Origin of the sequence: Gimesia sp., from assembly GCF_040219335.1 — a bacterium.
Lineage (GTDB): Bacteria > Planctomycetota > Planctomycetia > Planctomycetales > Planctomycetaceae > Gimesia.
Genome location: NZ_JAVJSQ010000006.1, coordinates 1 through 115,343, shown reverse-complemented (window position 1 = coordinate 115,343; position 115,343 = coordinate 1). Strand labels below are relative to the sequence as shown.

Genomic DNA, 115,343 nt, shown 5'->3' with positions numbered 1-115,343 from the left:
ATGCTGATGATGGCGTGGGTATGGTCGGGAGTAGAAACCGAGACGGCATCGATTTTATCACCCAGCTCATCCAGCATTGCTTTGTAATCCTGGTAGATGGGAGCCTCAGGTGCCAACGGTTTGACTTTTTCTGTTCGCGCCAAATCGACATCGCAGAAGGCGACGCATTTCACTTTATCGTGGCTGGCAATGAGCTTGATATCAGAATACCCTTTGCCGTCGGTGCCGATGCCCGCAAACTGCAATTGCGAGTTCAAATTCTGTCCGCGAACAAATGCCGGAGCGGCGAAAGTGGATGCGGCTGCAGCAGCAACGGTTGTTTTCAAAAAATCGCGACGGGTCGTCTCTTTGGAGGAGGTCATGATTGCGGGCTTCCTGTTGATTCGTGTCGTGGGATGTATTGGGGGCCAGAATCAGATTCTGATTAGTGTAGAATAATGATTATAGCATAAACTGCTTGTGATACGTCAATTGAGTCTGCATCATGAAGTGTGAGCAAATTTGGATTTCATTCTGGATCATTTTAGACCAGAAAGGTGCGTCCACCATGCGATTGATTCACTTTGATGATGAGAGTGAAATCAATGGACTGTCAGAACCATTTTGAATCGCAGTTGAGTTGAGCCGATTCTTGAGGAGTCTCAAGCCCGGGTGCGCGGTTAGCAGTACTCGATTAGAGCATTGAATCAATTGATTTCATCGACACTGGTGACTGCTTGCCGATTGAGAGATTCTTCCCGGCCGGTGAGTGCCTGGATGCGGGACAGCTCTTCACTCCAATCTGATTTCGAATCATCGGTCAGCAGAGGAAGTAATTCTTTGATGGTTCTCTCAGCCGCTGGATAATTTCTGACACCGATCAAAGCGGTCGCCAGAACGGAAAGCGATTCTTCCTGCATGACGGGAGAAGCGTTGGCAATTCGTGCGTGCTGCAGTGCCTGCTTGGCCAGAGCGGGTTCTGAATCATCGGCTGTATCGAGCAGTAAACGCGCCAGTTCGCGGTGGGCATCCGGAAAAGATGCGTTTTTAGCGATGGATTGTTCGAGATCTGTTCTGGCGGAGTCCCGCTCATTCAATTTGAGAGAGGCCATGGCCCGATCAAAGAAGGCGTCGGGAGAATCGGGAAACAGTTCGAGAGCCTGCGTGAAATCCTGAATCGCTTCCGCGTATTGAGTTAACTCTGCCCGCACACGACCGCGCGTCATCCAGGCACAAAACACGGTTTCGTCCTGCTTGATCGCCTTTGTAAATGCCTGTTCCGCTTCTGCATATTCTTCCGCGTTTTGATAACACTCGCCTAATAAGAAGTACGTTCCAAAACTGACCGAGTCGGGGAATTGTTCCATCGCGACTTTCAAGACCTGCGCTGCCTTGTGATAGTCTTTCATCGCTTTATAGACGACTGCTTTGCCGTAAAAGGCGGACTCTTTTTCGGGAGCACATTCGATTGCGGTTTTGTAATCATTCAGTGCCGCCTGGTGGGCACCACAAATCAGATGCAGATGAGCGCGTTCTTCATACAGTTCAGCCGCTTTGGAATTCCTCACACACTGGCCGTTCAGATAGGCGATGTTCATTTTATTCAGCCCATCAGAATAAGAGGCTTCCTCATTCAACAACGTAAGCAGCCCCGTTGACAATTCATCGTAGATTTTGCTTTTGTTTTTAAAGAGCTGCCAGACCATGCCCTGCCTGGAATCAGCATTTCCCTGTTCCATTTTTCTGGTATAAGTAAACCGGTCAATATCGCTGGGATGGGTGTCTGATTCGTCAGTAGGTCGGTTGATGATTTGAACCAGCATATACTCGATCTGATCGAGGGCCTTTAAAGATGGACGTGCATTCACGGGCCCGAAACATTTCGATGCCTGTTGTGCCTGAAGTACTTCGGAGACACCGCGATTCATCCAGTAGTCATATTCGACTGAGCGACGGACGACATGGCGTAAACCTTTTTCAAATGAGGCGGCTCCATAGGCTTTGACGGCCACCCGATCGGCAAGTATCTCCTGCAGTCTGCTGGCACCGAAGGTAATTCGGGAAAAGACGCGGTAGTAAAATCTCAAAAATTGAAAGGCAACGTGCCACCAGCGAATCTGGCGTCGACTGGCCACGGATTGTGCAAAGCGTTGCATCGCAATATCAACGCGCATCGCTGTCGCGCCGCCTGCAGTATCCCGGTTGAGGAAGTGTCCATATTCGTGAGCCAGAATGCAGGAAAAGGCATCGACTGAGAGACCGTCGAGTACTCCCACTCCTAAATAGAGAATCCGGGTGCCCTTGTCTCTGAATCGTTTCAGGATATTCCCCTGCTCTGAAACTGCGATGGTCGTTGACTGCAGGAGACGAATCTGATCGACGGGCCGGGTGCCGACTTTCTCGGCGACTTCTTCGACCAGCGCCCACAAACCGGGCTGCTCTTCTTTCGAAATGATTTTGCCCGGGATTTCCCGATTAATGCCGACAAAACAGGTCCAGATCCCGCTGCAGGCAGTCCAGATCGACCCCAGACTCAGGATAAAGACAAGAGCCACCAGCCACAGGTTCAAGTAAGGGACATTGAGCAGGGCATAACCCAGGGTGAGAGGGACGGCGAGGGAAACGACGACCAGCAGCGGTAAGGAAATATAGTAATAGACGCTGGCGATTTGCACTAACAGCCGATAGGCGGAACGTAAACTTTGATGCCCTTCCAGTGCCTGGACTATGTTTTCCTTTTGCAGAATGCGGACGATTCTGGACGACATGAATTTGCCTGCTACGTACAAGAAGGCTAAACCAACGAGCCAGGCGAGGACCACGTATAATGTGAACCAGACGTATTCCCAGATCCAGCGTTGCTGATCGATTGCCATTTTCAGCCACTTCGCAATGCTCGCTTCAGGAACTCCCATTTCTTTGGCTTTCAGGAACTGCTGCTCAGCGGCTTTCCAGTTCTCATCCTTGAGGTCAGCGATTCCCTGAAAATAGTAAGTGTGTTTATCGTTGGGAAACTTCTGTCCCATCGAGGAGACCACACTGCGAAATTCGGTATTGTTCTTGTCTTCTAACGAAAATTTGGCAAGCGCGATCCAGGGAGTCGGATTATTCACGTTTTTCAACGTTTCAGCGCGTGCCAGATTCTGGGCACGTCTCCGGTAGGGTTGCAGCACACTGAAGGGCGCATTCCCCTGCTCCAGCGTGGAAACGGCAGACATCAATTTTGACAGCGAGGGGTTCTGCTGCAATTGGGAATCTATAATGGCCTGCGCCTGACTGGTATTTCCTTTCTGGAGCAGTTGTTTTGCATTCTGCCATTGGCCTGTCGGGGCGGGAGAGATCCCCGCATAGACGCGCGTGGTGGGAGTCTTGCCAAATTCGACTCTGGGAGGAGCAGGATTCGTATTTCGAAAGAGCGGGTTTTTATAATGCGAAATTTGATTTGCAGAGCGATTCGTTGAAACGGCGGGGTTTTGTCCAGAGTAGTTGGTCCGCCCCATGTTCGGATTTGCTGGATTTCCCGGGCGCGTCACGGTCCTGGAATTATAGCCCGGGCGATTGCCTCCCGGAGTGGGAGTGCCGGGTCGATTGACCCGCGGACTGGGAGTGCCGGGACGATTGCCGTAACTCGGTCTGGGAGAAGAGGGGCGATAACTTCTGCCTCCCGGACTCGGTGCAGAAGGTCGCGAGAACCCGCCCCCGGAAGGGCCTGACGGAGCAGATGGAGCAGACGGGCCAAACTGAGCATGGCCCACATTATTGAGTCCCAGCAAGAGAGCTGTTGCTAGCGGGATGATGATCTTGAACGAATGAACCACGCTGTTTCTCCCAACCAGTAAGATAGCAGTAATGAATCAATGTCCCCTTATACTACTGGCGAAATATATACACGTCTACACGATGTCGTGTATTTGATTCGATTTTTTGAAACTGGAAAAATGGCCTGCTCTGTTAATCTGATAATGTGAATCAGGGTCGGGCACTGATATGATCGAAGCAGGCGATCCTGATTTCCAAGGGACGTCTCTTCACCACACAGCCACCAGACAGAAAGAGTCAATGATGGGGAATCGACGTGTTTTTTCAGCAGTCATCGGAGCCGTTTTTTGTCTGTTCGTGACAGGAGTCTCCCTGGCAGCGAAGGCGGATAGTTCCGAAAAACCGAACATCATTCTGGTGATGGCTGATGACCAGGGCTGGGGCGATACCGGCTATAATGGCCACCCGTTTGTCAAGACGCCTGAACTCGATGCCATGGCGAAAGAGGGATTCGTCTTTGACCGCTTCTATGCCGGTGCACCGGTCTGTTCGCCGACCCGGGCCAGCGTGATGACCGGGCGGAATCCGAATCGGGCCAAAGTCACCAACCATGGTCGCTACATGCGTCCGCACGAGCAGACCATCGCTGAAACGTTGAAAGCCGCGGGATACGTCACCGGGATCTTCGGCAAAGTGCACCTGGGTTCGGGACAACCCGACTCGCCCTGCAATCCGAGTGGCATGGGATTCGATGAATGGGTGATCGGTCTTAACTTTTTCGACAACGATCCCTACCTGAGCCGGATGGGAAAGATTGAACATCGCCAGGGTAAGGGGTCGGTGATCCTGATGGATGACACGCTCGCGTTCCTCAAGAAACACAAGGATGGCGACCAGCCGATCTTCACGGTTGTCTGGTTCCCTTCTCCGCACTCCCCGCATGCGGAAGTACCGGATGGCCCCAGCCTTTACAAAGGCAAACCGCAGGCGGGGTACTACCGCGAAATTACGCTGCTGGATCAGCAGGTCGGTCGTCTGCGACGCGCGCTGCGGGAGATGGACATGGCGGAGAATACCATCGTCTGGTACTGCAGCGACAACGGCGGGCTGAACAAGGAGACGTCCGGCGGCCGTGAGAAAAAGGGGAGCATCTACGAAGGGGGCCTGCGGGTGCCGGGGATCATCGAATGGCCAGCTAAGAAACTTAAAGGTCGCACTGCGGTCCCTGTAGCGACCTTTGATATCTATCCGACGCTGCTGGCGATGGCCGGCGTAGAGTTGTATGCCCCGCATCCGCTGGATGGTATGGATGTGAGCGATATCATTTCGGGGGCAGTAACCGAACGGAAGAAGCCGATGGGCTTCTGGCATCAGTTACAGGGCGGGCAAGGTACCCGCAGCGACCAGATCCAGAAAGCCATCATGGAGAAGCAGCAGGCTGGGGCTCCCTTACCCCATGATCCGGTCCGCATGCGGAAAGACGTGGACGAATTCCCGCAGTTTCCAGAAGAGACCACGACCGGGCACGCTGCGTGGACGGACTGGCCCTGGAAACTGCATCGCATCAAAGGGACGAGATTTGAGCTCTACAACCTGAGCGATGACCCGATGGAGCAGACCGATCTTTCCAAAGATCCAGAACAGGCCGAACGGGTGAAGCAGATGAAACAGGAGCTGAATGCCTGGATGCGGTCTGTGATTCGCAGCATTAATGGGAAAGATTATCAGGCAACGAAGTAAGTGGGGTGCCCTTAATGATGGGCACTGTCGGGCAAGCCGACAGATGGCCCATTACCCAACTGATCTGTTAATTGGGTGAATGGGGTTATGGAGTTGCGATGCAGCATTTATTGTTGGGGGGGGAAATGAACTTTATTCGAGCTGCTACAATTCAGACGGTGTCTCACTCCTTTGAATCGTTCGGACTTTAAAAAGAGTTAAGCCGTAGCATCGAAAGATAATGTGGACCACCTGTTTCATCCGCCTGAAAGACTGCAAAAATCTCTAAGCCATCATCCTTGAAACTCAAATGGGTCAAATCAGACATCCGTTTCAGTCTTGACCTGTCGTCATCCAGTACCTGCTCAAAGGTCTCAACATCACAGTCTTTTAGTTTGTCACGCATGTCTGCCAGATCACCGACAAAGTTGTGATTCGTACATTGTGGATGCTTGAACTTTGTTTTGAAGAAAATACGGTCGATCGTATCACTCGCATCGGACCAGACCTGTACTTCATCGTAGTCCCATATTTTGCACCGTTCATCAAGTCCAAATCCCTTCACATCGATCATTTCAGTTGGGTCTCCATATCGTTGAGCTATACTGGAAAATGATCCACCGATCTTTGCTGCACCAATTGCCCGTTGTTCCAGGATCTCTCGAAGAACCGTTTCCGTTGTGCTCATTCAACTACTCCCATCTTGATATAAGTAGTTTCGTGCCGCCCCATTTTCATTTGTGGAGAAATCAAAGGTCTGAGAACTCAATTCATTTTCATTCCTATCCCATAGATCATCCACACATTTCTAAACGGTCTGTTTTATATTCAGAGCGGCTTGTAGATCATGCGTGCGCCGTAGAGGTACCAGCGTCTGGTGTCTGTCTGCCAGCCGCGGAGGGTGAATAAACCGCAGCGCCAGTAGTGATCGAATCCGCCGCCGTGTACGTAGCAGGTGGCGCTTTTGCTGAGATAGTAGTAGTCGCCGAAGTTATTCTGTCGCAGCGTGTCACTGCCGAGACGCATAGATTTCTGTGCGTGAGGCACCGAGTCCACTCCCTGATTGACATAATCCTGGGGGAGTGCCAGCAGTGGATGCGCCGGATCGAAGGTCAGATTCTTCATATAATTCCGCTCGCGATCGCCGCCGACGGTGCCGTTGTCGGTCTGGATCTCCTGCGTGATGCGGGTCGGTCGATACGTGCCGCTGGTGACCTCGCTGGCGTAATCACACATGTTGTCGCAGACGTATGCCTGGCCGTTTTTGAAGTTCAGCCCGTCGATGTAATGCCAGACGTTGCCCCACAGATTCTCCATGTAGCGGTACCTCACGGCACAGCGGTAACTGGCGTCCGCTCCGCCGCCGTTAGGTGCCGTGTGCCCCGACGGGGTCTGCAGGCTGTCGGCCCAACCGGTTTTCTGGGCGGCGCCGCCGAGCATCATGTCCGTGGTCGTGTCGAGCGGCGGTCCATCGAAGTAGATCGACGTCATCCCCTCGCGGGGCGTATCCGACTCCACTCGCACAATCGTCCGTTCCTTCACCAGTACAGAATGCTGATCATTCCAGTCCACCATTTGGATCGCCGACCCAACGAACAGTTTCTGAGACAAATACGAACTCCAGTCGCGGACGACAAAGCGGTTGGTATTTTGCTCTGACAGCGCACATCGCAGCCGGGCACCGCGTGACGGTTGCAGGATTTTTCCCCAGCCGCCGCCCACCGCAGACTGGCTGTCGCGGGTGGCATACTCCACCAGAAACAGGTTCTGCAACAGATTCAACGTGCGGAGGTCGAGAATGCCATACCCCGGCCCGTTGGCCCGCGCAAAGCTGCGATATTCGGGCCGTGTGCCATCCGCGGTAGGATAGACGCCTGAGATACTCAGCATTTTCCCATCGCGGACGTGGGCTTCATAGGCACTGACATAGATCGCCGGCAGCTCTCGCCCCTCTTCTACGAAGGCTGGATCAACGACAAAGCCGGGAAGTGGCTTATCACTGACAAAACGGTATTCATACCCGTCCTTCACATACCGCAGGGCATAGTGCCGGGGGATTTCCACGAAGACATTCCCATTGCTGCCCGTCAGGGAGAAGCCGGGCTCGCCGGCATAGGTCACCGTGGTGCCCCCCTGTTCCCGTTGCAGGACATTACAGAGCCGCATCTGGCTGAAGGGCGGAATCTGATCGAAGTCGGTCGGCTGGAGGCCCCTGGCTAATCCGATCCGTTCGCAGGGTGCGAGATAGTCTTTGACTTCGTCGTCGATGAGTTTCCACCGGACGCCGTATGCGGCGGGGCCGGCAGTGTCATCGGCCTGGGACTTTAATTGCGAGGCAGACATTAGTAGTACGGTGAGGGGCACGAGTACGTGCAGGTAGTTTTGTTTGAGCATAAAGATATATTTCAGCAGATCCACAGATCGAATACCAATCCGATACTTCTCCGGTAACTTCCATCCGGTAACAAGCCGCCGGATGTGTTCGTGAACAATTCTACCGGCCGCATCAATGTCGATCCAGTGAGCCGGTATCACTCAGGACTGAAGCGTCCTGCTTTGGAGCTTTTAATACTTGGAGTCGAGGAGCATGTAGTATTTGATGTCGAAGTAGCCGGCGTCGGGCTGGCGGTTCTTGAAATTCCAGTCGGTCAACCAGTCGAGCAGGGGCCAGAAAGCGGCCGAGTTGCGGAGTGTGCCAAATTTGTTTTTCCAGGCGGTCCATTGCTCGGTTGTGGAGATGGCGTTGAGTTCCGTGAGACACGCGGAGGCGTCTTCGATTTTCAGATCGATGATCAGATTGGGGAAGTCTCCCACGAGACCGTGGTAGGCGCTCATGGTATCCAGTTCGGGTTGCCGGGCGCCGTTTTCGTCAAAGACGACGTTATTAAACGCGTATGAACGGTTCGCGACCAGCGAGTAGACGCGGTGCTCTTCCCCTTTAGTCAGGCGGATGAACGTGTTGCTGGGTAGAAACGGAGTGAACTTGAGTTGCGTGCGCATGGTGAGCGTGGAGAGCGCGGCCTCCCAGCCGGCGAAATCCTTTACGGGGTCGGTCAGTTTGACGTCCGGTTTGTTTCCGGTGTTGAGCAGATCGCGTGGACCGCTGACTGCTTCTGTAAACTGGCGTTGAATCTGGCTGAGCACACCGGAAATGGGGTCGGTGCCTTCTACTTCGAGTCCCTCGCCCACATTTTCGCCTGGGAATGGCATGCGGAAGAGAAGTTCCTGTCCGATGCCGCGGGTCCAGAGGTCGCGGTATTTCTTCCGCGCGTCGACCGGCAGCAGACGGAGAAAGTTGTCTTCGAATTCCTGCCGGAGTCGGCTCATGAATTCCCAGGTATCGAGCTTCTGTGCGACGCTGCCGTAGTATTCGTAGTTAACGACCAGGGAGTAGTACAGACGTTCGAAGCCGCTGTAGTCGATCAGCCAGAAGGTGGGCGGAATGCCCCCCTGTCGTCCGCGGAGTACAGTCGCATTGGTTTCATTGCGAAGGATGGTGAGCCAGGCATTCGAGTTCTGCTGATTCCCGTCCCAGACATCGTTGATCTCATAACCGGTCGGTTTATATTTATCGAGGACCTTGAAATAAGCGTCGTTGTAGACGGCGTTCCCTTCGAGGCCGTAGTCCATGAAGTCTTCCCAGGACTGCAGACCGAGTTCCGGCTTGAGTACGGAGGGATCGTGTTCGGGATCGACAAAGAAGACCCAGAAATTGTCTTTGATGGCGTAGGTTGCCAGGTTTCCCACACAGACCGGGCCGCGAATCATGCCGCTGACGATCAGGTGTGAATTCTCCACGAGGAACTGCGCCCGTGATCGGGCAGGAATCGCCTGAAAGACTTCAAACGGGTTGTGGCTGCTGTAGCCGGGCTCCAGGCTTTTACCGGCGACCGGTTCGACCTGAAAGAAGAGCTCATCGAGGTGTTTCAGTTTGGCGTCGCTGAGCTGCCAGACGAAGAGTGACTTTTGCACCCGCGATTCAGTGACCTTTTTCAGCCGGTAATAGAGTTTGTCGACGCCCGGGAGGTACGGATTATGATAAGGTCGGGCCGTCTTGATTTCGTGAACCGGACTGGCGGTGACCACCTGCTTGCCGGCTGCATCGGTTTTGACCTGGATCGGCGGTGTCGTGGAGCGGACGAGGCGAAAGTATTCGCCCGGCGATTCCTCGAAGTGTAACGTCGCGAGGAAAGCATGCTCGAAGATAAAGCGGCTGACCAGGGGAGAGATTGGTGCTTGTTGATTGAGAAAGGCTTCCCAGCGGGCGATGACTTCCGGCTGTTTCAGTTGCTGGACCTGGGCCATGACCTCGGCTGTGGGGCCGGGGGAACCGGCGGAGATCCATTCAGAAAAGCGCTGATTCTCATCCGCAGTCAGGGCGGGCATTCCGAAGGGCATCCCTGCGGTGGGTCGTTGTTTCAGATAGGCGTCGATGCCCTGCTCACAGGGACAAAGGTGTTTGTTGACGGAATGGTAGATCGGTTCGAGGGACTGCAGTTCGAAGGGGGGCTGATTATGTTCTGTGCCAGCGACCAGCATGCGGAACAGGATGCTCTTCGCGGGGCGTTCTTCGGGAGGCCCCTGCTGTTCGACGACATTGCAGAAGCCCTGCTCCCGCCAGGCAGCCACGGAAGGCTGGTCGAAGAGTCGGACCGGTTTTTCCGCGAACAGGTGCGTGGCGTCGGGATTGACTTTGTGGGCACCGCGGAGCAGTCCTTCGTAACAGGTGAGTTTGAGCAGGCAGGGTGAGTCGAGACAACCATGACAGACGATGCAGCGACGGTTGAAGACCGGTTGTATTTTGTCGAGATAGAAACTGCCGGCGAGCTCGGAGCCGGTGGTCTCCGGATACGAGGTCGGCTTGAGAACGAAAGGTTGCCAGTCCGCCTGTTCGCTTGCCTGCTGCCAGACAATGCCCCCGACAATCGCTCCAGCGGCCAGAAGAAAGAGCAGTACCCCAGCCGAATATCGAACCCTGTTCTTCAATGCGCTATCCTCGCTTCATCTTGAATTAGCTTTCCGGTTCATGAATTCTTTTCATTCGGCCCAAAATTGAAGATAGGCGTGGGGAAATAAGGTGTCAAGGCACGGGTGTGGGTGGATCTGTTTTCTAATATCCGTATTGAGTGGGGGCAGCAGAGTTTCTTCCTTGTTTCGAGCTGGAGACGTTCATTCTTAAAGGATCGTTTCCTCTGTCCGTTTCCTGCTCGCTCCGCTCGGCCCGAATTTTATTCGGGCTCACCCTTGGTTTTTTCTGAACCATTGCCTTCCCTGTATGAACTGTGTCTGTACTTCGCCAGTCGGGCGGGCACACAGGCACCGCCGCTACTTTAATCTCAATTGGGTGCCGTCTATTGTTCTGTCAGGTTTCGGCTTGTTATGATGGTGAAGTCCCCGTGGGATGGCATCGTCGCTGGTTGTGAAAGCGCAGCGTCGATTCGCCAAGCGCCTCGTTTGTTGATTGTTGCCTTCTGTTTGAAATTGATCTGGTCATACCGCACAGCGGGAATTCCGGGTTGCTCGCCCTGCCCCGCCTGTCAGTCCTTACCAGCCAGGAAGCTCGTTTCCTGGCTGGTGTCGATGCAGCTTGCGGTTCCTTCATTGAACCAGCCACTGCAGATTGTCACTCTCGACAAACGAATTAAAGAATTGATTACTAAAGTTAAGGAACAGAGAGTATGCCAGCCTGGCCAGAAAAAATGTTTATTGATGGAAAATGGGTCGACGGTCATTCCAGCACGAGTTGGACAATTACCAACCCGGCGACACGGGAACCGCTGGCGGAGATTGCCATGGCGGATGTGAGTGACGTCGATCTGGCTGTGACTGCAGCCCGCCGTGCGTTTGACGAAGGTGAATGGCGGCGGATGGATGGCCTGGAGCGTGGGCGACTGCTGTTCAAGCTGGCCGAGCGGGTGCGGGAATCGGCGGAAGACCTGGCAATGACCGATACGCTCAACATCGGCAAACCGATTCGCGATACACTCGGGTTCGATATTCCCTGTGGTGCGGACATGCTGGAAAGCTACGCCGGTCTGCCAGACAAAATTGCCGGCCACTCTTATGGCGGTCTGGCCGACAACGTGACCATGCAGTTTCGTGAACCGATGGGTGTGATCGCGGCGATTGTCCCCTGGAATTATCCGTTGACCAACGCGGCAATCAAACTGGCACCGATTCTCGCTTGTGGCAACACGGTTGTGCTGAAGCCCTCTGAAGTCTCTCCCCTGTCGGCATTGATGCTGGCGAAGCTGGCGGAAGAAGTCGGCTTTCCTCCCGGCGTAATCAATGTGATTCACGGAACGGGTGCGGAAGCGGGTGCTGCTCTCGTAAAACATCCCGGGATCAACAAAATCGCATTCACTGGTCGTCACGAAACTGGTGCCCAGTTGATGGAAGCTGCCAAAGAGGGCATGAAAGGGGTGCTGCTGGAACTGGGTGGTAAGACGCCGAGCGTGGTCTTCCCCGATGCTCCGCTGGATCATGTTGTGAACGGCGTCATCACCGGTATTTTCTGTCACCTGGGACAGATCTGCGTGGCCGGTTCCCGTTTGCTGGTGCATGAAAGCCAGCACGATGAACTGCTGGAACGGATCATCGCCAAAGCCCAGAGTCTGCGGCAGGGAGATCCGACCGATCCGGAAATGCACCTCGGTTGTCTGGCGACTCCGACGCACTGTGACTTCGTACGCAGCCGCGTCGAACAGGCGAAACAGGAAGGGGCCCGCATGGTCCTGTCGGGTGAGATTTCAGATGATCCGCTGGACTGCTTCTTCCCGCCCACCATTTTCGACCAGGTCTCTCCAGACATGGCGGTGGCGAAGGAAGAAGTCTTCGGTCCGGTCTTAAGCGTGATGACCTTCAAGACCGAAGAGGAGGCAATTCGGATTGCCAACGATTCCGACTTTGGTCTGATGGCCAATATCTGGTCGACCGACGGCACCCGGGCACTGCGGGTCGCACGCGAACTGCAGGCCGGCCGGATTTCCATCAATGGCGGCGGCTACCTGCGACCAAACGTGCCGATCTACGGTTATAAGAAGAGTGGGTTTGGCGCGGAACTGGGCTTCATCGAAGCGGCGCATGAACTCTGCAATTCCAAATCAGTGATTTACTCCCTGGCGACTGAGAAATCTCCGTGGCCTGAGTAAACGAACGATTCACTGAGAATGTAGCAGGGGCAGGATGCACAGTGATTGTGTCCTGCCCTTTTTCGTCTGTTTCCCCGGAAAAGGCCCCCGTTCTCAGGATGATCGTTTTCTCTGTCAGTTTCCTGCTCGCTGCGCTCGGCCCGAATTTTATTCGGGCCCACCCGCTGAATCGAGTTCTAGAGCTGATGGGCACTGTCGGGCAAGCCGACAGATGGCACCCGATAACCGTTTATTTAATCGTAGACAGACTTGTGACAGTAGGCGCTCCCAATTCTGCATTAGTTGTTTGTGCCCTGGTGTGCGTGTAGGATGGGGCTGAACCCGTTTCAAGTCCAGCTATATTGAGAATCCCTATGCGCTTCATCTTCCGCTCTCTCTTATTCCTGATTGCCTGCACGAGCTACGCAGCCGCCCAGGAGAAAACAGGTTCTCCGATCAAACTGACGATGGGGGAACCGCATGTGATTGTGCGGGGGATTCGGCCGGAGGAAAAGCTCTGGGGGCCGTACCAGTTTCCGCGGCCCTATCGATTGAAAGATCGGTATGTGGTTTCTGTGCATGTAAAAAATGACGACATCAGTAACTACGGCTCAACGGCACTCTGGTTTGAAAGCCGCGATAAGGGCAAAACCTGGCAAGAGGTCGATGCATCGGTGGCGCAGGAGTGTGGTCTGCTTCTGCCGAACGGCGACCGGGTTTACCTGCCGCCGGAATCGGGTGTGGATGTAAGCGAGTTCAAGCAGGTCCCCTGGAACAAATACACGCCCGCCTATGATTTTTCAAAGCAGGCAGAAGAAGGAACGCTGCCGATCCCGGACGGGATGACCTTCTGGATGGGGGGCACGACGATCAATGCCTATAACGCTGATCGCCTGCCGCCCAGCCTGTCTAAAAAGGAATGGACGCTGTATCGCATCCCGGCGGGTCAGACACAACCGGTGCTGGAACAGGCCGGGGTGGACTGGCCTTACCTGACCCGGGTAGTTCACGTCAGCCGTAGCGGGAAGAAGGTGCTGAAGTCGATCTTTCCGCGGGGGAATCCGAAGCTAGGTCCCGACGGAGCGATCTGGGTGAGCGTGTTTTCGGGAGAGGGGCATCTGAATCCGGAAAATGGTCAATACAGTCCGTACTACTCGGCGGAGCTCTTTCGTTCCGAGGACAATGGAAAGACGTTCCAGCGGCGGTCGCATCTGGAATATGAAGCCAATGGTCACGAGTTTCCCTATAAGAGTGGCGGTTTCAGCGACAGCGACTTTGAATTCATGCCGGACGGCTCGATTGTCTGGTTCCTGCGATCGACCTGGTATTCTTCGACCGGCAAGGAATGGGACCCGATGTATATGACGCGTTCGACCGATATGGGGCGGACCTGGTCGAAGCCGGTGCAGTTTGACAACGTCGGTATTCTGCCGCGTTTGTGTCGACTGGAGAACGGTGTGACGCTGCTGTGCTATGCGCGTCCGGGGACATTCGTGCGAGCCGCGCTCAATTATAGTGGCACCCAGTGGACCGAACCGCTGGTGGTAATGACGCCCGGTGATCGAAGCGGGCTGGCTAACAAGCCGGTGGCAGAGCCCACCTTTCATGACTGGGACGGTTCCTGTAATAATCCGGAGATTGTCCCCCTGGATAAGAACAGTGCCCTGCTCTTTTACAGCGATTTTTATTATCCGGATGAGAACGGCGTGAAACGCAAGACGATTTTGTGTCGGAAGATTACGGTGGAGTGAGCGGTTAGCTGAATCGTATAGTTAATACCATCATCGAAAGACAAACCAGTAGAGCTCGCTGATGCAACATTTTCTCTGGGATGATTGTTTACACTGTCAGTTTCCTGCTCGCTGCGCTCGGCCCGAATTACATTCGGGCCTACCCTGAGACGTGCTTTCATTTCCCATTGGTGTGTTTCATTGCTGATGCTCCTCGCCAGGCGGGCGGACACGCAGGTACCGCCCCTACTATTCTATTAACACAGTTTTTTCACAGGTTATGTCCTGCTTCTTGTGTCCCTGTTTTTCCTGTTTCGAAATGAAATAGGATAGCACTACGGATGTGGCAATCATGCCCAGCACTGACAGCACCAACTTCAGATACATGGGCCAGGGATAGATGGGGACGGTAAAAGCTTTTTCACTTGCGTCATAATATTTCAGATCAAACGCCAGCAGTACTGCGAGCATGCCTTGTGGAATCGCCAGCAATAACATCATCAGCATATTTTGTTTTTTCATTTGTTTATTCCAGACAGTAGACAGAATTCAGAATCCGGCTTCTGTGTGGTTGATGTATTTAGCGCTGTTGTTCTTGATTCCAGTTTACCTGCCCACATGAAATGAAAAAAGCACTTTTCCATTATTCCGCATTTTTTCAGGTTCGTGTTCGCTGTCGGCCCCTGTCATCAGACACGGATATCTTATTTCGCTTTGTATTCACGGTCGATCTGGTAGAAAATATTGAAATCATTGAATTCCGTTGTCACAGTCATTCGTAGAATGTGTCTAATAGACGGGGACCTCTACGTAGAGGCCGAATCAATAGACCAGATCATGTGGATGAGACAATGTATAATCCCTTTTTAGAAGCGGATGAGGATGCCCGGCAGGATATCGAACTGGTTGAGCGGGCCAGAAATGGAGATCGTGCTGCGCTGGAAGCCCTGATTCTCAAACATCAGGCCTGGATTTACAATATCGCGGTGCGGATGGTTTTCCAGCCTCATGATGCCGAAGAAGTCACGCAGGAAGTTCTGCTCAAAGCCATCACGCGGTTGAGCACCTTTGAGGGTAAGAGTCAGTTCCGCACCTGGCTCTATCGAATCACGGTGAATCATGTTCTGAATATGAAACGTCGTGGTGGTGAAACAGAGCCGCATACTTTTTCCAGTTATGCCGCCGCGATCAACAATATTCCCGATCTGGATCTGCCTGATCCCAAGACGGTGCCTGTGGAGATTCCCCTGCTGGTAGAAGAGGCGAAAATCGCTTGTATGACCGGCATGCTGCTCTGTCTGGATCGTCGACAACGATTGATTTTTACGCTGGGTGAAATCTTCGGCGTCAGCGACAGAGTGGGCAGCGAAATCATGGAGATTTCAGCTGCCAGTTTTCGGCAGAATCTCTCCCGCGCCCGTCGGGACCTTTACCAGTTCATGCAGAACCAGTGTGGCCTGGTGAATGAAAAGAACCCCTGCCGTTGCCCGAAAAAAACGAAAGGGTTCATTAACGAGGGGCACGTCGATCCCGAACACCTGTTGTTCGTGCCTGAGCATTTCGAACGGATCAATGAAGTCGCCTCCGGCACGGTACGCGAAATCGAAGATGCCGTCGACCGGCAATATGCGGCTCTGCAGCGCAGTTATCCGTTTCTGCAGCCAGACAATCCGCCGGCACGGTGGCTGCAAGAGATTCTGGAACAACCGGGCATCCGCACGGCGCTGCATCTGAACTGATTTTTTGACGATAACTGTCACAGTCGGCTCCCACATGTGTCTCAGTGATAGAACAGACTCTGTCACTTCCAGATACATAAGGAGCAAACATGTTGAAACTACAGGATCAGGTCGCCCTGGTGACCGGGGCTTCCAAAGGCATCGGGGCAGGGATCGCCCGGGAACTGGCGTCGGCAGGAGCGGTGGTCGTCGTCAATTATGCGACCGACCAGGCTGGTGCGGAAGCCGTGGTAGAGGAGATCCGAAAATCTAAAGGGCGCGCCGTCGCGGTTCAGGGAGATGTGTCAAACGCGGCCGATGCAGCACGCTTATGCAAAGCGGCACATGCGATCTCGGGGCGGCTTGATATTCTGGTGAATAACGCCGGCGTCTATCAGCCGATGCCGCTAGAGGAGCTGACTGAAGCCGAGTTCCAGCGCGAGTTTACCATTAACGTTCTCGGACCCCTGCTGATGATTCGCGAATCGCTGCCGTACTTCAGTTCGGAAGGGGGCAATATCATCAACATCGGCTCCGGTGCGTCCCGGATGTGTCCTCCCGGATTTGCGCTCTATTCCGCCAGTAAAAGTGCCGTCGATGCGATTACCGGCGTGCTGTCGAAAGAGCTTGCCGATCGGAAGATTCGGGTCAACTCCGTCAATCCCGGAGCCACACTCAGCGAGGGAACGCAGGCAGCCGGGCTGTACGGCACAGGAGCCGATTTCGAAAAGCAACTGGTGTCCATGACTCCCTTAAACCGAATTGGTATGCCAGAAGACATTGCCAGGGTGGTGGCGTTTCTCGCGTCGGATGATGCCCGCTGGTTGACCGGCGAGGTGATACTGGCATCGGGTGGATTGCGTTAAGCAGGAATTGCAGGAGACATCTCCTGGAGAGAACTCTTTAAATCAAATTAACAAGGATCAGACAGATGAAAACACTTATGGGAATGGCCGTGTAGTCAGGTTTGCTGTCAGTAGTAAACGTAAATAATCTGCAGGCAGAAGAAAAATTGAAACCAGAAGTCAGACAGGCTCTGCAGACGTTTGCCGGTACGTGGCAGATCAAGTCCGCAGAACCCAAAGGGGCCACGCAAGCTGCCAGGCGACTGGTCTTCCGCAAGGATCTGACATACGCAGCTCTGGACAAAAACGGAAAGGAACTCTGGTCGGGAACCTTCGATCTGGACCCGACCGTCCGCCCGAGAATCTGGGATCATCGTTCCCATGAGGCCCGTAAGAAAGGGGGCGATGCGCTGGGGATCTATGAACTTGACGGTAACCAATTGAAGGTCTGTTGTGTTGTGGGAACGTGGAACAACAAACAATGGATGGGCAAACCGCGTCCTACGAAATTTCAAATACCGACGGCTGATGTCGTGCTGCTGCTGGAACGCGTCACGACGGCTCCTTAGTTTCAGGCTGGTTTCACTCTACAAAATGATATCTCTTATTCGGTTGCTGCTGTCCGCCTGACAGCCTGCAACCGAATTCCCATTTCCCGATTTCCTGACCAGGCGAGCGTTTTGCCATCGGGACTGAGGGCGCAACTCAGAACCAGATCGCTCTGATCAAACTGACGATGAAATATCACCTTCTGCACGGTCAGGTCGATGACCTGGACTGAGTCTTCAAAACAGACAGCAAGCAGGTGTCCGTCCTGACTGAAACTGAGCCGACTCTGAAACGCTGCCAACGAATGGAAGCCTGTCGGTGAGATTCGTTTCTCAGCAAAATGGATAAGCCGTTTCGGTTCCTCAGCGGTTAGATTCCAGATTGACAGACCGGCGACGCCGAGCGTGGCCAGCTGCTGACCATCGTCACTGACTTTAATCCAACACTGCTCCAGATCGGGAAGTTCATAACGCAGACTGATATCGCCGTCCCGGTAGTCCCAGACTTCAATGGGACAGCCACCTGCATATGAAACGGCCACCGGTCCTTCCACCCGATGAGAAGTACTTACCCTGAAGACCGTACCAGCATCACATCCGCCAAACTCCCGGGTAGAAGGCAGGCCCTCGGGACAGAAGGCCTGCGTAATGACCGGGGGTTCTTTTGTTGGTTGAAAATCGGCAATCAGACAGGGAGCGACAATCAGTTCATTTTTGTTGAGCAGGCTGAGGGTCCCCTGGGGGAAGAAGTCACAGGGACAGCCGGAGGATACTTTCTGCTGCTGCAGGTCGAAGAGATCGATCCGCGACTCATCCAGATTCAGATACACGATTTTAGTTCCGGCAGGACTCCAGGTGGCTCCGCTTGCGCCTGCCGGGAGAGAGGTAATCTGATTCAAGGTTCGCTCAGGAGTCTTTTCATAAACGCGGGTAGCGGTGACATTGTCGAACCTTCCCCCTGCCAGCAGCTTGTCTCCCTGGGAAGAGAACGCGAGACTCCAGGCAGCCCCTGGGGATTGTGGGGCTTCACCACAGGCCGAGAACAAGAGGAAGATCAGGAGTAACAAACTTCGGGTGGACATCACTTTTCCTTTTGACTGACACTGTCTATCAGTATATGCTATCTTGGAGTTTTCTGATACTTCACTGATGGAAGGTTATTGCGAAAGGACTTTGCAGGGATGTCGAAACGCCGGAAATCCAGGGTTTCCCAATGCATGGCAGGTACCGTTCTGTTTCTGCTGCTGGCTTATCTGTTAAGCGTCGGTCCTGTGCTTGCCTTAACGGTCAGGTTGCAGGAATCGGGATACACGCCCCGGTCGATTTGTGAGATTCGCCCCTGGTGGTCTCATTTTGAATTATGCGCAGGTCGGAAATACGAATACGCAGACCGCCTGGAGCAATTTTACGCTCCTTTAATCTGGTGTGCCGAGAATAATGACTTGTTTAAAAGTGGAGCTGATCGCTACATCAGCCTATTCAATCGCGGAGGTTGAATACTGAATATGTAAGGAGCCAGAGATGGGTGTGACCAGCGGATTTCGACGACTTTCAACAGAGGATCTTTCCCGGCTGACTGAGGATGCTGCCGCGTTTGAATCGGAGTGTCGCAACTATGATACCCCGGATTACCTGGATATGGACAAGGCGGGTATCGAGTTGATCTTCATTCTCGATCCGGTGAGTATGGAATTCGATACGACCGAGATTGAGGACACTTTTCCTGGACTGATGGATGTGCTGGCAGGTGGCGCGCCGCTACACGAGCAGATTGATCTGGGGTATGGCCCAGCCAGGGTGATCCCGGCGGAATCGATACGAGAATCGCTTGAGGAAATGGCATCCCTGACACAGGAGCAGTTTACCGAACTGGCCCTGAGCAATGAGATCCTTTCCGAGATGCTGATGTGCGAACTCGAGGAATCGATGATCCAGGAGTATCACTGGCCTTATCTGCAATCGCTGTCTCAGTTCCTGCGTGAGTCGCTTGACCAGGGGATGACTGTGATCCGCTATTGATGTATTCAGTGTGAAGTATTACAGGCGGTGATCGGACTGTTTTTTGAGAAAAGATTGACAAGCTGTTTCAATGGATTATGATCCGCTTGCGATAAAGCACTAGCATGGCCTCCAGAAACAGCCCGGGCGGCAGGAAACGCCGGGGCTGTTTCCATTTGTGACGCCGGATTTCTGCTGATCGTAATTGGTGCCTGGCTGATGTTCTTTCCCTCACGCCAGATTGAGGAACCTCCCGAGGAGAGTGTGCCGTGCCTGAAAATCCGAGGACCCGCAAGCGACGTTACCTGATTTATGCGCTGCCCTTTCTGCAACTGGGCTACCTGCTGAGCATTGAGCCGGTCGAGGCTCTGATGAAAACGCCGGCGGGGGACTTCAAGAGCGGAATGCTGCCGCTGTTTCAACTGATTTATGCCCCGGTGATCGTCGCCTCTATGGAATACCGCTGGGTGAATACGCTGCTGCAGGAGTATGACGCGTTCTGGGAACAGTTGCTTTGAGCAGATTCAGAGAGCGGAGCGTGTTTTTATCTGGCGGGCAGTGGCTCGGGTTTCGTCTCAGGTAAGTTACTGGCTTCAGTAGGGAAATGTTCTAGAGGGATCACCTTGATGACCTCTAACTTCTCAAGATCGTAATTGACCTCATAATATTTCCCATGGCATTCGACTTCGTATTTCATAATTTTCCAACGAGCTCCTACTCTTTTGATTCTGAATTGCTCGCTACCCAGATATTTTATCACGGGGTCGTATACTGGAATTTCTTCGAATACATTGCGATTGATAAACTCTTCTGCCTCCCACCACTTCTGGTTCGGTTTCGTGAATTCGATCCAGAATGCATTATTGTCCTCCATGCTCCTCTGTAGCAGCGCTGGCAGTGCGGGAAATGAGATCCTCCCCGGATAATAGTCTCCTGGGGTTAGGAGTCCATAAACTGAGGACGCAGAATCCTCGATCATCTCCAAGGAGGGGATGTCCGCAAAAGTCAGACCAGGCTCCTCTTCGGGAACGGTAGTCGGTATGCCTGAGACAGGCTGTTCATGAGACGAGAGCATATGAGAGACCACTTTAGAACGATAGTCCGGTGACGCTTCCAGTATCTTTATTGCCAAGTCGATATCAATCGGCTGCCAACCGCCTTCCCAGGGATTAGTTGACTCTACCTGCTGTTGGAATGTGTTTTCAGAAGGCTCCTGTGTCCGCAACGGTACAGGGTGATAAACCACTTTGGGTTCGGGACAGGCTGTGAGCAGGATCAGATTGAGCAGAATGAAATGTTTCATACCTGTTTGAGTTCCGGGAGAGGGAAATAGTTTCCTGAATCGGCAGTTTTTCTGATTTTTTTCTACCACGAAAGGCACGAAACATACGAGAAGTAGTGCGCGCTGAGTACTGCGTTATATTCATCTCTTGTGGTGCGTGGCAGTCTGGTAGAATTCGGGGTTGCTGCAAGTACCCTGGTTTGTGCTGTTGCTCTGACGGTTTCCTGCTCGCTGCGCTCGGCCCGAATTACATTCGGACTTCTCCTGTGGTCTTTGTTTCTGATGCCATCGGAAAGTAATCGTGGGTAGACTATCGAGAGGCGGGCGGGCACACAGGCTCCGTCCCTACGACGATTGTGATCGTTGACTGGTATGGTAGGAACCGGGGCTTGCGTCCTGCGGCTAATCTGGCTTTTCTGTTGTCATGGTGCTGGATACCAGGGTCTAATAAATGGCGTTGCGGTTTTCATGTGGTTCGCTGATTTTGTGAAAGGGCTTGGGGAGGTCAAGAGGATGTTGCGAAATTCTGCTGCTGAATCTGCTCTGATGTTCCCTGAGTTATTGTCGAGATGTACTTCAAATGCTCTGAGTGTGCTGCGAAATGCTTTGAAAATGTACGAGACATGTGGCACTGGTTCTGAGTGTTCTGGTGAAAACATTCGAAAATCGACGCCGATTCAGGTGCAGTTGACTCACTGGTGGAACAGGTTCCGGTGCACGCATCGTCCGCCTCGCGCGCGAAGCAGAATTTCACAAAATACAGATCGGGAACTGCGATTCAAGTTCAATTTATTCAGTGAGGTTCACCAGAGTGCACCGGTGTAAAATACGAAGTAGTTAACACGCTGCTGTTTTCGAGGGAGGCTCCGATCAGAAATGGTGATTCTCAAATATGAATTTTGTATAAACGTGGGAGTCGCTTCCTTGTCTCGACAGAACCGATCCCGACAATTGAGGTCTGAATTTGACCCTTCGACTGAACCTGAAAAACGAGACCTGACTGTGAAACGATTTGCGCTACTGACTGTGTTTGTGCTGTTCCTGTTCGTAACAGTTCGACCTGCCCGGGCCTGGAATTATGCAGGGCATCGGATCATCGCTGCGATCGCCTGGAATCAACTGACGCCGGAACGACGGACGGAACTGGTGCAGTTGCTCAAACAGCATCCTCGCTTTGAGCAGGATTTCCAGTCGCGGATGCCTCAGATCATCAAAGATGCATCGCCGGAAATTCAGGCTCGCTGGCTGTTCATGCGGGCGGCGACCTGGCCGGATATTGCCCGGAGTTTCAAGGATGCGGACCGCGAGAAATATCATCATGGCACCTGGCATTACATCAACCAGCCGATCTACCTGGATGAAGCTTCAAAAAACGCGTTGAGTACGCAGCTCTCGGCGAACGTGGCGACATCGATCAAAGCGGGAGACGATGTGCTGGGGTTTAATATTATTCAGGCCCTGGAATATTGTGTAGCGCAACTGAAAGATCCGCGTGTGAGCCAGGCGGATAAAGCCGTCTACTACTGCTGGGTGATGCACCTGGTGGGCGACAGTCATCAGCCGCTGCATTCTTCGGCCCTGTTCAGCCGACGGATGTTTCCGGAGGGAGACCGGGGAGGCAATGATATTCGGATTGCGAAATCGAATCTGCATTCCCAGTGGGATGGTCTGCTGGGGAACAGCTTCAAGGATTCGGAGATTGTCGGCCAGGCGGTGGGGATCGAACGGGACCCCGCGAATAAGCGACTCGGCGAGAGCGCTGCCGGGGATTTGAATTATGTGACCTGGATCAACGAAAGCCACGAACTGGCTCGGGAGAAAGGATACAGCGTGGAAATACTGGAAGCAGCCCGCGTGAGTGAAGCTGAGAGTGGGAAGTTTCAGAAACTGTCTTCGCTGCCTCAGAGTTATTATCGGCAGGCAGGTTCGATCGCGGTCAAGCGGGCGGCCCAGGCGGGCTGGCGACTGGCGGCGGTGCTGGAGAGTGTTAAGTGAGAGGATTTCTGATTGCGTTCAGATCGCTGAGTCGGGCTGGGGTGGTTTGATTTTCCACCAGACGAGTATCAGGGGCGGAAAATTGTCTGCCTGAACCAGTCCCTCGGCGACAAACAGCCGGTCTCCCTTGAGGCGGTAGATACAGGGTTGCTGTGTTTTTTGTTTGAACCCTTTACGCTGTCCGACAAGGACTTCGAGATCATAAAACACGAGTAACCTGACGTCTTCGAGCCGTTGCAGACGATATTTGACGTTGTGCTGATAGATGAGTTCTCCGTTCCGATCGGTAAGTTTAACGACGATGTGTTTGGGAAAGACTTCCTGTTCTATCGTTACCGGCCCGGCTTTGGCGTCCTGGGTTTGACGAATCCATTTTCCCTGAAGTGCGTTGTAATCTTCCTGGGGAGCGGGTTCAGAGGCACTGAGTGGTACAGATAGAATGAGGAAGACGAACAGGAGCAGTTGACGGTACATGTTCTCGATCCCGGAAGCAGTAAACGGAGCGAACTCAGTTCAGAATTACAACTGGTCAAAGGGGATCTTAGTTTGGATCAGCGGATTCGCCAATGCGAATTTTATCACTGGAGATGGTTCGAAGGGAGGCAGAAAACGGGATGTCCCCAACACAGCACTCAGCGACCAGAGAAGCACCGAACCGATCCAGGAAGCAGGTTCTTTATCTTGCATATGAATCAGTATTGTTTTCAGTTACGCATCAGGAGCATCATGAGTGGAATACAGGTCAGTAGCAGGGAGATCACGATACAGAATACAAACAGCCCCAACCCAAGCAGTAAGGTTCCCTGTTCGGGAAGTGTTCTGGCTGCAACCTGCCTGCCTTTGAGGTCTGTTTCGCAACCACAGTTCGGACAGCGATACCCGCCGACAAGCCACTGACGTCGGGTCTTATTGAAAGGAGCCTGAAGAACCGGCATCGGACTGTGACAGGAAGGACAGTTTATACCGCGAGCATGGAGAAACAGGAATGCAAAGAAGAACAGAAAGGGGATGAGGGGCATCAACGTTAACGTGAAATCCATGGTTCATCTCCTGTGATTGTTCCCGTTTCCGTGTCAAATAGTACAGACTCTCTAATAAAGTATAACGGACAGGCGTATGAATTAGATCAGGGATTGTTGCTTTAAATGTTCATATTTCTAATTTTGGCAGCAGAATGGAATGATAATTACTTATCGACTTGTTGATTTTGCATTATCCCAGATTCATCTGCTGCAGGATGCGGACGGTATCCCGGGCCGCTCTGGTTGGTTTGAGGGCGGTGGCGGCGATGCCCGAGACAACGCGGGTGATGTTATGATCGACCTGCCCCGGCTGTCCCCAGACCGAACCGGGGGGCGAGGTCATGTAGACCGAGAAGGTATGATGGCCGGTACCCGGACGTTCGCCGATGATATGCAGCAGGGCACGGTTTCCATCCAGTCCGCCGAACAGGGTTTCCCCGATGCGATAGCCCGCCCGGACGCGACCGGACTGCACGAGGATGTTCTGCTCCGCGGGATGAAAGCCGGCCGTTTTGAGCTGCGTACGGAGTTCCTGCAGGAACGGTTCAAGCTGGTCTTCGTCCATAATCGAAAGAGCGTTCAAGCCGTCGGAGATCACGATCTGCACGTTATACTGCGCGTCGTACTGCTGACGCAGCTGTTTGATGGCCGTCTGCGAAGCGGGCGCGAGCGCTTCGCCGGTGGCAGGGTGCAGAATAAATTCACTGCGGCTGGTCGACTGTGTTTTGATGGGTACCGAGGCGGGGAGCGTCGCTATAAAAGCGGGAGTCAGTTCGGCCCAGATGCTCTGTTTGGCATCATGGTAGATGCGGTCAATCTGTTGTTGAAGATCGGGAGACAGTGCAGATGGTTTCTCGCCATAACCTGTCGCGAGGAAAACGCCCCGCGAACGGACGTCAGCCAGCCGGCGTCGGCCTTCGTCGAGAATGCGTTCCTCAGGACGACTGTCCCCTTTCTTACGGCGGTACTGCAGATAGACCCAGGTCGGATCGCCGAAATGTTTTGTCGGTTTCCCCTGCGCGTCGATCACGCCGAGCTGCTGGAAGAAGGCCCACATGGCGTCGTTGACGCGGTAGCCGAACTTCTCGCGGATGCGAACATGGTCCTGAAAACCGGTCGTCAGATAGCCGAGCATCGGATCAATTTTTGTGGGGAGTGCCATCAGGTAGCCGGGGTTGGCGGGCATGATCTGCTCGAGACACCAGTCGAGGTCGTCGAGCGAGACATCCATGTGCAGGGTCGAGCAGACATCCAGGCCGATCATCAGACCGTGCAGTTTGCCCATGACGATGTCTTCCAGGCAGCAGCGTACGAGCTGTTCGCGGGTGCGGAAGACTTCAGGACCGATGAAACCGGCAACGTCGTTCAAATGCACCCAGGGGGCGGCGGCCTGGCCTGCCTGCATCTGAGCGAGGGCAACTTCGCGGGACAGTGCACGAGCGAAGCCGTACTTCCGCGATTCGTGCAGGACCATGTCGAAGCCATGACTGTGCCCGTTGGTGAAGTCGGCCCCCTGACCCGTTTCAAAATAGAGCGCATACTTGCCGGTACGGGAGCGGGCGTAGTCGCGCATCTTCTTGAGATCGATATCAAACGTCTGGTTGGCGGCGTCGCAACCGGCGATACTCTGAAACCAGAGGGCCGTACTTGCGGGCGAACGCCGTTCGACTTCGGCCTGGACGTCGATATGCGACAACACGCAGTGCGGGAGGACATCTGCGATGCCGAAGGTCTCGAGGATCTCGCGAAGCTGCAGTTCGACCGCCTGCACCGATTCGGGTTCGCTGGAAACCGGATTGGTACCGAGGACGACATCGCCGACCGCGTACGACCAGCCATCCAGAACCTGCCAGAAGATGTCGTCCAGATTGTCGGTCGGCGAGTTGGGTTGAATCCGGGCGCCGAGATAGCCTTTCGCACCGAGCTGGCTGCCGGGGAGCGGATTGAAGACTTTCGCGCCGACGGTAATCAACTCGTCGTTAGTCATGAGTTTGACGACGCATCCGATGACATCGCTGGAGAGTGTTCCGGCGATCTGCTTGATTTTCGTTTCGCTGGCTTCGAGCAGCAGTTGTTTCAATTCGCCGAGCGTCAGGTTGACGGGACGCGTGTCGGCATCCGCCATATTCTTGTTGATGTAGCGGTTCAGGTCATCTTCATAGATGGGATGGCCTTCCAGGTCGACAATCCGGGTGGCGGCGAGCAACTGGCGGGCATTGTGACGGGACTGTTCATCCACGGCGGCGACGCCGATGAACTGATCGCCTTCCTTGAATTCATTGGCGGCTCCGAGCAGCTGACGATAGAATTTGGAATCGTGTTTGCCTTTGATCCGCTGAATATAGTCAAACAGCGTTTCACCTGCATTGACGTCAGGGATGGAGACGCCTGCTGCCGAGCTTTCAGCTGCGGTGAGGCGTCTAGCCTGCGACAAAGAAACGGTGAGCGCGAAGGGGGCTCCCAGCATAGCCTGTACGAAATCACGACGGTTCCACTGCACGGTAGTGTCCTTTCAAGTGAAGCCTGGAAGGGGGCTGACGGAGACTGCGCACTCTCGCCTGTGTCGATGATACCACCGCTAAAAAACAATTATCAAGCGGGAATGGCGATCTCAAGCCAGAATGTCGTGTACAACATGACCATGCACGTCCGTCAGACGGCGATCGATGCCGGCAGTACGGAAGGTGAGGCGGGTGTGGTCGATGCCCAGCAGATGCAGAATGGTCGCGTGCAGGTCGTAGCAGTAGGTCTTGTTTTCGGCGGTCTGGTAAGCGAGATCGTCACTTTTCCCGTAACTGGTGCCCGCTTTGACGCCGGCACCGCCGAGCCAGGTGACGAAGGTCCCACGGTTATGATCGCGGCCCTCGCTCCCCTGGGCAAAGGGGGTGCGCCCGAATTCGGTGGTCCAGATGACGAGTGTATCTTCCAGCAAGCCGCGGGCTTTGAGATCGCGAAACAGCGCGGCAATCGGCTGGTCGGCGCTGCGGGCGATGGCGGGGAGTTCGGTTTTAATATTGCCATGATTGTCCCAGTTATTGACGGCGCCTTGAGGTCCGCTCCAGACTTGAACAAAGCGGGTACCGCGCTCCAGCAGACGGCGGGCGAGCAGTGCCCGTCGGCCGAAATCTTCCGTTTCTTTCTGGTCCAGACCGTAGGCGGCGTGGGTCTCTTTGGTTTCACGCGAGAGATCAAAGGCTTCCGGGGCACTGAGCTGCATCTTTGCCGCGAGTTCTCCGGCCGCGATGCGGGCTTCGAGTCGGGAGTCATCGGGACGCGTGGTCGCGTGTTGACGATTGAACTGCTGCAGCAACGCGAAGGTCGCTTTGTCAGCCTTCCCCTGTGCGAACTGGTATTGCGGATCGGCGAAGAGATCGGGAATGGGTGTTTTACTGGTCGCGTTAACCAGCGTGCCCTGATGTTTTGCGGGGAGGAACCCGCAGCTGAAGTTCCCCTTTTGATTGTAAGGCAGGCCGCGGGTATCGGGGAGGACAACGAACGTGGGCAGATTGTCGGCCAGATTTCCCAGGGCGTAGGAGATCCAGGCGCCCAGACAGGGAAAGCCCGGAAGCATGAAACCGGTATTCATCATGTAGCTGGCCGGGCCGTGCACGTTGGTTTTGGTTGTCATCGCCATCAGGAAGGCGAGGTCATCGACAATCTGTGCCTGATGGGGAAAGACCGAGCTGACCCACTGTCCGCATTCGCCATGCTGCTTGAATTCAAAGGGGCTCTGCATCACGGCACCGACGGCTCCGGTGAAGCCTTCCGGTTTCTCTTTAGGGCCCAGTTTCTGGCCATGTAGGCGTTTGAGTTCTGGCTTATAGTCGAACGTGTCCATCGGGCTGGCGCCGCCGTTCATGAAGAGTTGAACAACGCGTTTCGCCTTGGCACGGTGATGCAGGCCGCCATTCAAGTCTGGCGCGGAGGCTGCGTGCAGATCCTGTCCCAGCCACCAGGTGAGCGCAGCGGCTCCGAAGCTCCCGCCCGAGCGGGTCAGCAGTTCGCGTCTGGAGAGAGGTAGTTCCAACATGGTTCAGTCCACAAAGAGAAATTCGTTACTGTTCAACATCAGTCGGGCGACGGACTCCAGTCCGTGCGATTCCGCAAGCGAGGTTAACTGGCGTTGTTCGTCAGACGTGGGTTCACGCAACCAGGTCCAGCGTGCGATCTGCCTGACCTGGTCTGATATCACAGGTTTTGTTTGACGGGCACGCTCGGCCAATTTCAGAGAATGATGGAGGACGAAGCGATTATTCCATAAGACGAGCGACTGTAGCGGCGAAGCAGAAAAGCCACGCACGGGTGAGAGCAGTCCCAGATCCGGGAAGTCGAGGGCATCCATCAACGGATCGGGTATGCCCCGCCAGACGACGCGGTAGATGCTCCGCCGGTACGCACCAGGGCTGTCGAGATCGAACTGATCGTAGTGCAGCACGGGTGTGGCCTGCGGACCGGGAGTCTGTGTGAAGTTCTGAATCCCCGGGCCGCCCATGGTGAGGTCGAGAGTGCCATTGACGCGGAGGACGGCATCGCGATAACTGTCCGCATCGAGACGCTGCCGTGTCCAGCGGGCGAGGAGGCGATTCTCGGGATCGATCTTTGACAATTCGGAACGAAATGCAGAGGACTGCTGATAGGTCTGACTGTTGCAGATCAATCGATGCAGATGCTTCAGAGAGCCGTTATGATCGCGAAGTTCGCAGGCGAGCCAGTCGAGCAGTTCGGGATGAGAGGGAGTCCCCCCCATGCGACCGAAATCGTTGGGGGTGTCGCAGAGACCTTTTCCGAAATGATAGTGCCAGATGCGGTTGGCGATACTCCGCCAGGTTAAGGGATTCTGTGGATCGGTGAGCCAGTCCGCAAGGGATGCACGCCGGGCGGATTCGGCATGCGGGTCGGGCAGATCGAAACGGGCCGGCAGAGAGGGGAGAACAGAGATCGCGCCCGGCGCGACAACGCCGCGGGGCTTTTCCAGATTGCCCCGGGCCAGCAGTCGGATTTCGCGGGGTTGAGTGAATTTCACCATACCTCGTTCGTTGGCCGCTTCGGCGGCAGCGGCGTAGACTTTCGCCTGCTGTGGTAGTTGAGCCAGTTCCTGTTCGGCCCGGTATTTCAGGATGACGGCTGCTAACGCGGTCTGTTGCGCGGGTGTACGGTCTTTCGCGGGAATCTTGAGAGCGGCGGCTGCGGCTTCCGGAAGTGCGATCACATTCAACTGATCGGCAGCGGTAGCACTCAGTTTGAAACGGCCGATGAGATGCGCACCGCCATGCACCTGTTTCAGTGACACGACCAGTCGGGTGCCCGGTTTCAGAGTCAGAGGGGACTGCAACTCGAAGACAGCGTAATGTCCCACACCCACCTTGGGATAGATGCCCCAGGCGGTTTTGGGATTGCCATCCAGAGCGTGCTGAATCGTCCAGCCGGCCTGATCGAAGTCGGCGGTGGCCCGGCTGATGGCAAGCTTCTGTCCTGTTAGGGCATCCGGCGGGAATACGCGAATTTCCACTTCGTTGAGATGCAGATTCCCGTTATGAGCCCGACCTGGTCCCTGATGGGGAAGCGAGGGATCGGTCAGCAGATCCAGACGTACTGCGGTGATTGTTTTCAGTTCTGGCTGAACGGTCACCAGAATGGATTCCTGTTCGGGCGCCGGACCGCTGGCCAGAATCGACTGATCCGGCTGTCGCTTGAGGTCGGCTCCCCCATTGGAAACGAAGGTCTCAGGTGGAAGGACCTGCCACTTGGGTTCGGGGCCACGCTGTTGCTCCCACGCGGCGACCAGTTGCGTATATTCAGGTTGCAACAGGATCGAAGCATTGCTCTGGAGGGCTGCCTGCTGGAGTGTTTCCCATTTTTTTCGTTGGGCCGCGACTGCGGAGTCTGCATCAAAGCTGACGTCCCCCTTTCCAATACCGGCGAAGACGGCCTGCAGGGCGAAGTAATCAGACTGGGTAATGGGATCGAACTTGTGCGTATGACAGCGGGCACAGTTGGCGGTCGTACTGACGAACGCTCCCATGGTCTGCGTAACCAGATCGTCACGGTCGAGATATTCGAATGATTTGGGCGCTGTGGCTGCGGCACTCTGATCGTAGGGGCCGGCTCCCAGAAAGCCGAGCGCGACGGTGAGCTCAGTCTCTTCAGGATAAAAGTAATCTGCGGCCAGTTGTTCCCGGATGAAGCGGGACCAGGAAATGTCCTGATTCAAGCGATCGATGACATAATCACGAAATCGCCAGGCATGCGGGCGAAAGACATCGTGTTCGAATCCGTGCGAATCGGCAAAGTGAATCGTGTCCAGCCAGTGGCGGGCCCAGCGTTCTCCGTAGCGGGGGGAGGCGAGCAGTTGATCGACGAGTCGAGCCCAGGCATCCGGACGCTGGTCCTTGATAAAGGCTTCCAGTTCTACGGGAGTGGGATGCAGGCCATGGAGATCGTACATCAACCTGCGAAGCAGTGTGCGTTGATCGGCCTGGGGAGCGGGTTTGAGCTGCTGCTCACTCAGTCGCTCCTGAATAAAGGCATCGATGGGATTTAAATGTCCTGCGCCGGGGACCGCGGGACGGATCAGCGGTTTGAGAGACCACCAGTCGAGTGCCTGGCTTGTGTCGGCCTGTGGCTGACTGATGCGCGGATCGGGGGCTCCCTGCCCGACCCATTTTGTGAGAATCGCGATCTGCTGGTCGGACAGTTTTTCATCAGGCATTTTCAGATCGGGGTCGGTGTGGCGAATCGCTTTGATCAGCAGACTCTGCTCCGGCTGACCTGGAACGATGGCGGCCCCGCGCGATCCGCCTGTCTTCCAGCCACTCTGCCAGTCGAGGGTTAGCTCCCCTTCCATCACACCCGCTGAGTGGGAATGACAATCGTAGCAGTGTGCTTTCAGAATGGGTTCGACAGACTCGCGGAAAAACTGATCGCCGTCAGCCGGGAGTGATTGATGAGAACAGAGCAGGATTAACAGCAGACTCGTGAGTCGAATTCCATTCATGGCTGCAAACCTCCGTTGATCTGCTCTGCACAGTCGATTACCTGAGCTCCCATGCTGGGAAACATGCTTTTGGGCAGGCGTTTCGCTGGAGCCGAGACCCAAAGTACAGCGATCAGCTTTCCTTCTGGACCGGTCACGGGAGCGGCGACACAGTGAATGCCCTCGTCTGCCTCTGCATGATCGGTGGCATAACCACGGTTCAAGACCTTCGTGCATTCGGTTTGCAGGGCTGCGGGTTTGGTCAGGGTGCGTGGGGTATCGGCGGTGAGCGGGATCCGGTTCAAAGTCGCTGCACGCTCGCGGGGCGACTGATTCGCCAGCAACACTTTGCCGGGGGCGTTATTATGCAGGGGAAAGCGGAGCCCGATATCGACGGCGATGCGGAGTGGATGCAGGCCGCTGACCTGTTCGATAATCACGCCTTCATCGCCGACCTGAATTCCCAGCTGTACGGTTTCCCGTGTCAGGTCGCGGAGCTCTCGCATTAGCGGGAGAGCGACTTCCACCAGGCTGACTTCTCCCGTCTGAGGCAAGCCCAGAGAAAGCAGACGGGGAGAGAGTCGGAATTTTTTGGTGAGCGGATCGCGTTCGAGATAGTTGCGATCCGTCAGCGTGTGGGTAATGCGAAACACCGCGTTTTTATTCAGCGACAAGCGTGTTGCCAGCTCGCTGATTCCCAGCCCATCGGGTTCCTGATTCAGCAGTTCCAGGATATCGAGTCCCCGTTCCAGGGCGGGAACACTCGTGGCAGCAGTACTCATTCTTGGCCCTCGGTTAACAGCAGCCCTTCGTCACATATACATAACGCGTTCTATCAGAGTAATTCAGATTGATTTGGAAATCAAATTAATTATCCCATCATCCCGCCTTTATGGTTCGAGTGACCGGGAGCATCTATTCTTAAAAGCCTTTTTAAAGCAGATAAATCGATCAATTTAGTGAATATCAACGAGGCAAAATGTGTTGAATTCTTTATCAGTGAAGTAATTTGTCACAGGATTGCACGAGGGCGCAATTCTGTTGCTTCGTTTTTCATTTCAATGAAATGACGTCTCTTTTCTGTGCAGTTTCGTTGCCTGAGTTTGCATTTGATTCACGATGAAGTTTTTCAAATGGGGTTTAAACTTTACCCAGAGTCAAATCAATAACACTTCTCACTTGAATTTGATTTCAGACAACGAACACTGTCCAAGGAGCACTTCATGCATCACTTTCTGATTGAAAAGCTGTCTGAAAAAATCCCAATTGTCCGCAACGAACTCTGGAGTGTGTATGTGGATCAGAAGCCACGCTTCACCGGCACACTTCAGGAATGTTGTCAATGGGTCGCAGCGACACAAAGCCAGCCGCGCGGTATTCTGAGCTCACTGTTCAGCAGCAGTTGAAGAACTGAAAACATTTATCCCATCAGTAACCCTGCACTTCATCAGACCGGGCCTGCAGTAAGACTGATTTTATCTCGGAAATAAAATCTGCACTTCAGCAACGACACTTCAAGAAAACTGGCCGGAAAGGGGTATTCTGACATGTATCAGAAAACACTTCGTTTTAATCAGCAGACACCAGAGCATTTACCCATTGAGCTTGTCGCCCTGGGAGACAAACTGCGGGCGATCAAGCATCCCGAACAGCAGAATCTGCTCGAGAGTTATCATAAAGTCGTGAACTACTCCCGACAACGGGTCAAGATTGTCAACCTGATGTCGGATACACTGGCCCAGTTGAGGCTGGATGTGAAATATCTGCTCTTCGATCTGGAGGTCACACAGTCGGAACGGGATTCGGCGATCGCCCAGTTGAAGGAGTTGCAGTAGCAGTTGGAAGGAACGAATCAGACTATCCTCTCGTCTAATTAATCCTGTTCAGGAACTTCAAGCTGATGTCAGGTCGCCCGTTAATCTGGATCACAGGCATTGCTATGCTTTTCTGTTCTGGGGAGGTTTATCACTGCCCTGTGCGATCAGTACCAAACCATAAGAATCTAAATACTTCTACTATTCTGGTTTGGACAACGCATCAACCCACTAACATGCGACTGGACACAAATATCGTACAGTCGTCAAAGGTGGACTGAATCGGTTGCAGAAAATGAAAGTCATTTTATTTCTCTGCCCGAAAAACCGGATTGTAGCGAGATACGTGGTAGAATTGTTTCGTGTGTGAATCATGATGCCTGGCGCAGGTGTAAATATGTATGCCAACGACGAATTGTTGAATTCAGACAATGACCGGCAACAACTTACCCCGACTGTAACTTTGGATCTGTGCGTGTTATCCCGGGGTTATAGTCAATTCACCTTTACCGGAGATCAGATTCAACTGAGCTCTCTGTCCCAGAACTCCATCCCGGTTGTCGATTGTCTGCAGAAACTGCAGGTGATGTTTCAACCGGCTCTCATTCTCAAGCTCAGTAACATGATTCTATCCAGATGCGGCGCCCTGGTTTCATTTTCAGAGACCAGCCGGAAACAGAAGGAACAGGGCCAGCAAAGATTGATCACGTTATGAACTATTTCACTGAGAAACCAGACCAGTCGTCTTTATCAGACCGGGATCGTTCCGATTTCAGCCTGGCAGAGCAAGTGGCCTGTCTCATTCATCTCGGAAATGAATGCGGTGAATGTTCGAGTATGAGAGCTAGAGAGTACACGAGACATGAAACACCAGTTAGATTTACCAACCGATTATGAGCCTCGCGTCTTCGTGGTCGATGACGACGAATCCGTGAGCGCCTCCATAGCCGAGCTCATCGGCAGCATGGGCTTCAGAGCGACTACCTACACGTCCGCTGAAGAATTTCTGGCAGACACCGATAATCGCATTTGTGGATGTGTCATCGCGGATCTGCGTCTGATGGGCTGTAACGCTATCGAGATGTTGCGGAAGATGAAAGCAGCCGGATATGAAATCCCCCTCATCATTCTTTCGGCCTTTGTGGATGTGACGACAACCGTTTCAGCCATGTCGGAGGGAGCCTTGACTGTACTGGAAAAACCGTACGCCGAACAGGAGTTGTGGGACCAGGTCATTGCTGCGATCCTGCTGGACTCAGAGCAACGGTTTGCCCGGCGCTGGCTGCTGGAATATCACGAGAAAGAGCATCGCCTGACCGAGGGGGAAACCGAAGTCATGCGAATGCTATTGAAGGGGCTTTCCAACAAAACCATCAGTCACCAGCTGGATTTGTCTGCTCGAACTGTGGTCATGCGGAGAAAGTCCATTCTCAACAAACTGGAAGTGGATAACGTAATCGATCTGGCCAAGCTGATTACCAAGGCACAGATCATCGAACAGCATCTGACTACGGATAATGTCGTCTCAGAGATCAAATGCCAGCTGCAGGAGTAGCGTCTGACGCGAGTACAGAGCACCACTCCTGCTGCTGACGGCCTGCTTCCTACTCGTCAGTTTCAGGTACTTCCCCTTCCTTGATTTTGGGAGCAAACCAGGGATAGATGGCCGGAACCACCATGGAGGTCAACAGGGTAGAGGTAATCAGACCTCCAATCACCACACTGGCCAGCGGACGCTGCATTTCGGCTCCGTCACTGGTCGAGAGCGCCATCGGCAGAAAGCCGAGGCTGGCTACCATCGCCGTCATCAGAACGGGACGCAATCGCGCCATGGCAGCCTGGAAAGTCGCATCCTGAATCGGGACCCGCTGTTTGAGACGCAGGTTTTCAGCCGCAGAGACCCATACCAGACCGTTCAATACCGCCACACCAAACAGCGCGATGAACCCGACCCCGGCTGAGATACTGAAGGGCATCTCTCGCAGTGCGAGCGCGTAAATTCCGCCGGAAGCTGCCATGGGAACCGCGAGAAAGATCAACAGCGCCAGTCGAACAGAACGAAATGTCGTATGCAGCAACAGGAAAATCAGCATCAGCACGATGGGCGTAATAATCACCAGCCGTTTACTGGCTGACTGCAGATTTTCAAAATCGCCTCCCCAGCGAATCTCGTAACCATCGGGAAGTTGAACCTGCGTTTCCACCGCGTGTTGGGCATTAGCGACGAAGCTGGCCACATCCACTCCTCTGACATTCGCCTGGATGAAGGTACGTCTGCGGTTAGATTCGTGTTCGACCGTAGGCGGAGTCTCTTCGAAAGTGATGTCTGCCAGCTCACGTAACGGAACCGGCTTTCCAGTGCCATCCGCGACGGGAATCTGCTCCAGTAAGCTCACCTGTTCCCGCCACTTTTGGGGAATACGAACGATAATCGGGAACCGGGCCCGACCTTCAAATATCAAACCGATTGGATGACCTCCCAGTGAGGAGACAACGTCCATCACATCCCGGGCATCCATCCCGTAACGTGCCAGCGCATCCCAGCGGGGCTGAATGCTGATCGTGGGCAGGCTGGACTGGATATCAGCTTTGACATCCACGGCACCAGGAACTTTTTTCAGAACCCGTTCGATCTCTTTTCCCTTGGTGCTGAGCACTTCCAGTTCATCTCCATAGAGCAGGACCGCTACGTCAGCCTTTACACCTGCCACGAGCTCATCCACGCGCATCTCGATCGGCTGGGTAAATCCAAAGGCTACGCCAGGCACCTGAGAATTCAGCGCATCCGACATCTCTTCAATCAGTTCATTCCGTGTTTTCGGATCGGGCCAGTCCAGCGGAGACTTAAGAATCACCCAGACGTCGGTCTGGTGAACCCCCATCACATCGTTGGCGATTTCAGGACGACCGGTTTTACAGAAGACTGTTTTGACTTCAGGGAATTTGACCAGCACCTTCTCGATCTGAGTCGACATCTCGACGGAGCCTTCAATGGTGGCACTGGGCAGGCGAACGGCTTCGACCAGCAAGTCCCCTTCTTCGAGGCGAGGCATGAACTCCGCTCCCAGATTCCAACCGACCGGCAGACTGACCAGAAAGACCAGCAGTGCGATCGCCACGGTGAGGATGGGGCGACGAATCGTCCAACTGACCATGGGACGATAGATCCATTTCACCCAGCGGATGAGCCAGATTTCTTTTTCGGACATTTTCTTCGGCAGTGCCAGTGAAGCGAGGGCTGGCATCAGAGTCAGCGAGAGTACCAGTGATCCCGCCAGGGCGAACAACACCGTCAGTGCCATGGGACGGAACAGCTTTCCTTCCGTTCCCTGCAGAGCGAGAATCGGCAGATATACGACGGCAATAATCAGCTCACCGAACATGGTTGGTTTTCGAACTTCAATGGCGGCATCCCGAATGACTTCCCGGAAGGGCTTGCCTGACTGATTCAACGAGAGACGACGAATACAGTTTTCGACCATGATCACAGAACTGTCGACGATCAAACCAAAGTCGATCGCCCCCAGACTCATCAGGCTGGCGGTAATGCCTGTCGCCGCCATCAGGTTGGTTGCGAACAGCATCGACAGAGGAATCGCCAGCGCCACAATCACGCCGGCCCGGAAGCTGCCCAGCATGAACAGCAGAACCACAATCACGAGAATGCCCCCCTCAATGAGGTTCGTGAGCACGGTTTTCAAAGTACGACTGATCAAGGCAGATCGGTCGTAAGTGATTTCCAGAGTCACGCCTTTAGGCAGACTTTTCTCAATATCTTCCAAACGTTCCTTGGAGGCAGTAACGACCTCGCGCGAGTTCTCACCAATCAACATCATCACCAGCCCGGTCACCGCTTCTCCACGTCCATCCCGGGTAACGGCCCCCTGGCGGGTCATCGGGGCAATTTTGACGTCAGCGATATCACGCACCAGAATCGGTGTGCTGTTGGGATCGTGTTTGACGACCAGGTTTTCAATGTCTTTCTCATTTTTCAGCAGAGCCTGCCCCCGGATGAATCGCTGTTCGTGATTGTGCACCACGTAACCGCCGCCGGCGATCATGTTGTTATTTTCCAGCCGCTGAAAAAGCTGGGCCATGGAAATTCCATAGCTGTTCAATCGATCGGGGTTGGGCTGGACCTCAAAGGTCTTGTAGTACCCGCCGTGGGTGTTGATTTCGGTAACGCCCTGCACTTCGCGCATGCGGGGTGCGATTTCCCATTCCAGCAGGGTGCGGAGTTGCATAGGCGTGTAATCTGCACCGCGAACTTCAAACTGCAGAATCTCGCCCAAAGCAGTGGTCAGCGGGCCCAGTAAGGGAGTGCCGTAACCTGGTGGAATATCGGCAGCCGCGATTGTGATGCGCTCAGTCACCAGTTGCCGGGCCCAGTAAATGTCAGTTCCTTCTTCGAAGACAATGGTGACGACCGAGATGCCGAATTTGGATACACTGCGTACCTCTTCCACAGCGGGTAAGCCCCCCATGGCAATTTCGACCGGGTAAGTCACATAGCGTTCGACTTCCACCGGCGACAGAAAACCGGCATCGGTGACGACCTGCACCTGCACGTTGGTCATGTCGGGAACAGCGTCGATAGGTAAGTGGATTGCGGAATAGATCCCCCCGGCTGCCATCAGCAAGGTCAGCACGAGAATAATAAACCGATTCTCCAGCGAAAATTCAATCAGGCGGGACAGCATTCAGAAACTCCCTCAACGAAAAAACAGAGATGGTAGATGAAAATGAAATGGTCGCGGGAGCGTTATTCTTCCCGTTCCAGCAGCAGTTCGGACTTAAGGGTAAACGCCCCCTCATCCACAACCTGCTCACCTTCCTTAAGACCATTCTGAACTTCCACCCAGTCTTCTGTTTTCAAACCGGACTGAATATCAACACGTCGAAATGAACGATCGGATGTTTTGACGAAAACAAATTCCTGTTGCGCGTCATCCAGTACTGCCCGGGCCGGGACCGTAATCACATCGGACTTCTGCTTGCCGGGAATCAGAACCTGGACGAACATGCCGGGACGCAGTTTGCCATCCGGATTTTTGATCTCTGCGATCAATGGAACCGAATTGGTCACCGGTGAAACCGAACGTCCCAGGTAGTACAGTCGAGCCGGGAATGTCTCATCGGGAAACGAATTGACTTTCACCTGCAGATCCTGGCTGCCCGTCAGTGAAATCGCTGCCCAGTCCGATTCACGGATATCGGCTGCCACCCAGAGCGTGTCGGTCTGCGCCAGTGTAAACAGTACATCGGACCGATTGACGCGTTCGGACCTGCTGAAAGTACGGTCCTCAATGGTTCCACTGAAAGGGGCGATGACTTCCAGCCGGGAGAGTTTCTCCGCAGCCTTGAGCTCTTTACTGCCGGGATCGACGGCCGATCCCAGCAGGGCTTCCAGGTTCTGACGACTGATGGTCATGCGATGTTCGGCATCATTGAGGCGTGCCTGTTCTCGATCGCGTTCCAGTTTGACATCGTAGATCGACTGTTCGCACAGAGATTTCAGATCGGCCCGTGCATCCTGCATTTCGGTTTCGCGCCGCTTCAATGACTGTAATGAAATTGCTCCCGATTTCGCCAGGGGAGCGGATTTCGAATTGATCATTTCAGCCAGCAGGTAGCGTGAATAAGCGGGGAGCAGCTGGGACCGGTAGTCTCCCAGTTTCTCGTTCGCGAACTCTTTTTCGATCTCCGGCATCGGTTGCTTACTGAGCAGAGCATCAACCAGTTTCTGTACGTTGCTCTGAATTTCATTTTTCCAGCCGAACTGTTTCTGGGCCAGTTCGTACTCAGCTCTCCGCTGCAACAGATCGGCACGCGCGGTTCCGATCTCGGGACTGTTCAAGACTGCCAGCACCTGACCTTCTTTGATCTTATCTCCCGTTTTCACGCGGACTTCCACCAGCACGCCGTCAGCGGGTGCTTTAACTGAAACATGTTTGCGGTCGTCATACTGCAACCGTCCGGGAACCATGCGTATCTGACTCAGTGGCTGTCGTTTCACAGGGGCCACAGTCAGTTGAATATTCTTCAGTTTCTCTTCAGAGAGGGCCACCTCCGAGGGCGTCTCCTCGTTTGCAGTTTCGACTGCAGAACCGATGTCAGGAGCACCTGTTTCTGCCTCTGTGTTTGTCTGATTCTGTTTCCAGTAAATCCCGATTCCGACGAACAGAATCAGAATGACCATGATGGTAATAACTCGCGATTTCATGAAAATTTCTCCCGAATCGTCGGAAATGAGAGAGGAGAATCATGCGCAGCGCAGTTTCAAACTGCATTCAACTGTGCATAACCCTGAGCGCAAAACGAAACTCGTTCACACAGGGAGCACAAACTCAGCAGCGTGAAACGCAGGTCAGGTCGCGAGGAGATCCCGTAAAGCAGGCCTGGGAGACAGGGGGACCATGCTGCTGGTCGCCAGTCCCGGCGGGGATCATCCGGAGGGAGCAGGAGTTAGCGGAAAAGGCAGCACAAATCAGGAATTGTTCGACAGAACTCAGTGTCCCTGTTTTTCCGGCAGAAGATGTGCTGGCGGTTTCGATGAGAATCAGTTGATTCTGCTGCGAGGGCAGGTTCTGTTTCAGCGGATCTTCGCTTTGTTCTCTGCCCAGGTAAACAAAGTGCAAATGCCAGCCTGCTTCGGGAGCTTCAATTCCATCGTGAAACCGATTCAGGTGAGCCGGCAGCTGTGCACTGCTGTTCTCCGCGACGGCATATGCTTCGTGATTGTGCAGCCAGGGGAAGGGCAAATTCCACAACGACAGCAGCAGGCAGGCACGTATCATAACACGTGCAGTCCAATGCAGTTGTGATTCATAGTCTATGAATGTGGAATGTAATCGCACAGGTCGGAGCCCACTCAGGTAATGAAATATGAACAGGAATTCAGGCGGGAAATTGTTCATAAACAATTCTATGGGTATTATCTACCGCTACGTGTGAAAGTGTCAAGGACTTATTTCTCGAGACTTCCCAAGTTCTTTAACTCGACATCCGGTCTCAGATGAAGCTGAGATTGTATCTCGCCGGTCTGTGGCTTCAATATGGTTTCAAGATGGTCTCTGACCTGACTGGCATTGTGGAAAATCGACGACTACCCACAATCGCTGGCTCCTTCGTTAAACTTGACGGTCCTATCCAGATGCGCATTCCTGTCCAACTTACCGGATCACACCTTGCCCAATTCCCCTCTCAGTTACTAAACTGTGCCGCAATAGCTCAATAACTGACCGGAATTGAAACCCCTCAGCTAATTCGAATTGATTCAATAAAGAAAATAGACGTCTTATGTTCTGTCGTTCTCGTTTGTGGATATCCTGCCTGCCTGTTTTCCTCGTGTTGCTAGCACTGACTGGTTTCCTTTCCAGTTCCTACTCCCAGGTCCCCAAGAAACCGTCTCCCGCTAATGGTAGCGATTCTACGTCCTCAACCGAGGAACCGCAGATCACCAGTGAGTCGATTCAGAAACGGATCGACCAGATCAAAAATATTAAAGATCTGACTGAGGACAACCAGAAAAAAGCCGGAGAGTTCTACAGCCAGGCACTGGCCAACCTTAAAAAGGCAGAAGACCTTAAGGTGGCTACCGGTCGTTATACCGAAGATGCCAAGAATGCGATGCAGCGGCTGAATCAGGTCAAGCAGGAAATTGAAAAGCTCAATAAACAACCTGCGCCCTCGTTCAACCATATACAGGATCTACCCAAGTTGCAACAAATGCTGGTTCAAGAGGAAGCCAATCTTGAGCAGTTCAAGCAGCAACAGTCCAACTGGGATGAACAGATCACGGGCCGGGTGAATCGGCAGAAAGAAATCCTGACCAGAATTTCTGAGATCGATAACAAGATCAGCGACCTTGATAAACAGCTGGCACTCCCCGCTCCGGCTGACGAACCTGCTATCGTCACCGACGCCCGTAAAACTGAGCTGAAAACCCGGATCAGCCTGCTGAAAACTGAAAAGCCGGCACTGAGAGCCGAACAGTCTTCTTACGAGGCTGAGGAGGCCGTCGGTTATCCCCGCGTGAGGCAGGACTTTCTGAAACTACAGACTCAGGAGCAATCTGAAGCGGTAGAGGTCCTCAAGAAACAGATTGCCAAACGCCGCAACATCGAATCGGAAATGCGGGTACAGGAAGCCCGGGATGAAGTCTTCGCGACCAATCCGCTGCTGCAGCCCCTGGCAGAAAAAAACCAGCAATACGCCGAAGACATTCAAGCCCTGAACCACAAAATTCAGTCGGTCGATCAGAAGTATTCCCAGACCAGTAAAATACTGGATGAGCTCAAAAAACAGTTTACCCAGACCAAAGAAAAAGAGACCTCCATCGGTCTGACCGGTCCGATCGGGTTACTCCTGCGGAATCAGCAGTCCTCCCTGCCTGACGTGGAAACGCGGAAACTGAGCATCGAGAAACGCGCCAAAGAAATCGACGAAGTTCACCTGCGGCTGTTTGAGCTGGATGATGAGTGGTCAGAATTTCCCTCAGCTGAAACCGTTACAGACAACATCATCAAGGACAGCAAGCGAAAGCTGTCTGATATCGAAAAAGCAAATCTCAAGAGCATTGTCGAAGAGACACTGGCCAAACAGAAAGAGTACCTGGATACGCTGATCCGCAGTAATAACGCGTATTTCAACAAGCTGATGGACCTCGACGTTGCAGAAACGCAACTGGTTAAGCAGACGGAAGGATATGCAGATTACATCCAGGAACGGGTCTTCTGGATCAAAAGTTCGCCTCCGATTTCGTTTGCCGAAGCGAAGCAGATTCCGAACTCCCTGAGCTGGTTACTTTCTCCTACACACTGGAAGCAGTTACTCGAAGCCATCCAGGAGGATATCATCACCAATCCCATCATCTATGTGACCGGGATTTTCTGTTTTATGAGCCTGCTTTATCTGGCGTACAATGTGCGCCAGCAACTGCGGATCATCAACAAAGAAATCATTCGCAGCAGTTTTCGCAAGTTTGGAATCACTGCGCGCGTCGCATTCCTGACCTTGTTCATCGCGATCGTCTGGCCGGGATTCATCTGGTTTTTCGCCTGGCGTCTGGGGAGTGGCCCCGAGACGGCCCCCTTCGTCAAAGCAGTGGATTCCAGTTTGCGGCAGATCGCCTGGCTGCTGTTTTTCTGGGAATTGATCCGCCAGATCTGTCGCCCTCTGGGCCTTGGGGAATCACACTTTGGCTGGTACAAGCAGACCGTGCTCTATGTCAGGAAAAATATTCGCTGGGTGATTCCCATCTCTGTTCCACTCCTGTTTGTGACGCTGGTCCTGCATGGCAAAGAAGTCGATCGCACTCAGGATCTGCTGGAGCGGCTGTTCTTCGTCGCATTACTGGTAACGTATACGATCTTTGCCCGCCGGGTATTCCATCCCCGCTCCGGTCTCTTCCAGTCGATTATGAACTACAATCAGGAAGTCTGGTATGACCGACTGAAATATCTGGTCTATTTCCTGGCGCTGGCCGTTCCCTGCGGCCTGATCGTTTTATCGCTAATCGGTTTCTATTTTACAGCGATGAGCCTGTTCCACCTGATCTTCCTGACGCTCTGGCTCTTCCTGGGCGTGATCCTGTTCCGTGCGATCCTGTTGCGCTGGATCCTGATCCATCATCGCCAGTTAAGCCACAAACTGAACCAGGAACGTCTGGAAGCACTGCGTAAGGAGAATCAGGAATCCTCGACGCCCGAGTCCAACATTGCCGGGATTACGACAGAAGAAGAAAACCCGGCCGACCTGACCAAGATCTCCGCCCAGATCAAGCGACTGGTCAATGCGTGTATGCTGGTGATCCTCCTGCTGGGCGCCTTCGGGATCTGGGGGGACGTAATGCCCGCCTTCAATCGACTCGACTCGTTCAAGCTCTGGTCCACACAGGTCCAGACCGAAGAGGAGATCAAAGATTCTGACGGCAACGTTACAACGAAAGTCACAGAACGACTGGAACCGGTCACTTATCTGGATGTCGCCCTGGCACTGATTTATGCTCTGTTTGCCGTGATCGCCACCCGGAACATTCCGGGACTGCTGGAGTTCCTGGTGCTGCAAAGACTCCCCCTGGACTCCTCTGTGAAATATGCGACGACCAGTCTGGCTCGTTACGTCGTGGCGTTGATCGGTATTTTTGTCGTCTTCAATGCACTCGGCCTGGGCTGGTCGAAACTGCAATGGCTGGCGACCGCCCTGACCTTCGGCCTCGGTTTCGGTCTGCAGGAAATCTTCGCCAACTTTGTTTCGGGTTTGATTCTGCTGATCGAGCGGCCGATTCGAGTGGGTGATATTATCACCGTGGATGAAATCACGGGCATCGTTTCTCGAATCCGCATGCGGGCGACCACGATTACCAACTGGGACCGCAAGGAATACATCGTCCCCAACCGGGACTTCATTACCGGCAAACTCCTGAACTGGACGCTGACCGATTCGGTCAACCGTGTGACCATTACCGTCGGGGTCGCCTATGGAACCGACACGAATCGGGCCACCGATCTGGCTATGAAGATTCTGATGGACCATCCACAGATCCTGGAGGATCCGGCTCCGAGTATCACCTTTGAATCATTCGGCGACAGTACGCTGAATCTGATCCTGAGAGCCTACCTGCCTGACCTTGATAACAGGCTGCTGGCGATTCACCAGATTCATACCGCCATCCACGAACAGTTCAATGCCGCCGACATTGAAATCGCCTTCCCACAACGGGACGTGCATCTGTTCTACGGTGATAAACCGGTGATGATTCCTCCGCCGGAACTACCGGGTCCTGAAACCACTGAGAACACGGAAACCAGCTGAGGGGTTTCAGACGCCTGACAATTCCCGAATAACGAAGTTCCCCTTAATGGTCGCGGCAACCTTGCCGTTGACCATTACCTGGGGGTTAAGTTCTATCCGGGCTCTGCCTTTCCGTTGCAGAGACGCCAGGAACGTTTCCCATACGGGCTCCTCCGGGAACAGGCATGCCCCTTCAAAGTCGGCCTCGATGGGGCGCTGGAACTCAATTTCACTTTTGTGAATCACGATTTTATATCTGCGTTCCTCGCAGTGCAGACGCAGATGGATCAGGGTCCAGCCGGCCAGGATTCCGAGACTGGCAATACTGCCTCCAAAGGCGGTCTCCTGGTGATTCAGGTTCGGCTTCAACCGGGCCAGCAGCCGCAGGCGATCCGGTTCAGGAGGCATGACTTCCAGCTGCATGGCGCGGGTGATTGGAATATGCTCATGCAAATAAGCGGTCACTTCCTCAGCATCATAGTCAAGCATACTTCCCGTTCCTGATTAAACGTCACGTCAGTCAGGAACATGTTGACGCATCCTCTCCGAAAAGACAAGTGGCTGAAAATTCATATCCACTCTGGCTGAAGTACAGATCCTTATTCCGGCATCGGCAGTGGTGGCAGAAATTCGGGTCCTTCCAGAGCCGGTGGTGTGGATTTCTGCTGCGGAGCAGGAAACACCGGTGCGGTCTTCCGAGACGGCTTCCAGTCGGAATCGCGCTCTGGCTGACGTGGCTGGAGCGGTTGGGACCGCTGCGGTGTCCGGTTGGCAGGAAACTCAGGTTGCAGATCTGAGTCGGTTCCTGGCACCGGCGCCGGAAACGTCCGTTTCCCCGGCACCGAAACAGGAGGTGCATAATGAGCCTGTAACTGTCGAATTGAAAACTGCATCCCCTGCAAGGTTCCGTAGACTTCCTTGAGGCTCTGTTCCGGAAGCATCTGGTAAGGAAATCCCTGACAGCGAAAACAGGGATCCGGATATCCGTTGCCGCCGTAGAAGACATATCCGTTCGGTCCGGTCGGTTTGATTACCGGACTGGTCAGGACCGGTAACCGGGCCGATTTCAGCGTCTGCTCCAGATCCGTAACCAGCAGTTCCAGATCGACCAGTGCCTGATCCATCCCCTGGACGGGTGCCTTCAGGATGATCATCCGCTGAATGTCATCCGCCAGCGCATGGATCTCACGTGCCTTCGAATAGTACATGCGCTGTCCACGAATCCCCCGAAACCGGCTGCGGATTTCCCGGCAAAGCTGAAACGAATCACGATTCAACTGGCTTCCCAACACTTCCGGCCCCGGCGACTGGGCATACAGGCCCCTCTCCTGCATGAACCACAGTCCCAGTAATAGAACTATCAGGCCGAATTGTCTGGTGCGCTGAAACATCGTGATTCTCCTTCGATCAGATGCCAGAGAGTCTGATCCCCCTGGCATACTCCTGCATCAATCAGTGTGCGTGCATCAGGAAGGTCGCAAACCATGTTCCAGAATGAGTAGATAAGCTTCAGATCTACAGTAACTCTTGAATTTGCAGGGTTTTAATCATACCCGTTTCTTTGAGAGCTCATCACAGCCGCTACCAGATGACGACAGAGTGGTGCGGTTTCGATGACAATCGTCACAAATTGATTCAGACGGCTGGCTGCGCGATTGATAAAATGGCTCTGCGCAGACACAATCAGTGCTGTAAATCAATAACTCATAACTCTTTTAGCGTTTTCATACTGAATCGACGGTAATCTCATGGCTCTCACAACGCGTACCTTCGGTCCTCTCAGCTGCCAGATCTATGATCAGCTTCCCGCTGAGACGAAACCTCAAATCATCGCGGTCGTCTCACACGGTTTTGGTGCCCCTGGCGACGACCTGGTTCCCCTGGGTCCGGAAATTCTTCGACAGAATGCGGAACTCGCGGACAAAGTTCAATTCGTCTTTCCCGCAGCCCCCCTCTCTCTGATTGAGATGGGAATCCCCGGTGGACGTGCCTGGTGGATGCTGGATGTCGCCGCTCTGAATGAAGCAATCGCAACCGGAAAAATCCGGGATCAGCGCGGTCAGACTCCGGATGGACTGCTGGAAGCGGGTCAACAGTATCGCGCGATGCTTGATGCACTGCTGCAGGAAACAGGCGTCCCACTGTCTCAGTGTGTGCTTGCCGGGTTTTCACAGGGTTCAATGGTATCCACTGAAGTGGCTCTGCAGTTACCCGAGCCCCCAGCCGCACTGGCGATCTGGTCAGGCACTCTGCTTTGTGAAGAACGCTGGGGTGCTCTGGCGGATCAATCAGCCCGGTTTCCCGTTCAGCAGAGCCATGGCACTCAGGACCCGATTCTGCCTTTCGATGGGGCGATCTGGCTGAAGGAGATGCTGGAACAGCGGGATTATGCAGTCGATTTCACGGAATTCGTGGGTCCACACACCATCCCACAGCCCGCACTGGACAAATTTGGCAGTCTGCTTGCTGATCTGACGAGCAGTCTTTGAGTGAAGAACAGGTTAATCCTCGGAAACCCTTTATTTGTCAAGGCCTTGTATTGAGACTGATCTCCACTCAGGACATAATAACAACAGCGAATTCACGTGATACATTCCAATTGACTTTTGAGTTCTTCAGACGACTCAAATCCATTACCAGAACTGTTTTCGGGCCTCTGTCCCGGCTTCCGGGGACAGAATTAAGATAGCATGAAATCACCTCTCGTATTCCGAACTCCACTCATTTCCATGCTGCTGATACTGCTGTTCTGGACGCAGCCTTCCCTGTCGCCTGCAGCGGAGCAGTCTGGTGCTGTTGAAGTCGAGCAGGTCCAGGTCGGTTTTGACGGCATCTACAAAGTGGGACGCTGGGTTCCTGTGACGCTCAAAGTCGCGACGAAAAAAGCCACCAGTCTGCAATTCACGGTTACCGCCCTCTCCCCGGACGGAAACCCGACGGAAGTCCCCTCGCAGGTTTTTGAATGTCCGCAACCAGGTGAGTACCAGTTACGCTCCCTGTTCAAAGCAGGTCTGCTGGACTGCCCCTTACGGATCCGATTGAAAGAAGCGAAATCCCAAACGGTCCTGCAGGAGTTCGCTTACACACCCCGGTCTGCCCAAAATCAATTCGCAGGCATGGGAATCAAACAGTCAGTAGAGCTCTGGGCAACCATCGGAGAGGTAGCTGGATACAACACGATTTCTGAAACAGAACTGGAGACACTCGACCCAAATCTGGATCAGTACAGCGTTCAGATTTCCGACCAGGCACTCTTGCCCGAAGACGCCTATGGCTACGACACCCTTGACACTCTGATTGTCGACAGCGACTACAGTGTGGGTGGTGTGAAAAACAGAGCGATTCGTGACTGGGTTGCTAGCGGCGGTCACCTGGTGATCTGCGTGGGTACTGATCAGGAGGCGTACCAGCAGAGTGATTTCGCCAAATGGATTCCGGTCAAGATTCTGGGAACCAGCCGCGTACGTGAGCTGAGCAGCATCGAACTGTACGCAACCGTCCGCTCGCGAATTCGCGGTGTCGCCACTGCTTCTCGCATTCAAATTGACGCCGGCGAAGTGCTGGCCACATCGCTGGATGGTCCGCTACTTGTCCGTGTTCCTTACGGACTGGGTGTGGTCACATTCCTGGCACTGGATCTGAATACCAGCCCGCTGTCTGGCTGGGACGGGTTGGAAAACCTCTGCCCCAAACTGGCACTCCGTGGCAATCAAGTCACCGCCACGCGCAGTAAAAATGCCGAGCTGGGCAAACGGATTTCACAGACTGGAATATCCGAGCTCGAAACACAGATGTTTCATTCACAGCAGAATTTTCTGGGTATCAACCGTGCTTCACACTGGTGGGTCATGGGATTGATTCTGGTCTACCTGCTGATTATCGGCCCCCTCGATTACCTGGTCGTGCATCGGATCCTGAAGAAACCGCATATCACCTGGTTCACTTTTCCAACAATGGTTCTGCTGGCTGCCGGCTGGGGTGTGTTGACCGCGCAACAGAACAACGGCTCCCAGTTGCATTCGACTCAATTGAATCTGACAGACTACGATGCCACCACCGGGCAACTCCGCGGGCGGTTTTACCTGAATCTCTACAGCCCGGAAACGCGGCGTTACCAGGTTCAGGTGATGTCTGATATTCCCACAACCACAGCCCAGTCTGACAAGTTTCCGACACACCTCTGCTGGAATGGACTGCCGGAAACCACGTTTGCCGGCATGTATCGCTCTGCCGAAGGAACGATTACCGGACCCACGTATGCGTTCACTCCGGATTCCACCGAAATTAAAAATCTGCCTCTGCTGAAATGGGGCACCAAGAGTCTGCTGGGAGACTGGTCACAGCAGCAGCCAGACCTGCTCACTTCGGATCTGACAGGGAACAGCCTGGGGCAGCTCTCCGGGAATCTGACGCATCATTTTTCCGGTCCTCTGAAGGACTGGGTGCTGGCGTATGGCAATCGGATTTATCTGCCTCTCGTGAATCCGGAACAGCTGGAAGACTCATATATACCTGCCGACCAGGCCTGGGACATCAACGGCCCATTGGTCGAATCGCGCAATATCAAAGGCTACCTCACCGGGTCGGTCTCGCGACGGATCGCCGCCCGCGGCGCTAACCCGGGTAATGTGGTTACCGAGCAGACAGAATACGATGCCTTCTCCAAAAACGCCTATCAGATCCTGAAGATTCTGACGTTCCACGAAAGCTCAGGGGGGTTCGGCTACACAGGGCTCTCCAATATCGCCGCCGAGCAACTGGATCTCACCGAACAGTTGCGGCTGGGACGAGCAGTGCTGTTCGCTCGACTGGATCAGCCCCTCAGCCAGGTAAAGCTGGACGACACTGAGCTGCCCCAGGATCAGCAGGACACCTATCTGCGTGTCGTAATCTCCGTGAAACGCTCGCGGGAAATTCAATACGAGTTACCTTCGCTGGACGAAAAAGAGAACAAAGAAAAAGAAGAACTGCCCCAGCAGCAGGACACACCTACCGGGAGTGATCAAGAGTGATTGAAACACGTAATTTAACCAAACGCTACGGCAACCTGGTTGCCGTGAATAATATCAATCTGAACCTGGGTGAAGGTGATGTCTTCGGTTTTATCGGCCCCAACGGTTCCGGCAAAACCACGACCATGCGGATGATCGCCACGTTGCTCAGTCCGGACTATGGCGAAGCCTACGTCTGCGGGAAATCAATCTATACGCATCCCGAAGAAATCCGTCGTCTGGTCGGCTTCATGCCCGACTTCTTCGGCGTCTATGACGACATGACCGTGATCGAATACCTCGAGTTTTTCGCTTCCGCGTATCGCATCAAAGGGCCGCAGCGCCGCAAGGTCTGCGAAGAGAAACTGGAACTGGTCGATATGACCTTCAAACGGGACGCCATGGTCAATCAGCTGTCCCGCGGTCAGACTCAGCGAATCGGGCTGGCACGCGTGCTGTTGCATGAACCGCAGGTACTGCTGCTTGATGAACCTGCCAGTGGTCTCGACCCCCGTGCCCGTATTGAGATCCGCAATCTGCTCAAACGACTGGGGGAGATGAAGAAAACCGTGATCGTTTCCAGTCACATTCTGCCCGAACTGGCAGACGTCTGTACGCGGGTCGGCATGATCGAAAAAGGAAACCTGATCGTCGACGACAATGTCGATGAGGTCATGAAGAAAGCACGTCAGCGGATCCTGCTGCATGTCGCGGTAACCGAGAACACCGACAAGGCAGCTGCCCTGCTGGAAAAACATTCTCAGGTTTCCGAACTGGAAATCAAGAAAGGTGAGATGCTGGTGACGCTGCAGAATGATGTGAAGGATTACACCTTCATTCCATCATTGCTGATCGGGGAAGGCTTCCAGCTCAAATTGTTCCGCGAAGAGGAAATCAACCTGGAAACCGCCTTCATGGAACTGACCAAAGGTCTCGTTCAATAAATCATCTGTTTCAGCGGTCAGGTTGACGCAGCAGTCTACGTCAACCCGATTCACTGATCGTGATTACTGCTTCTTCTTTTTCGCTGCTTCACGCTTTGCTTTGCGCTCCGCTTCTGCTTTGGCTTCCGCGGCTCTGACTTCCTTTTCGGGCTTGCGTTTCTGCTTCAGCAGCCATTCGTAAACCTCCGGGTTGTTGTAGGTTTCCGTCCAGGAATCGTGTCCGGCTTCCGGATAGATCGTAAACGAAACATCGGCCTTTTCTTTCTTGAGCACATCGACCAGGGTCTGCGAACGATCCAGCGGCACAGCGCCATCTTTGGCACCATGGAAAACCCAGATGGGAACGTGTTTGATTTTCTTGACCCAGAACTTTTCACCACCGCCGCAAATCGGCACCAGGGCGGCGAACCGGTAAGGGGTGTAGGCGGCCAGGGACCAGGTACCGAAACCTCCCATACTCAGGCCCGTTACATAAATCCGGTCTTTGTCGACCTTGTACTTCTTTTCAATGTCATTCAACAGAGCCGTCAGTTCCACCGGCTGCCAGAGTTGCTCGTCAGGACACTGGGGAGAAACCACGATGAAGGGGAACTGCTTTCCGTTCTTGATCAGCTTAGGAGGACCGTGGACCGTCACCAGATCCAGATTATCTCCCCGCTCACCGGCACCGTGCAGAAACAGCATTAAGGGCCACTTTTCTTTCTCATCATAATTCTCGGGCAGATAGATCAGGTAATCCATGTTGACCGGAATCGTGGTTTTGAGCTCTGCAGCACCCTGCTTGCCCGACTGTGCTTTTTCTTCCGCCTGGATGGAAGCCCCGCTCAGCAGCATGAGCAGTGCCAATGCTCCTGGTAACATTTTTCGCAACATAGGTCTTTTCTCTCCGTATCCTGATTTGTGGTTTTGAGAAGTTAAGCAAGATAGATCCTGAGCATGACATACCCGCAGTCTCTCCGCAAGCGAACCATGGACGCGAAACAGGGACTGCCCTGCCGTCAAATCAGGAAATATACACAGCCTCCACAAACAACAGCTCATCCCATTTTAACAATTTCAGTTCCTCGAACAGCGACCTTCGCAGCGACCAGACAATGGAGACTGCTCTTCACCTAAATTCAGTCATCTGTTATTGTTCGGTCCTCAACTCCCGCTTCTGTTCCAGAAGTGAATCGTACTCATATCCCAACCTACCGATCTGTTTCGCGCATGAAATCTGCTTCCCCCTGCGGAATCAATTTAGCCCGAGTGTCAGAGGTTCGTCGAAGTCATCAAAAATGGCTGTCGTGGACTCTCCCGCTTCTGGTCTGCGCGGCACTCTCTGGATGTCAGAAAAGTCTGTTACAGAACGTCAGCGAAACACCGGTCGTGACTGCCTTCAAAGAGGTAGAAACCTTCAAACCAGAGATCCCCGCCGAACTGGAAGGCTTAAACGTTTATCTCTCCCAGGATCTGTGGGTCAAAAACCATCACTGGTCTCCGTACGACGAATGGAAAACGCTTCACGATTTGAAAACAACGGAGCTCTCTACACCACACAACCATCGCTGGCTGTTTGGCGTCAAACAGGACAGCTCTCCTCTACAGCAGGTCGCGCAAGCTGTCGAAACGACTGATAAGTCAGCAAAAGCAGAACAGGTCGCAGACGATACCACACCAGAGAAATCAGCTGGGACAGAGAAACCGACTGCTTCCAAAAACAAGTCAGCTACAGAGAGCTGGTCGTTCAATGCCCTGCACGACTTCTTCCACCGGGAAGAAGACAGCGAACCGACGCATAATTCACAGAAAATTGCCGCCCTGCAACAACTGGCCGCACATGATACACTGGCAGGCTGGAACGCAACCATCCTCTGGGCCACACTGGCCCCCCGGACTGCGGCCGACACCATTCCGACGCTGGAGGAGCTGGTCTGTGAAGCGGATAAGCGTTCGGACTCCGAATCAAAATCTGACAAGAAACAGAAAGCCAGCGTTTCGCCAGGCATACGACTCGCTGCACTCAATGGTCTCTCACTTGTGCTGGCACATGCAGACGCGCTGCCTATTGGGACTAAGCAACGCCTGACCCAACTGCTTTCGCGTCCTGACATTTCTCTCAAACTGCGGGGGGAACTGTATCGCAGCCTGTCGCGTTTCATGCCGCCTGCACAAATCATATCCATGAATCAGTCGATGGACATTGCTGACAGCAGCGCGTTACCCCCTAAAGAACTCCGCCGGGCTGCCCTGGAAGGCTGTATCATGCACGGTCTCTGGTTCTATGCAGAACCGGATCAGTTTTCCCATCGCAGTGCAGCCTCACAACAACCGCGTCCTTACCAGTCTTCTGCCTGGCCTGAGAATATCATGCAGGTTCGCTGGGATCCGGATGCCATCATTCGCTGGAACTTCGGCTACTGGGCGGCCGTGGTTCGTCATCCCGACGCCGAAGCTATCCTGACCGCACAACTCAAAGACGCTGATCTGCTGGTGCAGAACAAAGCAATCAGAAACCTGGGACTGCTGGGCAGCGACTCTGCCCTCCGCATGTTGAAACAGCAATCCACCCGCCCCCAGGAAACAGTACGTGTCGCCGCTGCGACGGGCCTCAGTTCATGGGGTCCGGTTTACCTGGCAGGCCTGAGAGATGACAGCTCCTCTGCCGTACGCCTGGCGGTCGCCGAAGGTCTGGGACAGTCTCCCACGGCTGATGCCGCTTTGCAACTGAAGTCCCTGATCAACGACCGCAGCACCGAAGTGCAACTCACCGTGATTGAATCGATCCGACACTGGCCAGACGAACTGGCAATCCCACTCCTGCTGGAAGGGATTAAGGAAGGCGTCTTCAAAACACGCCGCGCCAGTGTGCTGCAGCTGACCGAACGGACGGGTGTCGGCGGGATCATCTCCATCGAAGCCTCACGTGAAGAACGGGCAGCCGCCATCCAGTCACTGGTACAGTCGGGACAACTTCCCGGCGGATTCTGGACGCAGTTGATGCAGCAGGGAATCCATCAGGAATCCCGCGTGAATCAGGGACGTGTCGCAGAACTGCAGGCTTACTTCCAACAGTTGATCAACCAGAGCCCTGATGCTCCCGGCTGGCAACACGCTTTCCAGGAGTTGACCCAGTTGACACCCGAGGAAGTCAATCAGCTGGAGAAGATGATTCTGGAGACATCGGTTGCCATCCCGGATGAGGTATACAGCGACCTGCTTCCCAAACTCGATACAAATTACGCCGCACTCCAGCAGTTGAACAGTTCGCATGTCACCGACCGTCGTCAGGCGGCCCAGCAACTGTTTATGAGCTCACAGAAATCTTCACTCAATCCTGTGATCGTTAAACGTCTGCGTACATTGATGGCCCGGGAACAGGACCGGCTCGTCTGGCGGATTGTGATGGAATCGATCTCCCGAGACAGCTATGAAGAGGCCGCTCAGCTCGCCCTGCTGGCAATCAATCACAACTGGCCTGACATTCGGGTGCTGGGCTGTGAGTATTTTGGTGCTCACGGAATTCCCCAGTATGCCCCCTGGGTCTTACCCCTGTTGAATGACAGCAACCACTCCGTGCAACTGGCGGCAATTCGTACCCTGGGACAATGCCATAATCCCATCGCCATTAACGGTGTCCAGACGGACGAACAAAACCCGTCGCGACCGGCATCGCTACGGAACCTGCTAACCCATTCGAATCAACGTGTCCGCTTTGAAACTGTGGTCGCTTTGAGTCACCTGGGCGACTTCCAGGGTATGCAGGAACTGGTGCGTCTCTCCAACGACACCCGCAGTGCGGTCAGGCGGGACGCAGTACGGGAAATGGGAGAATCGGGCCAGACGCGGTTCGTAGAACCACTGATCCAGATGGGATGGACCGAACGCAACTCGTCTACTCTGGAAGAGATTTTGAGCAGCCTGGGCAGACTGGTTCCCCCATCCGATCGACCAGCAGAATTGAAGACGGTTTCCAGCCCCAGCGAGCAGGCGAAAATCTGGATGAACTGGTGGCAAACTCAGCACACGGGGTCCAGTTCGCGGCTGTTTACAGGGAGTTAAGTGTGAAATCTCGTTTTTGGGCCTCTAGTAGCCTGTTCTCGCCTCGGTGTTCACAGTATTATGGGCTGTAATTGCACTCATTTTCAGTATCCAGAGAATCACATCTTCACCGCGGAACGACTTCATGACGAACTACCACGACGATTTTCAATTGGAATGGCATGGAAACACGGTTGTAATCATTCCGGCGAGCAACGTGGAATCTATGAGCTGGGACCTGATCGAACAGGCTGCTGATATCGTCATGGCTCCACTGCAGGAAGTCGAAATTCCCATGGTTGTTTTTGACCTGAGTGATGTGAGTTACTTTGGCTCGGTCTTTCTGGCCCTGCTGCTGCGATGCCACAAACATGTCCGCAGTCGTGGAGGCGAACTGGTTCTGTGCGGTGCCAGTAAAATGGCCAGCGAATTACTCCGCATTACGGCGTTAGACACTCTCTGGGCCATATACGAAACCAGGGACGAAGCCCTCGATGCCCTGATGGGTTAACAACTGTTACCAGCCTTCATCTCGACCAGCTACATTAAAGGATTAATTGATCATGTCGAGGAAATATCGAAAAACCCGCCCCCGCGTTTCTGAGTCTGACGTACTGCCAACGGAACACTGTACCGAGCTGTATCCGCACGAATCGATTATCGCCAGTATCAAAGACACTGCCGACAAACTCAAGCAGGATCAGGCGACGCGCGGCGACCTTAAGATTCTCGACCGGGCTCTCAAAGAACTGCGCTACGCCTTCAAGGTTTTCACACCTTACCGCAAGCAGCGAAAAGTGACCGTCTTCGGTTCAGCTCGAACCCTGCCCGACGACCCCGCCTATCAGCAGGCCCTGCACTTCGGACGCAGAATGGCGGAAGAAAAATGGATGACCGTTACCGGAGCCGGCCCGGGGATCATGGAAGCCGCCCATGTCGGTGCCGGGACCGATATGTCGATGGGCGTCAACATCATGCTCCCGTTCGAGCAGGAACCAAATTACGTCATCCATAAAGACGAAAAACTGGTTAACCTGAATTACTTCTTCACTCGCAAACTGCTGTTTGTGAAGGAGGTCCACGCGATTGTCTGTTGTGCTGGTGGGTTCGGAACCCAGGACGAAGCCTTCGAAACCCTGACGCTGGTTCAGACCGGCAAACGGGATCCAATGCCCATCGTCTTGCTGGAAGCGCCGGGAGGCACGTACTGGAGTGACTGGAAAGCCTACATTGAAAACAATCTGCTGAAGCATGAACTGATCTCTCCGGAAGACTTGTCACTGTTTCATATCACCGATGACATCGAAGATGCCGTCGACGAGATCATCGGATTTTACAGCGTCTATAACAGTATGCGGTACGTCAACGGACGCCTGGTTCTGCGTCTGCACGTCGAGCCCAGCAATGAATTCGTGGAACAGCTCAACATCGAATTCAAAGACATTCTGGAATCAGGCATCATTACCAAGGTCGATGCCCACGATCTGGAAATGGACGACGAACACCTCGTGGACCTGCCTCGCATCTCGCTGCTGTTCAACCGCAAAAACCTGGGACGTTTACGGCAGATGATTGATCGTATCAACTCGGAACTGGCTCCCGCTCCCGGTGAAGAGGAAGAAGAATAGTCAGCTGCCCAGCAGACTTTTAAATTCATCTTCCTGTCTAAGCTGCTCCTGCAGCTTCGCCATCGCACGGCTGACGAGCACCCGCACAGCGACATCTGATTTACCCAGCTGGTCAGCAATTTCACTGGAATTGAGCCCTTCGACATATTTGAGTCGAATGGCCTCGCGACTTTCCTCGGGAAGTGACTCCAGTGCGGTCAGAAGTTTCATTTCCCGGGCACCGCGGGAGAACGCCTGGCTGGGGCTGGTCATACTCGCTACCAGCAGATCCATAAAGCCCTGCCCTGCTCCATCACCGCCAGCCGGCTGACGAACCTCTCGGCCGGCGGCTCGTTTCTGCACCTGGAAGTATTTGCGGTGATTATCAATGATCCGGCGTTCTGCGAGATGACAGAGCCAGTTGAAGGGTGTTTTCTTTTCAAAATCAAATTCAGAAAATGTTGAGACAGCATTCAGCGAGACTTCCTGCAGAATGTCGTTCGCTTCCACTTTGGATTTCAGCGCATCGCTCATGTTCTTGTTAATGAACGCCAGCAAAGGGGCGCGATGGATTTCGAGAAATTCCAGCAGCGCCGGTTCGCTGCCCTGCTGAATCTGTTGGATCAATTCTTCAATATCTGCCGCCATGCCGCTTCTTACTTCCTGCCTGAGTTCAACCATTTACGCACAGCATTCTGCTTTCATAGCCGTGCAGGATTGATTACCATGTGGACTGTATCATCGATGACATAGACATTTTATAGCACGTCCAGCGCTTGTCAGCCACATAAACCTGCTCGTTTCCAGGTCTGAATCCGCCAAACCATTACCCGGGAGTTCACTGTTGTCCGAAGCTACGCCAGGTCTTGAATCAACAGAGAGCCAGCTTGCGCTTGATGCGTTGACTGAAGCCATGGAACAGTTTGTTTCCGACTGGGAATCTGCAGAAGAACCGCCCGAGTTACGTGCTTATCTTTCACAAACGCAGCCGGTCCCGGTCTTTCTGTTGAGCGAGTTGATCAAAATTGACCTCGAATATCGCTGGCAGCGTTTTAACTTCCCTAAACGCCTGCAGGAATACCTTGAGGAATTCCCCGAACTGCAGACCGCGAGCCTGCCCGTCGATCTGCTCTATGAAGAATATCATCTCCGGCGGCAGAACGGGTTTGATGTCGATCCCGACGAATACCTGGGCTACCTCCCCACGGGTAGTCCACAACTGCAGCAACTCTTCGATCTGGATCATGCCTACCAGACCACCAGTCTGTTTCACAAGACCCGACCTCAGACATGGCATCAGTTTCAGCCCGGACAGACGGTAGATGATTTTGATCTGCTGACCCTGCTCGGTCAGGGTGCATTTGCCCGTGTCTTCCAGGCACGCCAGAATTCGATGCAGCGTCTGGTCGCTTTGAAAATCTCGGAGGATTCCAGCGACGAACCACAGACCCTGGCTCAGTTCGACCACGAAAATATCGTGCGAGTGTTTGACCAGCGCATCCTTCCCGATGAAAAACTGCGTCTGTTGTATATGCAATATCTGCCGGGAGGCACTCTGCAGTCAGTGATTGAACTGATTCGCAAAACGGCGCCCGCAGAACGTTCAGGCAGCCTGCTGGTTTCCGCTTTGAACCAGTCACTGGAATTGCGGGGAGAAAGCCGACCGACCGAGTCGGTCACCTACCAGACCCTGAATTCACTCACCTGGCCCGAGACGATCTGCTGGATCGGCATCCGGCTGGCCAAAGCGCTGGACTATGCCCATCAGAAAGGGGTCCTGCACCGCGACATCAAGCCTGCGAATGTGCTGCTGACTGCGGAGGGGGTTCCCAAACTGGCCGACTTCAATATCAGCTTCAGCTCGCATGTGACAGGGACGACGCCAGCCGCCTATTTCGGGGGCAGCCTGGCTTACATGTCGCCCGAACAGCTGGAAGCCTATGATCCCACGCATACACGTCTGCCCGAAAGCCTGGATGAGCGCAGCGATCTCTTTTCGCTGGGGCTGATGCTGGCCGAGTTGCTGACCGGAAAACGCCCCTTTGATAATCCTGCGATGACCGACAGCTGGTCCAGCCTACTCAGTCAGATGATCGAACAACGTAAAGCCGGTCAGAGCCTGCAGGCATCGCCTCAGCACCTGCCCCCTGATTGCCCCGAGCATCTGATTACCGTGCTTCAGAAATGCCTGGCTCCCGATCCTGCAGAGCGGTGGAGCTCGGGCCAGGAACTGGCCAGCCAGCTCGAATTATGCCTGAATCCACGTGCCCAGCAGATCCTGTTTCCTTCATCGAAAAGCTGGTTTGCCCGCTGCACCGGCTGTGAAGTATTGATCGTAATTTTGATCGTCGCTATACCGAACATTCTGGCGGGACTGTTTAACTTTTTCCACAACCAGAAGCACATCATCGAACAACTGAAAAATTCCCAGGACGCCTTCTGGAATATTCAGACCGCCATCAACCTGATCGCCTACCCGACCGGCCTCGGTCTGATGGGCTGGCTTACCTGGACACTGGTCAGAGAACGCGCGCCGAAACGAACACCTGCGCAACCCGCTGCGCCACCAGATACGATGTTGCAGAAACGCTGTCTGCGACTCGGGCACTATGCCGCCCTGATCTGTACCACGCTCTGGATCATTGCAGGGATCGCCTACCCGGTGAGCATGCATTACGCCATCGGTTCGCTGCCGGTCTCTGCGTATCTGCATTTCCTGGGATCTCTTGTACTCTGCGGTTTGATTGCCGCCAGTTACCCGTTTTTTGGCGTCACCTATTTCAGCCTGCACACGATTTATCCGCAGCTGATCGAGCAGGCAGATTTCAGCCAGCAATCTCCTGAACCACTGGAGAGACTCAGAAAATTGAGCTGGGTCTATCTGATCCTGGCGTTCCTGGTGCCGATGTTCAGTATCGCCGCCCTGGCGATATTAAACCTGGATGATAAACTCGCCATCGTGCTGATCACAGTCGCAGGCACACTGGGAGCGGTCAGTATCTTTCGCGTTTTTCAGTCGCTTCAGGCTGACCTGGATGCGCTCATCGTACTCTACTCCCGGAACCAGCGTGGTCCACAGTCGGCTTCGCTTTCCGGAATCAACTGAAAGACCTGCTCGTAGCAGGTCTTTCGTGAGCTGCTACCGTTGCAGACTGGAGAAGATTCCGCCGCCATGATAGGGGGCCCGATCCGCCAGCAGTTCTTCGAGCCGCAGCAGCTGATTGTATTTGGCGAGGCGTTCGCTGCGTCCCACGGAGCCCACCTTCAGTTGGCCGGCGCCGGTTGCCACAACCAGATCGGCGATGGTGGTATCTTCGGTTTCTCCGCTGCGTGCAGAGACGACGGGCCAGTAACCGTGATCGATGGCCATCCGCAGAGTTTCCAGCGTTTCGGTCAGAGTGCCGATCTGGTTGAGTTTGACCAGCACACTGTTCGCAGTCTGACTGGAGATTCCCTGCTGCAGCCGCTGTCGATTGGTCACGAACAGATCGTCGCCAATCAGCTGCACGCGATGCCCCAGGCGTTCGGTGAGTTTCTTCCAGCCTTCCCAGTCATCTTCGGCCAGGCCGTCTTCGATACTGACGATCGGATAGGTGTCGACCCAGCGTTCCAGCATGTTGATCACATCGTCAGCTGAGAGTGCTTCCTCCCCCGTCGCATTCAGATGATAGGTGTTACTCTCCGCGTCATAGAAGTGCGTACTGGCGACATCCAGACCGATGGCGACATCATCGCCCGGTGTCAGGCCGGCGGCTTCGATGGCACCGACCACGTATTTGACTGCTTCACTGTTGCAGGAGAGTTTGGGACCATAGCCCCCTTCATCGCCGATGAGGGTGCCTTCGTGTCCGGTCTTGTTGAGGATCTGTCCCAGCCGACGGTAGATAGTCACGATCCATTCAAAGGCCTGACGATACGAGGTCGCTCCGACCGGCAGAATCAGGAAGTCCTGGAAATCAAGATTGCGACCTGCGTGCAGTCCTCCCGAGATCATGTTAACCATCGGGAGCGGCAGTGACATCGACTGTGCCAGGAGCGAGGTTCGCGCCCGCTGTGCCGATTCAACACCAGTCTGCGACTCAAGGTAGTCCGACCAGATTTCCGCAAACCGTTCCACGGGGCTCTGCTGCTGTGCCTCGGCAGAAGCATAAGCTGCGGCCAGGGAGGCCCCCAGAATCGCGTTTGCCCCCAGTCGTGATTTGTTTTCTGTTCCGTCCAGTTCGCGAAGCCGATCATCAATGGCCCGCTGGTCAGCGGCATCCTGACCGATCAGTGCATCCGCTATATCGCGGCGGACATTCTCGACAGCGCGGGTCACTCCCAGTCCGTCAAAGCGGGCAGGGTCTTCATCTCGCAGTTCGACGGCTTCAAACTTTCCGGTACTGGCGCCACTGGGAACGATGGCCCGTCCCGGACGACAATTGGCACAACAGATTTCGACCTCCACCGTGGGATTACCCCGACTGTCAAAAACTTCGCGTGCCTGAACATACTCGATTTGTGTCATGACAGAATACTCTCCCGTCTGCCTTTGTAGTTCCGAATGACTGCCTGACGCTCTCAGACAGTTCCTTATTTAAACATAACAGGATTCTCGGGCCGCGTCACCCGAGCGCCCCTCAGGAGATCAGCATCTCGCGCAGTCTTTGAAATGCCTGCGGCAGTGATGCCGGTGCGTCCAGAATCAGCGATAGTGCGAAAGATCGAACCTGATCCTGCTGTGCGCTGGAGAGGTAATCGACCGTACTCTTGCCATCGACGCGGGCCAGCATGCAGGCTGCCAGATGTTTGATGGTCCGCTGTCCGATCTGTGGTTCTTCCATTTTAGCAGTCTCTGGTCCCGATTCCAGAGGCACGACGACCTCAGTGCTGAGGTAGGACTCCCAGAATGTTTCTGCCAACTCAATACAGCGTGTTCCCTCTGCCTGAAAATGAATGGCCTTGAGCAGGAGATGACTCAGAAAGAATCCCAGGTCAAAAGCCGGATCACCAAAATGGGCCGTCTCAAAATCGACCAGATGGATCTGCTCGTCGGTGATCAGGATATTCTTGGGGCTAAAGTCCGCCAGTACCAGACAGAGGCGATTCGCGGACATTTCCTCGATCAGTTCTGCAACCCATTCTTTAATTTCAGGATGTGAGCGAACAATGAACCGGTAAAAAGGATCGATGCGCAGCTGGTCAAAGATCTCCCAGTCCCCCCACTGCTGCTGATAGCGTTCCTGGAGAAACGACTTTCTGTGGATGGCGCTCAGAAAACTCCCTAATTCGCGGGCCACCGTTTGTTCTACTCGGCCGTCCAGCAGCTCTGCTTTCCAGACTCTGTGATCCGCAGCGATGGCTTCCATGGCGAACAGGTAGTTGTCCCGATCCTCGAACAGCACCCGCGGGACCACCCCCGCGGGTAAGAGTTGCTCCAGTTCCTGCATCACTTCCAGTTCGCGCCAGATCCGTTCCAGCTGACTGAACCACTCTGCCTGGGTCCGCAGCTGTTTGCGGGACTGCTTGATCACAAAATCGGCGTCCGCTGCCCGATCTATACGAATGACGATATTGGAGACTCCCCAGGCCAATGCCTCGGCATCAGCCTGCTCGTCAGGTTTCAGCTGCCCTTGTTCCCTGAGATACTCAATCACGTTCTCCGCAGTGATCTCCCGCTCCATGCTTTCTTCCCATAAGTTGATAACTGGTAAGCGTTAATCGTGTTTTGACCGCTTCATCATAATCTGAGATTCCCTCTCTTAACAGGCTTAGAATACGCTTCCCCGGAGGAAATCAGCAGGCGGTTTGCTCAAGGTCCTTTCCGCACGAGCCGCATAACCTGCATAATCCGCTGCTACGCAGGAATTACCTGACCGGTTTGACTTTAACAGCCGGCAGGTTGAGTTGTGAAAAACTTGGTTTACCAGCAACTTTTTGTTGCCAGAACCAATTTGTATGCTGTAAGATGATAATGTTGGGTTAGTTGTAATAAATAGCTGATTCAGCGACTTCTCGTCTTACACCACACGAAAGTGGTATTTTCTCCGTGAACCACAGGAACGTTTTCTATGTTGTCCACAAAAACCGCGTCCCGATTTTTGACAATTCTGACCGCTGGCTGCCTGGCTCTCTGCCTGAGCACAAACGTGGAGGCCGGCAAAAAATCGATCCGTCCGCAAAAATATGATCCCTCTGCAGAAAAGGTAGACGATCTGTTTGACGCCATGGAATCCGGTCTGGTCGATGTCGAAATCATCGCGAAGAGCTCCAAAGGTGGCAACGTTCTGATTACGAACAATAACGATAAACCGTTGAACGTAAAATTGCCGGAAACATTCCTGGCAGTTCAGGTTCTTAAACAGGGTGCTCTCGGCGGTGGCCTGGGTGGTGGCGGTCTGGGCGGTGGCTTAGGCGGCGGACTCGGTGGTGGCCAGGGTGGTCAGGCACAGACAGCAGGCGGTGGCGCCGGCGGTCTGGGTGGTGGCCTCGGTGGTGGATTAGGGGGAGCCGGTGGCGCTGGTGGTGCCGGCGGTGGTTTCTTCTCTGTTCCTCCTGAAAAAACGGTTTACGTTCCTTACACTTCGGTCTGTCTCGAACACGGTAAAAAAGAGCCTTCCTCACGGATGGAATACCGGATGGTCAAAACTGAAGACATGGTCAAAGATCCTGCTCTGCAGGAACTGCTGAAACTGGTCGCAACCGGTCGGGTTAACCAGCAGGCCGGTCAGGCAGCAGCCTGGCACCTGGCCAACAAGATGAGCTGGCAGGAACTCGCTGCAAAATCAATCAAACACGTTGGTGGGCTGCCACCTTCGCCTTACTTCAATCGTGCTGAACTGCAGTTCGCCGTTCAACTGGTCGGCATTTCTCACGAACGTGCCCGCAACCGGAAAGACGTCGACAAAACTGAAGAAGCCCCTGCCCGGGCTCAGACAGAAACAGTCCGCAGCTTTTCCAAGTAAAGCAATGCAAGACATCACAAGGCTCGCTTCGGCGAGCCTTTTTTTATGCGCTACACTACCATCTGGTCAAGCGGTCCGGTATTTTGGATACATATCTCAACATTGATCTGAATCCCCCCAACCGGAGCTTTCAACCATGATGCTGCTACTGCGAAACGCCTTCACCCCCCTGTTACTACTCGCGTGCCCTCTGCTGATTCTCCCCTCCGCGCTTTCTGCAGCAGACAACGAACCGCTGCGGATTATCTGCTTTGGTGCGCATCCGGATGATGCAGAATACAAAAACGGAGGCACCGCGGCTTTGTGGGCCGAACAGGGACATAAAGTCAAACTGGTTTCAGTCACGAATGGTGACATCGGTCATTTTGAAATGGCCGGTGGTACGCTGGCCCAGCGTCGTAGCGCAGAAGTCAAAGCCGCGGGTAAAATCCTGGGAGTGGAAACAGAAGTTCTGGATATCCACGATGGCGAACTGCTGCCGACTTTGGAGAACCGAAAAAAAATCGTCAAACTGATCCGGGAATGGAAAGCGGATCTGGTCATCTCACATCGTCCGTGGGACTACCATCCCGACCATCGTTATGTTGGTGTGCTTGTGCAGGACGCCGCGTTCATGGTGACGGTCCCCTACTTCTGCCCGGATGTCCCGCGGCTGAAAAAGAACCCTGTGTTCATGTATTCGAGTGATGGCTTTCAGAAACCCTATCCATTCCGACCGGATGTCGTTGTCGCCTTAGACAATGTATTTGAAAAGAAACTGAAAGCAGTTGCCCAACTGGTATCACAGTCTCTGGAAGGAGGCGCAGGTGGCAGTCCAGAACGCGCCGCTAAGGTACCTCCCGCGAATCCCCCGGAACTGCGTGTCGAACACCTCCGCCCTTCCTGGACACGACGTCAGTCGAATGAAGCCAACAAGTACCGCACAGAGCTGATTAACATTTACGGCGAAGACGTTGGTAAGCAGGTCAAATACGCCGAATCGTTCGAACTCTGCGAATACGGTTCACGCCCCAACAAACAGGCGTTACTCAAACTGTTTCCGATTGAAGCATCGATTCCCAAGACAGACGAATAACCTGCGGCAAATAATCTGCGGTTCCGTTGTCTGAACAGCGGATAATCATCAATCAGACCTTGAGAGACGAGATTTGCTCTTCTCTCAAGGTTTTTCGCGTTATGGTCTGGTCAGGAGCATACGTGGTGAGAATAATTGACAATAGTAGTCAGATCCGATTACTATTATCTGTAACAGCGATCATCAAGGGGACTCACCTGTTCTCCCATGTTGCGATGGCGTAGCATTGGCCTTCCAGAGACGCACCCGGATCGTTGCATTGCCTGATAACAATGAGGGCAAGTCTATGAAATTCGGTCTACTCACATTTACCGCTTCTCTGTTTCTGCTCTCCTCGTCGCTGCTTCCGCCTGCGATGCTCTCTGCGAATGAAAAATCAGAGAAGGCAGCGGCAGTTGATTTCCAGAAACAGATCCGTCCACTCTTCCAGGCCAAATGCTTTTCCTGCCATGGAAGTGAAGTTCAGGAGGGGGGATTCCGCCTCGATCTGAAAAGCCGCGCCCTGGAAGGGGGCGACAGCGGAATCGCCATTAAACCGGGACACAGTCACGAAAGCGAACTCTATCATCGCCTCGCCGGAACCGGGGATGGAGATAAAATGCCCCCCGAAGGTGAAGGCACCCCACTGACGAAAGAGGAACTGGCTCTGGTAGAAACCTGGATCCAACAGGGCGCCGTCTGGCCTGAAGTCGCGGGACAGAACAAGACGCCCGGATCCGACCACTGGTCCTTCCAGCCGATCAAAGACGTACAGCCTCCCGAGGTCAAGCAGTCAGACTGGGTCAAAAACGGTATCGATGCCTTTATCCTGCGAAAGCTGGAACAGGAAAATGTAACGCCTGCCCCCGAGGCAGATCGCAGCACACTCATTCGCCGCGCGTATCTGGATCTCACCGGTCTCCCCCCTTCCGTGGAAGAGTGGAAACGCTGGAGTTCCGAACCGAGTCCGCAGTGGTATGAAAACATGGTCGATCAACTGCTGGATTCACCGCATTACGGAGAACGCTGGGCCCGGCACTGGCTGGACCTGGCTCGGTATGCAGACAGTGACGGCTATGAAAAAGACAGCAAGCGTCCGCATGCATGGCGCTGGCGTACGTGGGTCATCAACGCACTCAATGATGACATGCCGTTCGATCAGTTCTCCATTGAACAGATTGCCGGCGATCTGCTGCCGAATCCGGACACGCGGCAACTGGTGGCAACCGGCTTTCATCGTAACACGCTGATTAACCGCGAAGGGGGTACTGACCCGGAAGAGGATCGCGTCAAACGCACCGTGGACCGAACCAACACCCTGGGCTCTGTCTGGCTGGGCGTGACCGTGGAATGTGCGCAGTGTCACACGCATAAATACGATCCGCTCACACAACGGGAATATTATCGACTGTATGCATTTTTCAATTCGCTTACTGAGCCGGACATCGGCGCACCACTTCCTGAAGAACAGGCGGCGTTTGAGAAAGCGAACCAGGTCTACCTCAAAGCACATGCGCCGCTGGTCAAAGCAGTCCAGGAATACGAACAGCATAAACTGGTCGGCTCGATGGAAAAGTGGGAACAGCAGATACCGGATCAGAATCCGGTCTGGAACATCCTGCAACCCGAATCACTCCAGGCAAAACAGAACACCACCCTCAGCGTACTGCCGGATCGTTCTATTCTGGCATCCGGCGAAAACCCCGGACGGGCAGAAATTTACACGCTGACCTTTAAGACAAATCTGCAGGACATCAACGGTATTCGACTGGAAGCCCTGCCCGATCCGAGTCTGCCTCGCCAGGGACCGGGACGCAGTCCGACTGGTGATTTTGAACTGACAATGCTGACACTGAAAGCAGCACCGTTAAATTCGCCCGATAAAGCGAAGGAAATCGATCTGGAGAAATCTCAAGCCAGCTTCGAGATGGCGGGTTATAAAGTCGACCGCGTGATTAACAACAGCCCGCACACAGGCTGGTCAATCAGTCCTCAACAGGGGAAAAAACAGATCGCCACCTTTGAAACCAAGGAGAGCTTTGGTGATGAAAAAGGGATGTTGCTCACCGTCACGCTGCAGCAGTCGACTACCCGCAAACTGTATCACAACCTGGGCCGGTTCCGTTTGTCGCTGACCACCGGCAAAAAGCCGCTGCCACTGACCGGGATGACGGATCTGATCGCCGAGACACTCAATACGCCCACCGATCAGCGGACCGAGGTCCAGAAACAGGAACTACGCGAATACTATCGCACGATCGATCCCGAGCTGAAGAAACTGAAAGACCAGGAACTGGCGCACAGGAAAAAGGCACCCCAGGATCCATCCGAGACGACGAAAGCCCAGGTCGTCGATCATCTGAAGACGCCACGCAAGACACGTCTGCTGGTGCGAGGTGACTTCCTGAATCCTGCGGATGAAGTTCAACCGAATACCCCCGCCGTGCTGCCTCCGGTGCAGTCAGAAAACCCATCGCGTCTGGATCTGGCCCGCTGGCTGTTCAATCCACAGCATCCCTTAACGGCCCGAGTCACAGTCAACCGGATCTGGAGCCGCTATTTCGGACGAGGTATCGTCCCCACGATCAACGACTTCGGCACACAGGGGGAAGCCCCCTCGCATCCCGAACTGCTGGACTGGCTGGCCACCCAGTTTCGTGAACAGAACTGGAGCCTGAAACAGCTGCACCGGCTGATCGTGACCTCCGCCACTTATCGCCAGTCTTCCGAAAAACGTCCGGAACTGGCGGAACGCGATCCCTACAATGCCTGGTTGTCACATCAGAACCGTTTGCGGGTCGAGGCGGAAATCATCCGCGATGAGGCCCTCTCGGTCAGTGGTCTGCTCAAGCATAAGATTGGCGGCCGGAGTGTGAACCCACCACAGCCCGAGGGTATCGCCAGTCTGGGATATGCGAATTCCGTCAAGTGGCCGACCAGTAAAGGTGACGACCGTTATCGAAGGGGGCTTTATACGTTCTTCCAGCGAACAGTGCCCTACCCGATGCTGATGACCTTCGATTCCCCTGATTCCAATTTGAGCTGTACTCGACGCGAGCGTTCCAATACGCCATTGCAGGCTTTGACTATCTGGAACGATCCGGTCTTCTTTGAATGCTCCCAGGCACTCGGTCCGCGGATTGTGAGTGAAACACAGGGAAAGAACAGCAGCCTGGAACAGCGGATTCAACATGCGTTCGAACTCTGCCTGACCCGGGAACCTGCGGAGTCAGAAGTCGAAATCATCAAACAGCTCTACCAGGAACAGACCCGACTGTTAAAGTCCGATCCCAAACTGGTAAGTGAACTGACCAGCAAACAGACGATTCCCGCGGGCAGTACCCCGCAGGAGGTCGCGGCCTGGATCATCATCGGCCGGGTGCTCCTGAACCTGGATGAGTTCGTCACCCGCAGCTAGTTTTTCCACTGACAGCTATCATTATCTGAAATCATTTTTTGAGTCTGGATCATTGCCATGTTGAATCCTCCCACTGAATCGTTGAATCTGGCCCGACGTCGGTTTCTGATGAATTCATCCTGCAGTGTTGCCGGTTATGCCCTGGCTGCCATGATGCAGAAAGAAGGATTGCTGGCCGGGGAAGACTCAGGCAGTCTAACGAATCCCCTGGCTCCGAAAGATTCTCATTTTCCCGGAACCGCAAAGAACTGCATCTTTATTTTCCTCGCCGGCGGTCCCAGCCAGATCGATCTGTATGACCCGAAACCCAAGCTGCAGGAATTGAACGGTCAGCCGCTGCCCAAAGAGCTGACAGAAAAAGTCCGGTTTGCTTTTATCAATAAAGAATCAGCGACGCTGAGCGGCAGTTCGCGCAAGTTCAAGAAATACGGGGAATGTGGGACCGAGTTCTCAGATGTACTGCCTCACATCGGTTCCTGTGCAGATGATATCGCACTGGTCCGCTCCATGTATACGGAACAGTTCAACCATCATCCGGCGCAGCTGATGATGAATACCGGAGTAGGTCGGTTCGGCAGACCCAGTGTCGGGTCGTGGTTGACCTACGGACTGGGAAGTCAATCCAACAACCTGCCCGGTTATGTCGTATTGACGGCAGGTCGCGGTGCCAGCGGCGGGGCTTCACTCTGGTCGAGTGGTTCTCTGCCTTCGACTTATGCCGGCGTACTGTTTCGTAATCAGGGCGAGCCGGTATTGAATCTGAATAACCCACCGGGAATCAATTCCGCGATTCAGAAATCGGGGCTGGAAGCCATCAAGCAGTTGAACCAGGAACAACTGCAGCGCACGGGTGACGATGAAATTGCCAGTCGGATTGCGAGCTACGAACTCGCGTTCCAGATGCAGTCCTCTGCTCCCGAACTGATTGATCTCTCCAGTGAAACAAAAGAGACGCAGGAAGCCTATGGCGTGAATCGCAAGGGGAATACCAAGGAGGGCAAACGGGGAGGTGGCTCGGATACAGAAGCAGCCTTTGGACGTAACTGCCTGCTGGCACGGCGACTGGTCGAGCGTGGTGTCCGCTTTGTGAATCTGTATCACGCTTCCTGGGATCACCACAGTGGTCTGGATGCGGGAATCGAGCGGAATGCAGGGATCGTGGATCAACCCGTGGCTGCTCTATTGAAAGACCTTAAACAGCGCGGTCTGCTGGATTCCACACTGGTCGTGATGGCCGGTGAATTTGGCAGAACGCCTCTCGGTGAAAACCGAACGGGTTCTAAAGCGGTTACCGGACGCGACCACCATCCCAGTGCCTTCAGTCTCTGGATGGCCGGCGGTGGCGTAAAGGGGGGACAGGTTATCGGTAAGACCACCGAACTGGGTTGGTCGGTGGAAGAGGATCCCGTACACATCAACGATTTCCACGCGACCCTGTTGCACCTGTTCGGTTTAAACCATCTCAAACTGGCACAGAAATTCGGTGGCCTGGATATCCGACTGACCAACGTGGGTGGCAAGGTCGTAGAGAAACTGATCGCGTAGCCTGATGCTCTTAACCTTATTTCTCTGAAATCTACACGCCTTACGGCCAGCGGATTTCACCCCCCAGAACCAGACCGTGCAGCTTGTAGCTGTCCAGGCTGTCTTGTGCCTGCAGGGAGACGTTGCTGACGGTGCTGGTGTTGTAATAGACAATCGTGCCGGGACGGGCAATCTGATTGGCCCACAGGAAGTTATACCCCACGTTGAAGGTGAACCACTGGTTCAAATGGAAGCGGGCATTCACGCCGAATTCAAAGGTGGGAGAGAAACGAGTCTGTGAGATCTGTGTGAGGTGTGTGGGGTCCGTCGGTCCGAAGAACTGATCGGTCAGGACACTCCCCTTGTAATGGTTGACACCGAAACCGAATTTGGGTTCAGCTGAGATCGTGAACCAGGGATGTACAAACTCCATGCGAATACCAGCCTGCGGAACATACAGTTTGTTGTTGGTGGACGACTCAATTGTTGATGTGAACAGAGGAACTTCGGGGGTGGTATTAAGCTCTTCAAAGTCCCCGGTGACTTTCATATCTTCTGCGATTTTTAAATAGCGGAAACCTAACAGAGGACGCATCTGAAATCCACCAACACCATAGATTGTCTTGAAAAACAGTCTGTCTGTATTGACGACATAATTACTTTCCGCTCCCCAAGCCTGAGAGCGGTAATTCACGGCAAACTTCTGATTGAAGTTTCTACCGGCAATTCCAACCTGGCCATCGACGAGGGTATTGATCGAAATCAAGTCTGTCTGACCGAACTCAGGCCCCAACAGATCCGCCTGACCGTAGGAGAGAGAACTGACGTCCGATTGAGTTCCAAAGAAGATGGCTTCAAGGGTACCGCTTTCGAAGTCGATACCAAAGGTTCCACGCAGCCCGTTGGTTCCCTGTGTGCCGATCGAACTCAGATCCGCCTCCTTAGTAGATAGAGTACCCAAGCCGTCGAAATCAGCGGTGGTAAAGGGCAGACGCGGATCATTGCCAGAGGGAATTGGTGCACCAATCAGCTGATTTCCTGGAGGGGATTTCACCAGCATATATTCGACGCGTAACCAGCTGTTTTCAGCCAGGTTCTTGAAAAAACCATCCCAGGGGTGATCGTAGCCCCAGCCCCGGTCTTCCGGGAGCACCCGCATCACTGTCCCCGAATTACTCGTGGCGCCGTAATAATCGGGTGCATAATACTCTGAAGCATACTGATCGGGAGATGCGTAATATTCTGGCGCTGGTTCATAGACCATGCCCCCTTTGTGACCACCACCATAGGACGCAGTCGCGTACGGATTACCCTGTGCGCCGGGCTGCCCCATGGCAGGAGAATATTGTGCCTGCGCAGTACGGAAGCCCACTCCCGACAGGAGAACAATCATCCCAATCATTAAACGATAGGCCGGATTAACCATGTTGTACTTCAATCTCATTATAAAGAAGTCGACAAGCCGGATACTCTACGAAACCGCCCTGAAACACGGGACAGTTCAGTAAATCCCCCCCCTCTCGCGCAGGATTTCCTGCGTGATGGGTATTAGATATATCAAAGGTATCGGTTATGAGGGTTATTCGACTTGTAGGAATCCTGCGTTCTTGGACAGAAAGTTCGGAAGCCGAACGTGAGAACGCATCAACTTAGGTAAGATGGAGGGATATGGCAGCGCGTAGCCGGATCCTGTAATCAGAGAGAAGAGCGAGATCACTGCAGAGGGAGACTCAGGCGTTTTTCCAGGCCTGTTTGAGTCGCGCTTTTCTGCCGGAGCGATATAAGATGAAGAGCGGGACGATTCCGGCCAGCAGCATCAGTGCCCCGAAGACGGGTCGCGCGACCATCCAGACGGCTGATATCAGGAGCAGGGTCAGGCTTAATGAGCTGAGCAATGCGAAGACCGTGATCCCGCGTCCGACGAAATTGGCGATCAAGGGAATCTTATCAACGAGTACGACCAGTGGTTTAAAGAGTGTCGCCAGCCCCAGAAACAGAATCACCCAGCCACCAAGTCGTAAGGCCCAGCGAAAGGGAGTGGTGACCTGAGTATCCTGGGGAGCAGACTTTGTTTCTGCTCCAGATTCTGGATCGGTGCTGGCTTCAGAAAGAACTGCTTCCGCCTGAGTGATACTCTGTTCCCGTTCCAGAATTCTGCTTTCGTTATGCCAGAGTAAAAACAACCCCGCAATCAGGAACACAATGCCGATCCCCAGGTTTTTCAACGCCGTTTTAAAACGAGTACCAAATGTCGGATCTGTGGATTGTTCAGTCTGCTCACTCATGAAATTCTGCTAACTATTGAAAGAGGGGACTTGAGTCCCGGTTTGGTATCAGTGTGCCGGGGGCTGACTGGACAGACTTTCCAGGACTTCCTGAGTACGCACTACCTGCTGTGGCGTGACGGTCAGAAAATAATGGTTGCCTGCTTTTTCTGTAAGGTGTTCCAGTCTGCCAGACTCATTGATCTTCAGTTGTCCCGGCGCCGACTTGCCAAAGTAGCCGCGATCGGGACGTACTGCATACAGGACACTGGTCAGGTCATAGGTGGGACGGTCGTAAGGCATTTTGTGCCAGTATTCGTACCCCAGTTTGACCGGGTGATATTTCACATAGTTATAGTCATTGAGAATGCTGGTCGACCGGTTCTGAATCGCCCTGCCAATTTCCCAGCCGCTGGCTACCACGGGAACATTTTCCGGCCACAGTTCAAACAGGGTACGAGCGGCGGGGACATCTTCCCTGACATTATATTCGTGGAAGGAGGCTGGCTTGCCGGGTTCGAAGCGCCCGATCATCTGTGAAAGCAGTTTGACTTTCTGGCTGACCAGTTCTTTTCCTGTCAGCGGACTGATGTCATCTGCAGGAGACTTGAGCAGGCGGGCGATGTTCGTGGAAAAACCGACCACGACCAGAGCCACCGAATGATCGGGTTGAGCGGCCAGTGTCTTGCGGAGCAGGCTGACGGCTTCCGGCAGTCGATCTGCAGAGTCATACTGTCGAGGAAAAACAGGCTTCCCCTCGGACGCGTATTCGACCACCTTCCGCACGTAGGATCCGTCTTGGGGAGTTTTCCCCTGCTCCACGCGTCCCAGTGGGATTTCTGGGCGACCGTAAAACGTATTCACAACATCGCAGTATAGCACCGAATACGGATTATCCTTACTGCTCGTGACGGCCAGCAGTTCGCACTCCCCCCGGCTCTGCAGTGCATGAATGACGGCCAGTGCCAGGGCATCATCAATGTCATTTCCGATATCGGTGTCGAAGATCAGTTTGACCGGTTCAGCCGCGGAGGCGTTATTCTGAGTGAGACCGCAGGCGGCGATCAGGAGAAAAAGTATTGATAGCGCTTTCATAGTCGATGTCTCTCAGTCGTATCAGTCGATGTGAGTCCAGCCAGGGATGTCCCGGCGATCAGAATGATTTCGGTTGTCTGGCTTATGATCGAGAATTCTTTCAGCAGGGACAACCGGTAGCCAATGAAATTCCCGCGAACTTTTTGTAATATGCAGTTTCAATTGTGAAGCATTAAATCCTAGTTTATCAACACCGCTTTTTAGAATCAAAAGGGCTGATCCATGCCATCACAGTGTTTTTTGGGAGTCGATCTGGGGGCAGAAAGTGGACGTGTGCTGGCAGGCATTCTGGAGAACCAGCAGATTCGCCTCGAAGAGATTTACCGGTTCAGCAATGGGCCGGTTACGGTTGCCGGTACGAAACGCTGGAACGTCATTGGCCTGTGGTCTTCGATCCTCAAGGGCCTGTCACTGGCTGCACAGAAATACGGGGAGCAGATCATCTCCGTCGGTGTGGATACGTGGGGCGTTGACTATGCCCTGCTCTCAGAGAAACAGGAACTCCTGGGACAGCCTTATCATTATCGAGATCCGCGCACAGAAGGTATGTTAAACCTGGCCATCTCCCGGGTGCCCCAGCAGGAGATTTTCGATGCCACCGGCGTGCAGTTCATGGAAATCAACACACTTTACCAGTTGCTGGCGATGCAGCAGAGCGATCCGGAACTGCTGAACCAGGCAAACGTGTTACTGCTCATGCCGGACTTTTTCCACTGGCTGCTCTCGGGGAGTCAGGTCGTTGAGTTTACCAATGCGACCACGACCCAGTGCCTCAACCCTGTGACAGGCGACTGGTCGTATGAACTGTTACGCCAACTGGAGATCCCCACCGCAATGCTGCCCAAGCTGGTTCAACCCGGAACAAAGCTGGGGACCTTACGGGAAGAAGTGATGCGGCAGACCGGTCTCTCTAAAATTGAAGTTGTTGCTCCCGCGACCCATGATACGGCTTCCGCGGTCGCTGCGATTCCCACTGCCAATACAGGCAACCCCGACTGGGCGTATATCAGTTCAGGAACCTGGTCCCTGATGGGGGTCGAAGTCAACCAGGCGGTTCTCGGCAAACGGGCCTTCGAATTGAATTTCACGAATGAAGGGGGCATTGATGGAACGTATCGTCTGCTGAAAAACATCATGGGGCTCTGGCTCGTACAGGAATGCAAGCGGTGCTATGAGCGGGAGGGAACCGAACTCGATTACACGGAGCTGACCACGGCTGCCACGGAGGCAGAGCCATTCCGGTCCCTGGTGGATCCCGATGATCCCCGGTTCCTGAGCCCGGTAGACATGCGTGAAGAAATCAAAGGGTACTGTCAGGAGACCAACCAGCCGGTCCCCGAGACTCCGGGACAGTTTGTGCGTTGTGCACTGGAGAGCCTGGCTCTGAAATATCACAAGGTGCTCGACTGGCTGGAAGAACTGACGGGGACCCCCATTACCGTTCTACATATAGTCGGCGGTGGAACCAAGAACGAGCTGCTCAACCAGTTTACCGCGAATTCCTGTCAGATCCCGGTCATCACGGGACCTGTGGAGGCGACCGGGCTGGGAAATGTACTGGTCCAGGCTCGAGCGGCAGGTGCTGTCAGCTCACTGGCTGAAATTCGTGAGATCGTCAGGAATTCGACGGAAACGACAACATATGAACCTCAGGATCAGGCTGTCTGGTCAGAGGCGATGCAGCGGTTCAATCAGCTGCTGGATGCCGCTGGTTAGAGACCATTCCGCCCTTTAAAAGTGAGTAACTTGCCGTCTGTTCCGCTACACTATATTATCCCAGTCGGTAATCACATTTGATTCATAGCTAAGTATCATCCAGTAAGAAAGTATAATAATGGGTCTGTTTGACCGCTTGAAACGTGGCTTGGAGAAAACTAAGGATGTCCTGCGCACCGATGTTCGCGACCTGTTCAAGGCGGGGGAGATTCTGGATGATCAGAAAATTGAAGAATTCGAAGCGCGACTGATTAAGACGGATATGGGCGTTGTCTCTTCGGCAGCCATCTGCAATGAAATCCGCAAGAAACATGGTGGTCGTACCGTGATCCTGGATGAAATTCAGGAAACCGTGAAGGAAAAGATCCGGACGCTGCTGGAGGGAGAAGGTGATACCCGCTGGGACCTGAATAATCCCCTGTCCCCCCTGAAACACAATCCGGATGGTGTGACGGTCATTCTGGTTGCTGGTGTTAACGGGGTCGGAAAGACAACTTCGATCGCCAAACTGTCAAACCTGATTCTTAAACAGAATAAAACGGTTCTGCTGGCTGCGGGTGATACGTTCCGTGCGGCCGCTGTGGAACAGCTGACCATGTGGGCCAGCCGCCTGGGTTGTGAAATTGTGACCCGCCCCGACGGCACCGATCCGGCCAGTGTTGCTTACTCCGGTTGTGAACGGGCCCTGGAAACCGGCGTTGACTATTTAATTATTGATACTGCGGGCCGTCTGCAGACACATACCAACCTCATGGAAGAGCTGGAAAAGATTAAACGTGTCGTAGATAAGAAGATCCCGGGTGCACCACACGAGAACCTGCTGGTTCTGGATGCAACGACTGGGCAAAATGGTCTGAGCCAGGCAGAACATTTCTCGAATGCAATCGAGTGTTCTGGAATAATTTTAGCAAAATTAGATGGTACAGCCCGGGGTGGAGTGACCGTTGCGATCCGCCAGAAGATGGGGATACCGGTCAAATATATAGGCGTGGGAGAGCAAATCGACGACCTTGAACTCTTTAATCCACAAGGTTTTGTCGACGCTTTATTCGCCTGATGCCTGTTAATTAGTCTGCATACAAACTCTTATATTCCCATTACTTTATATGAGTATTGAGGGTTACTGCGCGTTCAGTGCATAATATTCGCGCAAGTTTAACATTCTTCAGCAACTGTTAAACTATTCCGGCTCCGCAATCTGGCGACAAAAGTCAGACCCTCCCGATCAGTCAGAATATTCTTGACGTATCTCTTTTGATCAAAAGCACTACTGAGAATTCCGATATTCCGAGTTAGAGCCATCGTTAAGTTAGCGCTCAATTTGTGGACCATTACTGGTTCTCTTAATCTAACGATGGGAAATTGAATTTAACCGTCAGTATGGCTTCAACCAAACTAAATTACCGGAAAGCATGCGCGCTTCCCTTCTGACGGTATGGAGACCAAGCACCCAAGAAGGTGTACTCAGGAGTTAAAATATGCGAAAACTGAAGGAATTGAAACGAAAAGCCAGACTGACTGGGCTCCTGCTGAGCGGGCTGGGTCTCATGGCTGTTTCGCCAGCATTTGGTGGTGATGCCGGTTGTGCTCCCTCGTGCGCCCCCGCATCAAACCCTTGCTGCACGAAAGTGTTCGAGGATGCTGGTGACAAGCTGGCTGTCGAACTCGAGCGGTTAACCGCTGAATGTTGTGCCCCTAAAACCTGTGCCCCTACCTGCACCACTGATGGCTGCACCGATCTCAACACATGTTGTGGTGAAGAAGCCGGTGATGATGGTGATTGCTGCAGCGGACGTCTGACTCGTCTGTTTGACGACTGCGACGGCTGTGGAAACATCCTGGAAGATAACGGCTGGAAATTGAGTGGCTGGCTGGAATTCGGGATTACATTCAACGGAAACCGTCCTGCAAACAATCTGAACACCCCGGGTGTTGGATTCAACCAGGCTGACAGCCAGTTCATGCTGAACCAGCTATACTTTGTTTTGGAAAAAGACGCTGCCGCCAACGAAGACTGCTTCGGCTGGGGTGGTCGTGTTGACCTGCTCGTCGGTTCAGACGCTGCTGATACTGCCGTATTCGGTGGTCCAAACAACACCCCCAACTTCGATGGTCGCTGGTCTGACAACGACATCGCCACTGCCAACCAGATCGGCCTGGCTATGCCGCAGATGTACGCTTCAGTCTATGCTCCTATCGGGAACGGCGTTACCGTTAACGTTGGTCACTTCTACACCGTTATCGGTTACGAAGTTGTACCTGCTACCGGTAACTTCTTCTACTCACATGCTTATACCATGCAGTACGATGAGCCGTTTACCCACACCGGTGTTCTGGCCAGCACTGACCTGAGCGACAACATCTCACTGACCGGTGGTATCACCACAGGTTGGGACGATTTTGAAAATCAGAACAATGAGTGGAGCTTCCTGGGTTCTGTAGGCTGGACCAGCGACAGTGAAGACACCTCAGTCACATTCGCCATCAGCTCTGGTGGTGAAAACGACGCTTTCGGTGGTACTTCCAACCTGACCATCTTCAGCCTTGTTGCTCAGCAGAAACTGTCTGAAAACCTGAGCTACGTATTCCAGCACGACCACATGTTCTACCCGAACGGTGATGCTAATGCTGCTGGCGTAACAGCTGAAGCTTACGGTATCAACCAGTACCTGTTCTACGATATCTGCGATTCAACCCGTGCTGGTATGCGTGTTGAATGGTGGCGTGACCACAACGGTACCCAGTTGGGTGCTCCGGGCACGAACTACTACGAAATTACCGCTGGTATCAACCACAAGCTCAACTCCTGCATTCAGGTTCGTCCTGAAGTCCGCTGGGACTGGGCTGACGGTTCAGATCCCTGGCAAACCTCTAATGGTGGAACCAAGGACAGCCAGTTCACCGTTGGTACTGACGTAATCCTCGTCTTCTAATACCGACGATCAAGATTGAATCACCCGTCATTCCCAATCCCGAATGATGTGGTAGAAATCAAAGAGAGCCTTCCTGATTCGGGAAGGCTCTCTTCTTTTGCGCAGTGTGGCATGCGATTTTGCTCTGATCCGTCGCTGTTTATTCAAGCGAAAATTGACGTTTCTGAAATCAGTCTGGTAAGATGAGAAACAGCGTCTTACATGTCTTCTGTTCCTGTTCTCGCCGTATCTCAGCCTGATTGACTCGCCATGAACCGAATGTTGCTCCGCTCCTGCCTGTTGTTAGCTCTGCTCCTCAGCTGTTCTGTTTTGTGGGGATTTGATAATTCTGATCAGCGTCCCAACATCATACTTGTCATGGCAGATGACCTGGGCTGGTCTGATATTGGCTGCTACGGAGGTGAAATCGATACGCCCCACATCGACAGCCTGTCTCGTGACGGCATGCGTTTCACTCAGTTTTATAACAATGCCATCTGTGGCCCGACCCGAGCTTCTCTGTTGACAGGGCTTTACTGTCAGCAGACAGGTCATCGTGGAGACCGCTGGAACGAACCCAAGAATTTTGACGTCTGCGTGACATTTGGTGAAGTCCTGCAACAGGCCGGGTATCGGACGATGATGGTCGGAAAGTGGCAGGGCAGAGACTCCGCCCTCGATCGGGGATTTCATCGTTTTTATGGACCAATGTGCCAGGGTAAAATCAGCTACTTTCATGAAGTTGCTCAGAATCCGTATTACCTGGATCGCAAACGAATCGAACTACCCGACGATTTTTACCTGACTGATGCCCTCAATGATCACGCACTGCAGTTTCTTCAGGAAGGTCTGGCTGGCGAACAACCGTTTCTGCTGTATGTCGCCCATATCGCTCCACACTGGCCCCTGCATGCCCGGGAACAGGAAATCGCCCGCTACCGTGAACAATACCTGACACTGGGCTGGGATCAGGTTCGTGCCCGTCGTTTTGCACATCAACGGTCAACCGGACTGATTCCACAGGAATGGGAGTTAGCACCTCAGGCAGCCAGCATTCGCAACTGGTCCGAAGAGCCAAATCAACGCTGGCAGGCAGAACGGATGGCCGTGTATGCAGCCCAGGTGAAATCGATAGACCGTGGCCTGGGACAATTGCTGCGTGCTCTGAAAGAGGCGGACGCAGCAGAAAATACGCTGGTCATTTTTCTGTCTGACAATGGTGCCGCCCCCGATGGTGGACTGGCTCCCTCACAGAGTGGCATGGGATTCAGTGAGAAACGACCCAACAAAAACTGGCGACGCGACCAGGTGCCGATCAAACCGGGCAGTGGTCCTGATCACATGCCTGGACCCCATGATACCTTTGCCGCCTACGGTCTGGCCTGGGCGACGACCAGCAATACGCCTTTCCGGGGAACGAAACTGGAAGGTTACGATGGTGGTATCCGCACGCCACTCATCGTACGCTGGCCCAAGGTCATCCAGCAGGGAGGTACCGTCACCAGACAGACGGGACATGTGATGGACTTTATGCCCACATTTCTGGATGTTGCCCGAGCCGAGTATCCCCAGGAGTTTCAAGGGCGCCACCCTCTGCCCATCGAAGGTCACAGCCTGTTACCTATTTTTGAGGGGAAACTACGTAAGCCTTATTCGGAACTCTGCTGGGACCTGCCCCGCCAGCAGTCGATTATCAGTGGTGACTGGAAAGCAATCCGACCACGCCAGCAGCCGACAAAGTGGGAACTCTACAATCTGAAAGACGACGGCACAGAGACCACTAACCTGGCAGCCCAACATCCGGAGAAAGTCGAGTCTTTATCCCGGAGGTATGCTGCCTGGCACAAACGTGTAAATGCGAAATAAAAAACGCCGTGTGACAGGTTCAAGCCCATCACACGGCGATATTATTTCAGATACCTGCGTCAGCAGTCAATCTCAGCGGCTTAATGTTTGAAATGACGGCGACCGGTAAAGATCATCGCGATGTTGTGCTCATTGCAGGCCGCGATGACTTCTTCATCCCGCACGGAACCACCCGGCTGAATAATGGCGGTCACGCCTGCTTTGGCAGCTTCATCCACACCGTCGCGGAAGGGGAAGAACGCATCTGAGGCGACGATTGAACCCTGGCTCCGATCACCGGCTTTGTAAGCGGCGATGTAGGATGAATCGAGACGACTCATCTGCCCTGCTCCGGCTCCGAGCAGCATTTCATCTTTGGCAATGACGATCGCATTCGATTTCACGTGGCGGCAGACAACCCAGCCAAAGCTCAAACTGTTGAGTTCTTCTGGCGTGGGCTCGCGTTCTGTGACGACTTTCCAGTCGCTCTTATCGTCACGCAGTTCATCTTTTTCCTGCACCAGCAGACCGCCGGATACACGACGATAGTCCAGGCTGGGTTCAGCCGGCTCCTGCATCATCGGGCACTTCATCAGGCGGACATTCTTTTTCCATTTAGGCTTTGTGGTCAGCAGTTCGAAAGCCGCGGGTTCATAATCCGGGGCGATGATGGCTTCGATGAACCGATTGGGTTCGCAGAGTTTTTCTGCCGTCGCCTGATCGACGGGACGATTGAAACTCAAAATGGAACCGAAGGCACTGACCGGGTCTCCAGCATAGGCTTTTTCGAATGCTTCAGCGAGCGTCTCTGCAGTGGCACAACCACAGGGATTGGTGTGTTTAATAACCACAGCGGCTGGCTGATCAAAATCACTGGCGATCTGCAGGGCGGCATCCAAGTCCAGGTAATTATTATAGGACAGTTCTTTACCGTTCAACTGCTCTGCCTGAGCGACGCTGGCTGCCGGCGGATTCTGTTCGGCGTAGAAAGCGGCTCCCTGGTGAGGGTTCTCGCCGTAGCGCAGCTGATCCCGCTTCTCCAGGCTGATGCTGACCGATTCGGGGAAACGGCTTTGTGAATCTGCTTCTGCAGGCAAAACCGAAGCCATGAAGTTGGCAACCGCCCGATCATAGCGTGCAGTCATTTCAAACGCAGCAGCAGAGAGTTCCAGTCGAAATTCGGGAGTCAGCGGACCAGATTTGAGTGCATCAAGCACGCGATCATACTGCGACTGATTGGTCACGATGCCGACATAGGCATGATTCTTAGCAGCGGAACGAACCATGCTGGGCCCGCCGATATCAATCTGTTCAATGGCCTCGGACAGGGTCACATCTGGTTTGGCAATGGTGGCTTCAAAAGGATACAGATTACAGACCACCAGTTCGAATGGCACGATTTCAAACTCTTTGATCGAAGCCGCATCGCTGGGGAGATCGGGACGTCCCAGAATGGCACCATGGACCTTGGGATGCAGAGTCTTGACGCGTCCATCCATGATCTCAGGGAAGCCCGTGTAAGTAGAGATGTCAATGACATTGACTCCCTGCTCTTCGAGGTAACGGCGTGTGCCCCCCGTGGAGATAAACTCAAAACCCAGTTCAGCCAGACCTTTGACAAAATCATCCAGACCCGATTTGTCACTGACACTGACCAACGCCCGACGCGGATAAGAATCGCTCATTTGTTTCTAAATCAATTTCCGAAGAATACAGAAATACAGTATTTCTGAGAGAGAAAAAGCGTACCTGAGTGCGCGGCAAAAGGGGGCCTGCGCGACACAGGCCACAGAATCATCCTCTCGGGCACTCAACCAGAGGTCAGTTTAGCCACTCTCTGGTCAGAAAACAAACGAGGCATACCCTGCTTCAGCAGAAGAGGCGAACCTGACTACTGCACAGGGTTTTCAGTCGCCGGAGCTTCAGTATTCGCATTATCCGCAGCAGGTTCGGGAGCCACTTCGGGCAGAATCGGGTATTTATCCTGGTGCTTGAAGCGAATCGGGAACGGCAGATCTTTCTGTTTGAGACAGAGAATGACGCCTGATTCAGAAGCACAGAAAATACGGTCGTTCAATTCGTTCATGAGCTTGACCTGATACTTTCGCAGAGGAACTGCAGAGAGCAGTGCTCCGTCCTTGCGGGACAGCACGAGCAGATTCCCCAGTTCATCCGTCGCATAAACCCGAGTGGGTGACATGGAAATAAAGGTCGAACCCAATGGCTGCCACCATTCTTCCATACCGGTTTCACTGGAGAGCTGGAACAGGCCGCTCTTGCGTGAAGAGAGATAGACTTCGTTCTCCAGAACCATGACCGGAATGCGGATCGGAAATGAGGTCCGGATTCTCCAGCGGACAATACCATTCAGAATATTCAGGCAATACAGATTCTGATCCTCGGAAGCGAGGTATACACTATTTTTATTTTCTGCCAGATCGGTGGCAATCGGTGCGTCGGTTTCAAACTGATACGTCAGCTTCCGATCGGACAAGGTGACGGAATACAGCGATCCATCCTGACTGGCAAATACGAGAGCGCGAGGAGTCACAAGCGAAGGAGTCGTAATGGCATCGCCTGTCTGGAAGGTCCAGCGAATGGCAAGATCACGCCAGGCAGGTAATTTGGATTCGCCGCTCAACTCTTTCAGTTTTCGCAGATTCCAGGCATAGACACGACCATCCAGTGTGCCAACGTAAAGTGCGTCTTCGTCAACGGTCGGGCTGGTAGAAGCTGATGTGGGAAGTTGCAGTTCCCAGTCGATCTCACCATTCATCCGATCGATGGAATAGATCTTCGTTCCGACCGTGATGAACACGTATTTTGAATTGGAAACCGGCGGATAACTGGCGTTATTCCCCCGCCCCATCTGTGTCGACCAGAGCTTCTTTCCCGTTTCATTATTGAACGCAGTGATGATCCCGGAAGTGGAAATCGCGTAGATATTAATTTCATCCAGTGTCAGATGCACGATGCGGTCCCGGTGAGGGTCCACTGTGGCCTGGCCCCACCAGACCCGTTCCAGATTATGCTTGACCAGCGAACGCTGGGTTGGAACCGTCAGTCCCACGGATGATTCGTTTAAGCGTTGCGCCTGCAGATTTTCAGAGCACAGCCCCATAACCAGTAGCGCCAGAATCAAATACTTGGGCATCTTCCAACCAGACATAGTCAATCTTTTCCAGAATGATTTAGGAGAACAGGTGATTCAAATTCGCGGAGAATGATCTCAGTCATCAGAAGCGATGCAAGACCTCCCTCTCTCAAGTCTACATGATGGAATCATCAGACACCGAAAGAGTCTTTAAAAACAGGCAATATTCTGGTCTGCTCCTGACTCCAGAAATATCACACTCACCCTATTCTACCTACACAACCAAGCTGGAATCCAGCATTGATCCGCCGAGATTAAAATAATTTTCACCATCAAAACTGAACAGATTTATCAAATTGGTTGATGCAAACAGGTCATGCACGTTATTTGTTAACAGGCAGCTCCCAACCAACTATTGATACTGGCGGATTTACTGATTAAGCGGTTCCTGTCGGATGCGGCAGTAATCCTGCGTTCCTGCGAAACAGGAACTACTCAGCCGGTCCTGAATGTGATAAAATAACAGCAGTTTTCCTGTCTGCAAATCAAGCTTTGATCCTCTCACAGCCTGAAAGGGAACTGGCATGAAACTCCCCTGCTCCGCTTCGATGTTTCCAGGTGTTTTCAGACTGGCGGTGGTCCTGTGTTTGACACTGGGACTGTGCCATTCAGCGCAAGAGGTTCGCGCTGATCTGATCAAGCTGAAACAGGGGGGAGAAATTCGCGGTAAGCTGCTGAAAGAGAGCGCTGGCGGTGAGACCACACGCACCATCGAAACGCTGAGCGGAGGCCGCATCAGCGTTGATGCTCAGCAGATTGAGTTCGTTACGAACCGTCCCCTGGTGATTGAAGAATATGAATCCAGGGCTCACCAGATAGAGGACACTGTCGAAGCCCATCTGGAGCTTTCGGAATGGTGTCGCGAAAATTTCCTGACGACGCCTCGTCTACAGGAGCTGGAAAAAGTGATCGAGCTTGATCCCGATCATGAGCAAGCACGAGCAGCCCTGGGATATACCTTACGTGATGGCCAATGGATGACCCGCGACCAGATCATGCGGAAAAACGGCTATGTGAAGTACAAGGGCCGCTATGTTTCATCTGCAGAACTGGAACTGCTGGAAAAAAATCAGGCGGACCTGGAAGCAGAACGTGCCTGGAGCAAAAAAATCAATCTGTGGGTTACCTGGCTCACCAGCCAGAATCCGCAATATCAGTCCGAGGGACTGCAGAACATCCAGAATATCAACGACCCTAACGCGGTCGCCGGTCTGGCCAGGAACCTGGGCAAACATGAGAATCTGAGCCTGCGGTCACTGCTGGTGACGACTTTGCAGCAGATCCCCGGACACCTGCCGTTGCGACCGCTGGCAGAACTGGCACTGACAGATCCGCATCAGGCCATTCGCGATGCGGCACTGCAGGCGCTTTCCGCACGCGATGCGTCTCAGGCGATTGTCTTCTTCATTGAAGCGTTGAAGCACAAATCGAATCTGATCGTCCAGCGGGCTGGAGCGGGACTGGCGGCGATTGGAGATCGGGAGGTTGTCCCTGAACTGATTGACGCCCTGACGACCAGCCATACTTACCGGGTTCGTGTTCCAGATGCCACTTCGACGTACAGTTTCAACAGCAATGGATCGTTCGGCGGTTCAGGTGTTGTGCTGCCACCTGAGATAGAAGCGGGACTACTGGCGGGACGTTATCCCAACGGGGTGATCGTCCTGCCCTCACAGCAACCCAAGGTCCGCATGCGTACCGTCTCAGTCAAACATGTCCACCAGAACAGCGCGGTGCTGGATGCCCTGCAGAAGTTGACCGAACAGAATTTCGGTTATAACCAGCGGCTGTGGCGACTCTGGTGGTCATCGGTTGAAAACCAGACGGGAATCATCCCTGCAATTCCGTGAAACGCCCTGGATTAGTTTCCGGTTTTCAGTTCTCTTCGCCGGTGTTTTCTTCACCGGCCAGCACCTGACGTAAGCCGCCCAGATACTGATCGTAATTCTTCCACCGCTCCAGGCCGGAACGGTTCATGGGACGCCTTACCTGCCAGTTACTTGCGGTCGTCACAGGACGCTGATTGGCATGAAAGTCCAGGCACTGATCATCCCAGTCGACGCCGATGAATTCAACCAGTTCCCGCGAGATGGCTTCCTGATTCTGAACGAGGTCAGCGTATGCCAGTTCGTAAGGCTTCTGAGGTAGAACCTGTTGCCAGTGCTCCATCAAGCGCTCGTACTCGAGGTAGTATCGCCCCAGATCTTTGAGATCATGTGAGTAGTCGTGCCACTGGCGAAACCGCTGAAAATAGCAGGAGAGACAGGTATCGAGGGGATCGCGCCGGCAGTGAATGACTTTCGCCTGAGGAAACAGAATTGTAATGAGCCCGAGATGAAGAAAATTCCCAGGCATTTTGTTGATGATGCGACTGGCATGTGAGTCGAACGTGCGGAGACGCTTCAGATATGCCTGTCCAAATCCGGAGAACGCATTGGTGGGCAACTGATGGATGCACTCGGGATACGGTGTCTGCCCGGGAGTATGTCGCGGCAGGGTACTGGCGATACTGGAGATGTCACTCAGCTCGCCTGCACCGTGTACTTGCGGATGACTGGAAAGGATCTGCTCGACCAGGGTCGTCCCTGTGCGAGGCATTCCAATGATGAAAACCGGCAGGTCTGTCTGCAAACCGTGTTGAGACAGCTCCCGAATTGTCTCTGCAGAGAAGACTTCGATTGTGCGGTCAATTCCCTTTCGAAACTCTTCTACATCAAACTTCGCATTTCGACAGCGATTCCCCATTTCATAGTAGGTGAATGCCTTTTCGTAATCTTTGATGTCGTTAAAGATCTTTCCGCCGGCAAAACCGAGGAAGCAGCGATCTTCGTCACTCAGGTCATTTCGGGCTGCCTGCTGTTCAATCAGTTCGATCACCGGATCGTCGGCGGTAAATTTCCTGGTGGCGGAGTAATTGAAATAAGCCTCTGCATAATCGGGCTTCAGCCGCAGGGCGGTCAGGTAGTGATCTTCAGACAGCTGGAACTCACCAATCAGTCTGTAAATGGCAGCCAGGTTGTGATGGTATTCGGCCACCTGCGGTTGCAGTTCGATGGCTTTGTTGAGTAGATCCACCCCCACACGGTGCTCGCCTGACTGTGATTTCGCCAGGGCATAGAAATGCAGGAACCGGGGGTTATCCAGATTCGCATAATAGTAAGGGCTTAAGATTTCCGCTGCTTTTAACGGCTGATTCTGCTGCAGTAACTGGACCGCTTCCGCGATAATGCTGTTCATACTGTTCCCGAAATCAGGTTCTGAAGAGAATTCCCTTTTACTAATTCTTCCCCGATCGGATCAGAGACGGAAGTGGAATGTTTTTCGGAAGTAGCGCCAGAGCCACTGGCCGGTCGTCAGCTGACTTACCAGGAATCGCGCTTTACCCCGCATGTTGGTCCGGAACAGGAAGACATCCTCTTCCAGCGGTACGATCGCCTGGTACGCAGTACTGGTCAGTTTTTCGTTGCCGTCTTTGTCCGTTACCGTAGGCAGTTCGCCTCCCATTTTATTCGAGAGCGTGGGAGGGACATAATCCCGGTGCCCGTGAGCGACCCGTTCGATTTTCGATGTGTAGATTTTCTCCGGCAGGTGTTCCATTTTGAGTTCCACCTGCTGGTCGATCTGGAAATCGTTGCGGTATTCCTGATCGATATAGAGCACGGCCTGGAAACGTTCTTCCGGAGCAATACTCAGCATATGCGTCCCTTTGTCGAGATAGCAGTCGGCATTGCGGGGATCAAGGGGAGTCCCGTACCAGCCGGAAAGCCGTTTGCGGGAGTCCGATAATTTGGGCTCCGGTTTGCGAGCCGGGGCGACCACTTTCCCACTGATGGGTGCAATGACTTCCATATGTTTGAGCTGTTCTTCGATCTCGGCAATCTGCTCATCAATGGTCGCCAGTTTTTCCTTGGCAACCTTGACGCCTGCCTGATCTCCCAGTGCGCGATATTTGTAGATCTCGTCTTCCTGAACTTTACGTTCAATTTCTTTCAACTGGTACAGTTTGTCTTCTTTCTCGATGTTGACGATCCGCGCGAGCAGTTGTCCCTGTTTGACCTGCTGTCCGGGTTCGACATAGACCTGTTCCAGTCTGCCCGGCTCAGTGGTGTAGACATCTTTCACATCGTAACCTTCGACAACGAAAGGTGCCTCAAAATGCATGGGAACTGGGATCAGGAGGATTCCCAGGATCAAAGCGACAGCCACAGTCACAGTCGCTGAGACTTTGAAGTAATTCATGGGTTCGGTCCTTGGAGCTGCAATGATTTTGTAAATGTTATAGATAATCCCACCAATGAATGAGACGACAGAGATCACTGCCAGAGTGATACCGATACTCTGCAGGTCGTAGGGTTTCAGGACGGTATACAGGAACAAAGTGATCCCGAACATGATGAACCAGCGGTAGACCGCCGCAGAAACCGCATACAGGATGAACCAGAATTTACCGGTTTCCGGCATAAAGGGGTCCCGCTGCGATTCAATTCCCAGGCAGTACCAGGCGAATGTATCGCGGAGGTGCTTATCAGCCTTCTGCCTCAGATTGGGGATTTCCAGCAGGTCACTCATCATGTAATAACCGTCAAACCGCATCAACGGGTTCGCGTTGAAAATCACGGTGGTCACGGTGGAGATAAAGAACAGGTTCAAAGCCAGGTGATTCAGGAGGCCCGGTTTGGTAAACCACCAGATCCAGACCGCGATGGCGGACATGATGACTTCGATATACATCCCGGCCCCGCCGATGATGATTCGCTGCCATTTATTTCGCAGCATCCAGGAATCGGAGACATCACAATACAGGCAGGGGCTGAAGACGAGGAACATGATCCCCATCCCGTGACATTCCCCGTTATAATGCTTGCAGGAGAGACCGTGCCCGAACTCGTGAACGACTTTCGCCGCTCCAAGCACGAACCACATGTAAATCAGGTTGGGCCAGCCAAAAAACTGCTGAAATTCCGGGAGTCGACTGCGAAACGCTTCGAACTGCACGCCGATCAGAATCCATGAGGACAGGATCAGCAGAGCGAACATGGTTGTCGCCCAGGGTTTCCACATCCATTTCACATAGGGATACATCTTCTGCAGCGTCGTTTCCGGGTCCCAGCCAGGCAGCCGGAGATAGAGCAGGTTTTTCGCGGTGGAGAAGAATTTCTTCTTCGTCTCTTCACGATACTGCTTGATCAGGGTCACCCCCTGTCCCGGACGTCCGCTGGTCAGCAGCCCTTTACGATACAGGTCCGAAATCAACTGCTGGATTTCAGAGATGGAAAGTAACAGGGTGGGATACTGTCGGTGAACTTCGTCACGAATCTCTTCCGGACTGCGTTCTCCATTGAGTAGATTCAGAATGTAGTACTGCTCGGGATGCAGCCGCGTGTATTTCAGGGAGACCGGGTCTTTGATAACCCAGTAACCCAGTCCTTTATAATGAATCCACTTGCTGATTATATCATCGCGCACGCTCAGCGGAATCGGTCGTTCCGTTGAGGATGTCATGGATTCGCTAAGAGTACTCATATGTGGTCAGGATTCCTGGCAGATTAAGAAATATCGCTTCTTCTTCAGTCTACGAGAACAGCTTAGTCCTCAATTGTTTTTGCCGGGCTTCCCTGCGCCACTTTGGGTTCTGATTTATCCGGCAGAATCTTCATCGTGGCCATGTAGCCTGCTTTGAGAATGTTTTCCGGATTTTCGACTTCGGCCCAGACCCGAATTGATTTACCGTGAATGGGTTCGACTTCGACATCGATAAAGGTAATTTTGCCGTTGAAGGTTTCGTTCTCAACCGGCAGACGGACACCATGAATGTCCAGCTGGACTTCGACGGGCGTTCCCACATGAAACTTCCAGGTATCCTGGATATTCACATAACCTTCCACTTTGACCCGGTTGGTGCTGACCAGTTCCAGGACTTCATCGCCGTGACGGACGACTTCGCCAGTCGAACGGAATTTTTTGGTGACGATGCCGTCAAAGGGAGCGACCACTTTCATTTCTTCCAGTTGGGCGTCGATTTCATTGAGTTGCAGCTTATTCATATCGAATTCCAGCTCTGCCTGTTCGATCTGCAGATCGCTTTTTTCTGCGTTCAGGGTCAGGCGTTTGATATCGAGTACGGAAATCGTGTTGGGAACCCGTCGATTGATATCCTTGTTCATTTCCAGTTCGACGTAGGCGGTGTCCCGCGCCTTCTTGGAATAGCGAATTTCAATATCGTTGGTGGCCTTCTTCTCTGCTGTCCGGCGGGCTGCCTTCAGGGCATCGCTTTTTAAGCCTGCGATCACCTGGCCCTTTGTGACTCGCTCCCCTTCGTTGGGTTCGACAAACTCGAGCACGCCGGGACGATCACTACCGAGGATGACGCGGTCGATCAGTTTAATCCGGCACTCACCAACGGAGATGGCGGCTTCGGGGTTTGCAGTCGGTTTCTTTTCGGTGGCTTTCTTTTCGGTGGCTTTGTCTTCGGCCAGCAGGGTCGTTCCCGCATATCCGAGACTGCATCCTGCGGTCAGCAGCATTGTGTACAACACGTGTTTCATTTTGAAATTCATATCCTGATCCTAAAACTGAATCTTAAGGTTCCCGAAGCAAAAAGCCTGCATTTCAACGCTGGTCGAGACTGGAGAGTCTGACATATATAAATATAGACACTTCAGTGCCTCATATCTAACGCCCGGTTCACACTACTCACAAGCAATTTCTGAAGTGGAACAAACGTTTTTCACGGGCTAGTTCAGAACATAACGACATGTTGAACTCCCGCAGCAGGGCATCACAACCGGAATACTTTACCCAGCTTATCCTGTTTTCGATTTCTGAGACGATTCCCAGATTCCGTGCCAGTCAATGCCTGACCGTAAGTCATGTTCTATTTTCCAATTATAGCCTGTTCTGATTCTACGCATGTTATACTTCAAATATTTGACCGTCTCTTATAACAGGGTATGTTTTTACGGCTCCGGTCTACTGGACCGATTACTCACTTTGTCCGTTTCTTTTCCGCAACATGCGAAAAAAAAGAGATTTACGACAAATTGTCTTTTTGCATTCGCCCTTCCCCCCGAATAAAATCAGGGTATGTAAGATTGTCCACACAGTGAAAATCGCGTGTGGAACCAGCAAAAAACCATAGTTTACGTCAAACATACCGTATAATTTCTGAAAGAGTCTCGTTTCAGAAATGGAAAACGGAAATCCATCGATCGATCAAACAGGTAAGTTAACTCTATGACCAGCACTCAATCGCCCACTCAGACCCGTGAACGTGTCATTCGTATTGCACGGGAAATCGAAGAGTTTGCTCATTCCAACGTCGCCCCCGAGACATTCTTCCGTGAATTTCTCAGACGGGTGGTAGCCGGACTGGGAGCAACGGCAGGTGCTGCCTGGCTGATCGATGAAAGCGGTCGGTTGACGATCAAAAGCGAAGTCAACCTGGCAGATACCGGTTTCTACGAAGAACCAGAGGCGATTCTGAAAAACCAGCGTCTGCTCTCTGATGTCGTTTCTACGGCTGAAGCACGCATCTTTACCGCCGACGGTGAGAGCGATGTCCACCTCCCCACAGATAACCTGATCGTGGTGGCGGCGCTGACGATTCGCAAAAAGCCGGTCGGTGTCATCGAAATCTTCCAGCGTTCGAATGCTCCTAAACAGGCTCACTCAGGTTACCTGCAGTTTGTCGAGCAGATGTCGGGCTATGCCTCGCATTATCTGACAGAGCGCGACAAAGCCAATCAGTCGGATGCATCCCTCGAAGTCTGGGAAGAAGTCGACCAGTTCGTTCAGCAGCTGCACCGCAGCCTCGATTTGTCTGAAGTCGCGGCAACCGTCGTGAATGATGGTCGTCAGCTCCTGAATGCCGACCGTGTCAGCCTGGCGATGCAGTACGGCAGAAAAACAGTCATCGAAGCAATCAACGGACAGGACAAAGTCAACAAACGGGCCAACACGGTCCGACTGCTCTCCAAACTCTCCAACAAAGTTCTGGCGATGCGTGAGACCTTCATCTACTCAGGGTCGGTCGATGCCATTCCCCCGCAGATTGAAGAACCCCTGGCCGATTACCTGCAGGAAAGCGGAACCCGCATGATCATGATCGTGCCGCTTTTCGAACCGGAAAAAATTGTCAAAAATGACGACGAAGCCCTGGGGCGTACCAGCGATAAACCTCGCAAGCTGATTGGCGGCCTGATCGTCGAACAGATCACCGACAGCCAGCCGCGGCCTCACCTGGAAAGCCGCGCCGATCTGCTGTCGGGGCACATCGCCAGCGGAATTGCCAATTCCCGCAATTACGAAAGTATTTTCCTAATGCCGCTCTGGCGGATGGTCGGACGCATCTTTGCCTCGCTGCGTGGAAAAACTCTCGTTAAAACCCTGGTCGTGATTGCACTGCTCGTTGCTGCCGGTGTAACACTGGCGATGGTTCCCTATGATTATCGAGTCAACTGTGACGGTCGACTGATGCCGACCATTCAGCGGGAAGTCTTCACCAACTGGGAAGGTGAAGTCGTCAAGATTCATGTAGAGAGTGGTCAGCAGGTGAAAAAAGGTGATCTGCTGGTGGAAATCCGCAACGAAGACCTGAAAGCCCAAGCCGTGGATGCGGAGAATAAACTGAACGAACTCCGCCTGTCGATGCTGGCAGTCAATGCCCAGCTTCAATCGGATTCCAACAATAAACGCCCGGTGGAAGATATCATCAATCTCCGCGGGAAACTGAATGAAACACGCACCCAGATCGCAGGTACCGAACGTCATCTGCAGATTCTGAACGAGCGACTCGACAAACTGAATGTGCGGGCTCCCATTGATGGCGTCGTCACCACATTCCAGGTGGAACAGTTGCTGATTAACCGTCCGGTGCAGCGGGGTGAACTGCTGATGGAGATCATGGATCCCAACGGTCCCTGGCAGTTGGAACTGGACGTCGAAGAAAAACGAATGGGGCATATCCTCCGAGCCGCTGAGAAGAAGGGCGATATCGAGTTGCCCGTCGAATTCATTCTGGCAACGTCCAACGAACTGACCTACGAAGGGGAAGTCACCGAAATCTCAACACGGGCCAATCACGCCGAAGAGGTAGGATCTATTGTGGAAACCTACGCCACATTCGATGAAGAAGCACTGCCGATGCTGCGAATTGGTGCGGAAGTGAGTGCCAAGATCGACTGCGGTGAACGCAGCCTGTTCTATGTGCTGTTCGGTGATGTGGTGGAAACCGCCCGTCGTTACTTCTGGTTCTAACAGCCGATCGACAATACTGAAAACAAAAAACGCCCCGGGATTAAATTCCAGGGGCGTTTTTTTATCGATTCAAAGACTGCGACTATTCTTTGTCAGCTGGTTTGTCTTCAGTCTTTTTCGGTTCTTCTTTTTTGGCTTCCTCTTTCTTCGGCTCTTTTTCATGTGCATGATCGTGATCATGATCGCCATGTTCATGGCCGTGACCATCGTGCTTCAGGTCAACATGAAAATGATTTTCGCCGATATCCAGGTGGAAGTGCCCATTCAGATCGGATTCTTTTTTGATCGATTCCGGAATGGCTTTGCCTTCGGCTACGAAACGGGAGGACTTGCCGTCCTTTTCCCCTTCCAGAGGCTTGGCAGCCAGCGGAATTTCGTGTTCTTTGTCGCCAACTTCCATATCAAAGTCGATGGACTCTGCAGCGATTGGAACAGCAGCTTTCGCATCCGGCCCCAAAATGAACGCGGTCAGCGTGCGTTTATCGCCATCAAAGACAACTTCCACGTGATACTGTTCTTCACCCACTTCCAGCAGATGACCGCCGTTGGGGCCATGGGCGTGATCGTGCCCATGGTCATGTTCTGCTTCCGCGGAAGCCTGAGAGTCTTTTTCATCGAATGTACGGGTTTCATCCTGTCCGGCACAACTGGTAAACAGGGCGAGCGCCCCGCTGCAACAGACGACAGCCAATAAATTATTAATCCGCATTTTCATTCCTTCCCGAATTATATGAAACAAAGTGTTTTGATAGCGATTTCAATTCGCCCTGCCAATTACATATGCAAATCATATGCAGAATGGCTCATAAAGAAAAGCGATCTGCTGAAGTTTCGCACAGAGATCAATGAATCCCCTCTTCCTCAGCCTGCGCCTGATCTACGGCGTCATCCTGAATATACGTTTTCCCTTTATAGCGTTGCGCGACAAATACGAACAGCACGGCGGCTACGAGCATCAGTCCGGAAAAGAACCAGAAGTAGTCGGCACCTTCCAGATGGGAACTCTTTTCGTCAATCATGATGACCTTATTCACCCCCGCGGTCAGCAGATTCCCGACGGTAACAGCCAGCCAGAACAGGGACATGATGAACGATTTCATTGATTTGGGTGCCTGGGTGTAAGAGAACTCCAGGCAGGTGATCGAGACCATGACTTCCGCAGACGTTAACACCAGGTAGGGAAGTGTCTGCCATAAAATGTGCGGCGGGTTCTCAGGGGAATGAGTAATCCACGACTCAAGCACGGCACTGATGGCGAACGAGGCTGACGCCACGAAGAAGCCGATGGAGATTTTCCGCAAGGGGGTTAAAGGGAAGACCTTTTCGATCAAAGGATAAATCACATAAGTGAAAATTGGTACCAGCAGTAAAATAAACAGCGGGTTGAGTGCCTGCATTTGTGCTGGATTCAGAACATGATCACCGACTTTTAAATTCATTCTTTGCCCCTGAAGTACCCAGGAGGAACCTGTCTGATCGAAGAGTGACCAGAAGACGGGTAGAAAGACATAGAATAATACACAGAGATTGAGCAGTGCCTGCATACCTTCCCGACTGAAGGTTTCGGCGCGGAACTTCTCCCAGCCGGAAGCGGGGATATGTACGAATTCGTTGCGTCCCAGCCAGAACAGAATGGTGGCAATCAGCATCAGTACCCCGGGCAGACCAAATGCATAATGAGGTCCATACTCTTCCAGAATGACCGGAATCAGCAGGGAGGAAATGAACGCTCCCATGTTGATCGACAGGTAAAACCAGCCGAAGACCCGACTGAGCAGATACTGATTTTTGCTGCCAAACTGGTCGCCGACATGTGCGGAGACACAGGGTTTAATCCCCCCGGCTCCAATAGCAATTAAGGTTAAGCCGAGCAGCAGTCCCGTGCGCGTTTCATCGATGGCCAGGGCAAGATGGCCAAAGCAGTAAACAACCGAGAGGACGAGAATCGTGCGATATTTTCCCCAGAAGATATCAGAAATAAGAGAGCCCAGCAGCGGAAAGAAATAACAGGCGGCCACGAACAGATGGAAATAAGTACTCGCCTGCTGGTCGCTCATGTGATCTTCCATGCCTTGTGAATTCAGCATGTACTGCGTCATGAAAACCACGAGAATGCCCCGCATGCCGTAATAACTAAATCGTTCGGCTGCTTCGTTACCGACAATGTAGGGAATACCGGTCGGCATTTTTTTGGTAGGGACAGGAGCAGTCTTATATGTTGGCGATGTCATCAGTGGGTCTGGTCCTTCAATGGTGTCTCGACTTCGGTTCAGGTTGATTCATGTTGCTGCCGATCCGTTTCCACGCGTTCTACCTTTACTCCTTCGGGAGAGGGGGTGAACTGGAAAATGGTGTCGGCATAACGTTCAAACATAACCGGATCGTGGTGACTGATCATGATAATCTGGAAGCCGAGTGCCTGCCCCGCCTCATGAATAATTTTCACTAACCGTGGTACCAGATCGGGCCGCAGCCAGCAATCCTGTTCGTCCAGTACCAGTACGCGTCGGTGTTCTGTTTCATCCAGCGTCATGAGCGCAAACATCCGCAGGCCGACCGAGAGGATGTTGGCCACCGAGCCCCCCTGCCCCCGCATGATGTCTTCCGTATTGCCTTCCCGTTCGATCTGAAATTCGACCGTGGCGGCGTTGCGTTTCCATTCAGCGACTGCCTTGAGTTTGAGTGGCTGTTCCAGAACTTCCTGGAGGGCGATCGTCAGCTTCTCCTGAATCATCTGCAGTTCCTGCTCGAACAGCTGACCGCTTAAGGTCTCCAGGGCTTCGGTGACCTGCTCGGAGATCCCCAGGTACTGTTCCGTTTCCTGCAATTGTTGTTTGAGCTGGGCCTGGTCTTTCTCTTTCTGTTTGCGCACCGCGGAGAGTTCCCAGCAGCGGCGCTGCAGGCTCAAGGGAGACCGCAGTTCCCCGGGCTCGGTCTCGGAATCAGATTGAGAAGTCATGTCGCTCTGCATGGCTCACTTTCCATTCGGCCGGTTCAGGAAGCGTCTGCTGACTGATGTGCGGTTTCAATTTTGGAGAGTTCGGTTTCGATCTTCGCGAGATTCTGATGATACTCGGCCCGCTTACGGGCATTCTCATCCTTGATCTGCTGCAGCTTTGCCTTCAGCTCTTCCAACTGATCGGTACCGTACTCTTCCTGCGCCTGTTGCTTGAGCTCGTTCAGATTCTGCTCGGCATTCACCAGGTCGCGTTCGGATTCAATTTTGCGTTTATTCAGTTTCTGAAACTGTTCCGTCAAAGCTTCGATATCGGGAACTGCTCCCTGCTGGTCATTCGTCATCGCGGGAAACCTCATCTGCTAATTTCTGTATTTCTGCTGCCACGGTCGTTTCAAACTGCGGCAGATTTTTTTCCAGGAACAGTTTCAGTCCTGCTCCCGTATCCGTTCTCCGAGACTGTAATTCGGCCAGCCCCGAAATAAAAGCGGACGGCACGCCTTCCTCGGTTTCGTCTTCCATTTCCGGATGAAAGACTTCATCAAAGGCGGCGTGGGGGATTTCCACCTGCGAGCGGCGCCAGCCGTCTGCGGTCGCCTCGAGTTTCAGGACAGAAGGAATATGCGCCCGGGTCGCATCGCTGCGCGAACGCCGGATGATATTTCCCGGGGTCACCCAGGTCGTCTGCCCTTTCTGTACATCTTCGAGCCGACGATGGATATGGCCGTTAACGACATATTCCACGCCAGTAATTTCATAGGGACGCAGGTGCCCCTGTTCTTCGTAGCCGGGGACGAGCAGATCGTGGTGGGTCACCCAGATGATCAGCGGCGAATCGGTTTCGTGCTCAAAGGCGTCTGCCTTGGGAAGTTTGTGTCCCCAGGAAGTGCCTCCCACAATCACCGGACGACCTGCCATGGTGCCTCGCCAGGGATTTTCGGTTGAGAGTAGACGATAGCGGCCTGCCTGGATCAGGATGCTGAGCGTGTCGTGTTCGTTCAACTGGTTTTCACGGCAGTCATGATTGCCGTAGATGCCGTACACGGGTGTTTCGAATAAGGTCAGCAGTTCACATAGCAGCCAGTTCTGATTGTCGCGGGGCACATGAAACAGGTCCCCCAGGATCACCGGTAGCAGGCTTTGCTCTCGCGCCGTCTGCAGACACCATTTGAGCTTCTCCAGCACGACGTTGGGATAATCGTCTCTGCGAAAGCCGGGAACCCGTCCTTCCACGTGGGGATCACCAATCAGCAGCACACCTTGATATTCTTCAGGCGTCATGTGTGTGCCCCTTCAATCCGGTTTCGGCTGACTGAATGAAGCGATCCGGCTCCAGCTCTCCGCCACACGTGGGGCAGGTGGGATTCTCTTCCACCCAGTGCAGCAGTTCGACGCGTGCCTGTTCGTATTCGGCTTCGACTTCAGCGTGTCTCTGCTTCCGCTCCAGAAGCTGTGTCTCCGCGGCAGTCCACTGCTGACAGAACTGTGCGAGTTTCGCACCATCGACCAGTTGCGGTGGGGAAACGCATTCTGCGAGGATTTCAGCTTCTTTTTGATCCCGCTGCATGCGGGCTTCCGCGGCCGTCAGTCTCGCGATCAGCTTCTCCAGACTTTCCGGATCGGTCAGCTGGGGAGGTTCATCCAGCGGTTCCAGGCAATTCTGTGTCGCCTGTGACTGCTGGCAAATGCGATCCTGTAGCTGATAATCCCTGATCAGAGCAGCGAGCGCCGATTCATTTTGCAGCGCAGGGGGATCGCTTAATGTCTGCAAAGCGGAGACAGTAGTCTGTGATCGCTGCAACCCGCTTTGAATCGTCTGCCAGCGTTGAACCAGTGCTTCGAGGGGGCGTTCCGGTTCCTGCTCCAGCGGTCCGGGTAATTCCTGAAGACAGGCAACCCGGCGGGAACAGAGGGCGACACTGGTTTCTGCTTTCGTGAGTTCCGAAATCAATGTTTCCAGCTGCTGGATCTGCTGCGTTTCGGCCTGCAGTCTCTGAAATTGTGTTTCGAGGGTCTCCAGTTCGGATTCCAGATCGGGAACGGGCTCCAGCAGTTTCAGAGTGGCCTCGTTCTGTTTCAGCTCAGTCTGTTGTCGCTGATAGTCCTGCTGAGCGACTTTGACTTTACTGCGGTGCCGCTTCTGCATTTCGATCAGCACCGAGGCATCCGAGGAGGAGGCAAAGAAGCGGGCGGCCCGACTGCCCCGATCGCCCAACAGAAAGATGGGCGATTTCTGCTCGCCGAAATGGACATCGAATTCATCGCTGTCCCCCGACTTGACTTTTGCCAGTCTTAATACTTCCGGGAGGATATCGGGGACACTGTTTCTGAGGCGATGGAAATCCTGCCCGTCAATCGTATAACTGACGACCTTCTTTTTGCGTTTCCATTCGATGACGTGGCCGTCGTCGGTTTCCACGATCACGCGGCACTCTTTGGCGCCGTGCCTGACCATATAATCGCCCGAAGTATTTTCCGCCAGCACCTGCAGGGCAGAGACGAACGCCGACTTACCGCAGTTATTGGGTCCCGTCAGCACGGTGAGTCCGGGCGACAGCTCAATCTCGGTAAACGCGTGGCTCATAAAGTTATGTAGTGTAATCCGTTTCAACATGCCTCAAAGTATAATCATTTCGGTTCGCGAATCACAGGATTGACGCCCCCGGTATTTCAGATCCCCGCCGAAACAGAGGCTTGCGTTCCGCCGTTGATTCGAGTCAAATAAATTCAAAGCCCGGTGAGGGATGGACTGCCCGTCCCCCGCCCTGTTGTCCTGAGATTTCAGATAGGATTGCCCATGCTCGCGCCGACCCAATATTTCCTGTGCTTCGCTCTCTTTTCCGGAGCTGTCTGCTCCACGCTCCTGACGCAATCCGCATCCGGGGCTGAGCAATATCGGATTTATGTGGGGACCTATACCCGCGGCAGCGACAGCAAGGGGATCTACCAGTTGCTGCTGGACGGCAAGACGGGCAAGCTGACGCATGTGGATGTTACGGAAAACAGCGTGAATCCCTCGTTTCTGGCGATTTCTCCGAATCAGCGATATCTGTACGCCGTTAATGAAATCAGTGATTTTGAAGGCCAGAAAGCGGGTGCCGTCAGCGCGTATTCGATTGCTTCAGACAGTGGCAAGCTGACGTTTCTCAACCAGCATTCTTCCCGGGGAGGCTCTCCCTGTCATCTGGTGGTGGATGCGACTGGTAAGTTCGTGCTCGTGGCCAACTATTCCGGCGGCAATATCTGCACGCTGCCGATTCACAAAGATGGTTCCCTCGGCCCCAGTTCTGCTTTTGTGCAGCATACCGGTTCCAGTGTGAATCCGGCACGTCAGAAAGCACCGCACGCGCATTCGATTAATCTGGATCCGAAGAACCGCCATGCGGTGGTCGCCGATCTGGGCATTGACGAACTGCGCGTCTACGATTTCTCTGCAGAAGACGGGAGCCTGACTCCGAACGCGATACCGGGAATCAAAATGGCTCCCGGAGCCGGTCCCCGACACTTTGCCTTTCATCCGAGCGGGAAATGGGGTTATGTGATTAACGAGCTGAACCTGACCGTGACCGCCATGAACTACAATCAAAAGACGGGCGTCTTTGAGATTCGGCAGAACATCTCCACCGTTCCTGAAGGAACGAAGCGGAAAGGGAATTCCACAGCGCAGGTTCTGGTGCATCCCTCCGGGAAATTCCTGTATGGATCCAACCGGGGCCCGAATACGATTGCCATGTACCGGATCGATCAGAAAACGGGCGAACTGACTTCCCTGGGTTATCAGCCGACCGGCGGTGCGATTCCGCGGAATTTCAACATCGACCCGAGTGGGAAATTCCTGCTGGCCGCGAACCAGGATTCAAATAACGTCGTCGTATTCAAGATCAATCAGAAAACGGGAGTGCTGGAACCGACGGGATATGAAATCGACGTTCCCAAGCCGGTCTGTATTCAGTTTCTGCCGATCGGCGGTACTCCCTGAGTTGCCTGACGTCTATAATGCAGACACCATTCCGCGGAGGAAAACCTGCCGCGGTCGCATTGCTTTTGAGAACCTCCAGTCAGAACAAGATCGACACATATGTGGACGAAAATCTGTGGCATTCGTGATGCCGAAACCGCCCGCATGGTGGCGGACCTGGGTGCCTCTGCACTCGGTTTGAATTTTTACGCCCCTTCGCCGCGGTGCATCTCTATTGAAACCGCCAGGGAAATCGCTGCGGCTGTCTCGAAGAATGATGTCGCTCTGGTCGGATTGTTCGTGAATCACAGCCTGGAGGACATTGAAACGATCTGCCAGTCCGTTTCACTCGATCTGCTGCAGCTGCATGGAGATGAAACGCCGGAATTCCTGACGGAACTGTCACAGCGACTACCGAATCGGACTTTGATCCGAGCATTTCGTGTGCGGGAAGCGAATCTCGAATCAATCGCCGCCTATCTGTCTGACTGCGATCGCTGTGGCAAACGACCCGATTATCTATTGATCGACGCTTATTCACCAGATGCCTTTGGGGGGACCGGCAAAGTCGCTCCCTGGGCGGTGATTCAGGAATATTATCAGTTTGCTGAGTGGCCGCCCCTGATTCTGGCGGGGGGACTGACCCCCGAGAATGTCGCGGAAGCCATCACCGCGGTACAGCCCTTTGGCGTGGATACCGCCAGCGGAGTGGAATCGGCCCCGGGCATTAAAAGTGAGGAACTGGTGGCATCCTTTCTCAAACGAACAAAAAAAGCGTGAAATTTCGATCGTCTAACTGGTATAATACGACACAGCTCACGAATGAAAGATGAAGAATCAGAACAGTTTTATGCAACTGCCTTGAGAATCCCGAGTTCGAGCTCTACCATATATCTCAGACCGGAGTGTCTGAGTACGTGGCGCTGAGTCACTTTGAAAAACAGGAGTTGCGGGAAACGCATCGTTTCTCCAGGGAATGAAAACGACCATGTCAACTGATTACAAAATTTTACTGATCGAGGATGACCGCGAGATTTCCAGCACGTTGAGTGGTGTGATTAAATCTGCGGGCTATAACATCATCGTGGCCCCGAACGGACTGGAAGGGCAGAAGCTCGCCCAGACCGAGAATCCCGATCTCGTCATCACCGATATGATGATGCCTAAAATGGGAGGGTTCCCCGTGCTGGAAACCCTCAAGTCTCTACCTTCTCCCCCCAAGGTGATCATGATCACCGCCAACGAAGGTGGTCGGCACAAAGCGTATGCCGAGATGCTGGGAGTCGACGACTACTTGCGGAAGCCTTTCGCAATGGACGTCTTCCTGGATGCCATTGCCCGTGTTTTGGCAAAAGGCTCGGACGACGGAGATGATAGCAAACCCGCTAAAGGACCTCTGTCTCGCGCACGTAAAAAATCGTAAGCGACCTGCCTGCCCTTACCCCCCGGCAACCAACGCGACGTAGTACCAGTACAACCCGGTCAACGACGTCAGCGTGATATCGATCGTCGAAATCCAGCCCAGTTTTTTGTGCAGGCTGCTGTGCGCACAGGGTACGGGCGGATTGGGAATGCGTTTCAGCGCCAGAATCAGCGTCGTCGCCCAGAAGAAGGGGGTGCTGACGGCGAACAGCAGGTGCACGTAGAGGACGTTCCGAACATAGTCGAACTGTTCGGGTGTCAGGGGGACCTCGCGCTGTTTCACGATATTCTGCCAGCCGCCGTGCATGATCTGGACATCCACTTCGAAGGCGGCCACAGCCACCAGCAGGACGGCCCCGAGCAGAATCTGCAGCTTTTTGTGCAGCGCAAAGTAATGTTTGATTTTGACTGCGTAGAGGCTGAATAAGAGAAGTGGGACAATCAGCAACAGTGCCGAGACCACAAAATCCAACATGAATGTTGAGCGATAGCCTAAAAATCCATGCTCCATCTGAGTATCCTGTTTTGGCGTATGGGGGGAACGAGATCTGTTCGCGAGGAACCATATCAGAACTTCATTTCTGATCCAAGCCCAGCCTGATTTTACTCACAATCAGTTTCCTTAAGGGAATGGCGCGAATTTCCCCGGCTCCCACTTGCAGAGTCAGACAGGCTTGATACATTGGGCCAATTAAGGATTTTTTCAGCCAGCCGTTCTCTCAGACACAGGAGGTGTGCACGTGCCAGTGTGCGGCGTGATTCCCGCCCGACTCGAGTCATCGCGACTCCCCGGAAAACTGTTACTCAGTGAAACCGGGCAGACGCTGATTCAGCATACCTGGGAGGCAGCAGCCCGCTCCGAGCGGCTGGATCGCCTGATCGTGGCGACCGACAGTCTGGAGATTCTGGAAGCCGTACATGGCTTTGGCGGCAAGGCATTTCTGACGGGAGAGCATCCCAGCGGCACCGACCGGATTGCCGAAGTCGCTGAAAAAGAACTCTTCGATGCGGATATCCTGGTGAATATCCAGGGAGACGAACCCGAAATCGCGCCTGAATTCATCGACCAGCTGATCGACCTGCTGGAGTCCTCCCCGGAAGCCGAAATGGCGACGCTGGCAACGCCCATCCGCAGTCTGGATCAGTTACAGGATTCTTCTTGTACCAAAGTCGTCTGCAGACAGGATGGCTCGGCGCTGTACTTCAGTCGCCTGCCGATTCCCTTCACACGCGACGTCGCTCCCGAAACACTGCTACCCGAAGAGAGCCCCTGGTTATTGCACCTGGGCCTCTATGCCTACCGTCGACCATTTTTGCTTGAACTCACCAAAGTCTCTCCTACTCCTTTGGAGCAGCTGGAAAAACTGGAGCAGCTCAGGGCCCTGGAAACGGGTGCAAAGATTCAGGTCGGCACTGTCGCTCATCCCACCGTAGGCATCGATACCCCGGACGATTACGCCCGGTTCGTCAGCCGCTATCAGCAGGGAACGAATTAGATTGCAGTAAGTCGCTTATTGATCAACAGTTAAAGATCAACCCCCGGTTCGGTTTCAGGAATTCCCCTGCAGGCCTGACGTGTTAGAATATTCATGAGTGGCGACTGAGATCCGGCAGTCCTGCTCGCTTTTCATCCGATTAAAGCGTGCAATTTCGCATAGCTTTCCATATCATGCAGCAAAGATTAATGACAGCTCAAACAACAGACAGCGAAATGACCAAACACACCACAAAACACATTTTTGTCACCGGCGGCGTCGTCAGTTCTTTAGGGAAAGGTCTGACCTCGGCTTCCATCGGTCTGCTGCTCGAACAGCGCGGCCTGCGGGTCCGGATGCAGAAGCTCGATCCGTACATCAACATCGACCCCGGCACCATGAATCCTTACGAACATGGTGAAGTTTACGTACTCGATGACGGTTCAGAGACCGACCTCGACCTGGGTCACTATGAGCGGTTCACCAACAGCCCGCTCTCCCGCAAATCCAACTACACCACGGGGCAGATTTACCAGCGCGTGATTGAAAAAGAACGCCGGGGTGAATACCTGGGAGCGACCGTACAGGTCATTCCGCATATTACCGATGAAATCAAAGAATCGGTTTACAACCTGGCCAGCTCCGATGTCGATGTGGTCATCACCGAACTCGGGGGAACCGTGGGCGACATCGAAGGTCTGCCCTTCCTCGAAGCCATCCGTCAGATTCCGCTGGATATCGGCAAAGAAAACTGCCTGTTCATCCACCTGACGCTCCTGCCTTACATCAAGGCGGCGGGAGAAATGAAGACCAAACCGACTCAGCACAGTGTAGGCCTGCTGCGGCAGATCGGGATTCAGCCCGACGTCCTCATCGTGCGAACCGAACGTCCCATGGACAAAGATCACGCGGATAAGATCGCACTGTTCTGTAACGTCGAAAAAGGGGCGGTCATCGAAGAGGTCGATACCGAATATTCGATTTACGAAGTACCCCAGGGTCTGGCAGATGACGGGCTGGATAAGCTCATCATCCGCAAACTGCAGATCGACGCCGAGCCTCTGGATCTGACGAACTGGCGGACCCTGTTGAACCGCGTCAAAAATCCTGAGCACGAAGTGACTATCGCCGTTGTCGGAAAATACATCGATCACAAAGATGCTTACAAGTCGATTTACGAATCGCTGTTCCACGCCGGTTTCCATCACAATACCCGCATTCTGCTGAAGCGGATCGAAGCGGAAGAAGTCGAACGTCAGGGTGCTGAGAAATTGCTCTCCAACGTCGACGGGATACTGGTTCCCGGCGGTTTTGGAAAACGTGGCATCGAAGGCAAAATCGCGTCCGTAAAATTTGCCCGCGAAAACAAGATTCCTTACTTCGGAATCTGTCTGGGTATGCAGTGTGCGGTGATCGAATTTGCCCGGAATGTTCTGGGACTGCCCGGTGCCCACAGCACGGAATTCGACAGCGAAACCAGCGCCCCGGTGATCTGTCTGCTCGAAGAACAGAAAGAGATCACCGAAAAGGGGGGCACGATGCGACTGGGAGCCCAGGACTGCATCATCACCAAAGAGACCAAGGCACACACCTGTTACGGTGCAGACTCCATCAGCGAGCGGCACCGTCACCGTTACGAGTTCAATCCTGAATTCCGTACGCAGATGATCGAAGGGGGTATGATTCCGACCGGTACCAGTCCCAACGGGAACCTGGTCGAGATCGTCGAAATTCCGGATCATCCCTGGTTTCTTGCAGTTCAGTTCCACCCGGAATTCAAGTCCAAGCCGGTCAGCCCGCATCCGCTGTTTGCCGGGTTCGTCAGTGCGGCTCTGAATTATCATCAGCAGAAAGTGCGTGTCTCTGTTTCCTGACAGAGGCGCGTGTCTGATTCCGAAAAGTATCAGAACAGGGAGACTTTCCCCGATGAGCGGTTCTCTTTCGAAAGCAGACCTGCAACTCTCTGGATTGTTGAACGTTAATAAACCCGAGGACGTCACCTCTCGCCAGGTGGTCAACCAGTTTCAAAAGCTGGTCCGCCCGGCCCGAGTCGGCCATGCAGGGACACTCGATCCCCTGGCGACGGGAGTGCTGGTACTCTGCGTCGGTCCCTCAACCCGGTTGATCCGTTTTGTGCAGGATCAGCCCAAGGAATACATCGGCGAATTCGTTTTGGGAAAACGGAGCGACACCGACGATATCACGGGCGAAGTCGTCGAGACGCCGGACTGTCCGGTGATCGAACGGGAACAGCTGGAACGCTTACTGCCCACTTATCGTGGTTCCATTAAACAGACTCCGCCACAGTTTTCTGCAGTCCATGTGAATGGCAGACGGGCGTACGATCTGGCCCGCCAGGGTAAGACCGTTGAAATCGAGCCTCGCCCGGTCGAAGTCTATGAACTGGAAATCGTGAAATTTGAGTTTCCCCGTTTTCAACTGCGGATTGTCTGCGGTTCGGGAACTTACATTCGTTCGATCGGACGCGACCTGGGTGAAGACCTGGGCGTGGGCGCCACGATGACCTCGCTGGTACGCACACAGATTGGGGAATTCAAGCTGGAGTCAGCGCTGAGTCTCGAAGAACCGCCGACTCTGGAAGTGATCACTGCCAATCTGCAACCGCCGATCAAAGCCGTTCCCCATCTACCACATTACCAGTGCGATGCACGGGAATTGAGAGCCATCAGCCTGGGGCAGAAACTGACCGGCCCTCCGGAAAGGTTACCTGAGACAGACGAAATCACTGAAGTCGCGATCGTCAGTCCCGCGGGTGAGTTGGCAGCGATTGCGGAATGGGATCGTCCTCATCAGTGTCTCTCCCCTCGACAGGTTTATGCGCAGCGTCCTAACTAAACGGACCACTAGAGAAAAGAAATCTCCCGATTTAAGAAATGCGTACTATGCAACTCATTCTGGCCAGCACTTCAACTTATCGCGCGGAACAGTTACGGCGTCTGGGGATTCCATTTGAACAAGAGGATCCGCAGGTCGATGAAGACATTCTGAAGCAGGCTGGACTGCCTCCCGCAGAACTGGCCAAACGGCTGGCGCTGGAGAAAGCGTTCCAGGTTCAGCAGCGTTTCCCGACGGCGCTGATTATCGGCGGTGATCAACTGGTTTCCTTCGAAGGAGATGTGCTGGGGAAACCGGGTTCCAACGAACGGGCGGTTCAACAATTAATGCGACTGCAGGGGACCAGTCACGAACTGATCACGGCGATCGCGGTGCTGGGCCCGGCGTTTGAGGAAGTTCATTGTAACCACACGCGGCTCACGATGCGCGCTCTGGATGAAGCAGCGCTGCGGCGGTATGTCGAATATGACGAACCCTGGAACTGTGCCGGAGCGTATAAGATCGAAAGCCGGGGCATTGCCCTGTTTGAATCGATCGAATCAACCGACCACTCGGCGATTACCGGCATTCCGTTGATGGAGCTGACATCCCTGCTGAGACGCGCAGGCCTGGAACTCCCTTAAGCCAGGAGTCGCGCAACAAAAAACGCCTGCAGAGGCGGGCCTCCACAGGCGTGGTTCGATTCCTTTCATGAACGTCACTCATACGGACTGGACGTCCAACAGTGCTTCCCGCAGACGATTACGTGCGGTGTGCAGTCGACGCTTGATCGTCCCGATGGGCCGATCGAACTCGTCACTCATTTCCTTCAGGGACTGGCCCTTAAAGTAGAATGAGATCAGGGTCTGACGGTCGACTTCACCCAGCGATTCCAGTCCGCCACGCAGTTCAGTAGCCCGCTCGCTTTCCAGCAGTTTGTCCAGCGGGTTTTCCGGTTCATCGTCCAGGACGATGAAGGTATCCGGGCTCTGAATGCATTCGTTAGGCCGACGAACGGCTCGATTGATCGACATCCGGACGGCGATCTGCCGCAACCAGCCACCGAATCGCTCCGGTGCATTCAGCTGTGACAGTTTCCGCATGGCCTGGATGAAGACATCCTGAGTGACTTCACTGGCTTCAGCGTGGTTACGCAGACGCTTCATTACGATCGCGAAGACCGTAGATTCAAATTGAACAACAAGTGAACCGAAGGCGTCCCGATCTCCATTCTGAGCAGCCGTAACTAACTCGATTAAGTTCTGATCTTCCATTGTAGTATCTCTTCTCTGTCCCTGAATCAGGACTCTGAATTCATTGAAGTTCAAAGTGGTTCGTTAAGCACATGCAAACCAGAAACGGAACAGCGTTTGAATCAGCCGCGAGACCAGAGAAAAAGCGGGTGCGCTTTCACAGGTCACCAGGGGCCCAACGTGCTACGTTTGCCAGTGAATGTGGCAGGGTCAGCTAAAAGGCTGTCGCGTTTTAACCAACCACTTTGAGTAAACGATTTTCTGCTAAAAAGCAGGGAACAGGAATCTGCTTACGAAGCAGTTCCGGTCACGGTGGTCAGGGGGGTTCCCGTTATCTGCATATATCTTTGATAGAGCAGATGCATTGTGGGTTGATGTTGACAACAACAATGCCAACCCATCGGGGAGGACCCCGGCATACCACCGGATTCCGACAATCGTTCTCCACTTAGAGGGCTTAACGCATCTGTACGGAGGGCGGCACGGACGACATCAATCGCTTTCACGACAGCTGCTGCTTTGACAAACACGCTGTTGTTAATTGCTTTGACGACGAAACGACGATTCTGTTTAGAAAAAATCATCAGTGCACCTCCTGCGTTAAACCGCAGAGAAAGAGACTATAAAAAGAGAGGCTCGTGCCTCATAAGAAAAAAACGGACACAAGCCGTTCACAGGTAATTCAGCGGATAAACCAGTTATGATGAGTAACAGGAGTATCCCTCTGCCAGTATGACAACAATGCCCTGACAAAGGTTCGCTCATTTTTGACAGTTTTCGGAAAAATGTCGATTCTTTCAAGAGAAGTTTTACGGATTCCCCGGTGAAACGGAACATTCCGGATCTGTGCCGCCCCACCGGGAGATCTGTAATCTATTTACTCACAAAAACTTACGAACAGAGTCCCCCACTCAAAAGCAGGGCGACATTTTTTCAGTATTTTTCCACAAAAGAGAGTGCCTGTCTTATTTCTGACGGGAAATCAGCGAATAAACTTTGAACCCGTTCTGCAGATTCTCAACCGGAATATAGGTTTTCGTGCTGAGTGACTGTTTTCCGGTAGTCAGGCTGAAGGTCAGATACGAGTCCTGGATGCCCAGTTCCCGGATCTGTTTTTCAGCAAAGGGCCCTGTCTGCTTTCGGCTCTCAGCAAAGATATTCAGAATCCGCATCACGGTGCCTGAGACATCGACGAGGGCTACCAGATTCGCCTTTTCCGCACCATGGGCGCGGGCTTTTTGAAAGGCGGGCTGGTTTTGCGCGGTCAGCGACGATTTCTCCGGCGCGTTGAGGGCTTCCATGAATTTCTGCATCGAGGCAGATCCCCCCATAACCTGCAGGACCTTCCCTTCTGGATACGCCATGCGGTTGGTGATCCCGGAGGGGCCGTAGAGAATTTCGAGCATCCGCTTCTGGATCTGCAGCGGATCGGACGCCGGATCGAGTTCCTGCTTGATGACAGTCAGGTCAACGGGGATACCACCTGCCTGTTCTGCATCGGGCTTAAAAGTGATTTCCTGCTTGATGCCGGGCAGTGAGATATTCTGCATGATCTGCATCATCTGATGCGTCAGAGTCCGCAGCTTGTCCGACGGAGTGACTTCGGAAACCGTGTAGGCATGCATCACGCCATCTGCGAGTTTGCCCAGTTCGAAGGAAAAGTAGTAACTGCCGAACTTGAGGCTGCGGATTTCTTTGACGATCTCCGTGAACTTCTCTTTGGCTTCGGCGTTCTGCTGTGTTTCATCAAACATCTGGGCGGTCATGTTCATACCCCAGGTAATCAGCGCATCCGCATTGCCGGCACCAGCGATGTAAGCCAGTTGATGTGCGGGAAAATGTCCCAGCTGATTTAACGGCTGAGGCGGATTGGACTGAAACAGTTGATCGGTTTCGGAATCGGGTTTGACCTCAAACAGGCTTGACAGGCCGACCCCCTGCTCCGAAAACTGAAATGTGGTGGTATAAGCGTGCGAATCTTTGACGGCCTGCAGGGAGCCTTTCGCCAGCGTCGAGTAGAGACCGAGAATCGGTTTTGCATTGACGCCGGGCGCCGCGTTCATGGTTTTGGCGAGTTCAGTCAGTCTGCGATCGACCTGTCCCTCGGCCCGTTTGAGCTGAGCCTGATAGATCTGGACCATCTTCTTTAGATTAAGATACACCGAGAGATCACCGGAATCAAACAGACCTTTCGCAGCCGGGCTGAGTTGAGATTCGAACGACTGATCCGACTGCTTGAGACTGGCCTGTGCCTGTTCGACGAGTTGCTGGTCTTCGCTGTAAATCAGCCATTTCTCCTGCAAAGCCGAGTGATATTTTTCACCCAGTGCGTCTTTGCAGGCAGCGGCGTCATTCACAGGAACAATGAAGAGCAAGCCCGGATCCTGTTCGGCATGCAGAAAGACGCCAATGCTGATCGTCCGTGCCGGGTCGACGCCTTCCCAGGTCGGATTTGAGAGTGAACGCCCCACGACGGTTCGCACGTTGGCAGCCAGCAGACCACTGATGGCTTCGTCGACCTGACTCGTGAGCTGGGTCATCCTCTGTAATGTTGCCTGAGGCTGCTTCAGTCGAATCACGATGCCCGCCTCAGAAGAGATCGCAGCAGTGGGAACTTCAGCAGCTGACACGGCAGACAGTGATATCAGTAACAGGCAGAACAACAGACCTGATTTCCAGTTGAACAGCATTTTCATTCACTCCGTTTATTAAAAATCGCAAAGTTGGTGAGGCGGATGCCTCATTATATCTGTTGTGGAATGGGCTGAGGACTAAACAGCACCGAGAAACTCGGACATTTTTAAACCATTTCCATATCAGTATTTACCCTGATTCAGATCTTCCCCGCCCCATGACACCAGTGAAAACCCCCTTCTGAAAGAACTGCGGTAATCTGGGGGTTTCGGGAAGAGTTTTCGCATCAGGAAACGGCTGGCGATAAAAACGGACGCACGGCATTTGCTTTCAGTATCACCTGCAACAGTCGGTGTTTTACAAATCTGAACTCGTGCCGGAATTTCGTGAATACCGATGAAAATGGAGTCACCATCGATGCGGTCATGTCGGGGATCTGGCGATCAAAGGATTGATTACTGCCTCTGCCGACCGTTGTCACTCTTAGTGACTCATCGTTCTCAACAACACTGTTCTTGTAATAGACGACAAAGATCTCGTTGAAGGATCACAAAGAGCATCAATGTCTACTGGATTTGCCGGCTCTCGTTCCATGGATGAACGCCGACGCCGCAGACTGGCGTCGGAATGTTCTGAATCGCTCGATAACGCGAATGACGATTCAGATTCCCCTCGACTTGCGCGCACGCATCGTTTCGCTGCGGGACAGTATCCGCTACGGACACTGATCTTTCCGCGTCGCTGGAAGCTTGCGCTCTATTACCTGCCGGTACTGCTCTGTTTTTCCGGGCTGATCGCGGCTGACTTTTATCGGGCAGAACTTCCGCCGGAAGGAAAAACGCTCTCTGGCTTGCTGTCACTGAAACAGAGTCCCCTGCTCCCCGTACTGGGAGGCGGCCTCTTGTTCATGACCGGGCAGCTGGCATTGCTGATCGCATCCCTGCGGACTCAAAGCCTGCATGATTTCTCCGGACGATACCGGCTCTGGAAATGGATTGCCTGCGGTCTGTTTCTACTCGCACTGTGCCTGACGACACAGCTGCACACCGTCTGGGCTCAGACTGTGATTGAACTGCGGTTGTTTGACTGGGGACCACATACGGGTCTGCTGGCCTGGCTGGCACCAGCCCTGGCGTTCGGGTGTACGGTGGCGTTAATGGCGTACCTGGAAATGCGTGGCGACCGGGCGGGGCTAAACCTGCTGATTGTGGCAGGGGCCACTTATGTTTTGAGTCTGACCTTCCAGTTTACCGATAACCTGATTCCGGGCGAGGCCTGGCATCACATGATCGACGCGGGGCTGTTTTACTTCGCTCACTGGTGTCTGTTTACCAGCCTGCTGCTGCATACACATCATCTGCTGTATCATTCCGTGGATCTGCCCGAGAAGGCTCCTTCCCGCTTCAAGCATGCGGCGAAGGGATATCTGTATCGACGTCGTATTCGCGGCAAAGCGAAACGGGTTGCCCGGGCTCTGCAGCGGAAAGCACGTCTGCAGGAAAAAGAACAACAACAGAAAGAACGGGCAGAACAGAAACAGGCCGAGAAAGTACGTCTGGAACAGGAACGCACAGAAAAAGCGAAACTGAAAGAGGAACAGGCGGCCGCTGCAGCTGAGAAGAAACAGGCAGCCAAAGCAGCTGCGGAAGAAAAGGCCGCACAGAAAGTGGCTGAAAAGGAAGCTGCGAAACAGGCAGCAGCCGAAAAAGCGGCCCAGAAAGCAGCGCAGAAAAAGGCCGTGAAACAGCCCGATCCTGAACCAGAATCGGAAACGGTCGATGAAACTTCCGAACCGGAGTCTCAAGGCGAGCAACCGTCAGAACAGCAGCCCACTTCGAGCAAACGGTCTAAGACGGTCAAAAAGAAAACGCGCGTCGACCTGAATCATGATCCGGAACAGCTGAAAGGGTTGAGCAAGCGCGAACGTCGTAAGCTGCAGAAACAGTGGCGTGACGAAGAGCGTCGTCTGGCGGCACAGGAAGCCGAGGACTGGGAATAATTCTCCCGATTTTTGTGATCCGGATTTGAATTTCGCTCGTTTCCCTGCCCGATTCGTTATAGACTGACGGTCATCAGGCGGTCACCCCCTTGTGGTATTCCCTCGATATCGCCTGTTTTCGACACAGTTTTCGCTCCGCCAGCCGGAATAAAGGATAAGCGACGATGTCCGATGACAATTTTTACGCAGACGATGATCAATTCAAACCGGAAGAATATTCGGCTCCCCCCAAACCGGGGATGAGCTCCGGGGTCAAGATTCTGCTCATCCTGCTGGCGCTCGGGGGCATCGGCATGTTGCTCTGCTGCGGCGGTATCTTTTATGCCGTACGCAATGTGAAAGCCAAGGTCACCGAGAACAAACAGGAGATCACCGAAATCCAGAATGAGATTGCCACGATCAACATTCCCGAATATTTCGTTCCCCAGATGGGCATGTCGGCGGATGTGATCGGCAAAAAGATCCTGATGGCGATCTACGAGGAAAAAGAGAAAGATGGCGGCCTGGTGTTGATGAGTTTCGGTATGCCAAACGATGGCATGGTCGACATGAACCAAGAGTTCCGTCAAAACCTGAAACAACAGAATCAGAACCAGCGGGAACTGAAGATCGATAAAACGGAACAGAAAGAATTCGAAATCAACGGTGAAAAAGTCGAATTTACGTTCGCCGAAGGCACGGATAAGAACGACAAGAGGTTTCACCAGGTCATGGGTGTCTTCCCGGGTAAAACCGGAGCGACATTCCTGTTCCTGCAGATCGCGTCTGACAAATACAACGCAGAAGAGATTGAAAACATGATCAAGTCGATCAAGTAGTCACAATCTGACTTCAGTCACGTCACTGGCCCGAATCCCTGTTCGGGCCAGTTTTTTATGCGCGTGATGGGATCAACAATATTAAGGACCGCTGATCACTTTGACCTCAGGCGGCTCGGCCAGGTCAGTCCATAAGCGTTGATCCACTTCCTGGCTGGGCTTACCGTCATGCACGTAGAACCGATAGCGTGAGACATAGGGTTGGCCCGACTGGATATCAAAGGGATCGAGCGAAGCGACCGCGAAACAGAAATAAGGCATCGTGGGATGCAGTCGCACCGGTTGCGGCGACCGGAAATTGGTCGGTGCACTGAAAATCGCCACCCCGGCGGTTTCGTCGCCCAGAGGACCATACATCTCGACCCAGTGTGGCCGCGACTGGTTGCCGTTGGTCTTGTTCTTGCCTTCGCTGGTCAGATAATCGTAGCCATGATTCGTATGCCAGTCGGCGTGTCCACGAATGGTCATGCCGCCGTAATGGATCTTATCAATGGTGACCGGTTTTTCGGTCGCACACTTCTGCACAGAAACGATATCAAACAGGAACTGTTTCTCCAGCGCATAGACGCGGACCTTCCAGTTTTCGTTGAGCATCGTCACGGGGCCGGTCTTTTTTGTGAGGTCGATGTGTTCGATGGAAGTATCAATTTCGCCGAACACAGGACCGCCGGTGAATGAATTGACCTGGCTGTGAGCGACTTTGCCCAGTTTGGACTTCTGGTCCCAACCGTTGTTCTCCCGCCCTTCGAAGAGGATCTTTCGCCAGGAGAACATGATGCCGTGCTGGTGGGCATGATCGGGGTTGAAGTCATCGGTAATCACTTTGCCGGAGGGCGTATAGAGCGGATGAATGTAGCCACTCTTGTCGTAGTAAGACTCATCCCGTTTCGGAGCCTTGACGATGGCGTGATTGTAGGTCAGCACCGGCTTGTCAGCGACTTTGACATTCAAATGGCTGCCGTCATCGACGACGGTAACCTGATCGGCAGGCTTTGTGAATTGCGCCGCATGGAGGCGATATTGACGCGAGGTGCCTGCGGGCAGTGGTTTGCTGAGAATCCAGACCAGTGTCCGTTCGGAACCCGAGGCATCAATCTGAACCGGAACTTCCTTGCCGTCATCGAGGCGGACCAGCGTCAGCTGTTTCTGATTCTGAAGTGGTTCAGGTACGGGGAGACTGATGACGGTCTGCTGCCGATCGTGTTTGCCGGCGCTGACTTCCAGGGTGACGGCGGGACCTGCATACAGGGATGTTTCGGTCCCTGCAAACAGTGCCAGCATCAGGAGTGCGATAGTTCGTAGTAGTGATTTCATGTGTGACTTCAATCTATAAAGCGGCATCTTAGAGTGTCCATCCTTTGCGGTATTCGCGTTGTACGTATTGCGCGGCCTGGTCGGTATTCGTGGCAGCACCTTTCTCTGCATCCCATTCCACTTTCTCGCCGACGCGGAACGCGAGATTGCCCAGCAGGATTGTTTCCGTTAATGGGGCTGCGTAATCGAAGTGGCAGTTGGTTTTGCCGTTGCCTTTACAGGCTTCGTACCATTCCTGGCGATGATTGCCGATTGCCGGTGGAATCGTTTTCGGCGGTGCTTTGAAGCCGGCGAATTTTTCTTCGGGCAGCAATACGCGCTTACCGTAATCTGCAGCCAGCATGCCATCGGTGCCGACAAACAGGATTCCCGCCGCCCATTCGGGGCCGCCCAGTTCGAGAACAGGTTCCGGGGTGTTGCGTCCGTGATACCAGATCACCTCGACGGGAGGCTTCGATCCCCGAGCCGGGAACTGCCAGTGACAGTCGAGCCAGAACGGAGTGGAGTCGGGGTGCAGCTCAGGTCCTTTGGTTTCGACCGCGTGGGGATACTGTAGATCCAGCGACCAGAAAATCAGGTCCATGTAGTGACAGCCCATGTTCCCCAGCGTGCCGTTGCCGAAGTCCCACCAGTAGTGCCAGTCGTGGGGATGGTAACAGGGATGAAAATTCTGCATCGGCGCCGGACCGACCCAGAGATCCCAGTTCAGGGTTTTAGGAATCGGCTGCGGTTCTGCAGGACGATCGACGACATGCTTGTAACGCCGCCAGCCTCCCGGTCGTCCAAACCAGACGTGGACCTGCTGCACATCGCCGATGGCTCCAGATTGAATGAGCTCGACGGTCCGCCGGTAATTTTCACCGGCGTGGTTCTGTGTGCCCATCTGGGTGACAACGTTTTCCTCACGGGCCACGCGCTGCATTTCGCGAACTTCATGAATGGAGTGGGCCAGCGGCTTTTCGCAGTAGACGTGTTTGCCGCGTCGCATGGCGTTGATAGCGATGGTGGCGTGGGTGTGGTTGGGAGTCGTCACAACGACGGCGTCGATCTCGTTTTCCAGCTTATCGAGCATGACGCGAAAATCGGCGAAGGATTTCGCTTTCGGGAACTTCGCCTGGTATTTGTCGGTGCGGGCGGAATCGACGTCGCACAGGCCGACAATATTCTGGCTGGAGACCAGCCCCAGGTTCGCGTTCCCCTGGTTCCCCAGACCGATACAGGCGATGTTGAGCTTCTCGTTGGGTGAGGTGCTTTCAGCCTGGGCCGTGTGTGCCCCGAGCCAGAGGCCCGCTCCTGCCAGAGCCGAACGTTGTAACATTTCACGTCGCGTCAGTTTCGTTGAGGTGCTCATAAACTCCCTGTCTGTCGATGCCTTGCTCTGTTTAAGGTTCTGGAGATTTACCATCCAGCCCTGCCCTTTATTAAACCTTATTGCGTTATTCAAAACCAGCCTGAAATGAAAATCGGGCTCCCTAAGTCTTCCAGCAGATGAGAATGCCTCTTTCCGGGAGATGCTTCATTTGAAATACTCAACTGAATTCAGAACGCGATGTTGTATTTCCCCCGCGGCAGAGAGATATTATGTCCGTCAGATATCCATTATTTTTTCCTGTCCAGGAGCGCTTCCATGATGACCTCGATGCGACTGCGGCCCTTTTTTCTACTCAGCCTGTTTGCCCTCTGTTTTGGTATGGTCCAGCGCCTCTCGACAGCCGCCGAGAAACCGAATGTGCTGTTCATTGCCGTGGATGACCTGCGGCCCGAGTTGGGCTGTTATGGTGCGTCACATATTCAGAGTCCGCACATTGATCAGCTGGCGGCCAGTGGTCTGCTGTTCAACCGGGCTTATTGCCAGCAGGCGGTCTGTTCGCCTTCACGAACGAGCCTGATGACCGGGCTGCGTCCCGATTCCACCAAGGTCTACGATCTGGATACGCACTTCCGTAAGACGGTGCCCGATGTGGTGACGCTGACGCAGCAGTTCATGAAGCATGGTTACAAGTCGATCGGGATGGGCAAAATCTATCATGGGAGTCTGAACGATAAGGCGTCATGGGATGCCTACCCCACGGTCAGAGGCAGAGGATATCAATTGCCTGAGACGCTGGCGGGAATTCGGGAACGGACTAAAGGACTCGACGTAAAAAAAATGAACTGGCGGCAACGTTCTAAGCTGACGCGGGGTCCCGCTACGGAGATGGCAGATGTGCCGGACGCACAGTACCGCGACGGGGCGATCGCCGAGCGAGCGATTAAATCACTCCGGGAGTTGAAACAGAGTCAGCAGCCGTTCTTCCTGGCGGTCGGATTTTTGAAGCCGCACCTCCCCTTTGTGGCGCCGCAGAAGTACTGGGATCTCTACGACCGCAGGCAGATCAAACTGGCGGAGAACCGCTTCCCGCCTAAGAATGCACCGAAAATCGCGTTGACCAACTGGGGAGAACTGCGGAACTATTCTGACATGCCGGCCAAAGGGGATCTGACTGATGAGCAGCAACTCCAGCTGCGGCACGGTTACTATGCCTGCGTCAGTTTCACTGATGCGAACATTGGTAAAGTGCTGGACGAACTGCAGCGGCTGGAACTGGATGAGAACACGATTGTGATTCTGTGGGGCGATCATGGCTGGAAGCTGGGCGAACACAACGGCTGGTGCAAGCATACGAACTTTGAAAACGACACCCGTGTGCCGCTCATTATTCGGGCACCGGGTATGCAGGCGCAGGGAAAAACCAGCGAGGCCCTGGTGGAGTTTGTGGATATCTACCCGACACTCTGCGATTTAGCGGGGCTCCCCCTGCCCACGCACCTGGAAGGGACCAGCTTCAAACCGTTGTTAAGCAACCCGCAGCGTCCCTGGAAGCCGGCCGCTTTCAGCCAGTATCCACGGGGACGCGTGATGGGTTATTCAATGAAAACGGATCGCTACCGCTACACCGAATGGCAGGACCGCAAGTCAGGCAAGGTCGTCGACCGCGAATTGTACGACCATCAGCAGGACGGCGCCGAGAACGAGAACATCGCCGGTCAACCGGACCAGAAGCAGGTGGTGAAACAACTGTCGGCTCAGCTGAAGAAGAACTGGAAAGGGGCTGTGGTGCCTGATTGAGGGGCTAATTGGGACGCAGGCTTGCGATGGGTTCCATTATTGAAGCCTGACACGTTTTCTATTTCTCCCTGTTTTATCAGGAGTAAGTAGTATGAGCTTTTCCCATTTTCTCAGTGCGTCTATTCTTCTGGGGGCCTTATTAGCCGGACCTCTGGACCGACTGTTCGCGCAACAGGAGAACTCACCGACGAAGGAGTATCTCGGGTTTCCGGTGAATGTCCCCAAGAAGCTAACAGTGAACTGGCAAGATACACAGGCCCCATTACTGCGATCAGGTGCTGAGTCACCTGAGATGATCAAAGGAAAACGTGCCGTTTATGAACTGAAGCATGGCTCCCGAAAGCAGACTATTCCTGTGGTTGTCTTCTCCGATCCCCAATCAGGCCTGATCTGGGCGGGCCCCGAACGGGATGCTTATCTGGAGTTGAACGAGAGGATTCTGGGCTTTAGTCTCATAGGCCATCGCATCGACTGGTGCGAGAGTTTACTGCAGCGTGATCCCAATAAAGCATCCCCTGACCTGACATCTCGTTTTGAACAGGATATCTCGGGGTTCACATTGCTGCAGTCAGCGCTGCCTTCCAGCGAACTGTTGATGAAAGAATATTCAACCAGGCTGGGGGCGCATATCAAAAACCCGTGGATGTTTACGAATGGTGCATTCAGCTCTCAAGGTGCCACCCCGATTCTCAAAAAACTGCAATGGGACGCCGGCTTATTGAAACTTGATTTGACTGATCAGACGAAAAAGTTTGCCGCGACGGTCTGGATTGATCCCCAGACCAGAAAGGTAAAAAAAGCCGTGGAGAAACCCTGGAACTTTTTTGGTGACATCAACAAAAAGGCTCAGCAGTAAAGATAGATTGTATCAGGAGTCAGACAATGCTTCTTACATTGACTGCCTTTGGACTTTGTTTTCTTTTCACTGTCATTGACCAGATTTGTCTTTCCATCGCCTGTCGGCATGCGCGAAATGCAGACTTGGTAATCAGTAAGTCGGATGAACTTCTTAATGTGCGTGAATTGAAAACATGGTCGATGATTTCTGATTTCGCCCGTTGTGATTCGAATGAGAAATTGAGAGGCCTGGTCACAGTGCATAACTTCCTTTTCAAAGCACGTATCGTGACTTTTCTTCTGTTTATCCTGGCAGGTCTGTACTCTGTAACCAAATGGTAAACGGCATCAGACACGCATCGTGTCTTTTCTCCCTGTCACCCGGCGGGCGGACACATGGGTCCGCACCCTACTATTCAGCGGTTGGCGGGCTGGTTCTGGATTGATTTTTCAACCGGGGCTAAGGCCCTGCGGCTGCTTTGATTTGAGCGGAATAGCGTTTGCCACCGTGATGTACTTTGATGATCTCACTGATTACCGGCGGCTAGTAACTCCGCTCTTAAGTTCGTTCTCACCAGAAAGAATATTTACGCCGTCTTCCTGTTTTTTGTAGACCACCAGATTACTGGTGACAAAAATGCTCTTCCGAGGTCTGATGAGGAATCTCACCTCACCCACCAGAAC

At 53.5% G+C, this 115,343-nt stretch carries 85 protein-coding genes (1 of these 85 running past the window's edge); 42 read left to right on the top strand and 43 right to left on the bottom strand.

Annotated elements, in window-relative coordinates; genetic code table 11:
* Positions 1-362: the 5' portion of a Gfo/Idh/MocA family protein gene (locus tag RID21_RS06610; protein ID WP_350187878.1), read on the bottom strand. 976 nt of this gene lie to the left of the window's left edge; 362 of the gene's 1,338 nt are visible here — the first part of the coding sequence; it begins with the start codon at positions 360-362; its stop codon lies off the left edge, out of view.
* Positions 363-686: 324 nt separating this feature from the next.
* Positions 687-3,797 (bottom strand): tetratricopeptide repeat protein, encoded by a 3,111-nt coding sequence (locus tag RID21_RS06605; RefSeq protein WP_350187877.1) that lies wholly within the window; start codon positions 3,795-3,797, stop codon positions 687-689.
* Between the two features lie 244 nt (positions 3,798-4,041).
* Here RID21_RS06605 and RID21_RS06600 point away from each other — a divergent pair, with 244 nt between their 5' ends.
* Positions 4,042-5,478 carry a sulfatase family protein gene (locus RID21_RS06600; protein WP_350187985.1) on the top strand — a complete coding sequence of 479 codons (1,437 nt, stop codon included), beginning with the start codon at positions 4,042-4,044 and terminating at the stop codon, positions 5,476-5,478.
* Between the two features lie 187 nt (positions 5,479-5,665).
* Here RID21_RS06600 and RID21_RS06595 read toward each other — a convergent pair whose 3' ends face one another.
* The 3 genes from RID21_RS06595 to RID21_RS06585 form a co-directional block, all read right to left on the bottom strand.
* Positions 5,666-6,145 carry a hypothetical protein gene (locus RID21_RS06595; RefSeq protein ID WP_350187876.1) on the bottom strand — a complete coding sequence of 160 codons (480 nt, stop codon included), beginning with the start codon at positions 6,143-6,145 and terminating at the stop codon, positions 5,666-5,668.
* A gap of 140 nt (positions 6,146-6,285) precedes the next feature.
* Entirely contained in the window at positions 6,286-7,851 is a 1,566-nt protein-coding gene (locus RID21_RS06590) for a hypothetical protein (RefSeq protein WP_350187875.1), read from the bottom strand.
* Between the two features lie 171 nt (positions 7,852-8,022).
* A complete protein-coding gene (locus RID21_RS06585) occupies positions 8,023-10,443 on the bottom strand; it encodes a fatty acid cis/trans isomerase (protein ID WP_350187874.1) in 2,421 nt (806 codons plus the stop codon).
* A gap of 692 nt (positions 10,444-11,135) precedes the next feature.
* Here RID21_RS06585 and RID21_RS06580 point away from each other — a divergent pair.
* Positions 11,136-12,608 carry an aldehyde dehydrogenase family protein gene (locus RID21_RS06580; protein ID WP_350187873.1) on the top strand — a complete coding sequence of 491 codons (1,473 nt, stop codon included), beginning with the start codon at positions 11,136-11,138 and terminating at the stop codon, positions 12,606-12,608.
* 353 nt (positions 12,609-12,961) lie between these two features.
* Positions 12,962-14,338 (top strand): sialidase family protein, encoded by a 1,377-nt coding sequence (locus RID21_RS06575; RefSeq protein WP_350187872.1) that lies wholly within the window; start codon positions 12,962-12,964, stop codon positions 14,336-14,338.
* 228 nt (positions 14,339-14,566) lie between these two features.
* Here RID21_RS06575 and RID21_RS06570 read toward each other — a convergent pair whose 3' ends face one another.
* Positions 14,567-14,839, bottom strand: a complete 273-nt coding sequence (locus tag RID21_RS06570; protein WP_350187871.1) for a hypothetical protein — start codon at positions 14,837-14,839, stop codon at positions 14,567-14,569.
* A gap of 329 nt (positions 14,840-15,168) precedes the next feature.
* Here RID21_RS06570 and RID21_RS06565 point away from each other — a divergent pair, with 329 nt between their 5' ends.
* The 3 genes from RID21_RS06565 (at position 15,169) to RID21_RS06555 (ending at position 17,449) form a co-directional block, all read left to right on the top strand.
* Positions 15,169-16,056 (top strand): RNA polymerase sigma factor, encoded by an 888-nt coding sequence (locus RID21_RS06565; RefSeq protein WP_350187870.1) that lies wholly within the window; start codon positions 15,169-15,171, stop codon positions 16,054-16,056.
* Between the two features lie 89 nt (positions 16,057-16,145).
* Complete coding sequence (locus RID21_RS06560; RefSeq protein WP_350187869.1) at positions 16,146-16,901, top strand: SDR family NAD(P)-dependent oxidoreductase; 756 nt, start codon at positions 16,146-16,148, stop codon at positions 16,899-16,901.
* A gap of 146 nt (positions 16,902-17,047) precedes the next feature.
* Positions 17,048-17,449: a TIGR03067 domain-containing protein gene (locus tag RID21_RS06555; protein ID WP_350187868.1), complete on the top strand. Its 402-nt coding sequence runs from the start codon at positions 17,048-17,050 to the stop codon at positions 17,447-17,449.
* A gap of 35 nt (positions 17,450-17,484) precedes the next feature.
* Here RID21_RS06555 and RID21_RS06550 read toward each other — a convergent pair whose 3' ends face one another.
* Positions 17,485-18,510 carry a WD40 repeat domain-containing protein gene (locus RID21_RS06550; RefSeq protein ID WP_350187867.1) on the bottom strand — a complete coding sequence of 342 codons (1,026 nt, stop codon included), beginning with the start codon at positions 18,508-18,510 and terminating at the stop codon, positions 17,485-17,487.
* 135 nt (positions 18,511-18,645) lie between these two features.
* Between RID21_RS06550 and RID21_RS06545 the strand changes: the two genes are divergently transcribed.
* The 3 genes from RID21_RS06545 to RID21_RS06535 all read left to right on the top strand — a co-directional run bounded on the left by RID21_RS06545 (position 18,646) and on the right by RID21_RS06535 (position 19,944).
* Positions 18,646-18,924 carry a hypothetical protein gene (locus RID21_RS06545; protein ID WP_350187866.1) on the top strand — a complete coding sequence of 93 codons (279 nt, stop codon included), beginning with the start codon at positions 18,646-18,648 and terminating at the stop codon, positions 18,922-18,924.
* 25 nt (positions 18,925-18,949) lie between these two features.
* On the top strand, positions 18,950-19,447 hold the full coding sequence (locus RID21_RS06540; RefSeq protein WP_350187865.1) for a DUF1877 family protein: 498 nt from the start codon (positions 18,950-18,952) through the stop codon (positions 19,445-19,447).
* A 248-nt stretch (positions 19,448-19,695) separates the two neighbouring features.
* Positions 19,696-19,944: a hypothetical protein gene (locus RID21_RS06535; protein ID WP_350187864.1), complete on the top strand. Its 249-nt coding sequence runs from the start codon at positions 19,696-19,698 to the stop codon at positions 19,942-19,944.
* A 26-nt stretch (positions 19,945-19,970) separates the two neighbouring features.
* Here RID21_RS06535 and RID21_RS06530 read toward each other — a convergent pair whose 3' ends face one another.
* A complete protein-coding gene (locus tag RID21_RS06530; RefSeq protein WP_350187863.1) occupies positions 19,971-20,729 on the bottom strand; it encodes a hypothetical protein in 759 nt (252 codons plus the stop codon).
* 981 nt (positions 20,730-21,710) lie between these two features.
* On the opposite strand from RID21_RS06530, the gene RID21_RS06525 reads away from it, so the two are divergent.
* On the top strand, positions 21,711-22,703 hold the full coding sequence (locus tag RID21_RS06525; protein WP_350187862.1) for a S1/P1 nuclease: 993 nt from the start codon (positions 21,711-21,713) through the stop codon (positions 22,701-22,703).
* An 18-nt stretch (positions 22,704-22,721) separates the two neighbouring features.
* On the opposite strand, the gene RID21_RS06520 is transcribed toward RID21_RS06525, so the two are convergent.
* The 6 genes from RID21_RS06520 to RID21_RS06495 all read right to left on the bottom strand — a co-directional run bounded on the left by RID21_RS06520 (position 22,722) and on the right by RID21_RS06495 (position 31,480).
* Positions 22,722-23,177: a hypothetical protein gene (locus RID21_RS06520; protein ID WP_350187861.1), complete on the bottom strand. Its 456-nt coding sequence runs from the start codon at positions 23,175-23,177 to the stop codon at positions 22,722-22,724.
* A 230-nt stretch (positions 23,178-23,407) separates the two neighbouring features.
* Entirely contained in the window at positions 23,408-23,743 is a 336-nt protein-coding gene (locus RID21_RS06515) for a hypothetical protein (protein ID WP_350187860.1), read from the bottom strand.
* Positions 23,744-23,915: 172 nt separating this feature from the next.
* Positions 23,916-26,192: an ethanolamine ammonia-lyase subunit EutB gene (gene eutB, locus RID21_RS06510; protein ID WP_350187984.1), complete on the bottom strand. Its 2,277-nt coding sequence runs from the start codon at positions 26,190-26,192 to the stop codon at positions 23,916-23,918.
* 144 nt (positions 26,193-26,336) lie between these two features.
* Positions 26,337-27,755: a DUF1501 domain-containing protein gene (locus RID21_RS06505; protein WP_350187859.1), complete on the bottom strand. Its 1,419-nt coding sequence runs from the start codon at positions 27,753-27,755 to the stop codon at positions 26,337-26,339.
* A 3-nt stretch (positions 27,756-27,758) separates the two neighbouring features.
* On the bottom strand, positions 27,759-30,719 hold the full coding sequence (locus RID21_RS06500) for a PSD1 and planctomycete cytochrome C domain-containing protein (protein ID WP_350187858.1): 2,961 nt from the start codon (positions 30,717-30,719) through the stop codon (positions 27,759-27,761).
* Positions 30,716-31,480 carry an IclR family transcriptional regulator gene (locus RID21_RS06495; RefSeq protein ID WP_350187857.1) on the bottom strand — a complete coding sequence of 255 codons (765 nt, stop codon included), beginning with the start codon at positions 31,478-31,480 and terminating at the stop codon, positions 30,716-30,718. The genes RID21_RS06500 and RID21_RS06495 overlap by 4 nt, the downstream gene beginning before the upstream one ends.
* 441 nt (positions 31,481-31,921) lie before the next feature.
* On the opposite strand from RID21_RS06495, the gene RID21_RS06490 reads away from it, so the two are divergent.
* From RID21_RS06490 to RID21_RS06480, 3 genes are all read left to right on the top strand, one after another.
* Positions 31,922-32,104: a hypothetical protein gene (locus tag RID21_RS06490; RefSeq protein WP_350187856.1), complete on the top strand. Its 183-nt coding sequence runs from the start codon at positions 31,922-31,924 to the stop codon at positions 32,102-32,104.
* A 141-nt stretch (positions 32,105-32,245) separates the two neighbouring features.
* Complete coding sequence (locus RID21_RS06485) at positions 32,246-32,533, top strand: transcriptional regulator (RefSeq protein WP_145041565.1); 288 nt, start codon at positions 32,246-32,248, stop codon at positions 32,531-32,533.
* Positions 32,534-33,374: 841 nt separating this feature from the next.
* Positions 33,375-34,067, top strand: coding sequence for a response regulator transcription factor (locus RID21_RS06480; protein WP_350187855.1), 693 nt, complete (start codon positions 33,375-33,377; stop codon positions 34,065-34,067).
* 49 nt (positions 34,068-34,116) lie between these two features.
* Here the strand turns inward: RID21_RS06480 and RID21_RS06475 are convergent, their stop codons facing one another.
* The 3 genes from RID21_RS06475 to RID21_RS06465 all read right to left on the bottom strand — a co-directional run bounded on the left by RID21_RS06475 (position 34,117) and on the right by RID21_RS06465 (position 39,309).
* Positions 34,117-37,212: an efflux RND transporter permease subunit gene (locus tag RID21_RS06475; RefSeq protein WP_350187854.1), complete on the bottom strand. Its 3,096-nt coding sequence runs from the start codon at positions 37,210-37,212 to the stop codon at positions 34,117-34,119.
* Between the two features lie 62 nt (positions 37,213-37,274).
* On the bottom strand, positions 37,275-38,735 hold the full coding sequence (locus RID21_RS06470) for an efflux RND transporter periplasmic adaptor subunit (RefSeq protein ID WP_350187853.1): 1,461 nt from the start codon (positions 38,733-38,735) through the stop codon (positions 37,275-37,277).
* A gap of 124 nt (positions 38,736-38,859) precedes the next feature.
* Positions 38,860-39,309, bottom strand: coding sequence for a hypothetical protein (locus RID21_RS06465; RefSeq protein WP_350187852.1), 450 nt, complete (start codon positions 39,307-39,309; stop codon positions 38,860-38,862).
* 550 nt (positions 39,310-39,859) lie between these two features.
* Here RID21_RS06465 and RID21_RS06460 point away from each other — a divergent pair.
* Positions 39,860-43,327 carry a mechanosensitive ion channel domain-containing protein gene (locus RID21_RS06460; RefSeq protein ID WP_350187851.1) on the top strand — a complete coding sequence of 1,156 codons (3,468 nt, stop codon included), beginning with the start codon at positions 39,860-39,862 and terminating at the stop codon, positions 43,325-43,327.
* 6 nt (positions 43,328-43,333) lie between these two features.
* On the opposite strand, the gene RID21_RS06455 is transcribed toward RID21_RS06460, so the two are convergent.
* Positions 43,334-43,795, bottom strand: coding sequence for a YiiD C-terminal domain-containing protein (locus RID21_RS06455; RefSeq protein WP_350187850.1), 462 nt, complete (start codon positions 43,793-43,795; stop codon positions 43,334-43,336).
* Between the two features lie 110 nt (positions 43,796-43,905).
* Positions 43,906-44,697: a hypothetical protein gene (locus tag RID21_RS06450; protein ID WP_350187849.1), complete on the bottom strand. Its 792-nt coding sequence runs from the start codon at positions 44,695-44,697 to the stop codon at positions 43,906-43,908.
* A gap of 357 nt (positions 44,698-45,054) precedes the next feature.
* On the opposite strand from RID21_RS06450, the gene RID21_RS06445 reads away from it, so the two are divergent.
* From RID21_RS06445 to RID21_RS06435, 3 genes are all read left to right on the top strand, one after another.
* Positions 45,055-45,795, top strand: a complete 741-nt coding sequence (locus tag RID21_RS06445; RefSeq protein WP_350187848.1) for an alpha/beta hydrolase — start codon at positions 45,055-45,057, stop codon at positions 45,793-45,795.
* A 201-nt stretch (positions 45,796-45,996) separates the two neighbouring features.
* On the top strand, positions 45,997-48,318 hold the full coding sequence (locus RID21_RS06440) for a hypothetical protein (RefSeq protein WP_350187847.1): 2,322 nt from the start codon (positions 45,997-45,999) through the stop codon (positions 48,316-48,318).
* A complete protein-coding gene (locus RID21_RS06435) occupies positions 48,315-49,241 on the top strand; it encodes an ABC transporter ATP-binding protein (RefSeq protein ID WP_350187846.1) in 927 nt (308 codons plus the stop codon). Before RID21_RS06440 ends, RID21_RS06435 begins: the two co-directional genes overlap by 4 nt.
* A 63-nt stretch (positions 49,242-49,304) precedes the next feature.
* On the opposite strand, the gene RID21_RS06430 is transcribed toward RID21_RS06435, so the two are convergent.
* Positions 49,305-50,114 carry a carboxylesterase family protein gene (locus RID21_RS06430; RefSeq protein ID WP_350187845.1) on the bottom strand — a complete coding sequence of 270 codons (810 nt, stop codon included), beginning with the start codon at positions 50,112-50,114 and terminating at the stop codon, positions 49,305-49,307.
* A gap of 375 nt (positions 50,115-50,489) precedes the next feature.
* On the opposite strand from RID21_RS06430, the gene RID21_RS06425 reads away from it, so the two are divergent.
* From RID21_RS06425 to RID21_RS06415, 3 genes are all read left to right on the top strand, one after another.
* The gene (locus RID21_RS06425; RefSeq protein WP_350187844.1) at positions 50,490-53,282 is read left to right on the top strand and encodes a HEAT repeat domain-containing protein; all 2,793 of its coding nucleotides are present in this window, start codon (positions 50,490-50,492) and stop codon (positions 53,280-53,282) included.
* Between the two features lie 124 nt (positions 53,283-53,406).
* A complete protein-coding gene (locus tag RID21_RS06420) occupies positions 53,407-53,772 on the top strand; it encodes an STAS domain-containing protein (protein WP_145041575.1) in 366 nt (121 codons plus the stop codon).
* 52 nt (positions 53,773-53,824) lie between these two features.
* Positions 53,825-54,889 (top strand): LOG family protein, encoded by a 1,065-nt coding sequence (locus RID21_RS06415; protein WP_350187843.1) that lies wholly within the window; start codon positions 53,825-53,827, stop codon positions 54,887-54,889.
* Here RID21_RS06415 and RID21_RS06410 read toward each other — a convergent pair whose 3' ends face one another.
* Positions 54,890-55,516 carry an RNA polymerase sigma factor gene (locus tag RID21_RS06410; RefSeq protein ID WP_350187841.1) on the bottom strand — a complete coding sequence of 209 codons (627 nt, stop codon included), beginning with the start codon at positions 55,514-55,516 and terminating at the stop codon, positions 54,890-54,892.
* A 196-nt stretch (positions 55,517-55,712) separates the two neighbouring features.
* On the opposite strand from RID21_RS06410, the gene RID21_RS06405 reads away from it, so the two are divergent.
* Entirely contained in the window at positions 55,713-57,974 is a 2,262-nt protein-coding gene (locus tag RID21_RS06405; protein WP_350187839.1) for a serine/threonine-protein kinase, read from the top strand.
* Between the two features lie 33 nt (positions 57,975-58,007).
* On the opposite strand, the gene eno is transcribed toward RID21_RS06405, so the two are convergent.
* A complete protein-coding gene (eno, locus tag RID21_RS06400) occupies positions 58,008-59,375 on the bottom strand; it encodes a phosphopyruvate hydratase (RefSeq protein ID WP_350187838.1) in 1,368 nt (455 codons plus the stop codon).
* Between the two features lie 112 nt (positions 59,376-59,487).
* Complete coding sequence (locus tag RID21_RS06395) at positions 59,488-60,531, bottom strand: phosphotransferase family protein (protein WP_350187836.1); 1,044 nt, start codon at positions 60,529-60,531, stop codon at positions 59,488-59,490.
* Positions 60,532-60,918: 387 nt separating this feature from the next.
* Here RID21_RS06395 and RID21_RS06390 point away from each other — a divergent pair, with 387 nt between their 5' ends.
* The 4 genes from RID21_RS06390 to RID21_RS06375 all read left to right on the top strand — a co-directional run bounded on the left by RID21_RS06390 (position 60,919) and on the right by RID21_RS06375 (position 67,829).
* Complete coding sequence (locus tag RID21_RS06390) at positions 60,919-61,812, top strand: hypothetical protein (protein WP_350187835.1); 894 nt, start codon at positions 60,919-60,921, stop codon at positions 61,810-61,812.
* Between the two features lie 136 nt (positions 61,813-61,948).
* Positions 61,949-62,887 carry a PIG-L deacetylase family protein gene (locus tag RID21_RS06385; protein ID WP_350187833.1) on the top strand — a complete coding sequence of 313 codons (939 nt, stop codon included), beginning with the start codon at positions 61,949-61,951 and terminating at the stop codon, positions 62,885-62,887.
* A gap of 286 nt (positions 62,888-63,173) precedes the next feature.
* Positions 63,174-66,284, top strand: coding sequence for a PSD1 and planctomycete cytochrome C domain-containing protein (locus RID21_RS06380; protein ID WP_350187832.1), 3,111 nt, complete (start codon positions 63,174-63,176; stop codon positions 66,282-66,284).
* A gap of 57 nt (positions 66,285-66,341) precedes the next feature.
* Positions 66,342-67,829 carry a DUF1501 domain-containing protein gene (locus tag RID21_RS06375; protein ID WP_350187830.1) on the top strand — a complete coding sequence of 496 codons (1,488 nt, stop codon included), beginning with the start codon at positions 66,342-66,344 and terminating at the stop codon, positions 67,827-67,829.
* A 40-nt stretch (positions 67,830-67,869) separates the two neighbouring features.
* Here RID21_RS06375 and RID21_RS06370 read toward each other — a convergent pair whose 3' ends face one another.
* The 3 genes from RID21_RS06370 to RID21_RS06360 form a co-directional block, all read right to left on the bottom strand.
* Positions 67,870-69,234: a BBP7 family outer membrane beta-barrel protein gene (locus RID21_RS06370; RefSeq protein ID WP_350187829.1), complete on the bottom strand. Its 1,365-nt coding sequence runs from the start codon at positions 69,232-69,234 to the stop codon at positions 67,870-67,872.
* Between the two features lie 304 nt (positions 69,235-69,538).
* The gene (locus RID21_RS06365; protein ID WP_350187828.1) at positions 69,539-70,093 is read right to left on the bottom strand and encodes a TMEM43 family protein; all 555 of its coding nucleotides are present in this window, start codon (positions 70,091-70,093) and stop codon (positions 69,539-69,541) included.
* Between the two features lie 48 nt (positions 70,094-70,141).
* Positions 70,142-71,167, bottom strand: a complete 1,026-nt coding sequence (locus tag RID21_RS06360; RefSeq protein WP_350187827.1) for a nucleoside hydrolase — start codon at positions 71,165-71,167, stop codon at positions 70,142-70,144.
* 222 nt (positions 71,168-71,389) lie between these two features.
* Between RID21_RS06360 and rhaB the strand changes: the two genes are divergently transcribed.
* The 4 genes from rhaB (at position 71,390) to RID21_RS06340 (ending at position 77,661) form a co-directional block, all read left to right on the top strand.
* Positions 71,390-72,883, top strand: coding sequence for a rhamnulokinase (gene rhaB / locus RID21_RS06355; protein ID WP_350187825.1), 1,494 nt, complete (start codon positions 71,390-71,392; stop codon positions 72,881-72,883).
* A 118-nt stretch (positions 72,884-73,001) separates the two neighbouring features.
* Positions 73,002-73,940, top strand: a complete 939-nt coding sequence (ftsY, locus tag RID21_RS06350; RefSeq protein ID WP_350187824.1) for a signal recognition particle-docking protein FtsY — start codon at positions 73,002-73,004, stop codon at positions 73,938-73,940.
* 421 nt (positions 73,941-74,361) lie between these two features.
* Positions 74,362-75,816, top strand: a complete 1,455-nt coding sequence (locus tag RID21_RS06345) for a porin (RefSeq protein WP_350187822.1) — start codon at positions 74,362-74,364, stop codon at positions 75,814-75,816.
* 249 nt (positions 75,817-76,065) lie between these two features.
* Positions 76,066-77,661 (top strand): arylsulfatase, encoded by a 1,596-nt coding sequence (locus RID21_RS06340; protein WP_350187821.1) that lies wholly within the window; start codon positions 76,066-76,068, stop codon positions 77,659-77,661.
* 80 nt (positions 77,662-77,741) lie between these two features.
* Here RID21_RS06340 and purH read toward each other — a convergent pair whose 3' ends face one another.
* Both purH and RID21_RS06330 read right to left on the bottom strand, forming a co-directional pair.
* Positions 77,742-79,325, bottom strand: coding sequence for a bifunctional phosphoribosylaminoimidazolecarboxamide formyltransferase/IMP cyclohydrolase (gene purH / locus RID21_RS06335; protein ID WP_350187820.1), 1,584 nt, complete (start codon positions 79,323-79,325; stop codon positions 77,742-77,744).
* Positions 79,326-79,531: 206 nt separating this feature from the next.
* Positions 79,532-80,809, bottom strand: coding sequence for an outer membrane protein assembly factor BamB family protein (locus tag RID21_RS06330; protein ID WP_350187818.1), 1,278 nt, complete (start codon positions 80,807-80,809; stop codon positions 79,532-79,534).
* Between the two features lie 509 nt (positions 80,810-81,318).
* On the opposite strand from RID21_RS06330, the gene RID21_RS06325 reads away from it, so the two are divergent.
* On the top strand, positions 81,319-82,644 hold the full coding sequence (locus RID21_RS06325) for a HEAT repeat domain-containing protein (RefSeq protein ID WP_350187816.1): 1,326 nt from the start codon (positions 81,319-81,321) through the stop codon (positions 82,642-82,644).
* Positions 82,645-82,669: 25 nt separating this feature from the next.
* On the opposite strand, the gene RID21_RS06320 is transcribed toward RID21_RS06325, so the two are convergent.
* The 3 genes from RID21_RS06320 to RID21_RS06310 all read right to left on the bottom strand — a co-directional run bounded on the left by RID21_RS06320 (position 82,670) and on the right by RID21_RS06310 (position 87,339).
* A complete protein-coding gene (locus RID21_RS06320) occupies positions 82,670-84,031 on the bottom strand; it encodes a sulfotransferase family protein (RefSeq protein ID WP_350187815.1) in 1,362 nt (453 codons plus the stop codon).
* Positions 84,032-84,091: 60 nt separating this feature from the next.
* Positions 84,092-86,317, bottom strand: a complete 2,226-nt coding sequence (locus RID21_RS06315; RefSeq protein ID WP_350187813.1) for a biotin/lipoyl-binding protein — start codon at positions 86,315-86,317, stop codon at positions 84,092-84,094.
* A 62-nt stretch (positions 86,318-86,379) separates the two neighbouring features.
* Positions 86,380-87,339 carry an efflux RND transporter periplasmic adaptor subunit gene (locus RID21_RS06310; RefSeq protein ID WP_350187811.1) on the bottom strand — a complete coding sequence of 320 codons (960 nt, stop codon included), beginning with the start codon at positions 87,337-87,339 and terminating at the stop codon, positions 86,380-86,382.
* A gap of 688 nt (positions 87,340-88,027) precedes the next feature.
* Between RID21_RS06310 and RID21_RS06305 the strand changes: the two genes are divergently transcribed.
* Entirely contained in the window at positions 88,028-90,049 is a 2,022-nt protein-coding gene (locus RID21_RS06305; RefSeq protein WP_350187810.1) for an efflux RND transporter periplasmic adaptor subunit, read from the top strand.
* A gap of 82 nt (positions 90,050-90,131) precedes the next feature.
* On the opposite strand, the gene RID21_RS06300 is transcribed toward RID21_RS06305, so the two are convergent.
* From RID21_RS06300 to RID21_RS06275, 6 genes are all read right to left on the bottom strand, one after another.
* Complete coding sequence (locus RID21_RS06300) at positions 90,132-90,758, bottom strand: hypothetical protein (RefSeq protein ID WP_350187808.1); 627 nt, start codon at positions 90,756-90,758, stop codon at positions 90,132-90,134.
* Positions 90,759-90,891: 133 nt separating this feature from the next.
* The gene (locus RID21_RS06295; protein WP_350187807.1) at positions 90,892-92,280 is read right to left on the bottom strand and encodes a POT family MFS transporter; all 1,389 of its coding nucleotides are present in this window, start codon (positions 92,278-92,280) and stop codon (positions 90,892-90,894) included.
* 38 nt (positions 92,281-92,318) lie between these two features.
* A complete protein-coding gene (locus RID21_RS06290; RefSeq protein WP_350187806.1) occupies positions 92,319-93,008 on the bottom strand; it encodes a P-loop NTPase family protein in 690 nt (229 codons plus the stop codon).
* Between the two features lie 35 nt (positions 93,009-93,043).
* Positions 93,044-93,349, bottom strand: a complete 306-nt coding sequence (locus tag RID21_RS06285; RefSeq protein WP_350187805.1) for a hypothetical protein — start codon at positions 93,347-93,349, stop codon at positions 93,044-93,046.
* The gene (locus RID21_RS06280) at positions 93,339-94,286 is read right to left on the bottom strand and encodes a metallophosphoesterase (protein WP_350187803.1); all 948 of its coding nucleotides are present in this window, start codon (positions 94,284-94,286) and stop codon (positions 93,339-93,341) included. Before RID21_RS06280 ends, RID21_RS06285 begins: the two co-directional genes overlap by 11 nt.
* Positions 94,276-95,619, bottom strand: coding sequence for an ATP-binding protein (locus tag RID21_RS06275; RefSeq protein WP_350187802.1), 1,344 nt, complete (start codon positions 95,617-95,619; stop codon positions 94,276-94,278). The genes RID21_RS06280 and RID21_RS06275 overlap by 11 nt, the downstream gene beginning before the upstream one ends.
* Positions 95,620-95,802: 183 nt before the next feature.
* Between RID21_RS06275 and RID21_RS06270 the strand changes: the two genes are divergently transcribed.
* The 3 genes from RID21_RS06270 to RID21_RS06260 all read left to right on the top strand — a co-directional run bounded on the left by RID21_RS06270 (position 95,803) and on the right by RID21_RS06260 (position 98,386).
* Positions 95,803-96,984, top strand: coding sequence for a lactonase family protein (locus RID21_RS06270; RefSeq protein ID WP_350187800.1), 1,182 nt, complete (start codon positions 95,803-95,805; stop codon positions 96,982-96,984).
* A gap of 99 nt (positions 96,985-97,083) precedes the next feature.
* Positions 97,084-97,743: a phosphoribosylanthranilate isomerase gene (locus RID21_RS06265; protein ID WP_350187799.1), complete on the top strand. Its 660-nt coding sequence runs from the start codon at positions 97,084-97,086 to the stop codon at positions 97,741-97,743.
* Positions 97,744-97,951: 208 nt separating this feature from the next.
* The gene (locus RID21_RS06260; RefSeq protein ID WP_145186334.1) at positions 97,952-98,386 is read left to right on the top strand and encodes a response regulator transcription factor; all 435 of its coding nucleotides are present in this window, start codon (positions 97,952-97,954) and stop codon (positions 98,384-98,386) included.
* Between the two features lie 15 nt (positions 98,387-98,401).
* On the opposite strand, the gene RID21_RS06255 is transcribed toward RID21_RS06260, so the two are convergent.
* Positions 98,402-98,896, bottom strand: a complete 495-nt coding sequence (locus RID21_RS06255; protein ID WP_350187797.1) for a DUF420 domain-containing protein — start codon at positions 98,894-98,896, stop codon at positions 98,402-98,404.
* A 229-nt stretch (positions 98,897-99,125) separates the two neighbouring features.
* Between RID21_RS06255 and kdsB the strand changes: the two genes are divergently transcribed.
* From kdsB to RID21_RS06235, 4 genes are all read left to right on the top strand, one after another.
* The gene (kdsB, locus tag RID21_RS06250) at positions 99,126-99,881 is read left to right on the top strand and encodes a 3-deoxy-manno-octulosonate cytidylyltransferase (RefSeq protein WP_350187795.1); all 756 of its coding nucleotides are present in this window, start codon (positions 99,126-99,128) and stop codon (positions 99,879-99,881) included.
* A 188-nt stretch (positions 99,882-100,069) separates the two neighbouring features.
* Positions 100,070-101,734 carry a CTP synthase gene (gene pyrG, locus RID21_RS06245; RefSeq protein ID WP_350187794.1) on the top strand — a complete coding sequence of 555 codons (1,665 nt, stop codon included), beginning with the start codon at positions 100,070-100,072 and terminating at the stop codon, positions 101,732-101,734.
* Between the two features lie 52 nt (positions 101,735-101,786).
* Positions 101,787-102,716 (top strand): tRNA pseudouridine(55) synthase TruB, encoded by a 930-nt coding sequence (gene truB, locus RID21_RS06240; protein ID WP_350187792.1) that lies wholly within the window; start codon positions 101,787-101,789, stop codon positions 102,714-102,716.
* A 47-nt stretch (positions 102,717-102,763) separates the two neighbouring features.
* Positions 102,764-103,339, top strand: coding sequence for a Maf family protein (locus RID21_RS06235; RefSeq protein WP_350187790.1), 576 nt, complete (start codon positions 102,764-102,766; stop codon positions 103,337-103,339).
* A gap of 78 nt (positions 103,340-103,417) precedes the next feature.
* Here the strand turns inward: RID21_RS06235 and RID21_RS06230 are convergent, their stop codons facing one another.
* The 3 genes from RID21_RS06230 to RID21_RS06220 all read right to left on the bottom strand — a co-directional run bounded on the left by RID21_RS06230 (position 103,418) and on the right by RID21_RS06220 (position 106,638).
* Positions 103,418-103,969: an RNA polymerase sigma factor gene (locus tag RID21_RS06230; protein WP_145041608.1), complete on the bottom strand. Its 552-nt coding sequence runs from the start codon at positions 103,967-103,969 to the stop codon at positions 103,418-103,420.
* A 269-nt stretch (positions 103,970-104,238) separates the two neighbouring features.
* Positions 104,239-104,532, bottom strand: coding sequence for a hypothetical protein (locus RID21_RS06225; RefSeq protein ID WP_350187788.1), 294 nt, complete (start codon positions 104,530-104,532; stop codon positions 104,239-104,241).
* A 381-nt stretch (positions 104,533-104,913) separates the two neighbouring features.
* On the bottom strand, positions 104,914-106,638 hold the full coding sequence (locus tag RID21_RS06220; RefSeq protein WP_350187786.1) for a hypothetical protein: 1,725 nt from the start codon (positions 106,636-106,638) through the stop codon (positions 104,914-104,916).
* Between the two features lie 506 nt (positions 106,639-107,144).
* Here RID21_RS06220 and RID21_RS06215 point away from each other — a divergent pair.
* Together RID21_RS06215 and RID21_RS06210 are read left to right on the top strand one after the other, a co-directional pair.
* Positions 107,145-108,581, top strand: a complete 1,437-nt coding sequence (locus RID21_RS06215) for a hypothetical protein (RefSeq protein ID WP_350187784.1) — start codon at positions 107,145-107,147, stop codon at positions 108,579-108,581.
* 164 nt (positions 108,582-108,745) lie between these two features.
* The gene (locus RID21_RS06210) at positions 108,746-109,399 is read left to right on the top strand and encodes a hypothetical protein (protein ID WP_350187782.1); all 654 of its coding nucleotides are present in this window, start codon (positions 108,746-108,748) and stop codon (positions 109,397-109,399) included.
* 81 nt (positions 109,400-109,480) lie between these two features.
* Here the strand turns inward: RID21_RS06210 and RID21_RS06205 are convergent, their stop codons facing one another.
* Both RID21_RS06205 and RID21_RS06200 read right to left on the bottom strand, forming a co-directional pair.
* Positions 109,481-110,713: a DUF6807 domain-containing protein gene (locus RID21_RS06205; protein ID WP_350187781.1), complete on the bottom strand. Its 1,233-nt coding sequence runs from the start codon at positions 110,711-110,713 to the stop codon at positions 109,481-109,483.
* Positions 110,714-110,741: 28 nt separating this feature from the next.
* Positions 110,742-112,064: a Gfo/Idh/MocA family protein gene (locus RID21_RS06200; RefSeq protein ID WP_350187780.1), complete on the bottom strand. Its 1,323-nt coding sequence runs from the start codon at positions 112,062-112,064 to the stop codon at positions 110,742-110,744.
* A 276-nt stretch (positions 112,065-112,340) separates the two neighbouring features.
* Between RID21_RS06200 and RID21_RS06195 the strand changes: the two genes are divergently transcribed.
* Both RID21_RS06195 and RID21_RS06190 read left to right on the top strand, forming a co-directional pair.
* The gene (locus tag RID21_RS06195; protein ID WP_350187778.1) at positions 112,341-113,822 is read left to right on the top strand and encodes a sulfatase; all 1,482 of its coding nucleotides are present in this window, start codon (positions 112,341-112,343) and stop codon (positions 113,820-113,822) included.
* A gap of 91 nt (positions 113,823-113,913) precedes the next feature.
* Positions 113,914-114,678, top strand: coding sequence for a hypothetical protein (locus tag RID21_RS06190; RefSeq protein WP_350187776.1), 765 nt, complete (start codon positions 113,914-113,916; stop codon positions 114,676-114,678).
* The last annotated feature ends 665 nt before the right edge of the window (positions 114,679-115,343 follow it).

Bases quoted from the DNA above. Each gene is read 5' to 3' on its own strand.
- RID21_RS06580 (WP_350187873.1), top strand. From the start codon at position 11,136: ATGCCAGCCTGGCCAGAAAAAATGTTTATTGATGGAAAATGGGTCGAC.
- RID21_RS06430 (WP_350187845.1), bottom strand. From the start codon at position 50,114: ATGTTGCGAAAAATGTTACCAGGAGCATTGGCACTGCTCATGCTGCTG.
- RID21_RS06420 (WP_145041575.1), top strand. From the start codon at position 53,407: ATGACGAACTACCACGACGATTTTCAATTGGAATGGCATGGAAACACG.
- RID21_RS06370 (WP_350187829.1), bottom strand. From the start codon at position 69,234: ATGGTTAATCCGGCCTATCGTTTAATGATTGGGATGATTGTTCTCCTG.
- RID21_RS06210 (WP_350187782.1), top strand. From the start codon at position 108,746: ATGTCCGATGACAATTTTTACGCAGACGATGATCAATTCAAACCGGAA.
- RID21_RS06590 (WP_350187875.1), bottom strand. From the start codon at position 7,851: ATGCTCAAACAAAACTACCTGCACGTACTCGTGCCCCTCACCGTACTA.
- eutB (WP_350187984.1), bottom strand. From the start codon at position 26,192: ATGCTGGGAGCCCCCTTCGCGCTCACCGTTTCTTTGTCGCAGGCTAGA.
- RID21_RS06270 (WP_350187800.1), top strand. From the start codon at position 95,803: ATGCTCGCGCCGACCCAATATTTCCTGTGCTTCGCTCTCTTTTCCGGA.
- RID21_RS06190 (WP_350187776.1), top strand. From the start codon at position 113,914: ATGAGCTTTTCCCATTTTCTCAGTGCGTCTATTCTTCTGGGGGCCTTA.
- RID21_RS06550 (WP_350187867.1), bottom strand. From the start codon at position 18,510: ATGTCCACCCGAAGTTTGTTACTCCTGATCTTCCTCTTGTTCTCGGCC.
- RID21_RS06345 (WP_350187822.1), top strand. From the start codon at position 74,362: ATGCGAAAACTGAAGGAATTGAAACGAAAAGCCAGACTGACTGGGCTC.
- RID21_RS06395 (WP_350187836.1), bottom strand. From the start codon at position 60,531: ATGGAGCGGGAGATCACTGCGGAGAACGTGATTGAGTATCTCAGGGAA.
- RID21_RS06490 (WP_350187856.1), top strand. From the start codon at position 31,922: ATGCATCACTTTCTGATTGAAAAGCTGTCTGAAAAAATCCCAATTGTC.
- RID21_RS06290 (WP_350187806.1), bottom strand. From the start codon at position 93,008: ATGACTTCTCAATCTGATTCCGAGACCGAGCCCGGGGAACTGCGGTCT.
- RID21_RS06295 (WP_350187807.1), bottom strand. From the start codon at position 92,280: ATGACATCGCCAACATATAAGACTGCTCCTGTCCCTACCAAAAAAATG.
- RID21_RS06330 (WP_350187818.1), bottom strand. From the start codon at position 80,809: ATGTCTGGTTGGAAGATGCCCAAGTATTTGATTCTGGCGCTACTGGTT.
- RID21_RS06305 (WP_350187810.1), top strand. From the start codon at position 88,028: ATGACCAGCACTCAATCGCCCACTCAGACCCGTGAACGTGTCATTCGT.
- RID21_RS06200 (WP_350187780.1), bottom strand. From the start codon at position 112,064: ATGAGCACCTCAACGAAACTGACGCGACGTGAAATGTTACAACGTTCG.
- RID21_RS06225 (WP_350187788.1), bottom strand. From the start codon at position 104,532: ATGATTTTTTCTAAACAGAATCGTCGTTTCGTCGTCAAAGCAATTAAC.
- purH (WP_350187820.1), bottom strand. From the start codon at position 79,325: ATGAGCGATTCTTATCCGCGTCGGGCGTTGGTCAGTGTCAGTGACAAA.
- RID21_RS06280 (WP_350187803.1), bottom strand. From the start codon at position 94,286: ATGACGCCTGAAGAATATCAAGGTGTGCTGCTGATTGGTGATCCCCAC.
- RID21_RS06325 (WP_350187816.1), top strand. From the start codon at position 81,319: ATGAAACTCCCCTGCTCCGCTTCGATGTTTCCAGGTGTTTTCAGACTG.
- RID21_RS06340 (WP_350187821.1), top strand. From the start codon at position 76,066: ATGAACCGAATGTTGCTCCGCTCCTGCCTGTTGTTAGCTCTGCTCCTC.
- RID21_RS06440 (WP_350187847.1), top strand. From the start codon at position 45,997: ATGAAATCACCTCTCGTATTCCGAACTCCACTCATTTCCATGCTGCTG.
- ftsY (WP_350187824.1), top strand. From the start codon at position 73,002: ATGGGTCTGTTTGACCGCTTGAAACGTGGCTTGGAGAAAACTAAGGAT.
- RID21_RS06195 (WP_350187778.1), top strand. From the start codon at position 112,341: ATGATGACCTCGATGCGACTGCGGCCCTTTTTTCTACTCAGCCTGTTT.
- RID21_RS06495 (WP_350187857.1), bottom strand. From the start codon at position 31,480: ATGAGTACTGCTGCCACGAGTGTTCCCGCCCTGGAACGGGGACTCGAT.
- RID21_RS06410 (WP_350187841.1), bottom strand. From the start codon at position 55,516: ATGGCGGCAGATATTGAAGAATTGATCCAACAGATTCAGCAGGGCAGC.
- RID21_RS06415 (WP_350187843.1), top strand. From the start codon at position 53,825: ATGTCGAGGAAATATCGAAAAACCCGCCCCCGCGTTTCTGAGTCTGAC.
- RID21_RS06470 (WP_350187853.1), bottom strand. From the start codon at position 38,735: ATGAAATCGCGAGTTATTACCATCATGGTCATTCTGATTCTGTTCGTC.
- RID21_RS06320 (WP_350187815.1), bottom strand. From the start codon at position 84,031: ATGAACAGCATTATCGCGGAAGCGGTCCAGTTACTGCAGCAGAATCAG.
- RID21_RS06220 (WP_350187786.1), bottom strand. From the start codon at position 106,638: ATGCTGTTCAACTGGAAATCAGGTCTGTTGTTCTGCCTGTTACTGATA.
- eno (WP_350187838.1), bottom strand. From the start codon at position 59,375: ATGACACAAATCGAGTATGTTCAGGCACGCGAAGTTTTTGACAGTCGG.
- RID21_RS06485 (WP_145041565.1), top strand. From the start codon at position 32,246: ATGTATCAGAAAACACTTCGTTTTAATCAGCAGACACCAGAGCATTTA.
- RID21_RS06515 (WP_350187860.1), bottom strand. From the start codon at position 23,743: ATGGATTTCACGTTAACGTTGATGCCCCTCATCCCCTTTCTGTTCTTC.
- RID21_RS06380 (WP_350187832.1), top strand. From the start codon at position 63,174: ATGAAATTCGGTCTACTCACATTTACCGCTTCTCTGTTTCTGCTCTCC.
- truB (WP_350187792.1), top strand. From the start codon at position 101,787: ATGAGCGGTTCTCTTTCGAAAGCAGACCTGCAACTCTCTGGATTGTTG.
- RID21_RS06500 (WP_350187858.1), bottom strand. From the start codon at position 30,719: ATGAATGGAATTCGACTCACGAGTCTGCTGTTAATCCTGCTCTGTTCT.
- RID21_RS06475 (WP_350187854.1), bottom strand. From the start codon at position 37,212: ATGCTGTCCCGCCTGATTGAATTTTCGCTGGAGAATCGGTTTATTATT.
- RID21_RS06205 (WP_350187781.1), bottom strand. From the start codon at position 110,713: ATGAAATCACTACTACGAACTATCGCACTCCTGATGCTGGCACTGTTT.
- RID21_RS06545 (WP_350187866.1), top strand. From the start codon at position 18,646: ATGGCAGGTACCGTTCTGTTTCTGCTGCTGGCTTATCTGTTAAGCGTC.
- RID21_RS06385 (WP_350187833.1), top strand. From the start codon at position 61,949: ATGATGCTGCTACTGCGAAACGCCTTCACCCCCCTGTTACTACTCGCG.
- RID21_RS06230 (WP_145041608.1), bottom strand. From the start codon at position 103,969: ATGGAAGATCAGAACTTAATCGAGTTAGTTACGGCTGCTCAGAATGGA.
- RID21_RS06315 (WP_350187813.1), bottom strand. From the start codon at position 86,317: ATGAGTACTCTTAGCGAATCCATGACATCCTCAACGGAACGACCGATT.
- RID21_RS06455 (WP_350187850.1), bottom strand. From the start codon at position 43,795: ATGCTTGACTATGATGCTGAGGAAGTGACCGCTTATTTGCATGAGCAT.
- RID21_RS06300 (WP_350187808.1), bottom strand. From the start codon at position 90,758: ATGCGGATTAATAATTTATTGGCTGTCGTCTGTTGCAGCGGGGCGCTC.
- RID21_RS06565 (WP_350187870.1), top strand. From the start codon at position 15,169: ATGTATAATCCCTTTTTAGAAGCGGATGAGGATGCCCGGCAGGATATC.
- RID21_RS06310 (WP_350187811.1), bottom strand. From the start codon at position 87,339: ATGAAACACGTGTTGTACACAATGCTGCTGACCGCAGGATGCAGTCTC.
- RID21_RS06390 (WP_350187835.1), top strand. From the start codon at position 60,919: ATGTTGTCCACAAAAACCGCGTCCCGATTTTTGACAATTCTGACCGCT.
- RID21_RS06600 (WP_350187985.1), top strand. From the start codon at position 4,042: ATGGGGAATCGACGTGTTTTTTCAGCAGTCATCGGAGCCGTTTTTTGT.
- RID21_RS06505 (WP_350187859.1), bottom strand. From the start codon at position 27,755: ATGTTGGAACTACCTCTCTCCAGACGCGAACTGCTGACCCGCTCGGGC.
- RID21_RS06255 (WP_350187797.1), bottom strand. From the start codon at position 98,896: ATGGAGCATGGATTTTTAGGCTATCGCTCAACATTCATGTTGGATTTT.
- RID21_RS06360 (WP_350187827.1), bottom strand. From the start codon at position 71,167: ATGAAAGCGCTATCAATACTTTTTCTCCTGATCGCCGCCTGCGGTCTC.
- RID21_RS06530 (WP_350187863.1), bottom strand. From the start codon at position 20,729: ATGAAACATTTCATTCTGCTCAATCTGATCCTGCTCACAGCCTGTCCC.
- RID21_RS06275 (WP_350187802.1), bottom strand. From the start codon at position 95,619: ATGTTGAAACGGATTACACTACATAACTTTATGAGCCACGCGTTTACC.
- RID21_RS06595 (WP_350187876.1), bottom strand. From the start codon at position 6,145: ATGAGCACAACGGAAACGGTTCTTCGAGAGATCCTGGAACAACGGGCA.
- RID21_RS06520 (WP_350187861.1), bottom strand. From the start codon at position 23,177: ATGTACCGTCAACTGCTCCTGTTCGTCTTCCTCATTCTATCTGTACCA.
- RID21_RS06365 (WP_350187828.1), bottom strand. From the start codon at position 70,093: ATGAGTGAGCAGACTGAACAATCCACAGATCCGACATTTGGTACTCGT.
- rhaB (WP_350187825.1), top strand. From the start codon at position 71,390: ATGCCATCACAGTGTTTTTTGGGAGTCGATCTGGGGGCAGAAAGTGGA.
- RID21_RS06540 (WP_350187865.1), top strand. From the start codon at position 18,950: ATGGGTGTGACCAGCGGATTTCGACGACTTTCAACAGAGGATCTTTCC.
- RID21_RS06450 (WP_350187849.1), bottom strand. From the start codon at position 44,697: ATGTTTCAGCGCACCAGACAATTCGGCCTGATAGTTCTATTACTGGGA.
- RID21_RS06465 (WP_350187852.1), bottom strand. From the start codon at position 39,309: ATGATACGTGCCTGCCTGCTGCTGTCGTTGTGGAATTTGCCCTTCCCC.
- RID21_RS06375 (WP_350187830.1), top strand. From the start codon at position 66,342: ATGTTGAATCCTCCCACTGAATCGTTGAATCTGGCCCGACGTCGGTTT.
- pyrG (WP_350187794.1), top strand. From the start codon at position 100,070: ATGACAGCTCAAACAACAGACAGCGAAATGACCAAACACACCACAAAA.
- RID21_RS06285 (WP_350187805.1), bottom strand. From the start codon at position 93,349: ATGACGAATGACCAGCAGGGAGCAGTTCCCGATATCGAAGCTTTGACG.
- RID21_RS06560 (WP_350187869.1), top strand. From the start codon at position 16,146: ATGTTGAAACTACAGGATCAGGTCGCCCTGGTGACCGGGGCTTCCAAA.
- RID21_RS06215 (WP_350187784.1), top strand. From the start codon at position 107,145: ATGTCTACTGGATTTGCCGGCTCTCGTTCCATGGATGAACGCCGACGC.
- RID21_RS06235 (WP_350187790.1), top strand. From the start codon at position 102,764: ATGCAACTCATTCTGGCCAGCACTTCAACTTATCGCGCGGAACAGTTA.
- RID21_RS06265 (WP_350187799.1), top strand. From the start codon at position 97,084: ATGTGGACGAAAATCTGTGGCATTCGTGATGCCGAAACCGCCCGCATG.
- RID21_RS06575 (WP_350187872.1), top strand. From the start codon at position 12,962: ATGCGCTTCATCTTCCGCTCTCTCTTATTCCTGATTGCCTGCACGAGC.
- RID21_RS06260 (WP_145186334.1), top strand. From the start codon at position 97,952: ATGTCAACTGATTACAAAATTTTACTGATCGAGGATGACCGCGAGATT.
- RID21_RS06570 (WP_350187871.1), bottom strand. From the start codon at position 14,839: ATGAAAAAACAAAATATGCTGATGATGTTATTGCTGGCGATTCCACAA.
- RID21_RS06480 (WP_350187855.1), top strand. From the start codon at position 33,375: ATGAAACACCAGTTAGATTTACCAACCGATTATGAGCCTCGCGTCTTC.
- RID21_RS06445 (WP_350187848.1), top strand. From the start codon at position 45,055: ATGGCTCTCACAACGCGTACCTTCGGTCCTCTCAGCTGCCAGATCTAT.